The organism is Bacteroidota bacterium, from assembly GCA_016195025.1.
Lineage (GTDB): Bacteria > Bacteroidota > Bacteroidia > Palsa-948 > Palsa-948 > Palsa-948.
Genome location: JACQAL010000018.1, coordinates 57,672 through 140,939, shown reverse-complemented (window position 1 = coordinate 140,939; position 83,268 = coordinate 57,672). Strand labels below are relative to the sequence as shown.

The following is an 83,268-nucleotide window of genomic DNA, read 5'->3' as shown; positions in this document are numbered from 1 at the left end:
GACTTTGAATCATTGCCTGCCGAAAAAGGAAGTTTTCATGTGCGCGTGAAATCAGCAACCAAGGGGCACGCAACGTATGTGTATGAATACGGAATAACCACTGACGAAAATATACTGCCCGCAAAATGGGAAAAACCCGTTGCGCTTCCGGTTACCGAACTCATCGTAAGCGGGTTTAAAGCGGGAACCATTATAGCCGTGCATTATTCCGTGGTGCTGCCTCCGTCACACACCAAAAAAACGGCTGCTAAAATGAGCGCCACCACCGATAAGAACGCTACCATTCTTACCACTAACAAAGCCAAGAAAGTTACGGTTACTCACGGCACTGACCTTTACAACTTCAGCGAAATATTGTACATTGCCATTCGGTAAAAAAGAAGACAGGGAGAAGATGAGAAAGTGAGAAAGTGTGATTTGCTCACCTGTCCGTTTTCTCACTTTCTCAGTTTCTCCTTTCGTTATGTATATCCCTGAGAGCCCCGTACCTGTTCCTTGCTTCGTTTGACCTGCTCCTTGTTTCCAATGACCTGCTCCTTGCTTCCAATGACCTGCTCCTTGCTTCCAATGACCTGCTCCTTGCTTCCAATGACCTGCTCCTTTGAGCCAATGACCTGCTCCTTGCTTCCAATGACCTGCTCCTTTGAGCCAATGACCTGCTCCTTGCTTCCAATGACCTGCTCCTCTGATTTTACGGTTTTTTGCGCTTATTTGCCGATGAGGAGTTCCTTCACCAGCGCGGCAACCGCTTTTCCATCGGCTTTGCCTGCAAATTGCCTGGTGGCAGCGCCCATTACCTTGCCCATGTCGGCAGGAGTTGTTGCGCCAACTTGTGAAATGATTTGAGCCAATGCAGATTTGATTTCTTCTTCGCTCATTTGTTTGGGAAGGTATTGCTCGATTACCGAAATCTGGAAGAGTTCCACACCCGCAAGGTCGCTGCGGTTTTGCTGCTGGTAAATCTCAGCCGATTCTTTGCGCTGCTTCACCATTTTCTGAAGCGCTTTGAGTTCGTCCTCTGCGGTAACGGGCTTGCCCGATGATTTGAGCAGCAGCAACGCAGCTTTGCGAATGTACAAATTACATTCAGGACTTACGCAGAAGTTTAGTGAGTATTGTCATTTCGACCAGAGGGAGAAATCTCCTATGTTTGGCACAAAGGAGATTCCTCGCTTCGCTCGGAATGACACCGTTTTGCGTAAGTCCTGACATTCTACTTCTTGGGAAAAACCATGCGGTACAATTCTCCCCAGTAAATAACGATTCCCGCGTTGTAAATGGGAGAATCAAATTTTCCTTTGATGTTTTTGTTGGTGACAAGCATGATTCTATAGCCCACATCCAATTCAACGCCAAACCATTTTATAATTCTATACTGACCGGAAACGGTTGGCTCATAAAGAAGAATGGTGTGCGCATCTTCACTATTTTTTTTTCCGTTGTAGTTATATTGATAACTTGAACCGCCAATTCCAATCTGCAGCGGCACACTGAACTGCCATTTTTTCGATTTGAAATAAACGTACTCGAAAAATAAATTAATGTAGCGGAACTGCAACTCAGGATGAACCTCGTGTACGCCTGAAGTATCGGAAAAAGTTTGAGTCAGATAAAAAGGCGTGTTGTCTCTTCCGTTTTCATAGGGAGAAAGATGCAGCCACGAAAGCCCCGCGCCTATTCTCACCGTGTGATTAAAATCAAGCCCTGCATACGCAGTGTAAATGGGCGAACGAAATCCATTGATGAACGTATTCTTGGTATTAATTCCTCCTATGAGTTTTGGCTTTGAATGAAAAGCAACACGGATGGAATCTTCCACCTGCGCGGAAGTGAAAAGTGAAAAGTGAAAAGTGAAAAGTGTGAAAACAAGAAAACGGGAAAGTGAGAGCGTGGGAAAGTGAGATTCATTCACCTGCTCACTTTCACATTTTTTCACCTGCTCATTTTCTTAATGGTATCCTTTCCCTTCATCCAGTTCGCCCGGCTCAAGAGGAACGGTTTGCGGAATGAAGTCCTCTTTCGCTCCGGGTTTGCTGTAATCATACGCCCAGCGGTGAACCACCGGAAGATGTTTTCCCCAGTTTCCGTGATGATGCCCCACTTCCACTGTCCACTCGAGCGTGTTGGAGCCCCATGGATTTTTAGGAGCGCGGTTGCCGCGGAAAATGCTGTAGAAAAAGTTGAACACGAAAATAAACTGAGCCACCGCTCCGAGTATGGCAAACCAGGTGCTCATCTTTTCTATGTCAATAAGATTTTCAAACATGGGGAACGCGGAGTTGGTGTAATACCTTCGCGGCACGCCCGCCAATCCTAAAAAGTGCTGCGGAAAAAATACTCCGTAAGCCGCAATGAACGTGAGCCAGAAATGCCAGTAGCCCAGTTTCTTATTCATCATGCGTAAAAACATTTTCGGAAACCAGTGGTAAACACCTCCGCACATGGCGAGAATGGCAGACAATCCCATCACAATGTGAAAGTGCGCCACCACAAAATAATTATCATGCAGGTTAATATCGAGCGCGGCATCGGCAAGAATAATTCCTGTTACACCTCCGGTAATAAAAGTGGAAACCGCACCAATCACGAACATCATCGCGGGCGTAAAGCGAATAGTTCCTTTCCAGAGAGTGGTAATGTAATTAAATGCTTTCACCGCGGAAGGAATTGCAATCAGCACGGTGGTGAACACGAACACCGAACCGAGAAACGGATTCATTCCCGTGATGAACATGTGATGCCCCCACACAACAAATGAAAGAAGCGCAATCACAAGAATACTTCCCACCATTGCTTTGTATCCGAAAATCGGTTTGCGCGCGTTGGTGGAAATTATTTCTGACATCAACCCGAGCGCGGGAAGAATAATGATGTACACTTCCGGATGCCCTAAGAACCAGAACAAATGCTGAAACAAAACCGGGCTTCCGCCAGAATGTTCCAATGGCGTTCCGTTAATATAAATATCCGAGAGATAAAAACTGGTTCCGATTATTCTGTCAAACATCAACAACAAACAGGCGGAAAGTAAAACAGGAAATGAAAGCACTCCGAGCACGGCAGTGATGAGCAGCGCCCAAACAGTGAGCGGCAAGCGCATCATGGTCATTCCCATTGTGCGAAGGTTAAGCACAGTGATGATGTAATTCAAACCGGCAAGCAGCGCAGAAATAATAAAGAGCGTCATGCTGATTAGCCACATCGTCATTCCTGTTCCCGAACCCGGCATTGCCTGCGGAAGCGCGCTGAGCGGAGGATAAACCGTCCATCCCGGTGCGGCAGGTCCTGTGGGAAGAAACATTCCTCCTATCATAAGAACGGCTCCCCAGAAAAAGAAATGAAACGAAAGCATGTTGAGAAACGGTGATGCCATATCGCGTGCGCCCACCTGATAAGGGATGAGAAGATTCGCAAATGTTCCGCTCAATCCTCCTGTGAGAACGAAAAACACGAGAATGGTTCCGTGAATGGTAACGAGACCGAGATAAATATCGGGAGACATTTTTCCACCGGGCGCCCATTTATCTCCGAGCAGCCAGTTCATGATGGCGAATTTTTCATCGGGCCATGCTAACTGCAGGCGGAAAAGAGTGGACATCATCATTGCCGCGACTGCCATGAAGATTGCCGTAATCAAAAACTGGCGGGCAATCATTTTATGGTCCATGCTGAACACATACTTGGAGATAAAACTCTGCTCGTGATGTTCCTCATGGTGCTCTGCGTGTTCGTGGTCGTGTGAATGGTCTGACATATTATCTAATATTTAATATTTGTTCCCGGCTCCGCCCGAACTGACGCTATCGCTATTGTCATCCTGAGCGTAGTCGAAGGGTTATTTTTTTTCTGCTGTCATTTTATCTCCTGCAGAATTTGTTTCCGCAGTTTCAACTTTCATTGTTTCGCCCACCGTTTTTTGCTTTGCAAGCCATGCTTCGTAGTCCTTTGGTTCATCCACAATAATATTCATCTGCATGTTGTAATGGCTGAGCCCGCAGATTTTATTGCAAAGCAATAGATAATTAAATTCAATGGGTGCTTCTCCTTTCTTCGCGAGAATTTCATTCACCTCGGCAATATTTTTTATCACCTGCGGGTCTTTCCGCATTGAATCGGTGGTGATGGTGGGAATATAATGAAGTTCGGTGCTCATTCCCGGAACGCAGTTCATTTGCGCGCGGAAGTGTGGCATGTAGGCGCTGTGAATCACATCGCGCGAACCGAGTTTGAAATAAATTGTCTTTCCTTTCGGAATATGAAATTCGTTGCGCGCCACAATATCATCGCTTCCTTTCGGGTCGGTCAAATCCAATCCCATCGGGTTGGTGTCGGTAATCTTTTTGAAATTTCTTTTTCCAAGGATATTGTCTTTTCCCGCGTAGCGTGCCGTCCAGTCGAATTGTTTTGCGTAAAGTTCAATCACAATGTTTTCGCCCTGCGGAGCGGAAGTAATATCCGACCATGTTTTGATTCCAAGAAAAATAATTACAGTAAGAACAATTCCCGGAACAACCGTCCAGATTAATTCGAGTTTATGGCTTTCGACAAAGAAAGTGGCTTGATTATTTTTTTTGCTTCCATAATATTTGAATGCAAAATAAAACAGGCAGAAGTTTGTAACAATGGCAACAAACCCGATAATAATCATGTTGAAGTTGAAGAGCCAGTCCATTTTCGCTCCGTGTTCCGATGCGGCAACAGGAAGAAGTTTCGGAATAAATACATATAAATGATAAAATGCAAAACCAAGAAATGCAAGGAAGAACAAAATCATCAGGCGCGCATTCATGCGGTTGTCGCTTTCCGTAACTTCCCATTGCGGTTTTCCTCCGCGAAGTTCTGCCGCAAGTTCATAAATCTTCATCAGCCGGCAAACTAAAACGATTGCGAGAATGATGACTGCCCAGGTTAAAAGTGTTATCATATATATTCGTTAATCTTTAAATTAAAATGCCAATATACTAATTGATACTAATGATACAAATGATAAAATGACGAATAATACGAATGATGGCAACCATTTTTATGTTGTTTATTAGTATTATTCGTTTCATTAGTACGCATTAGTATATTAGCATTATTATTTATATCTGATGATGTTTGCTTTCATCTAACAACGGATGTTTCTGCACAATGATGGGCGCTTTCGCCAGTTGTGTGAGCACCACAAATAAAAATAATCCGGCAAAGCCGATTAATAATCCTAATTCAAAGGGAGAAAAAACTCTCCAGCCCCCACCTACTGTTCCCGGCATCACCATTACAAAAACATCGAGCCAGTGTGTGAAAATTAAAATTCCTCCTATGATTTTCAAATATGTTGAATTCCGTTTTGCATCGCGCGACATTAAAAATAACATCGGGAAAGAAAAATTTATGAAGAACATAATCCAGAACAGCGGACGATATCCCATCGCGTCAATCCTGTCGTGAAAATAAGTTACTTCTTCGGGAATGTTTGCATACCAGATGAGCATGAACTGGCAGAAGAAAGTGTAAGTCCAGAGAAAACTCAAAGCAAAAATCCATTTTCCCAAATCGTGAAAATGATTATCGTTCATCTCGGGCAAATATCCTTTGTCTTTCAGGTGAAGCGAGAGCAGCGTGATCACCACCATCGTGGTGCACCAGAAACCTGCAAGCACATACCATCCGAACATAGTGCTGAACCAATGCGTATCAACCGACATGATTACATCCCACACCATCACCGGAGTAATAAATCCGAAGAGCACTAAAAATCCTGCGGAGGTGGTAATATTTTTCCTGTGAAGATTTATATCGCCTGTCAAGTCCTCTTCGAGCGAGCGTTTGCGGAGAAGATTACGCGCATAGATGGCTCCACCGAAATACAAAATAAATCTTGCCCAGTAAAAAAACGGGTTGAAGTAAGGCGCTTTGTTGGCAAGAATTTTATCGTAGTGTTCGCTCGCAGTGTCATAAACAGTTTTGTCTGTCCACTTGTATATATGGTGCAATCCTAAAAATCCGCAGACAAGAAAAACAAAAAGCATGAGCACTCCAACCGGAAGATAACCGCTGATGGCTTCGTACACTCTTTTATAAACGATGGCGTAAGATGCTTCGGCTGCATATTTTTTCGCCATGTAAAAAGTAGCGCCAATGCCAAGGCAAAGAAAAAAGAAAATATCTACAAGAAGATTTGCCCACACGCGCTGAATGGGAATATGGCGAATCATTGCATACACGAGCGCGAGTGCGCCAATGCCCATCATTCCGAAGAGTATCTTCTTCGTTTTGTTGGTGAATTCATAATTCATACTCATAAATTCTTATGACTTTTTATCGGTTGCTTTTTTAGTTGTGTCTTTCGGCATCGCAGGCGCTTTCATTTCTTTTTTCGCTGTATCAGCAGGTGCTGCATTTGCTGTTGCTCCTCCGGGATTCTGCAGCGTTTGCACGTAACGGATAATTTTCCATCTGTCTTCCACCGTTAACTGCGAAGCATGCGAGCCCATCATGCCTTTTCCGTATTGAAGCGTGTGAAACATTTTTCCTTCGGGAAGATTTTTCAGTTGCGGAGAATTATAAGCCGGTGGCGGAGGAAAATTTCCAATCGTCACCACAGTTCCATCGCCTTGCCCGTTGGGTCCGTGACAGTGAATGCAATACTTTTCAAACTTTTCTTTTCCCTGCGCAACCATTTCTGCAGAAGCGGGAAAAGGGTCTTTGAGATTTTTTCCTGCATCTTCATAGCCCGCGCTGTCGTTCTTATAGGGATAAGGCATTTTCGTCATCGAGTAATCTGAATTCGCAACCCATCCCTGGGAAATTGTTCCGGCAACAGGTTTGCGGTTGGATAAACTATCAGCAAAAATTCTGTTGCCCGAATTAGTTTCGTAGGAAGAAGAGCGGTACATGTCGGGCATGTATTCCCAGCCGGGGCTGTTCGGAACATTGTTGCAGGAAGAAAGTACAAAGTACAAAGTACAAAGTACAATGCCCAAGGCATTCAACTTAAAAATTCTTTTTGTTTTATTTATTTTGCTTTTCATACTACTTAATACTTTGTACTTGTATTAAACTATTTTTATTTCACTCGCTCCTGTTTCTTTCAGCAGCCGTGAAACTTTATCTGTATCATCTGTTTCAATCCACATTAAAAATTTATCGTCCGTTGTTCGCGGGTCAGGATTTTTGGGTTTTACTCCGGGAAGAATCCAGCTTCTGAAAAGCAGTGTCCAGAACATTAAATGCGCGGAACAGAAAACAGTGAACTCAAATATCGGAGGAATGAATGCGGGAATGTTATGATACAAAGTCCAGTTTGGTTTTCCGCCCACATCCATTGGCCAGTCGCTCACCATAAAATACCAGATTCCCAGACATGCTAAACTCAGCGCGGTGCAGCCATAGAGAAAAGAACAAATGGCAATGCGCGTGCGCGGAACGTGAAGCGCTTCTGCAAGCCCGTGCACCGCAAACGGAGTAAACACCTCTTTCACTTTTATTCCCGCTCCGTTAATTTTTTTTGCCGCGCTCACCAGCACTTCATCGTCATCGTATATCGCGTGAATTGATTTCATACTATTTGCCCCTGCCCTAAAGGGAGAAGAGCGAGTTGTTGTTTTTATTTATTAATTTTTCCTTGCCTTTGTTCCCTTTAGGGTTAGGGCTGGTTTTTTTGTTTAAATACCTTGCTTGAAATTTTCATAATCGTTTTTAATTCGCTCTGCGCAATTACAGGAAATACTCTTGAGAACGCGAGGAATGCGGTGAAGAAAAATCCAAGCGTGCCGATGAAAATTCCAACTTCAATCCACGTGGGCGAATACATTGTCCACGAAGAAGGAAGATAATCGCGGTGAAGCGAAGTAACGATAATCACAAAACGCTCGAACCACATCCCGGTGTTCACCACCAACGACAAAATAAATGTTGCCATAAGATTTGTGCGAATCTTTTTGAACCAGAAAAGTTGCGGAGAAACCAGATTACAGGTCATCATAGTTGCGTAAGCCCACCAGTAAGGTCCCGATGAGCGATTGATAAACGCATACGATTCATATACCACGCCTGAATACCACGAAATAAAAAATTCGGTGAGGTAAGCAATGCCCACCAAAGAGCCGGTAAGCGTGATGATGATGTTCATGTACTCAATGTGTTTCACCGTAATGTAATGTTCGAGCCCTAACACTTTTCTCATAATGAGCACAAGCGTAAGCACCATAGCGAAGCCGGAAAAAATTGCTCCCGCAACAAAGTAAGGAGGAAAGATGGTTGTGTGCCAGCCCGGAACTATTGAAGTTGCAAAGTCCATACTAACGATTGAGTGAACTGAAAACACAAGCGGAGTGGAAAGTCCCGCAAGCACGAGAGAAACTTCTTCGAAGCGAACCCAGTCCTTCACTCTTCCGCTCCAACCGAAAGAAAGAATCTGGTACATCATCTGGCGCATTTTGTTGCCGGCAACTTTTGCGCGGTCGCGAATCATTGCAAAGTCGGGAATCAATCCGAGATACCAGAAAATAACTGATACGGTGAAGTAAGTTGAGATTGCAAACACATCCCAGAGAAGCGGAGAATTAAAATTCACCCAGAGAGAACCGAACTGATTCGGAATGGGCATTACCCAGTACGCCAGCCAAACTCTTCCCATGTGAAACACAGGAAAAATTGCCGCACAAATAACTGCAAAAATTGTCATCGCTTCTGCCGAGCGGTTGATTCCCATTCTCCAGCGCTGGCGGAAAAGCAACAGCACTGCGGAGATAAGTGTTCCCGCATGACCAATACCAATCCACCAAACGAAATTAGTAATGTCCCAAGCCCATCCAACAGTTTTGTTTGCTCCCCATGCGCCAATTCCTGTTCCTACCGTGTAAGCAAGGCAGCCAAATCCCCAGAGCATTGCGCAGAACATAATGGTGAACACCGTCCACCATAATTTGTTTGCTTTGCCTTCAACGGGGCGGGCAACATCTTCCGAAATCTGGTGATATGAAATTTTATCTCCTAAAATGAGCGGCTCGCGTATGGATGCTTCTTTAAACATAAATCTAATCGTTAATTATTTTTTATTGAATCACGAGTTTTTCTGTTTTTAGTATTGCTCCGTTGCCGACAATCTGCAGAAAATAAATTCCCTGAGCAAGATTGCCTGTATATAATTTCTTATTCATGTAATTGCCTGAATTCACCTGCTCGCGGAACATTGTTTTGCCAAGCATATTCATTACCGAAATGGTTATTGTCTGCGGATTTGAAAAATATCCTTCCACAAAAACAATCTCTGTTGTTGGGTTCGGATATATTTTCACCGAATTGGTTGCAACAGGAACACCAACACCTGTTAAACTGATTGTAACTGTCGCGCAGGTAATGCACCCTCCATTATCCGTAACGCAAACTGTATACGTTCCGGTGGAAAGCCCGGTAGCAGTGGAAGTGGTTTGCCCGTCTGACCATGAATAAGTGAACGGAGAATTTCCTGTTGCAGTTGCAGTAGCAGAAGGTCCCGAAGAAGTTATCGTAACCGTAGGTCCCATCGGACCGCCAATGCTGACAGTACTGGTTGCCATGCAGGAGTTTCCATCGGTGACAGTCACGGTATAAATACCCGCGCAAAGCCCGGTGGCAGAGGCGGCATTTCCTCCGCTGGGCGACCACATATAATTATAAGGAAGAACTCCGCCCACTGCGCTTGCGCTTGCAGAGCCATCACAAGGCGTGCAGGATGTTGAGTTGTTTGAAGTAGTGGCTATTCCAATGGAAGAGGGCTGCGTGATTGTATAGGTATGCGTGAGCGTACAGCCGCTTGCATCGGTTATTGTCACAGTATAATTTCCCGCGCAAAGCCCGGTTGCAGAAGCAGTGGTGGCTCCGTTATTCCACATATAAGTATAAGGACTGTTTCCGCCCGAAACCGTAATGCCCGCCTGACCGGTGCATGCGCTGTTGCACGAAACATTGGTTTGCGTGGGCGAGCCGTTAAGCGCAGATGGCTGTGTTATGTTTACAACAGAAGAAGAAAAACATCCGCCCGCATCGGAAATAGTTACGGTGTAACTTCCCGCGCAAAGACCGGTGACAGCAGAAGTGGTTTCTCCTCCGGGAGCCCATGCAAAAGTATAAGGCGGTGTGCCACCGCTTCCGGTTGCAGAGGCAGTTCCGTCACACGCGCTGTTGCAGGTTACGTTCGTGGAAGAAACAGAAGCAATGGGTCCTGATAAACCTCCCACACTTACTGTTGCAGAACCGGTGCAGCCGTTGGCATCGGTTATTTCCACCGTATAATTTCCGGCACAAAGTCCCGCTGCCGCAGAAGAATTTCCTCCGGTGGGCAACCATGCATACGTATAGGGCGGAGTTCCGCCAATCGTAGTGGCGCTTGCCGTTCCGTTGCAGGGCGAACAGGAAGAAGATGAATTGGACGACATGGCATTTCCGATGGAAGACGGCTGAGTAACCGTGTACGTTCTTGCGAGTGTGCAGTTATTCGCATCGGTAATGTTCACCGTATAATTTCCCGCACAAAGACCGGTGGCAGTGGAAGCATTTCCTCCCGTAGGAACCCATGTATAAGCATAAGGAGGAGTTCCTCCCGAAACATTTACAGTTGCAGTTCCATTGCAAAGCCCGTTGCAGGTTACATCGGTATGCGACCTGAATCCGGTAAGAGCAGCCGGTTGCGTAATAACAACATTTGCAGAAGAAGAACATCCTCCCGCATCTGTTACCGTCACATTATGACTTCCCGCGCAAAGCCCCGTAGCGGTGGAAGTAGTTTGTCCGCCCGGTGTCCATAAATAGGTAAATGGCGGAGTTCCTCCCAATACACTCACGGTTGCAGAACCATCGCAGGCAGCATTGCAGGTTGCGTTAGTGGAAGAAGAAATAGTTGCGCTCGGAGGCACAGGACCTGTAATACTTACTATTGATGAATTCGTGCAGCCATTCGCATCGGTTACATTCACCGTAAAACTTCCTGCGCAAAGACCGGTGGCGGCAGAAGAATTTCCTCCAACGGGAGACCATGCATACGTATAGGGCGGAGTTCCGCCAACTACCACTGCGCTTGCCGAGCCATCGCACGGAGCGCAGGATGTGGCGTTGTTAGAAGTAGTGCCGATTCCAAGCGAAGAGGGCTGAGTGATGCTGAATGTTTCTGTGAGCACGCAGCCGAGAGCATCGGTAACGGTAGCAGTGTAATTGCCCGCGCATTGATTGGAAATACCGGGAGTGGTTTGACTGTTGGGTGACCACATATAAGTATAAGGCGGAGTTCCACCGGAAGCATTCACACTTGCCATTCCGTTGCACATGCCATTGCAGGTAACATTGACTTGCGAAGTGGCGGCAGTGAGAGCCGTTGCGGGTTCTGTAATGTTCACGCTGGCGGAAGAATAACATCCTCCGGCATCGGTAATAGTTACCGTATAACTTCCCGCGCAGAGACCGGTGGCAGTTTGGTCAGTTTGCCCGTCAGACCATGCATAGGTATAAGGCAAAGTTCCCCCGCTTCCCGAAGCAGTTGCCGAACCCGTGCACGAGCCCTTGCAAACAATATTTATGGAAGAAGAAATAGAAGTGATTACACCCGCTGTTCCTCCCACGCTGACGGTTGCAGTGGCAGTGCAGGCGTTCGCATCGGTAACAGTGAGGGTATAATTGCCGGGACAAAGTCCGGTGGCGGCAGAAGAATTGCCTCCGCTGGGAGCCCATGCATACATATAAGGAGGAGTTCCTCCCACCACTGCAGCGCTTGCAGAGCCGTTGCAGGGCGCGCACGAGGTTGCATTGTTCGAAGAAGTGGCAATGCCTATGGAAGAGGGCTGAACAATGGGATAGTTCATTGAAACGGTGCAGCCGTTGGCATCGGTAACGGTGGCAGTATAATTTCCTGCGCAAAGACCGGTAGCCGTAGAAGTGGTTTGCCCGCCAGGAGCCCATGAATAGGTATATGGCGGAGTTCCGCCAGCAACAGTAATAGTGGCTGAACCATCACATGCTCCGTTGCACGTTACGTTCTTTACCGAGCCGCCCGAAGAAAGAACTGGCGGCTGAGTAATGGTTACCGTAGCGGTTGAAAAACATCCGTTGGCATCGGCTACGGTGGCGGTATAATTTGCCGCGCAAAGTCCTGTAGCGGTTTGCGTGGATTGCCCGTTAGACCAAGCATAGGTATAAGGCGGAGTTCCGCCCGTGCCTGCTGCGGTTGCAGTGCCGATGCATTGTCCGTTGCACTTAAGATTGGTGGAAGAAGAAATTGAAGCAGTGGGTCCTGCGGATGTTCCGCCAACAGTAACTGTTGCTGTTCCTGTACAGCCGTTGGCATCGGTTACATTCACCGTGTAATTTCCTGAACAAAGCCCGGTGGCGGTTGCGGCATTTCCTCCGCCAGGAGACCATGCATACATATAAGGAGAAGTTCCTCCCGATACACTTGCGTTAGCCGCACCGTTGCAGGGAGAACAGGAACTTGCAGGCAGCGAAGTCATGGTAATTGCAATAGTGGCGGGCTGCGTAATGGTTACCGAATCGGTGTTGGCGTTTCCGTTGGCATCGGTAACGGTTACATAATATTTTCCAGCACAAAGACCGGTGGCGGTTTGCGTATTCTGCGCAGGTATAGTGCTCCATACATAAGAATAAGGAAGAAGCGTTGCCCATTTTCCCTGTGCAGTGGCAGTTCCGTTGCATTGCCCGTTGCATTTTGCACTCACAGAAACAATGGTATCGCTGATGCAGGATTCAAATTTTATGAGGAAGCCATCGTTGGCACCAAACCCGCCTCCGCCAAATGTATTCTGATAACCGTTGCCCGCAATTCCTCCGGTGCTGCTGGTGTATCCGCCAATATAAACTTTTCCTCCGCCAATTGCTGCGCCAAAAGAAAGAGAAGAACCGGTGGTTCCTGCGTAAGTAGCGCAAAGGCGAATGCCTGCCGAATCCCATTTCACCAGCATATTGTCAATGGTGCCGCTGAAGGTGGTTTGAAATGCGCCCGGAGTGGCAATGCCGGTGGCGCTGCTGGTTCTGCCCGCCTGGTAAATATTTTCTCTCGAATCAATAGCAAGCCCATAGCCGGCATCGCTGCCGGTGTTTCCATAATACGTTCCCCAGTTGCGTGTTCCGCTGGAATCGAACTTTACAAGGTATGCATCGTAATTTCCTCCGCCACCCTGAACGGTTTGAAAGGCACCGGGCGATGCAATGCCTGATGTGCTTTGCGTTCTTCCCGAGAGATAAACTTTTCTTCCGTTAACTTTCAGCGCGCGCCCTTCATCGGCACTTCCGCCACCGTAATACGTTCCCCAGATTCTGTTTCCACCGGGACCAAACTTGACTACAAACGCATCCGTTCCTCCACCGTATCCGGTTTGAAAGGCACCGGGAGAAGAAATATTGGTAGTGCTTTGCGTGGCTCCTGCCACATAAATGTTTCCCGCCATGTCTGCGCTTGCATCGTATGGCTGTTCGGCTGAGGTGCCTCCATAGTAGGTTGACCAGAGTAAATTTCCGCCTGCGTTAAACTTTGCCACAAAGGCATCGTTGGCGCCTCCGTAAGTATTTTGAAAACCGCCCGAAGCAATTCCGTTAGGGCTGGCGGTAACGCCTGTAAGAATAACATTGCCTCCGGCATCAGTGGCGAGACCTTCGCCTGTTGAAGCGCCTGATGATTCATTGGCAGTTCCGCCAAAATAAGTTGACCAGAGGCGGTTGCCGTTGGCATCAAACTTCACCAAGAATGCATCGTAGCCACCACCAATTGTATTTTGAAAACCGCCCGCAGCAATTCCTGCAGGGCTGTTGGTATAACCAGCGAGGTAAACATTTCCATTCACATCGGTGGAGAGGGCATAGCCGTAATCGGTGCCGCTTCCTCCATAGTAAGTTGACCAGAGACGATTGCCGGCAGCATCAAACTTTACAAGGAAAGCATCGTCTGTTCCGCCTCCATATACTCCCTGAAATGCTCCCGAAGAAGCGAAAATGGAAGCGGTGGTATCGGCAGTGTATCCGGCAAGGTAAACATTGCCTGCCAAATCGCGGGCAACGGCAAAACCCTCGTCATTGTTTGTTCCGCCATAATAGGTTCCCCAAAGGCGGCTGTTTTGTGCGAATGCTTCGACTCCGCTCAGCATGGCAACAGCGGTAAGAAGAACAAAAATTGAAGAGAGGAGAAGTTTTTTCATGTTTTTGAGTGTTATGTATGAATAACGGTGTTGAATTTCGCAGCAAGGTTGTTGACTTTCGCAACAAGGTTGTTGACTTTCGCAGCAAGGTTGTTTAATTTCGCACTGAGGTTGTTTAATTTCTGTGCGGGGTTATCTAACTTTCCGCTGAGGTTGTTTACCCTCGCACTGAGGTTGTTCACCCTCAGCGGAGAATTATTCACCATTGCCGGAAAAATATTCAGCGTTTTGGATTTGTTGCTCACCGTGCTTGTTAGTTTATTCATCGTTTTTCTTTTCTTCTTAATCAATCCTTCGAGGTTTTAAAAACCTCGAAGGAATTAGTACATCCTATGCTTTTTCTTCTTCTGTGTTTCTGACTTTTGTAAGATAGAAAGCATTCGGCTGCACTCCCACATCTTCCAAAAGCAAATATCTTCTTTCGCTATCGTATAGTTTGCTGATTTCTGTTTCGGGATTATTCAAATCGCCAAAGAGCAATGCGTTGGTGGGGCAAGCGGTTTGGCAGGCGGATTGAATATCTCCGTCTTTCAGTTTGCGCTCTTCTTTCTTTGCGCGAAGTTTTCCTTCCTGAATGCGCTGAATGCAGAAGGTGCATTTCTCCATCACACCGCGCGAGCGAACTACCACATCGGGGTTCAACACCATTCTTCCTAAATCATTTCCCCACGATGCAGGATTCACATCGGCAAACATTGCGTTGCTGTCGTATTGAAACCAATTGAAGCGCCTTACTTTGTACGGACAGTTGTTGGCGCAATACCGAGTTCCGATGCAGCGGTTATAAATCATCTGGTTGATTCCTTCCGTGCTGTGAGTGGTTGCAAGCACCGGACAAACTGTTTCGCAGGGCGCGTGGTTGCAATGCTGGCACATGATGGGCTGAAAAACCACTCTTGGATTTTCTGAAGGATGTTCCATTTCGCGGTAGGAAGCAATGAGCCCTTTATTTTCTTTGGCTCCTTCCTGGGCATATTTCAAATCGGTGGAATAATATCTGTCAATGCGAATCCAGTGCATCTCGCGTGTCTTTCTTATTTCTGTTTTGCCCACAACGGGAACATTATTTTCTGCGGAACATCCTATCACGCAGGCACCGCAGCCAATGCATGACTGCAAATCAATTGCCAATCCCCAGCGGTGACCGGGTTTATCGTGCGCATCCCAAAGGTTTGCTTTTAAGGTTCCTTCTTCGTGATAATTTGCGTGCTCATCGTGCATGGCAACACCCACCATCGGGTTCCATTCTTCTTTGGGCTTGTTGAGATAGGTTTCAAGATTTGTTTCGCGCACAATGGTGTCTCTTCCCATGATGGTGTGATGCGTTTGCGTGCAGGCGAACTCGTGTTTCTCTCCTGTTGCATCACTCACTTTCACACCTGAAACAGAATTCTGAATAGTTCCGTTTTTCCACTGAAGAAATTGATACGCATCCGCCCCTACTCCATTGGCAACTTTGCCGGCATGGGTTCTTCCGTAGCCAAGCGCGAGACCGATTGTTCCGAGCGCCTGACCGGGAGAAGGAAAGACAGGGACTAAAAGCCCCCCCTTCCCCCGAAGGGGGGAATCGTGCGCCAATTCTCCCCCTTCGGGGGAGTTAGAGGGGGCTGTGAGTTTAACAATATCTCCCATATAATCTCCTCTTTCGAGTTGAGAATATTTTCCTTTCATCTCGGAAGGATTCATGGTGATGTAATTATCCCAGGTGCATTTTGAAATCGGGTCAGGAAGTTCTTGTAACCAAGGATTGTTTGCCTGGTTGCCGATTCCTATTCCGGTTTTTTCATAGCAGATGAGTTCCCATCCATCCTTTTTTTCCTCGCGACCAATCATTGCAACAAGCGCTGTTGCATTCGCAAAATCTTTTACATCTTTTTCTTTTTCTTCCGGCTTCTCATTCTTTTTCGCTTCTTCCTTTTTCTTTTCGTCTTCCTTTTTGGTTTTCTCGTCAACCGGCATGGGAACAATTTCTGCAATACCGTTGTGAAGAGATTCATTCCAGTGCTCGGTGAAACCTTTGTCCGCAGGGAACAAAAGTTTTTCCCACGTAGATTGAATGAAAGAATAGTAATCGGAATTATTTCCGCTCCATTTCAAAAGCGTTTCCTGCGCGCAGCGCGTGTTATAGATAGGAGCGATGGTGGGTTGCGCAAGAGAGAATTTATTTTTCTTCGGCTCGGCATCATTCCATGATTCGAGGTAATGATTATCGGGGCAAACATAATTGCAGAGCGATGCGGTTTCATCCATTGAAGTTGCGAAAGAAATTTTCGTTGCAACTTTTTTCATCGCATCCGCAAAACCCGGAGCCGTGTAAGCAGGGTTACTATTATATATAATGAGGGCATCCACTTTTCCATTCTTCATTTCCTCCATCAGGTTGGCGAACTGTTCGTCATTTCCCTGGTGGCAATTGGAATAATTTTCCGTGTCAACCGTCTGCCCGTTGTTGCCGAGAATATCGTTCATCCATTTCACCACCGTTTGAATTGCCAAATCATTCACACCGCAAACCACCAATGATTTTCCTTTGTTCGCCCACAACCATTTGGCACAATCGGCAATTTCTTTTTCAGCAACCTTTCCCGAAGAAGAAACCGTATTTCCACCAGACATGGAAGCAAGCGCATTGTAAAGATTCACCACTGCCGTTCCGATTTGCGATGGTTTCACCGGAACTCGAACATCTGCGTTGCTTCCTGTAAGAGAAAGCATGCTTTCAAACTGAACGTGTTTTGATAAAGTTTTCTTTCCATTATTTAATTTTCTGCCTTGCGCATATTGCCAGGCGTATTCAACGGGAGAAAGCCAGTTCACTAAAAAGTCAGCCGCAAAACTTACAATCACATTTGCTTTGTCGAAATTATAAGAAGGAATGATTCCGTCATTTGCTTTCGCGAGCGCGTGATAAGAAACCGCATCGTAAGTCACATGACGCGTGTTCGGATATTTAGCAGAGAAATTCGCAATTACATTTTTTGTAGAAGGACTAATGATGGTGGAAGAAAGAATGCGAACGTTGCCGGAAAGTTTAGAACCAATTTCGCTGTCAATTTTATCCCATGAAACAGTTTCTCCTTTCATCATAGGTCCTTTCAAACGGTGAGAATCATAAAGAGAAAGTACCGATGCCTGCACGCGCGCGCTGGTTCCGCCATGCGTGATGGGAGATTTTTTATTTCCTTCTATTTTGATTGGTCTGCCTTCGCGGGTTTTTACAAGAACCGAACAGTAATCATGTCCGTCAAAATAAGTGGAAGCATAATAGTTGGCAATGCCGGGAGTGATTTCTTCCGGTTTGATAACATAAGGAATGGTTTTGTTCACCGGGGTTTCACAGGCAGCAAGTGTTACGGCTCCAACAGTGAATCCCATCATCTTCAAAAAATCTCTGCGGGAAAAATCATTTGAACTTTCTTCTCCCTTTACGGCAGGAACACCTTTTCTTCCAAGTACCGCTGTTGGCACATCTTCTGCAAATTCATTCTTAGCGGAATCAAGAAACTCAGGAGTTCCGTTGAGTTGGTCAAGCGATTGCCAGTATTTTTTCATAAACTTCTTCCTTATTATATATTAATAATGACACTTGATACAATCCAGTCCGCCCATTTTTTCTACTGTGATGGGTTCACCTTTATATTTTTCTTTCAGTTTAGCATGCAAATCAGCATAGTAAGGATTGGATGCCATTCCCGGAACTTCTGTTTTACGATGGCAGTCAATGCACCAACCCATTGTGAGCGGAGAAATTTGCTGCGCTACATCCATTGAAGCAATATCTCCGTGACAGTTTTTACAATCCTGTTTTCCAACCACCACGTGCTGTGAGTGATTGAAGTAAGCGAAATCAGGAAGCGCATGAACGCGGTTCCATTTCAAAGGGTGCTGCGGTTTTGTGTAAGCGCCTTTCGCAGGATCCCATCCGACAGCGTCATAAATTTTTGCGATCTCAACTTTTCCTGTAAGCGGCCCTTCAGAAATTGCTTTGTGGCAATTCATACAAACATTCGCGGAAGGAACTCCGGCAGTTTTTCCTTTCTCTGCACCGCTATGACAGTAAACACAATTGATAGAAAGTTTTCCTGCATGAACCTGGTGAGAAAATTTTATTGGCTGAGTTGGTTTGTACGTATCGTAAACTCCGATGTTCATCACGCCAATATAAATCCATCGCACACAAAATCCTCCGAGAATAATTACGATAAGCGCAGTAATGCGTTTATGATGTCTCACCCACTGATAGGCGCTTTGCGGTTCGGAAGGAGGCAAACCTTTTTTAGCGTTCACGCTATCCTGAAGATGTTTTTTTACACTTCCGAGAACGCTTACGAGAATCAGAAGAGCAATTGCGGCAATGAGAAGAATGGTAAATGCGGGAAGTCCTTTTTCCTGCGGCTGCGCTGCATTTTCACCGGCAGCAGTGGGAGCATTTTCTTTTTTCTCAGCCGGAGGATTTTTCACGTAGGCAATCACCGCATCAATCTGTTCATCGCTGAGAACTCCGTCAAACACATCCATGTTTTGTTTTCCGTTCTCATTGAAAATTTTATTCGCGTACGCATCGCCCGATTTCAAAACAGCTTTGTTATTTTTAATCCATGCATGCATCCACGTTTCAGAAGGAACACGTGTTAAAACGCCTTGCAAATCCGGTCCGGTGAGTTTGCCTTTGCCAATCGTATGGCAGCGCGAACAGTTTTGCTTAAAAAGTTTTCCTCCGTCTTCGGCAGACAAGCTAATGCTTACTGACGGGCAGATAAAAACGAAGAGAAAAAAAGATTTTAAAAGAAATTCAGAGAAGCGGGAGTAGAAACAAATCATAAAATAAGTTTGGTCATTGTAAAAGAGCAAATTTCTATGACAATTGCGTGACAAAAGTAAAAGTTTTCTTATATCCTGAACAAGAATTTTTTCTTTTGTTAAAGAGTTATTAACAGCATGACGAATATCATTACTTTGCCGAATAAAGTTCAAGCATCGAAATTATTATTTTTGTTTCAATGAAAAAAAAAAATTGGCTTTGCATCCCGATAAAATCGGGACTTCTTCTGATTTCTTTTTTCTTCTTTCTGAATTCTTATTGCCAATCCGATTCTCTCCGCGCTTTCGCTGCCGACAGCGGAATCATTCAGGATAAACGCGTGAATGAACTTATCCTGAAACATGTTTTGATTAACGAAGCCAAGCGCGGAACCATGAAGGGCTACCGCGTGCAAATTCATTTTGGCGCGGAGAAAGCAAAAGCGCTCGATACAAAATCAAAATTCACTTCGCAGTATAAAGATATTCCGGCTTACTTAGATTACCAGCAGCCGTATTTCAAAATCAGGGTGGGAAATTTCCGAACCAAACTTGAAGCGTATAAACTTCTGCAGGAAATCTCAGATGATTTTCCGGGAGCGTTCATTGTGCAGGATGATATTGAACTGCCTCCGCTGTAAAAAAATAAAGCGCCCGGTGAAGAGCGCTTTACACAACCACATTTATTAATTTCTACCTATTCACAAATACATTTCCTTGTTCATCGGTAGTAAGTGAAGCAATGTTATCGCTTTTCAACGGAGATTTTTTTGGGTTGTAAATTTGGTAAGAAAGATTATGAACTTTCATTAATCCGCTATGCGAAGTTCCAATCCACAAATCATTCTTCTTGTCTTCCACTATTGAAGTGATTTTGTTTTCTGCAAGAGGTGAATTATCAGAATTTACAACGATGTATGCAAATTTATCATAGCGCAAAATTCCATTTGCAGTTCCTATCCAAACATTGCCGTCTTTACGAACACAGATGGAAGTAACATTATTGGAAGGCAGTTTTGAATTTGAAACAGTGAGATAAACTGCTTTTTCATTTTTCTTGTTCACACGAACCACTCCGTTATTCGTTCCAATCCAGAGAAATTTTTCTGTTTCAGCAACGGCAGTGATTTTTGAATTCGCGTTAACAAATTTTTCTGCATCATTGATAGTAATTTTTCCGAAAGAAAAAATTGAGAGCAGCACTAACACAACTGTCATGCTGAGTTTTTTGAAAAGTGCAGCGCTGATAAAGTTCAGTGACCAGATGCTTGCTTCCTTATTATAAGCAGCAGTTTCCTGTTTTCTGTAAATGCGGTTCCACATATTTATGGAAACCATGTTGAACTCAATTTTGTTTTCGATGGCGAACGGAACTTTGGTTAAGTTGAGCGCCATTGAATTTGAATTGCTGTTTACAGCGAGCGGAGCGTAGATGATAGTTTTCATTGTTTTGATTTTTGTGGTTGATTTTTTTGTTTCTTAAAACAAATGTATATCAACCGCGAGGCGTCATCAACTACATCTTAATGTAGGTAGGCGAAATTTCAAAGAAATTCAACCAACAAATCCCAAAAAACAAATTCCAAGAATGAAAAAATGTTTGTTATTTGGGATTTGTATTTTGGAATTTTAGATTAGTCCTTCTTTCAACGCGCGCGAAACCGCTTCGGTATTTGAATGAACGTGTAGTTTCTCATAAATATTTTTTATGTGGAAGCGAACGGTATCAATTCCGATTTTAATTTCTTCGGCAATCATTTTATAGCTCATGCCTTTTGTGAGCGCTGAAAGAATTTCCTGCTCGCGCGAACTTAAATCCACTTTATCTTTTTCTTCGGGTGGCGGTGGTTGCTGCCGGAACATTTTCAGAATTTTTATTGCAATGGAAGGAGTCATTGGCGCACCGCCATCTTTTGCCTGCTTGATTGAATCAAGAATTTGCAATGGCGGAGTTTTTTTCAGAATATATCCTACCGCTCCATTGCAGATGGATTGAAAAATTTTTTCGTCTTCATCGAAAACTGTTTGCATCACTACTTTTACTTCGGGAAAATTTTTATGAACGAGTTCCACTGCTTCAATACCCGTCATTCCCGGCATATCAATATCCATCAGGATTACATCGGGAGTTTTTTCTTTTGTGTTGTCAAGAATGTGCAGCGGATTCGGAAAACTTCCCGCCAATTCAAAATCGGGATAGGTTTGAATCAATTGCTCCAAACTTTTCCGCAGCGAGTTGTTATCGTCATACAGTGTAACTTTTATTTTTTTTGCCATCAGATTTCAAATTGAAAATTCACAATCGTTCCTTTTACAATTTCAGAAGAAATATTCAGCGAGCCATTTAATTCTTCCGCGCGATTTTTCATATTGATTAATCCGTTTCCTCCGAGCGTGAGTTCTGTTTTTTCAAAACCTTTTCCGTCATCTTTGATTTGAATGTTCATTCGCTTTTCCTTTTTTTCCACTATGATAAAACAATTTTTCGCTTCGGAATATTTTGCAATGTTGTTGATGCTTTCTTTCAGGATGAGATAAATATTTTTTCTGTGTTGCATCAGCAATTGCAAATCTCCGAGAGATTCTGAAAATTGTAAATGAAGTTGAATTTCTTTTGCTTCGAGAATTGGATTCGCAAAAATTCTCAGGCGTTCCATAATCGCAGAGAACTTATCATTCTTCGGATTGATAGCCCACACGATGTCGCTCATGTTGTCCATGGATTCGCGCGCAGTATCGCCCATATTCGAAAGCACAGAAGCAACTTCAGGAACTTTTTCTTCCGTCATTTTTTTCGCCACTTCGTTGTAAATGGAAATACTGCTGAGCGCAGAACCCATATCATCGTGCAAATCGCGGGCAATGTTCGTGCGGACTTTTTCCATCTCAAGAATTCTTTGCAGGCGAATCCAGTAAATCGTATAGCAGATTGAGGCAGTGAAAAAAACGCAAAGCAAAACAAACCACCATTTTTTATAATACGGGCTCGCGATAAAAATTTTCACAGAAGTTCCTTCTTCATTCCAGATTCCATCGTTGTTGCTTGCCTTCACTTTGAAAATATATTCTCCGGGGTCAAGGTTTGTATAAGTTGCCGTGCGGTTTTGCGCGTTGTGAAAAATCCAGTCCTTGTCAAAACCTTCGAGCATAAACGCGTATTTATTTTTCATCGGGTTGATGAAACTGATAGCGGTGAACTCAAACGAAAAAGAATTTTGATTATGATTCAGAAATAATTCTTTCGTAATTGAAATAGAATTTTTCAGAATGCCCGATGAATCATTCGGCTGAATGATTTTATTGAAGAGCATGAAATCTGTAATGATGACGGGCGGCTTGTACGGATTATTTTTCAAACTGTCGGGATGAAAAGTGATTAAACCTTTTTTGCAGGAGAGAAGAACTCTTCCATTCTGATTCCTGCAAATTGCTCCGTCATAAAATTCTGTTGTGGGCAAACCGTCAATCATATCAAACATTCTGCACTGCTGAATTTTTTCTCCGTCAAAACTTAATCTGCAAATTCCATTGTCTGTTCCAATCCAAAGTTTCAAACTATCATCTTGAAAAATTGAACCGAGAGAATTATTCGGCAAGCCATCGAGCATTGTGTAAACCGTAAAATCATTTGTGTTCGGGTGAAGCACGTTCAATCCTCCGCCTTGCGTACTAATCCAAAGAACTCCGTCTTTTCCCTCGTAAATTTTGTTAATGAAATTTCCACCGATGGGATGAGCAACTTTATCATCGCTGCGGTACATAAAAAATTTTCCTGTCTTGCGGTCAAATTTTTTCAAGCCGCTTCCGTACGTTCCAATCCAGATGATTCCATTTTGCGATTGCGTGATGCACGTAATATTATTTTCGCTCAACTGCCCGCCAGAATTATTATTATTCGAGTAAGCCGAAGAAACATTGCTTGCTTCATCGAAGGAAAATAAACTTCCGTCCTTCGTTCCAATCCAAAGCATATTGTCGCGGTCTTCATACACTGCGGAAATTTCGCCATCAGAATAATTTTTATCGAAAATAATTTTTCTGAACTTTTCTGAAGAAGAATTAAATTCATTCAGACCGGCATCTGTTCCTGTAAATATTTTTCCATCCTTATCCTGAAAAATGCAATTCACATTATTATCGGAAATGGAATTAGCATTTGATTTTTCTTTCCTGAAATTTTTCACTTTGTGATTTTCTCCTATGACATAAATCCCGTTTTCTTTTGTACCGATGAAAAGATTTTTATTTTTATCCGTCAGCATGCAGGAAATTTTTTCATACACACTTTCATCTTCTCCTTTCGGAATGGGAGAAAATAAATTAAACTTGAGTGTCTTCGGACTGAAAGCATTGAGACCTCCATCGCTCGTTGCCGCCCAGAACATTCCGCTCCTTCCCTGCGAAAGGGTATTGATTTTATTACTGCTTAAAGAATTCGGTACTTCTTTTTCGTGCGAGTAAAGAAAAAATTTTCCCGAGTTCGGATAATACACGCATAATCCTTCGCGCGCGGTTCCCGCCCATATTTTTCCAAATTTATCCTGGTAAACACTCGTGATGTCATCGCTGCAAATCGAGTGTTCATCTTTTTCATCGTGCCTGTAAATTTTGAATTCGCCTGTTTCAGGATTCAGTGAGTTCAAAGAATTAGGAGTTGCAATCCAAACGGTGTGCTGCTTGTCCACAAAAACATCTCTGATGATATTTGTGCTGACGGAATTTTTCTTTTCATCGTGCTGATAAGATGAGATTTTTTTCGCGTCATAATCAAAAACGTTCAGCCCTCCCCCATCCGTTCCAATCCAAACAATTCCTTTTTTATCCACTTTCACTGCTGTAACTTTATCATTGCTCAATGTCCCGACATTGTCGGAATCAGTCCGTTGGCTGAAATTATTTTTTTCATCGTGCTTGTAAACAGAAATCTTTTTTGTTTTTATATCAAGCGCATTTAAACCGTTCATAGTTCCAATCCAGATGACCTGATGAATGCTGTCCACATAGAGAGAAGAAATTCGGTCATCGCTCAGCGAAGAAGGATTTTTTTCATCGTGATGAAAAATTTTAAACTCGTGCGAGTAAGGACTGAAAAGATTCACGCCTTTCATTTTCGTTCCAATCCAAATCATTCCGTTTTTTTCCACGGCAAGACAAGTCACATCATCGCTCACCAGCGAGTTTGGATTTTTCGGGTCGTGCTTGAAAGGAATAAATTTATAACCGTCAAATTTGTTGATGCCTTCGTGCGTGCCATACCACATAAAACCCAAACTATCCTGAATCACCGAAGTAACATTTCGGTTGGAAAGCCCGTGCTCCAGATTGTAGTGACGGAAGAAAAGTGTATCGTTCTGAGAAAATAATTTTCCTGTGAAAAGAAAAATAATTGCTAAGAAAATTTTTGCCCGCATGATAGTGTGACGAATGTAGTTAATGTTTTGCATCGTGATTTATTGAATAATTAATTTTCCAGTTGCGATAATTTTTTCTACGTCAGAAATTTTGTAGAAATAAATTCCTGCGGCAAGATATTGTCTTTCAATTTCAAACTTTTCTTTTGCGGCTCGAATGCTTTTTACTATGTTTCCAAATTCATCATATAGTTCGAAAATCATTTCCTGAACAGGAAAATTTAATTCAACTGATGCTGAAGAAGTAAACGGGTTGGGAAATATTTTCACAGCATTATTATTTTCCTCAGATGCTACACCTGCTATCGAACTGTCCACATTCCGCAGAACTTTCAGCGTTCCGTCTTTGTACTGAGCACCGTCAGTTCCTGATTCTAAAAAAAACAAACTATTCGTTCCCGCATCGTACCTGACATTGATGGGTGCATTCAAGCCCGACAAAAGGATTTGGTCAGCCATCGTTTGAAGATTTACTCTTCCCACTGTTCCCGAAAAATAATCTGCGTAAAACAGATAATTGGAACTGAACGTGATTGAGATAACACTTTTATTCATGAACGTATGTATGATTCCGTTCGGGCCAAAATAGTATGTCGTATGTAAATCGGAAAAATACGTATCGCTTCCTTTTTTTGAAATACACCATACTCTTCCGAGTCCGTTCTGCAAAATGGCAGCAGAAGTATAATTTCCTGCTGTGAGATAATAAATACTGTTCGCTGAAGAAAGATCACTCATGCCGGCAATGCTGATATTGTCATTCGCTTCTATGAACATATCATCTGATGCAATGGCAATGTCCATCAGATGTGTTTCAACAAAAGTTCCCGTATCAACAACGCTGAATTTTCCGTACTGTCCGGGAATAGAATTTTGGTAAGATGATAAATAAACTTTGCCGTCACTTGCCGAAACTAAGGCATCTGAATTCTCAGGATTGTTAACCATAACGGTTTTCTGCCCGTTGGAAATACGATACCTGTCAAGAGAAATTTTTCCTCCGTAAATTGTATTCCGTCCTGCCGTTTCTGTCAGATAAACATTGCCCCCTTGAATCCACAGAGCTTTAGGATATTCAAGATTTGTAAGAAGCGTTACAGGCAATTGCGCCTGCATTTTAAAACAAATCAGAGTGGGCAGAATGAATAAGTAAATTTTTTTCACGGGCAATTTATTGAATAATGATTTTTCCTGAGCTGATTATTTTATTTTCATCACAAAGCTTATAAAAATAAATTCCGCTCGGAAAGTTTCCTCTTACAATTTCAAACCTTTGGCTTGTAACTTGAAAACTTTTAACTTGCTTTCCGAATACATCAAATAGTTCAAATCTTGAATTCTGAACTCTCACTCCAGAATCTATCGTAAATATGGCAGAAGTTGAAAACGGGTTCGGGTTAACAGAAATATTTTTTGAAATATCTTCTTCATTCACTCCGAGAAAAGCGGAATTATCTACAAAATTTGAAAACGAAGAAAAAAATCCTTTCATGGAAGGATAGCAAACGTTCGTGGAAATTGCTTCGAGAAAATAATGAATCAAACCGGCAGGAGCATTCACATCCGAATAAGAATTGAGAGAACTTTGAACGCTGTCAATCAGCATTGGGTTTTGCGAAGCATGCTTTCTCCAGATTCTGAATTTCACCACGGGAAATCCTTCCGCATTATCCCAATTTAAATTCCATGTGCCGGGCAAGCCCGCGCTCACAGTAAGATGAATTGTTTTTACTGCACTGCTTTCCTGTGATTCAAAACCGCAATGATCAAGCATGGAAATTTTATATCGCGCTGCAACCTGTTCGGGATGAGAGGATGTATCGAGAAAAATGCTGAAACTATTTCTAAGAATATTTCCAACGAGCGCATACACACCTGACATAGTGGTTTCTTTGAAAAGATTATAGGAAGCCACCGTTGTATCGGTTGATTGTTCCCATACGACTATATTTTTTCCCGATGCGCTGTCCACAGTAACGATGCAAATAGAATGCACTGCATTTAAAATCGGATAAATGGAATTCATTATCATAAAACCGTAGCCAATCTGCCCGAAAGCATCCGTAACTTTTAAATAAATTGTATCGCCAGCATTGGGAATATGATTAAAGCAATGACTGATGGTTGCACTGGTGCCGGTTGCCACGGGCGGATTGTTAATGTTCCATTCATACGCGAAAGGAGCAGTTCCCCAGCCATTCAGGTTTGCAGAAAAAATAAAACAAGTGTCGCACGGAGACGATGAAGCCGGATTAGCATTTATTACAATGTTCGGCTGCGCATTTGAAATTGCTATTTGCAAAATCAAAAAAGATAGGAGTAAGATTTTTTTCATGATAAAAAGTTTTTGGTTTGTGAAAACAAAACTATCTAATCATGAAATGAAAAAAACCTACATAAAGATGTAGGATTTTTTACACAAATATCTCTGCAAAGAGAATTATTACTTTTACCCAAATTAATTTATTATGAAAAAACTTTTTCTTTTTTTTCTTGTCACCCTGAGCGTAGTCGAAGGGTCTTTCTCCCAGCCCACATTCATCAAAGATTCCCTTGACAAATATGCGGAGCGCGAAATGAAACGCTGGAATGTTCCTGGCATGGCCGTGGCTGTTGTGAAGGATGGAAACGTGGTTGTTGCAAAGGGTTATGGAATAAAAGATGCTTCGGCTCCGCTCAGCGCGACAAATAAAGTGGATGAGAACACGTTGTTCCAGATTGCTTCCAATACAAAAGCATTTACCGCAACCTCTCTCGCACTTTTAGATGAGCAAAAAAGAATTTCGCTCGATGATAAAGTAACGAAGTGGATTCCGGATTTCAAGTTGCACGATGAACTCGCTACACGCGAAGTAACTGTGCGCGATTTGCTCTGCCACCGCATCGGCTTTCAAACTTTCCAGAGCGATTTGCTGAACTGGAATTGCAATCTTTCACGGAAAGAATTAATTCACAACATGCGCAATGTAAAACCGGTTTTTAGTTTTCGTTCGCACTATGGTTATTGCAACGCGGCATTTCTCACCGCAGGAGAAATCATTCCTGCAGCAACAGATACTTCGTGGGATGATTTTCTCAGGTTTCATTTTTTTCTTCCGCTGAAAATGAACCGAACTTCCACCACGTACAAAACAATTACGGCTGACAACAATGCCTGCAAGCCCTATACATTGGTTGACGATAAACTTGTTCTTCTCCCCTATGCGAACGTGGATAATCTCGGTCCTGCTGCTTCAATCAATTCCTGCGTGAAAGATTTGGCAAACTGGCTGCTGATGCAATTGGACAGCGGAAAGTTTGAAGGTAAACGGATTTTCCCCTATGAAGTTTTGCAAACCACTCAAACTTCAAACATGATTGTGCGCGATATGCCTGCAAGTTCGGGCGCAAACTTTCAGAACTACGGGCTCGGTTGGTTTCTTCTTGACTACAATGGAAAAAAAATGATTCGGCATGACGGAGGCGCAGATGGATTTGTAACCACCACTTGTTTTATTCCCTCGCTGAATCTTGGAATTGTTGTGCTGACAAACACCGATGCAAATTCTTTTTATGCCGCGCTTCGCTCTCAGATTATTGACGCTTACATGAATCTTCCCTATCAAAACATGAGCGAAAAGTTTTACAGGAATTTTTCTGCGAACACTAAAATGGAAAATGCCGAAATAAACAAACTGCGGGAAGCCGCTTCGAAAAAACCAATTCCCTCTATGAAAATGGAAGAGTATGCCGGCTCTTACACAAACGAAGTGTATGGAAAAATTGCAATCATCGGTCCTTTGCCTCCCATTTCGTTTGGGAAACCGGCACCCAAGCCGCAGGAGCATTCGCTGACAATATTATTTACACATCATCCTTTTCTGAAAGGAAATCTTCTGCCGCTGGGCGATAATGATTTTCTCTGCACCTACAGCTTGGCGACTTACGGAATTAAAAAAATTCATTTCAATGTGGTGAACGGAAAAGTGAAAAGCGTGATTATCCGTGTGAATGATTTTGTGGATATGATGGAGTATGAATTCGTCAAAGAATAAAGTCCCAAGTATCAAGTCCCAAATTCCAGGTTTCAAGAAAACCACAAATACACATATCTTTTTATTGGGACTTGGGATTTGAAATTTGAAACTTGGAGCTTTAATCTCAGGGATGAGGTATCAGCGCTCCTTCCTTATATACAGGAATAACTTTCGTCTGGTTGGGCGTGAGGCAATACTTAATATCTTTTTTCAGATTGAGCGCAGCCAATCTTTCTTTATGGGAAGAATAATTCAGAAACTTGTTCGGATTTTTTTTCGCCATCTCGTAAAGATATTTCAGCGCAAGGCAAGCATCACCAAAATTATAATTGCTGCTGCGTTTTGAAATTTCATCTGTTACTGCGCCTGCGAAAACGGCATCTTCTAAATTGAATTTATTTTTCCATCCGGAACAAAGAAGAAGAATATTTCTTTTTTCATTAATTAAAAATCCGCATAGCGCATCTATATTCAGAAAAGAACCAATCACAATTTTATAAGCGTCTTTTGCCGCTTCAATTGCCTGCGTGCCGTTGGTGGTGGTGAGCACAATGGTTTTTCCTTTCACATGATTTCCTATATAATGAAAAGGTGAATTGCCGAAATCAAAACCATCCACCGGCAAACCATTCCGCTCTGCGCCAACAAGAGTTCCGTTCACTTTGTATTTCTTTGCTTCTTCCAATGTTGCGACAGGAATAATTTTTTCAGCGCCATTTTCAAACGCAGTGCAAATGGCAGAAGTTGCGCGAAGAACATCAATGATTACAACAACACTTGAATTATCCTTGTAAACCGGATATAAATAAGGGGAGAAGCAGGCGTCTATTTTTAATTGATTCGCCCCCCGCCCTAAAGGGGGCTTAGAAGAATCTTGTTTATTTTTTTCGCTATCCATTTTCTTTTTGTCTTTACTCCCTTTAGGGTTGGGGCTTCAAGAACGGAATCTTCACCACTTTTGCTTTTAAATTTTTATCCCGAATCTTTATAAAAATTTCCGAATCAGGTTTTGAAAATTCTGTTTTCACATAACCCATTCCGATTCCTTTGTTCAATGAAGGAGATTGGGTGCCCGAAGTTACTTTGCCGATTTTATTTCCGTTTGCATCTGCAATTTCATAATTGTGGCGGGGAATTCCTCTCTCGAGCATTTCAAAGCCCACGAGTTTTCTCGCAGTTCCTTTTTCTTTTTGCTCTTTTAAATTTTTTGAATTGGTAAACTCTTTTGTGAATTTGGTAATCCATCCGAGCCCGGCTTCAATGTGAGAAGTGGTATCGTCAATATCATTTCCATAGAGGCAGAAACCCATTTCCAAACGCAATGTGTCACGCGCGCCAAGCCCGATGGGTTTTATTCCAAATTCTTTTCCTGCTGCCATAATCGCATCCCACATTTTTGCTGCGTCTTTATTCCAAACATAAATTTCAAAACCGCCCGCACCAGTGTAGCCGGTGTTGGAAATAATCACATCATCAATGCCTGCAATTTTTCCTGCATCAAAAGAATAATATTCCATTTTAGACAAATCAATGTCGGTGAGTTTTTGCAAAGTAAAAATTGCTTTCGGTCCCTGCACCGCGAACAAACTCAAATCATCGCTCATATTTTTCATCTCCACTCCAAACGTATTGTGCTTTGCAATCCAGTTCCAGTCCTTTTCAATGTTGGAAGCGTTCACCACCAGATAATATTCATTCGCGTTCCAACGGTACACGAGCAAATCATCTACAATTCCGCCTTTGTCATTCGGCAAACAGGTGTACTGAACTTTTTTATCGGTGAGTTTGGATGCATCGTTGGAAGTAACGAGTTGAATCAGGTCGAGCGCTTTTTCTCCTTTCAACAAAAATTCTCCCATGTGGCTCACGTCAAAAATTCCCACAGCATTTCTCACCGTAAGATGTTCATCATTCAAACCGGAATAGGAAACCGGCATGTTGTATCCTGCGAACGGGACCATTTTCGCACCGAGCGCTATGTGTTTTTGCGTGATGGCTGTGTTTTTCAATTGGTCGGTGAGAGTTTCCATAGGTAAAAAATAAGTTGCATGCAAAAGTAAAATTATTCAAGCAACAAACTTGAGGAACATCTTTATATTTGATAAAAAATTTTCTTGAGAAAAATCATTTTCATATTTCCCATTATTATTATTTCGCTGAATGCGTCAGGACAAGACGGACTCATAATCAGAAACAGTCAAAACGGAAAAGCATGGTTCTATGAAAATGGAACACGAATAACGTATATAAAATTTAAGGAGGATGAATACAGCACAGGAAAATTAAATCAACTTCTTTCTGACACAGCTGTTATTTTGGGAAGTGATACGGTATTACTGAAAGAAATTGCCGGCATCCGGAAAAGAAATCCGCTTCACAAAATTGCGCGCGCTGCGGGAATGCCTTTGATGTTCATAGGAAGCATTGTTATGGGTGAAGGCGCAATAGATTTTTATTCCAGCCGCAACTCGGAAAACGGAGTGAAGTTTTTTTTAGTTGGCGCGGGCATATTTGCGCTGGGTTATTTGCCGTATCAAATTAATCTTGGAGAATTAACCATTGGTTTTGGCGGAGAATGGAAAATAGAAATTTGCAGAAGTTGTTTAACGCAATGATTTTTTCAGCACGTCCAGATATTTTTCTTTCTGCGAATTCACCGAATAGTTTGCTTCCACAGTTTTTCTGGCATCCGCTCCAATTTTTTTTCGCAGTTCGGAATCTTCTGCCAGCAAAGAAATTTTTTCCAGCCACTCGTCATCCTCTTTTGCCAAAAATCCGTTAACTCCCTCTGAAACTATTTCGCAATTCATTCCCATTGCCGACATCACGCTGGGAATTTCAAGCGACATATACTGCAATGCTTTGCAGGCGCATTTTCCTTTTGCCCATTCGTCATCGGGAAGCGGCATAATGCCAATATCAATTTCCGAAAGTTGTTCGATTTCATCGGGGAAACTCCACTTCACTCCGCGAATGTTTAATTCATCGTTAAAATAATTTTCATCGCCAATCACTTTGAAATAAATTTTATCTCCGTATTTCTCCTTTAATTTTTTAAGCATGGGAACTGCGTGTTCAAAATGCTGAATGGTGGTGTGGCTTCCCGTCCAGCCAATGCAAATGCGTTCATCTTTTTTTACAATTTGCTTTTTATGATACTCCGTATCAATGGTGGTAGGAATTATGTAAACATTTTTATTGAATTGCTTCGCGTACTCTGCCAGGTAATTATTTCCTGCAATTATCAAATCAGAAAGAGAAATTATTTCTGAAGTTTTTTCGGGATTTTTCAGCCGTTCGAATTTTTTATTTTCCTCTGAAACATTCGGAAGCCAGATAGCATCATCGAAATCAAAAACAATTTTCACTTTTCTTTTCTTCAGTCCTTTTTCAAAAAATGTGGAACCGGTCATGAATGCTTCGCGCTGAATGAAAATAATATCGTAGTTGCCCGCTTCTTTCAAATCTTTTTTTCGTTTGAAATAACTTTGAATTACAATGCGCACCTTGCTGAAAAAATTTCCTTCGCTGTAAAATATTTTATCATCGGCTTCATCGAGCAGCGGAGAAAGTTTGCAATCGAAATCATTTTGCTTCAGAAAAGAAAAATATTGTTCAAACCGAAAACGCTGGCTGGGCGAACGATTCAGCCGGTGAGCCGCTATGAAAAGTATTTTCAACATAAAGAAGTTACAAAATTAACATAATGCTGTTTTCAAATCATTCCTCCTTCCTTCAGAATCCTTACTCTATTTGTTTTATCTTAGCGCATGTTTCTATTTGAACGAACCACTCCCCGCTGGATAATTTTCATTATTGATATTTGCATTTGTGTTTTTTCTCTTACGCTTGCGTATCTTCTTCGTTTTAATTTTTCAATTCCGCCCGATGAGATGGAGCGGTTTTATACCGCTTATTCGTTTCTCATAGCAGTAAGGGCGTTAAGTTTTTTTCTCGCAAAAACATATACGGGCATCGTGCGCTACACCAGTTCAAAAGATGCGCAGCGGATTTTTATTGTTACAACTTCGGGCACTCTTTTTATGATTACGGCAAACTTTTTCAATACTTCGCTGCTGCACAATGAAGTTTATTTCATTCCTATTTCCATTGTCATTATTGACTATCTCGCTTCCACTTTTCTTCTCATCAGCATGCGCGTTCTTTTCAAAGTGCTGTATTTTGAATGGAAAAATCCTTCGAGGGCAAAAACATCGGTTATCATTTTTGGCGCGGGCGAATCGGGAATTATTACCAAGCGCACGCTCGACCGCGATGCAGGAATGAAATACAAAGTGCTTGCCTTTATTGATGACGAAGAAAAAAAATCTGGAAAAAAACTGGAAGGAATAACTATTTATAGTTTCAATAACCTGGAAGAATTATTAAAAGAAAATAACGTTGCTCATCTTATTATTTCTGTCCAGAATATTTCTCCTGAGCGCAAAGAAGAAATTGTGGAGACATGTTTGAAATACAAAACAAAAATTCTGAATGTGCCGCCCGTGAGCAGCTGGATAAACGGTGAATTAAGTTTCAAGCAAATTAAAAAAATAAAAATTGAAGAACTGCTCGAAAGAACCCCCATCAAACTCGACACGGAAAATATCAAGAAGCAAACTGCCGATAAAACAATTCTCATTACGGGCGCTGCCGGTTCCATCGGAAGCGAAATCGTGCGGCAACTTTCAAAATTCAATCCGAAAAAATTAATTCTGGTTGACATTGCCGAATCGCCTCTTTACGAAATTGAAATTGAGCTGCAAAATATTTTTCATCTCCGCTCCTTCGAAATAATTATTGCCGACATCCGCAACAAAGAACGGATGGAAACTGTTTTCAAAAAATATTCTCCGCAAGTTGTTTACCATGCTGCCGCTTACAAGCACGTTCCCATGATGGAATATCATCCCATGGAAGCGATTCAAACCAATGTTCTGGGCACAAAAATTTTATCAGACCTTGCTGTAAAATATGAAGTGGAAAAATTTGTGATGATTTCCACCGACAAAGCCGTGAATCCTACCAACGTGATGGGCGCTTCCAAAAGAATTGCGGAAATGTATGTGCAATCTTTAAATACTAATTCTTCCACAAAGTTTGTTACCACCCGTTTTGGAAATGTTCTCGGTTCGAATGGCTCGGTGATTCAACTTTTCCGCCAGCAAATTGAAAAAGGCGGACCGATTACGGTAACTCATCCGGACATTACAAGATATTTTATGACCATTCCCGAAGCGTGTCAATTGGTGTTGGAAGCAGGTGCCATGGGAAACGGAGGAGAAATATTTTTGTTCGACATGGGGCAGTCGGTAAAAATTTCTGACCTCGCAAAAAAAATGGTGCTGCTTGCAGGCTTGACGTTGGGAAAAGACATTCAGATAATTTACACCGGGCTTCGTCCCGGAGAAAAATTATACGAAGAACTTCTCGCCACAAAAGAAAATTCCATTCCCACACATAACCCGCAAATCATGGCGGGCAAAGTGAGAGAACACGATTACAGCAATGTGTCAGAAAAAATTTCCGGATTGATTTCTCTTCTTCACAAACAAGACAGCAAAGAAATTGTAATGAAGATGAAAGAAATTGTTCCGGAATTCAAAAGCCAGAATTCTGTATATGAAGAATTAGATTTGCTGGTAACGAAGTAACGAATAAGGATAACGAATAGTACGAATTAAAAAAATCAACAGCTGCTCATTCGTTACATTCGTAAAGAAGATTCGTTACTTCGTTACCAGAAAAATTACGTTACTATGAATAATTATAAGCATAAAACTCCGATTCAGATTCGCTTCAAGGATGTGGATGCGTTCAAGCACGTGAACAACGCCAATCATTTCACTTATCTTGAGTCAGCGCGCGTAAAGTATTTTGACGATGTGGCAGGCGAAGAAATGAACTGGTCAAAGCAGGGAATCATTCTCGCCAAAGCGGTGGTGGATTATAAACTCCCGATTCTTTTCAAGGATAAAATTTTTGTTTATACGAAATGTTCGCGCATCGGCAATAAAAGTTTTGATTTATCCTACCTTATTATAAAGGAAGAAAACCGAAAAGAAATTATTCTTGCAGAAGCATCTACCGTTCTCGTTTGCTACGATTACGAAAAGGGCGCAAGCATTCCCATGCCGGAAGAATGGAAAAAGAAAATAAATGCTTTCGAAAAATAATTTATGAAACAAAAAGAGAAGATTTCTTTTTTCGTTTTCACTTTATTTTCTTTTCAAACATTCAGTCAAAATGATTCTGCAAAAAATGAAATTGTTTCTGTTCATGCGCAAACTACTGTCATTACGCAATACAAACCCTATTTTAAAACAAAATATTCCGGAGATAATAGTTTAACTTCGGCTGAAGAAACTCAAACATCCATCACCTCCACGCTTTTTCTCGGCACACGTTTGTGGAAAGGAGCCAGCGCTTATCTGAATCCTGAAATTGCAGGCGGTTCCGGGTTAAGCGGTGCGCTTGGCGTTGCCGCTTCCACTAACGGAGAAACCTATCGCGTAGGAAATCCAACACCCACCATCGCGCTCGCGCGGCTTTTCTTTCACCAGGTTTTTTCCCTGAGCAAAGATTCTTCGTGCAAAGCGCAAACTAAAATGAAAGAGTTGCATTCAAAATATATTGAACCCGACCAGAATCAACTCGGAGGAATATGTCCGACAAAATATTTTGCTGTTACCATAGGAAAAATCAGCGTGGCAGATTTTTTTGACGCGAATTCTTTCAGCCATGACCCTCGCACACAATTTATGAGTTGGGGATTAATGGAAAACGGTTCGTGGGATTATCCCGCGAATGTGAAGGGCTACACGCCAAGTTTAGTTCTTGAACTTATTTCTCCGAAACACGAACTGCGCTACCATGTTTCAGTTGTTACGAAATCTGCAAACAGCAATGACATGAATTATGATATTACTCAGGCAAGCGGTCATTCACTTGAGTACACCTATAATTTTTCTTTGAAACAAAACCAAGGAGCCATTCGCATTCTTGGATTTTACAATACCGCCAACATGGGAAACTACCGCGAAAGCATTGTGCTCGCACTTGCAAATTCAGAGACACCGAATATTATTTCTACACGGAAATACGGAAGAAGCAAATATGGTTTCACCCTTAACGGAGAATTGGAATCACGCTCAAAACAGGTTGGCGGATTTTTTCGCACAGGATGGAATGACGGAACAAATGAAACATGGATGTACACGGAGATTGACCAAACCGCCAGCGCGGGAATTGTTTTCAAAGGAAAAAAATGGAAACGCGAAGACGATGCGCTCGGAATTGCAGGAGTTGCTTCGGGAATTTCTTCCGCTCACAGAGATTATTTACAGGCAGGCGGAAAAGGATTTATGCTGGGCGATGGAAATTTAAATTACGGCATGGAAAAACTTCTGGAAGTTTATTATTCATTCGCGCTGCCTCAACATAAAATTTCTCTCAGCGCGGCTTACCAGCACGTAATTAATCCGGGCTACAATAAAGACAGAGGTCCCGTAGATGTTTACTCCGTTCGCGCGCACGTTGAAATTTAAAAAATGAAAAATAAAATTCTCACGCTCGGCTTTTCTCCCTGCCCCAATGATTGTTTCATCTTTGATGCACTGCTTCACGGAAAAATTGATACGGAAGGATTGCAGTTCAAACCCGTGATGGAAGATGTGGAAGCGCTCAACCGCAGGGCGGTTGAAGTTCCAAGTTCCAAGTTCCAAGTTCCAAGTTTAGATATAACCAAACTAAGTTTCTTCGCTTACTCCAAATTGCAAAAAAAATATTCTCTGCTCGATTCAGGAAGCGCGCTTGGCTTTGGAACAGGTCCCGTATTAGTAATAAAGCCGGGAACTACAGTGCGAACCATGCTGCTTGGAACCACTGCCATTCCGGGAGAAAATACGACAGCAAATTTTCTTCTTTCTTTTTTGTTTCCCGTGTTCAAAAGAAAAAAAGTATTTCATTTCTCAAAAATAATAGATGCGGTAGTAAAAGAAAAAGTTTCAGCAGGAGTGGTTATTCACGAAAGCCGTTTCACCTATGAGAAAAAAGGACTTGTTTGCTATACAGATTTAGGAGGTGTGTGGGAAGCGCAAACCCATCTTCCCATTGCGCTGGGAGGAATTTTCATCAAGAAAACTTTTCCGAAGGAAATTCAAAAGAAAGTGGAACGTGTAATAAGAAGAAGCGTTGAATTTGCTTTTGCAAATCCTTATTCAAGCAAAGCGTTTGTAAAAAAACATTCGCAGGAAATGGATGATAAGGTAATTAAACAGCACATTGGACTTTATGTGAATGATTTTTCAATTTCACTTGGAAGAACCGGGCGCAAGGCAATCAGCAAATTTTTAGAGTGCGCCAAAACTATTTCAGTGAATAACTAAACCAAACAAGTTCAGTATTTTGCGAAACGTTTTGCGGTCATCGTACGGCAACATTCCTTTTTATTCCCTCAATTTATCCCCTCTCTGCAAATTTTTATTCAACAGTTCATTGTGAATTATGAAAGAGGTCTATCATAGCAGCGTAAGTTGACCTCAAAGTAGCGTAAGTTGACCTCAGAGTAGCGTAAGTTGACATCAGAGTAGCGTAAGTTGACCTCAGAGTAGCGTAAGTTGACATCAGAGTAGCGTAAGTTGACCTCAGAGTAGCGTAAGTTGACCTCAGAGTAGCGTAAGTTGACATCAGAGTAGCGTAAGTTGACATCAGAGTAGCGTAAGTTGACATCAAAGCAGCGTAAGTTGACTGCTGTTTACGATAATGCGAATGCGAGCCCCGCTTATGCGCTGAAAATAATCAATACCTTTGTTGCGGATATAATGAGCAAAAACACCCAACAGCCCGGACAACAACTTGACTTTTGACAGTAACTTTATATCTTTACAACAATGCAACCTTCTACAGCGATTCTTGCAAGCGAACTGTATTTCATTCGGCTGACTGTCCCCCTTTATGAAGGGGGATTAAGGGGGATGTCAGGAGAGGGCTGGGGTGAGGTCTTTACAAATAAATTAGTAATCACCGATAAATAACTCTCCCCTTTCATCCCCTCTCTGCCAAGCAAAGAGGGGAAAGAGGGGTGAGTCCTGTTTTCTCACCCGGTTATCAAAACCTTCAAGGTTTTTGAAAACCTTAAAGGTCTTTTTAAATCATCATTTGTTCTCAACAATACGCTCTTGATTATGTCTTTCTTTTAATTTTTCATATTCATTTTTTCTTTCTTACTTTTGTAGAATCTTAATTTTTTCTTATTGGCAAAATCTATACGCATATTATTTTTTTCTTTTCTCTTTGTTTTAATTTCTGCGGAAGGGTTTTCACAAACGTGCGGTCCCACTACTCCGAGTTTCACTGTTAATCTTACCGGAAATCCCAGCGGCTCGTGGATAAGTCCCGTGGTGGTAAGGCAGGATACCTGCTGCGGTGCAACTGCTCCCGACCGCTGCGTAGAATTCTGGGTGATACTTGACCCTGCCGCGCAGGGAATAACTTTCAGCATTGCCTCGGGCGCCATTCCTCCGGGCGCGCTTTATTACGAAGTGAACTGCAAAAACCCAACTGCCGTGGGAGATACCATGTGTTTGAATGGCATTGGACCGCATCACATCACTTTTTGCAAACCCGGAAATAATAATAACACCTATGAAATAACTTCCATTGCCGCTCCCAGCGCAGGACCACCCACTGTGGTGAGCCAGGGATGCACGGGAATGATTTTCGCCTCCGGATATAATGAATCAAGTTTATCATGGACTTCGGTTTTTCCCGGTCCGGTGGGAGCGTATAATTTATATCTGAGTTGCGACACCGCCTGCGACACCGTGATTGTAACCGCTCAGCCCGGTTATCCTCCTTATGTGCTTTACCAGGTTTGCGGCTACCCCATTGGCGGATGCGGCCTCATGCTCATTTGCGATACGGTGCAGGTTGATTTTGTTTCGAACAAAGGCGCAACCATTATTCCGCAGAATCCTACAATATGTTTTGGCGGTCCGCCCGCCACCATCACCGCAGTGGGTTCAGGAGGCGCTCCGCCTTATTCTTATGTATGGAGTACGGGCGCAACCACGCAGAGCATTGTTGTGGGAGTGGGAACCTACTGGGTTCAGATTTCCGATACCACCAATTGCCCGCCTGTGTATGATACGGTAACCGTTACAAGTTATACTGCAAACATCACTGCCAGTGCCGGACCCGATGATACGGTTTGTGTTTACAATCCTGTTTTCAATCTGAACGGAAATGTAACAGGAGTTACCACAGGAATCTGGACAAACGGAAACGGAACGTACAATCCTTCCGATACGGTTTTGAATTCAACCTACACTCCGAGCGCGGGGGAAATTTCAAACGGCACAGTAACTTTAATTCTTATTACCACCTACACCGGAGGATGTCCGCCCGATTCAGATACGCTGGTGCTTGTCATTGCTCCTCCGCCTGCTGCGGCATTTTCAAACACTACCGTTTGCTTCGGAAATCCAACCCAGTTCACCGATAACTCCACCGTTCCCTTCGGAAGCATTACCGGATGGACATGGAATTTCGGTGACGGAAATTCTTCTTCGCTGCAAAATCCTTCACACACCTATACGGCTTCGGGAACGTATACCGCTTCACTTATTGTCGGAACAAGTTACGGATGCATAGATACCATTCAGAAAACAGTGGTTGTAAATCCTGCGCCAACGGCAGCATTCACAAGCACCGCGCAATGTTTTATTGATTCGGTTTACTTCACCGATAATTCCACCATCAGCAGCGGAAATATTACCGGGTGGAGTTGGAATTTCGGTGACCCGCTTTCGGCTCCCAACAATACTTCTTCGCTTCAGAATCCTTCGCACGGGTATACTTCTGCCGGAACTTTTACGGTTACGCTTATTGTGAATTCAAGTTCAGGATGCGCGGATACCATTTCGCAGGTAATAACTGTTCAGCCCTCTCCGCTGGCAAATTTCAGCGCCACGCAGGTTTGTTTCGGCAACACCACCTTCTTCAGCGATTCATCTTCCATTTCATCGGGAACAATTACCGGCTGGAGTTGGAATTTCGGTGACCCGCTTTCGGCTCCTAACAATACTTCTTCGCTTCAGAACCCTTCGCATAATTTTACTTCGGCAGGAACTTTTACGGTTACGCTGATTGTAACTTCAAACACGGGCTGCACCGATACTATTCTTCTTCCTGTAATTGTGAATGCTCTTCCCATAGCCAATTTCAGCGCGGGCACTGTTTGTGCCGGCAGCGCAACAACTTTCACCGACCTTTCCACAGGCAATCCAACTTCATGGAGTTGGAATTTTGGTGATGCAACCACCAGCGCACTGCAAAACCCTTCTCATAATTATGCTTCAGCGGGAACATATACGGTTACGCTTATTGTCGGAACAAGTTTCGGATGTTCGGACACCATTTCACAAATCATCACCGTTAATCCCACTCCCACAGCGGCATTTTCAAACACCGCGCAGTGTTTTATTGATTCGGTTTTCTTCACTGACAATTCTTCCATCAGCAGCGGAAATATTAACGGCTGGAGTTGGAATTTCGGTGACCCGGCATCGGGCGGAAATAATTTTTCCAACCTGCAAAATCCTCCGCATTACTATGGGGCATCGGGCAATTATACGGTAACGCTTGTGGTTACTTCGGGTTTCGGCTGCACCGATACACTCACGCAAACTATTTTTGTTGCGCCCGGCCCGCTTGCCAATTTTGGCTCCATGGATGTTTGCCTCGGAAACCAAACTTTCTTCAATGATTCTTCTTTTATTCCCTATGGAAATATTGTTTCGTGGAACTGGAACTTTGGCGATGCAACTTTCGGCAGCGCGCAAAATCCTTCGCATAATTATTCTTCGCCCGGAACTTACAATGTAACGCTGCTTGTTACTTCCGATTTGGGCTGCACCGACACCATTACAAAACAAGTGATTGTTCATCCGCTGCCGAATGCTGTAATTACTTCATCGGGATTTTGTGTTGCTGACGGAACAATTTTTTATGACGGCTCCACCATTCTTCCGCCCGACAGCATTGTGCAATGGTTCTGGGATTTTGGCGATGGAAATAATTCTACGCTGCAAAATCCAATTCATTATTTTCCTTCGTCAGGAAATTACGGAGTCACGCTCATTGTAACTTCCAACTTCGGATGTTCGGATACCATTGCTCAGGTTATCGGAGTCAGCCCTTCTCCCACTGCGGCATTCACAGAAAATCCAACTATTGTTTTCCTGAATCAGAATGTAACTTTCACCGACCAGTCGCAGAGCGGAATTGTTTTATGGTACTGGAATTTTGGCGATGGCAGTTCTTCCGTATTACAAAATCCCACGCATAGTTATTCGGTAGGCGGAATTTATTCTGTATGGGAAGTTGTTACCAACCAGTTTGGCTGCACCGATACCATCTGGCACGAAGTGATTGTAAATAATCCGCCCAACATTCCCACCGGATTTACTCCGAACGGTGACGGGCATAATGATATTCTTTACGTGCTCGGTGGTCCCTATATAAAATTGGAATTCAGAATTTATAATAACTGGGGAGAATTAATTTTTATTTCTACCGACCAGAAATTCGGATGGGACGGAACGCGAAACGGAATCAAACAACCCATCGGAGTTTATATATATATAATCAACGCAACCACCGAAGATAAAAAAGAACATTTCATAAAAGGAGATGTAACATTGCTCAGGTAAAATGAGAAATTATTTTTCCCTAGTTGCTTTTATTGCAGTGTTCTTCTCTCTTCTTTGGAGAGAAGTTGGGAGTGAAGCATTCTCCCAGGATTTTCACCTCTCGCAATACGATGAAGCGCCTTTGAACCTGAATCCTGCGCTTACCGGTTTTTACAACGGAACGTTCCGGATTCACTCGCACTACCGCACGCAGTGGAATTCAATTGCCAATCATCCGTTCACCACCACGTTGCTTTCGGGAGAACAGCACCTGAAAAAAATTTCTTTGGGCGCGCAGATTGCAGATGAACGCGCAGGCGCGGGTGATTATTCGGTTTTCAGTTTGCAACTTTCCGCTGCCTACGACAAACCCCTTAACTATAAAAAAACACATCGCATTTCGGCAGGCATTCAGGCGGGGTTTGAATACAAGAGCGTGAATCTTTCCAAACTCATTTTTGAAAGCCAGTATGTGGGTACAAACGGAGGAGGGTTTGATAACACGCTTTCAAACGGTGAGCCGAACATCGGGCAACAAATTTTTCTACCCGATATTAATTTCGGGTTAATGTATTACTATGCAAAAAACAAATCGCGCATCAATCCTTTTCTGGGAGCAACTGCTTTCCACCTGACAAATCCGAAAGAATCTTTTTTTTCTGAAAGCAACAAACTTCCGCTGCGCTATTTAATTCATGGCGGCTGCAAAATAAATATTGCCGACAGAATTCAATTCGTTCCGAAATTTCTTTTGATGAAACAAATAAATGACTACGAGATGGTCGCTGGCATGGATGTGAATTACGCTCTGCCGAACACTGTTTCGTTTCTCATTCTCGGTGCTTCCTACCGGAATAAGGATGCCATAATTTATTTTGCGGGATTGAAATACGGGCGCGCCACCTATAAAGTAAGTTACGACATAAATAATTCATCGCTCTCGCCCGCCACCATGGGCAGAGGCGGTTTTGAAATTTCATTCACCGTAATCGGAAGCAGGTACAAACCAACTCCCATTCCAAATTGCCCGCGCCCGATATGAGAAAAGGAATAGTATTTCTTTCACTCGTTCCCTTCTTCGCTTTTTCGCAGAGCCGGAAAGAATTTTTGCAAACTGCCGATGAAGCATTCCGGAATCAGGATTATTCCACCGCTGCATTTTATTATCTGAAAGCGCTCGAAAGTTCTGCCGATGGAGACATTGTTTCTTATCCCTATGAAGTGAACCAGGTTATGCTTCCGGTAAAAAAATCCGCAGAAACATCTTCGCTGGATACGTCAAAAAACTTCAAGCCGGTTGTCACGCACGAAGAAAAAAATACTGCTTACGGAATTGCCGACCAGCGTATCGTACATAATCTTGCTGTGTCGTATCGAAAAAATCATGATTATATCAATGCGGAAAACTGGAGTGAAAAAGCGTTGCAGAACGACCCGAAAATTTATCCCGATGAACATTACTGGTACGCAAACAATTTAATGCTCAATGGCAAATATGAAAAAGCATCGGAAGAATTTGAAAAATATTTCCAGGTAAATACCGATAAGAATTCTCCGCTCTACAAAAGCGCGCAGAAGAAAAGTATGTCATGCGATTATTTTGCCGGCACATCCGTCAGCGTAAATTCCCTTTCTATCCTCCGCGAACTTGATACGGCAATAAACGGAGGCACTGCAAGTTTTTCTCCCGCTTTTTTCAAAACGAAGGATTCGCTCGCCTTTGCTTCTTCCCGCAAACAAAGTTTTGCCGGAGAAGGACAGAACCCGATTTATCTCTCCGATATTTTTTTCGCTTCTAAAAAAGACAGTTTCAATTTTTCCGGAGCAAAAAATTTTGGCATGCCCGTAAATACAACCGACCACGAAGCAGCAGGAGTTTTTTCACGGGAAGGCGATAAGTTTTTTTTCACGCGATGGACTTCTGTCAATGCCGAAAAAAAAGAATGCGCTGTTTACCTCAGCCGGTTTATGAATAAGCAATGGCTTCGCCCGATGAAACTCAACAGCAACGTGAATGTGGAAGGATATAAATCCATGAGCCCATCGCTGAATGAGCAGGGAAACATTTTATTTTTTTCTTCCGACCGCCCGGGCGGAAAAGGAAAAATGGATATCTGGTATGCGCCCGTTGATGAATTCGGAAAAGCGGGAACAGCTGTTAATCTTGGCGCACCGGTAAATACCGAAGGAGATGAGATAACACCTTTTTACGATTACGCAACACGAACGCTCTACTTCAGTTCCGATGAACACCAGGGGCTTGGCGGGCAGGATATTTTTAAATCGGCATTGAATGACGAACAAGGCGATACCACCTGGTCAAAACCGCTCAACCTGAAATCTCCTATCAACTCCAGCCGTGATGATGCATACTTCATCGCGTATCCCGACCAGAGCATCGGATACTTTGCTTCCGACCGCAAGCCCTGCGAAGAATGCGGAAGCGGTGCGTGCTATAAAATTTATTCTGTGAATCCTGTTCCGTTCATCATCACGTTGAAAGGAACTGTTTACGAAAAGAAAACCAAAAAGCCCGTTGTAAATTCGCTGGTCACGCTCAAAGATGCTTCCGAGAAATCAGAATCAATTTTTATTATCACCGATGACAGCGGAAAATATTCCACCATGATACCCGAAGAAATGCTTTACAACACAAAAGCGCAGAAGAATAAATATTTCAGCGATAAGGCGGATGTTTCAACAATAGGAATTAAGAAAACAACTTTGCTTACGCAGGATTTTTATCTGGAAAAAATTCCTTCGGGTGATATTGTGATTCCCGGAATTGAATATGATTTTGACAAAGCAACGCTTCGCCCGCGCTCAAAACTTATTCTCGATACGCTTGCCGATATGCTGAAGTTGAATGATAATTTAGTTGTTGAATTAAGTTCGCACACCGATTCACGGGGAAATGATGATTACAATTTCCGGCTTTCCGATGAGCGCGCAAAATCCTGCGTCAACTATCTTATCACGAAAGGAATTGCAAAGGACAGATTACAGCCGAAAGGTTACGGTGAAACTAAACTCATTGTGAATGATGAAGAAATAAATGCAATGCCCACCGAAGAAGAAAAAGAAGCCGGCCACCAGAAAAACCGCAGAACCGCTTTCAGAATCATAGAGGAGAAAGCGATTGTTCCGAAATAAATTTTTGCTTTTGCTGCTCTTTCTTCAAAGCAAGAAAAACTTTCCTTAAAAATTATTTTTCCTTCACCGGCTGCGCCTTCATTAACTTTTTCTTGAAAGTTTTTGCCGGTTTAAACTTTACAATATTATGTGCAGGAACAATGATTGCTTCGTTACGGGAAATTACGCGGGCAGGTTTTGCTGCGCGCTTATGAATGAGAAAAGTTCCGAATCCGCGCAGGTAAATATTTTTTCCCGAGCAAATGGAATCTTTTGCCACTTTCATAAATGTTTCCACAATGGGAATGATGTCTGAAGTTTTCTTTCCTGTTTTTTCCGCAATCATTTGCGATAATTCATATTTTGTCATAAAGATTTTGTTTTAAAAATTTTGAACGAATATATATCGACTCTCGCATTTGAGTCAATAATAAAAAACTTTTTCGACCAATGAGGTAATTTCTTAGACGAATTTTGCGGGGAGAAAATGCTATTTGGTTTTCAAGTGATTCCAACCTTGCGCTGTGAGCGGAGTAAGCATTTCTGTTCCTGTTAAAACTAAATTAGTTCCTTCCGCTTTTTCGGTGATGTGCCCGATGACAGTTATATCCTGAGAAAGTTTTTTTATTTTCTCGTGGTCTTTAATATCAATCGTAAAAAGTAATTCGTAATCTTCTCCTCCATTCAAAGCGCAAACAGTTGGATTAAGATTAAATTCCTTTGCGCGTTCAATAGCAGTATCATCAATCGGAATTTTATTTTCATACAACCGGCAACCGACATTTGATTCGGTGCAGAGGTGAAGCGTTTCAGAAGCAAGCCCGTCAGAAATATCAATCATCGAAGTCGGCTTGACTCCTATTTCTTTCAGTTGCTTGATAATATCTTTCCTTGCTTCAGGTTTTAATTGCCTTTCGATGAGATAATCATTTCCGCTTAAGTCCGGCTGGATGTTTGGATTTTCCTGAAAGATTTTTTTCTCGCGTTCTAAAATCTGCAAACCCAAATACGCTGAACCCAAATCACCGGAAACACAAAGCAGATTGGTTGGCTTTGCTCCATTTCTATAAACAATTTCATTTTTATCTGCTTCACCAATTGCAGTAATATTTATCACCATTCCCGTTCGCGAAGAATTTGTATCGCCTCCAACCAAATCCACATGAAAGTTTTTGCAGGCAAGAAGCATTCCGGCATACAATTCTTCAATCGCTTCAAGAGAAAAACGGTTAGATATCGCAATGGAAACTAAAATCTGTTTTGGCAAAGCATTCATCGCATAAATGTCAGAAACATTTACAGAAACTGCTTTATAACCGAGATGTTTTAGCGGGCAGTATGTCAAATCAAAATGAACTCCTTCCATCAGCATGTCTGTTGTGACAACCGTCTGTTTCCCTTCCGCATATTTTATCACAGCTGCATCGTCACCAATTCCCGCTATGGATGATTCATTATTGAGTAGCACATGTTTTGAAATATGTTTTATCAAACCGAACTCTCCAAGGGAAGAAAGTTCAGTACGGGCGGATGTTTTATCTTCAAGCATATCGTAAAATGAATGAACGAAAGTACGAAATATGGCTATCTTTGAAACTCATTTTAATCATTGATAATTGTGCAATCAGTGGCTGAATTTCCAAACCTGACTAAACTGCCCCGCATCGACCAAGTTGGCGTTGAAGAACGCGTTGCGAGATTTTGCTCAAGAAGCATAAAGAAAGAATCCAAAGTCCAAGGGTTGAAACTGGCCTTGAACATGATTGATTTGACAACGCTAGAAGGAAAAGATACCGAAGGAAAAGTAAAACAGATGTGTTACAAAGCCGCTCACCTGCACGATGAAATTGAAAACCTTCCCACCGTTGCTGCAGTTTGCGTTTATCCTACGATGGTGAAAATTGCGAAACGATCTTTACAAGGAACAAATATTAAAGTTGCTTCAGTTGCCACAGGATTTCCCAGCGGACAAACAACTACTGAAATAAAAATCTCTGATACAAAATTTGCAGTTGAGAGCGGAGCCGATGAAGTGGACATGGTAATTTCCCGCGGAGAATTTCTGGAAGGCAATTATAATTATATATTCGATGAAATTGCTGAAGTGAAAGAAGCATGCGGAAATGCACGGCTAAAAGTTATTCTTGAAACAGGAGAACTTTCCACTTTGGATAACGTCCGCAAGGCAAGTGAAATTGCCATGCATGCAGGTGCGGATTTCATAAAAACTTCTACCGGAAAAATTTCTCCTGCCGCGACAATGCCCGTGACTTTAGTAATGTTCGAAGCCATCCGTGATTTTTATTACAGCACCGGAAAAATGATAGGCATGAAACCCGCAGGCGGAATTTCCACAGCAAAAAATGCTTTGCAATATCTCGTGATGGTGAAAGAAACTCTGGGAAATGCCTGGCTCAGTAACGAATGGTTTCGTTTTGGTGCGAGCAGTTTAGCCAATGATATACTTATGCAATTGCAGAAAGAAGTTTCGGGAGTTTATCAGAGTGCAGAATATTTTTCAAAAGATTAAATCATGAAAGTAAAAGAAAGAGAATCGAAAATAAATTTTAAAACAGATTGGGAATATTCTGCTTCGCCAGAAAGCACTTCGCACATTAATCTGAAGAAGCAATACGATTTGTTTATCGGAGGAGAATTTGTAAAACCGAATTCAAAAAAATATTTTGATACTATAAATCCAGCCACCGAAGAAAAAATTTCGGAAATCGCTGATGCGGACGAAAAGGATGTTGACAATGCAGTGAAGTCAGCGCGAAAAGCATTTAAAGAGTGGAGCAAAATTTCCGCGAAAGAAAGAGGAAAATATATCTACAGAATTGCCCGTCTGCTTCAGGAACGCGCACGCGAATTTGCTGTGATTGAATCAATGGATGGAGGAAAACCCATCCGCGAATCGCGCGACATTGATATTCCGCTTGCCGCAAATCATTTTTTCTACTATGCCGGTTGGGCGGATAAATTAGAATATGCTTTTCCAAACAGAAAACCAAAACCACTTGGTGTAGCCGGGCAAATTATTCCCTGGAATTTCCCTCTGCTGATGGCTGCATGGAAAATTGCTCCCGCGCTCGCTTGTGGAAATACTGTCGTGCTGAAGCCTGCCGAAACCACTTCACTCACCGCCCTCAAACTTGCCGAACTGATTTCTGAAAGCGGCTTACCCGATGGAGTGGTGAATATTATCACCGGTGCCGGAAGAACAGGTGCTGCGATTGTAAATCATCCCGACATAGACAAAATTGCTTTCACCGGCTCAACTGATGTCGGAAAAATTATTCAAAAGGCAATTGCCGGAACAAAAAAGAAAGCAACGCTCGAACTCGGAGGAAAAGCCGCCAATATAATTTTTGAAGACGCTCCCATTGATCAGGCGGTGGAAGGAATCATCAACGGAATATTTTTTAATCAGGGACATGTTTGTTGCGCGGGTTCGCGTTTGTTTGTGCAAGAAGGCGTTGCTGATATTGTGATTCGAAAATTGAAAGACCGAATGGAAACGTTAATTGTCGGAAATCCGCTGGATAAAAACACTGACATTGGCGCGATAAATTCCAAATCGCAATTGGAAACTATAAATAAATTCATTGACATCGGAAAAAATGAAGGAGCAGATTTTTATCAGTCATCTTGCAGTGTTCCATCAAAAGGATTTTTCTGTAAGCCGACTTTATTTTTAAACACTTCGCAATCACACAGAGTTGTTCAGGAAGAAATTTTTGGTCCCGTTCTCGCTGTGCAAACTTTCAGAACGGTTGAAGAAGTAATCGAAAAAGCAAACAACATTCCCTATGGACTTTCAGCAGGCGTATGGACGGATAAAGGTTCGAAGATTTTTAATCTTACATCCAAATTAAAAGCAGGAGTAGTGTGGGCGAACACATACAATAAGTTTGACCCAACATCTCCTTTTGGTGGATTTAAAGAAAGTGGTTTCGGAAGAGAAGGTGGACTGCACGGACTTGCGGCATATTTAAATATTTAGAAGATGGAAAGAATAGACATTCAGAAAACATACAAGATTTATATCGGAGGGCAATTCCCGCGAACCGAGAGCGGAAGATTTTATCCTTTGAAAAATAAAAAAGGAGAAACGCTGGCGAACATTTGCTTGTCTTCTAAAAAAGACTTTCGGAATGCTGTTGTCTCAGCAAGAGGTGCATTTGCCGGATGGAGTGCTAGAAACGCTTTCAACCGCTCACAAATACTTTATCGCATTGCGGAAATGCTGGAGGGAAGAAAATCACAATTCATTTCAGAAATTATTTTGCAGGGCGGAAACAAAAAAGATGCGGAGAAAGAAGTTTCACTTTCGATAGACAGATTGGTTTATTATTCCGGATGGTGCGATAAATATTCACAGATTTTTTCAACAGTGAATCCTGTTTCATCTTCGCATTTTAATTTTTCTGTTCCCGAGCCGACAGGAGTTGTTTCCCTCATCGCTCCGGAAGAAAATTCTTTAATCGGATTGGTTTCGGTAATCACACCTGTTATTGCCAGCGGAAACACCTGTGTGGTTCTTGCTTCTGAAACAAAACCGCTCTGCGCAGTTACATTTGCAGAGGTTTTGAATTCATCCGATGTTCCCGCAGGAGTTGTAAATATTCTCACAGGAAAATCTTCCGAACTTCTCGAACCTTTTTCCAATCATATGGATGTGAACGCAATTATTTACTGCAGAAAAAATTCCGATGAAATAAAAAAAGTTCAAGAGAATTCTTCCTTGAATGTGAAACGCTGCTTCATCCGAAAAGAAAACTGGCTGAACGAATCTTCTCAGAATCCCTATTTCATTCTTGATACAACCGAAATAAAAACAACCTGGCACCCGGTAGAAAATATTGGAAGTTCAAAAACGGGTTATTAAAAATTAAAATAAAAAATAAATGTCTAAAGTTGCACTTATCACCGGAATTACAGGGCAAGACGGAGCATATCTTGCCGACCTTCTTTTGAAAAAAGGATACACCGTTCACGGCATCAAACGCAGAAGTTCTCTCTTCAACACACAGCGTGTCGACCATTTATACGAAGATCAGCATGAGAAAGGCGTAAAGTTTTTTCTTCACTATGGAGATTTGACCGACAGCACAAATTTGATTCGCATTGTTCAGGAAACGCAGCCCGATGAAATTTATAATCTCGCAGCGCAATCGCATGTGCGTGTTTCTTTTGAAACTCCAGAATATACCGCGAATGCTGACGCGATTGGCGCACTTCGTTTGCTCGAGGCAATCCGAATTCTGAAATTAGAAAAGAAAACAAAATTCTATCAGGCATCCACTTCTGAACTTTACGGAGAAGTTTTAGAAATTCCACAGAAGGAAACTACACCTTTCAATCCGAGAAGTCCGTATGGTGCTGCCAAGGCATACGCATTTTATATTACAAAAAATTATCGCGAAGCATACAATATGTTCGCCTGCAACGGAATTTTATTTAATCACGAGAGCCCTGTGCGCGGTGAAACTTTTGTTACAAGAAAAATCACCCGTGCTGCTGCAAAAATTTTTCTCGGCCTTCAGAAAAAAGTTTTCCTAGGAAATTTAGATGCCGAGCGCGATTGGGGTCATGCGAAAGATTATGTGGAAGGAATGTATCTGATGCTCCAGCAAAAAGAGGCAGATGATTTTGTTCTCGCAACAGGAAAAAAAATATCTGTAAGAAAATTTGTTGAAATGGCTTTTGCAGAAACAGGAGCGAAAATAGAATGGAAGGGAAAAGGAATACATGAAAAAGGAATTGATGCTTCTTCCGGAAAAACAATTGTTGAAATTGACGAAAAATACTTCCGCCCTTCAGAAGTAGATCTGCTTGTTGGAGATGCCTCGAAGGCAAAAAAAGTTCTCGGATGGGCTCCGAAATATACAGTCGCAGATTTGGTAAAAGAAATGGTGTCGAGCGACATAAAACTTTTCGAACGAGATAAATATCTTGCTGAAGGAGGGCATAATATTTTAAATCAGCACGAGTAAAAGTCCCAAACTCCAAGCTCCAAGCACCAAATCCCAAGAAGCAGCCAGTGGAAAAAACATCCAAAATATATTTAGCCGGACATCGAGGAATGGTCGGTTCTGCAATCCTGCGGAAACTTCAGAAAGAAGGATTCACAAATATTATTACAAGAACTTCCAAGGAACTTGATTTAGCAAATCAATCTTCTGTGAAGGATTTTTTTTAAAAGAAAAACCTGAATATGTTTTTCTTGCCGCAGCAAGAGTGGGCGGAATCAATGCAAACAATACTTACCGCGCTGATTTTATCTACCAAAACCTGATGATTCAGAATAATGTGATTCATTCCTCCTATGAAAATAAGGTGAAAAAACTTTTGTTCCTCGGCTCATCCTGCATTTATCCAAAACTTGCTCTCCAGCCTATGAAAGAAGAATATTTGCTTACCGGTTTGCTTGAACATACGAATGAGCCTTATGCAGTGGCAAAAATCACTGGAATAAAAATGTGTGATGCTTACCGTGCACAGTACGGCTGCAATTTTATTTCCGTGATGCCGACAAATTTATTCGGGCCGAATGATAACTATGATTTAAATAATTCTCACGTGCTTCCTGCTCTGCTTAGAAAATTTCATGAAGCGAAAAAAAATAAAAATCCTTTTGTAGAAATCTGGGGAAGCGGAACTCCTAAAAGAGAATTTCTTCACACGGATGATGTGGCTGATGCTTGTTTTTTTCTTATGGAAAATTATAATGATGACGGGCAGATAAATGTTGGAATGGGCGATGATATTTCTATTAAAGACCTTGCTCTTCTGATTAAGAAAATTGTCAGTTACGAAGGAGAATTAAAATACGATTCTTCAAAGCCCGATGGAACTCCCCGCAAACTTATGGATGTTTCAAAGATTAATAAGCTTGGATGGAAGTATAAAATTGGTTTGGAAGAAGGAATCCGGAAAGTGTATGAGGAGGTGAAAGAGAAATTTTAGCGTTAATTGAATTAATTTTCACCTGCTAAAAACTCTTTGTAACCTTCTTACTTCTTTTCCGTAAATTTGCTCAAATACTTTTCACTTGGAACTTCTTCTTCTCACTTTTGTTACTGCTTTCGGTGTGGTTTTGCTGTGCACTCCTTCCTTAATAAAAGTTGCCATACTAAAACGCTTGTTTGATGAGCCAACTGAAGAAAGGAAACTGCACAAGCGCGTTGTTCCAACAATTGGCGGAGTTATAATTTTTGCCGGAACATTTTTTTCTTTCGTCCTTTGGTTCCCTTCCGATAATTTACTCGACATTGATGTAGGAAGTTCCACTTATTTAAAAAATGCGCTGGCGCTTGAAGTAACAAAATCCGCGCTGAATGATTTCAAATATATTCTCGCAACCGTATTCGTTTTATTTTTTGTGGGCGTAAAAGATGACATCATCGGCACTTCACCTATTAAACGATTAGCCGCGCATGTGCTGGTGGCGCTAATGATTGTACTAATGGCAGACATTCGCATAAAAAGTATGCAGGGAATTTTCGACATTGACGAAATTCCTTTCTGGTCGAGTATTTTTATTTCACTCTTCGCCATTATCGTCATCATTAATGCAATGAATTTTATAGATGGGATTGACGGGCTTGCAGCCGGAATCGGTTTTATTGCTTCCTTCATATTTGGAGTTTGGTTTTTTCTCGCTCAGGATATTGTTATGTCTCTTTTATCTTTTTCGCTGGCGGGTTCACTGCTTGCATTTTTGTTTTTCAATTTTTCTCCCGCGCAATTATTTATGGGCGATTCCGGTTCAACCACTATCGGATTAATGCTTTCGGTTCTTGCCATCAAAGCCATTGAAACTCCTCATGCGAATGTGAGCGACACCATTATTTCAGAAATTCCACGGCCGATTTTTGTCATGGCAATTCTTGCTTACCCGCTGATTGATACGTTGCGGATTTTTGTTTACAGAACTGTAAAAGGAGTTTCGCCTTTCGAAGCAGACCGGAATCATATTCATCACGCGCTGCTCGACACCGGAATGAATCATCGCTCGGCTTCACTCACTCTTTACGGAGCAACTATTTTTATCGTTTCACTTTCAATTATTTTGAGAAATCTTTCTCCTACCGCTTCCTTTATTATAATTTTTTCTTCAGCCGTTGCGCTTGCACAACTTCCTTTTTTCTTCAAAGCAAAAAAATTAGCAAAGCTCAAGCCGGAAGCCAATAGTCCTGAAGGTAATAATCAAAGCAAAGTGAGCGAAGAAGTAAAGAAAAAATTATTCGAAGAAAAAGATTTTTAGATTTTCCTTTTCCTCTCCTCTATAAAACAAGTTTTGTATATTCGAGCCGTTAAAAAAAATTTGTGCAAAGTAATTCGTCCCAGACCATCGCTCAGCCAACTTCCAATTCCAAAATAACGGATTACGCTATGTTTATCAAACTGCGTTTGAGTTCGCTTGTTGTTTTTTCCGCAGTGATTGGTTTTGTATTGATTTCAAACGGAAGTATTGACTGGGCAAAAGTGGGATGGTTAACGCTTGCGGGATTTTTAGTAACCGGTTCAGCAAATGGTTTCAATCAGATTATCGAAAGAAATTTCGACAAAATTATGGAGCGCACGATGATGCGCCCGCTTCCGCAGGAAAGAATGACGGTGAACGAAGGAATTATTTTCGCTTCAGTAATCGGAATTGCAGGACTAATTATTCTCTGGTTTTTTCTGAATCCGCTCAGCAGTTTGCTCAGCGCGCTTTCAATTACACTTTATGTTTTTGCGTATACTCCGCTGAAAAGAAAAACTGCATTCGCTGTTTTGGTCGGAGCATTCCCCGGAGCATTTCCTCCGCTGCTTGGAGCCATTGCTGCAACAGAAAATTTCGGGCACATGCCATTTGCAGGATTAGTTTTGTTTGCGATTCAGTTTGTTTGGCAGTTCCCGCACTTCTGGGCAATCGCATGGGTGATGCACGATGATTATCAAAAAGCAGGGTTTCATTTGCTCCCTTCGAAAGGAAGAGATAAAGCAAGCGCATTCCAGATTTTGATTTACACTTTGTTTCTTCTTCTCATCAGCATGATTCCCGTGCTGTTTAAAATGACGGCAACTTTTTTTGCTCCGCTGATTATTTCAATCTGCGGAATTATTTTTTTCTATCAGTCCATTAAATTGTACAGAGATTGTTCCATTAAATCTGCCCGTGAAGTAATGTTCGGCTCGTTTGCATACTTACCCATTGTTCAACTTGCAATTTTGTTAGGATGAAAAAAGAAAGGAAGAATGGAATAGTGGAAAGTTGGAAGGTTGGTCAACAGCCCATGTTCTTCCATTATTCCACCCTTCTATCCTTCCATTTATAGTATATGGAAATTTCCACAGAAGAAAAAGAATCTATTCGCCAACGCTCTTACAAGCCGATGATGTGGCTTGCCATTATCTCCATGTGCATGATTTTTGGCGGACTCACGAGCGCTTACATGGTGCGAAGAGGAGATCCGGGGTGGCTTACGTTTGAACTTCCAAAAATTTTTTATGTGAGCACTGTTGTAATTATTGCAAGCAGTTTCACCATGATTTTTGCTTATCAATCTGCGAAGAAAGATAATTTCTCCGGAGTAAAACTGGGAATGCTTCTCACACTTTTTCTCGGATTCACTTTTATAGTTTGCCAGTTCCTCGCATGGAAAGCATTGGTTGCGCAGGGAATTTTTATCGGTGGACAGGGAAGCAATCCTGCGGGCTCTTTCCTTTATGTAATTTCAGGCGCACATCTTGTACATTTGACAGGAGGAATCGGTATGTTAATATTTGTTTGTATAAAATCTTTCCGGGAAATATATCATTCAAAAAATTTATTAGGTTTGCAACTGGCTTCTATTTTTTGGCACTTTCTTGATTTGCTCTGGGTGTATTTGTTTTTGTTCTTATACTTTGCTCGGTAATCTTCTCCCGAAGGGACTCCTTCGGAGGAAAAACGAAACGGTACGAAAAATACGAAATGAAAGTGGCTGTCATTAGTACATTAGTAGCGATTAGTAAATTAGTAGATAAAATATTTAAACTCTAAATTTTTTATGTCGCATGCAATAGCAAAACCGCAAGGATGGGGAGGTGGAACTTCTCCGATGGGAATCAGTTCGGGAAAAATGTTCATGTGGTTCTTTTTGATTTCAGACGCGCTGACTTTTTCCGGACTTTTGGTTGCGCTCGGATTTTTTCGCCATAAATATGCCGACATTTGGCCCGCTTCCACTGATGTGTTCACGCATTTTCCGTTCACGCACGCGCACCTTCCACTTGTCTATGTGGGATGGATGACTTTCGATTTGATTTTAAGTTCTGTTACCATGGTGCTCGCTGTGGAAGCCGGTCATCGCTGCGATAAAAAAGCAGTTCTTCTCTGGCTTGGGCTCACCATTGTTGGCGGATTAATTTTTCTTCTCTCGCAGGTTTGGGAGTGGTCAATTTTTATCAATGGCTCCGAACACGGTGCTTACAGGTGGATGTTAGTAGACGGACAATGGGTTGAACAGGTTTTTCGCGGAGCCAATCTTCACTACAATGAATATTCCGTAACACCACACTACGCAAATTTCTTTTTTGGTGTGACGGGCTTTCACGGCTTTCACGTTTTCAGCGGAGTAGTGATTAACATCGTTACTTTCCTGATGGCATACAATGGTGTTTTCGAAAAGCGCGGACATTATGAATGGGTGGAGAAGACAGGATTGTACTGGCACTTCGTGGATTTGGTTTGGGTGTTCGTGTTCACATTTTTTTATTTACTCTAAACATTATAAAAAATAATTTATGGAATTTCAAGATGGCTTTCCCGATTATGAACGCATCGCGCAGCACGATGCAGATGCAGGCGTTGGCGTAAGAAAACATCTCATGCAGGTGTTCTGGCTTTTATTGGTTGTAACGCTCATCGAACTTTTTGTCGGCTGGAAATGGAAATCCATTCACGAATCCATGCACATTTCAAAAACATACTTGATAATTTTCTTCGTCACATTCACGCTTGTGAAAGCGGGCTACATCGTGATGGCGTTCATGCATCTTGGCGATGAAAGCAAATGGCTCCGCTGGGCAATTCTTGGCCCGTATGCGTTGTTTGTTGTCTACCTTATATATATGACTGCCATCACGGAAGGAAGTTATTCGCAGGGCTTCCGCGATTTGCTTGACCCTATTAAGCAAATGCAGCAGACAGAAGAAACGGCTCACGAGTAATCTTCGAAAAACAAAAGGTTACGAACATTGCGAAAATTATTTTTCATTTTTATTTTCTATCCTTTCTGTATTTCTCTTTCGTATATTCGTATAGATTCGTCCCGGTAGCTATCGGGATTCGCTGATTTGAAGTATGAAAAAAACTATTTTGCTTCTTGTTATTCTTTTGCTTCCCGCGCTGGTTTATGTTTTTTTCTCCTCCGGAAAACATCACATGATGCACCTGCCAATTTTTTATCCTGAAGATGTAAAGACAATTGTTGTTGACGGAAAAGAAAAAACAGATACCGTTTATCATACCATTCCTCCATTCAGATTCATTGACCAGGATGGAGATACTATTACAGAAAAGAAATTTGAAAATAAAATATATGTGGCTGATTTCTTTTTCACAACTTGTCCCACCATTTGCCCGAAGATGATGTTCAACTTGGAAAAAGTAAATGTGGTTACGCAGAAAAATTCTGACTTCAGAATTATTTCTCATAGCGTAAATCCGGTTCACGACAGTGTTCCGGTTCTTAAAAAATATTCTGAACTCGTTCATGCAGATTCAAAAAAATGGTCGCTTGTTACAGGAAATAAAAAAGATATTTACGATATTGGAGTTGACGGCTATAAACTTGCCGTAGATGAAGACCCGCGCGCGCCTGGCGGATTTCTGCACAGCGAACTATTTGTGCTGGTGGATAAAGAAAAAAGAATTCGCGGCTATTATGATGGAACAGATACAACCGCAGTAAATAAATTAATCAACGATATAAAAATTCTTGGCGCTGAATACGAAGCGAAAAACGGGAAACCTCAACTTTATCAAAAACATTAACTATGAATGACAAAAAATTTTTCATACTGAGCATAATTATTTCCTTTGTCGTATTTGCAGTCGTAGTAATCCTCAATATAATTCCAAAACCGGATTATGTCCCTGACTTTGTAAAATATCTTGCTCCCTTGAATGCAACGCTGAACGGAACTTGTTCGGTCCTTCTTCTTGCTTCATTGTATTTTATCAAACAGAAAAAAATTTCAACACACAAAAAAATAAACATCACAGCATTTTTTCTTTCATGTCTGTTTTTGGTTTCATACATTCTCTATCATTTCTTTTCTGAAGAAACAAAATTCCCTGCTGAAAATAATTTGCGTCCAATTTATTTATTCATTTTGCTCACACATATTTTTCTTGCCGCGCTGATTCTTCCTTTCATATTAATGTCATTTTATTTCGGATTGAATATGAAAGTTCCGCAGCACAGAAGAATTGTCCGCTGGAGTTATCCGATTTGGCTCTATGTCACCATCACAGGAGTGGTTGTTTACTTTATGATTTCACCGTATTATCCTCAATAGTTTTCTTCTTATATTTGATTAATGAAATTCAAATGGACATATCTGCTGATAATACTTGGCATAATTGTTCTTGTAGTTATTCTTGCTGATGATTCCATCGCTCAATGTTCCATGTGCCGAAAAATTGCAACTGACGGTGCAAATACAGGAACTGTCGGGAAAAAACTTAATACAGGAATTCTTTATCTCCTTGCTATGCCTTATCTTCTTCTTGGATTTTTTTTCCGCAAACAGATTGTTGATTTTGTGAAAAGCAAATTCATGCGGGTAAAAAAGTGATTTTTGCCCATTCGTTTCTCTTGTGTATATTTGCATAACTTTCTTTTTAATTACTTATCACGAAAGGCAGAGGGAGACGCCCGATGAAGCCTTGACAACCAGTCCCGATTTATCGGGAAAACGGTGCCAAATCGTAGAAAGATAAGTCAGAAATTATAAAACAAAATATTATAATCTCCTCTGACAAACCAGTGGAGATTTTTTTTTGAACATGAATGATATAAGAAAAATATTAACCGAACGCATTCTCGTCATTGACGGAGCAATGGGAACGATGATTCAGCAGCACAAGTTGAGTGAAGCGGATTATCGCGGGAAACGTTTTGCCGATTGGAAATCTGATTTGAAAGGTAACAACGATTTGCTCGTTCTCACTCAGCCTGATATTATCAAAAACATTCACCTCGAATATTTGAAAGCTGGCGCTGATATTATTGAGACGAATACTTTCAACGCGCAGAAAATTTCTCTCGCAGATTACAAGATGGAAAGTTTGGCGTATGAAATTAATTTAGAAGCAGCGAAAATCGCACGTGCTGCTGTTACAGAATTTCTTGCCGACTGCCGACTGCCAACTGCCAACTGTTTTGTTGCTGGTGCTCTCGGCCCTACAAACAAAACTCTTTCTCTTTCCCCGAATGTGAACGACCCGGGTTTTCGCGCTGTGACTTTTGATGAAGTGGTTGAAACCTATTCAGAACAGTTACGAGGTTTAATTGATGGCGGAGTTGATTTGATTTTAGTTGAAACTATTTTCGATACGCTTAATGCAAAAGCAGCACTCTTCGCGATTCAAAATATTTTCGAAGAAAAAAATATTGAACTTCCTGTGATGGTTTCGGGAACGATTACTGACGCGAGCGGAAGAACTTTGTCAGGACAAACGGTTGAAGCGTTTCTGAATTCTGTTTCGCATGTGAAGTTATTGAGCGTGGGTTTGAACTGCGCGCTGGGAGCAAAAGAAATGAGACCGTATCTCGAAGAGCTTTCTGAGAAAGCTCCGTTTTTTGTTTCCTGTTATCCGAATGCAGGATTGCCGAATCAGTTTGGCGAATACGATGAAACGCCCGAAACAATGTGTCATCAGATAGATGATTTTCTTCATAGCGGATTTATCAATATTGTTGGCGGCTGCTGCGGAACTACTCCCGATCACATTCGTCACATTGCGCAGCACGCAAAAAAAACTCCTCCGAGAAAAATTCCGAAAGTGGAACCCTATTTGCGTTTGAGTGGACTGGAAGCAGTTACGTATCGCCCTGATTCTAATTTCATGAATGTTGGTGAACGGACAAATGTTACTGGCTCTCGCAAATTCGCAAAACTTATTCTTGATGGAAAATATGATGAAGCGCTCACTGTTGCCCGCGAACAAGTCGAAGGCGGTGCTCAGGTGATTGACATTTGTATGGACGAAGGTATGCTGGATGCGATTGAAGCGATGACAAAATTCTGTAACCTCATTGCGAGTGAGCCGGATATTTCTAAAGTACCCATCATGGTGGATTCGTCCAAGTTTCACGCGATTGAAGCGGGACTGAAATGCATTCAGGGAAAAGGAATCGTGAATTCCATTTCGATGAAGGAAGGCGAAAAAGAATTTATCCGCCAGGCGAAAATTGTTAAGAAGTATGGCGCGGCAACTGTCGTCATGGCATTTGACGAACAAGGGCAAGCCGATTCTTACGAGCGGAGAATCCAGATTTGCGAACGCGCGTATAAAATTCTTACAGAACAGGTGAAGTTTCCTCCGCAGGATATAATCTTTGACCCGAATATTTTTCCTGTTGCAACCGGAATGGAAGAGCATAGAAAAAACGCGCTCGATTATTTCCGTGCTACAAAATGGATAAAACAAAATCTTCCTTTTGCAAAAATCAGCGGAGGCGTGAGCAATGTTTCGTTTTCGTTTCGCGGAAATGATTTGGTGCGTGAAGCGATTCACTCCGCGTTTTTATATCACGCTATCAAAGAAGGAATGGATATGGGTATTGTGAATCCTTCACAGTTGCAGGTGTATGATGAAATTCCGAAAGAACTTTTGGAGTTAGTTGAAGATGTTTTGCTGGATAGAAAAGAAGAAGCCACGGAGAAATTAGTTACGTATGCCGAAACAATAAAAGGAAAAGGAAAACAAAAAGACGCGAAGGATGAAGAATGGAGAAAGGGAAATGTTCAGGAACGACTTACGCATTCACTCGTAAAAGGAATTACAGATTACATCGAATTGGATACCGAAGAAGCGAGAAAAAATTGTTCGAAAGCAATTGAAGTCATTGAAGGACCGCTGATGAACGGAATGGGAGTGGTTGGAGATTTATTTGGCAGCGGGAAAATGTTTTTACCGCAGGTTGTGAAGAGCGCGCGCGTGATGAAAAAAGCCGTTGCACATCTCACTCCTTACATTGAAGCGGAAAAAACAAAAGGAGAAAAGAAAGGAAAAATTGTTCTCGCTACGGTGAAAGGCGATGTGCACGACATTGGAAAAAATATTGTGGGGGTTGTGCTTGCCTGCAACAACTATGAGATTATTGATCTGGGCGTGATGGTGCCATGTGATAAAATTTTAGAGACAGCAAAAAAAGAAAATGCAGACATTATCGGACTGAGCGGACTCATCACTCCATCGCTGGATGAAATGGTGCATGTTGCCAAAGAAATGGAGCGACAGGGATTTGATATTCCGCTTCTCATTGGCGGTGCGACAACATCAAAGGTTCATACGGCAGTGAAGATAGAACCGAACTATAAATTCCCCGTGGTGCATGTGAACGATGCTTCGCGAAGCGTACCTGTTGTAGGAAATCTGGTTTCGAAAGCAATGCAAAAAGATTTTGTTAAAAATGTTCGTGATGAATATGATAGAATCCGCGAGCAGAATAAAAAATCCGGCTCTCAGAATATTTATTTGTCACTTGAAAAGGCAAGAGAAAATAAATTTTCGCTGAATAGCTCTGCCATTTCTATAAAGCCGAGTTTCATTGGGAACAAAGCATTTAAAAAATATCCGCTCGAAGAAATAGCAAAGTTTATTGACTGGACTCCGTTTTTCCATAGCTGGGAAATGAAAGGAACTTACCCGAAGATATTTGATGACAAAGAACGCGGAGCAGAAGCAAAAACACTTTTTAATGACGCTCAAGCAATGCTGAAAAAAATTATTGAAGGGCAATGGCTTCAGGCAAATGCGGTTGTCGGGTTTTACCCTGCTAAAGCGGTGGGAGATGATATTGTTTTGAGCGAAACAAAAAATAAAACTGTTTTTCATACCATCCGTCAGCAGACAAAAAAGCCAAGCGGACAAAAAAATGTTGCTCTATCTGATTTTGTAAAACCCGAAAATGATTTCATTGGTGCCTTTGCCGTTACAACCGGAATCGGCATAGAGAAAAAATTAAAAGAGTTTGAAAAAAATCACGATGATTATTCTTCCATCATGCTGAAGGCACTTGCAGACAGATTAGCGGAAGCATTTTCGGAACTCATGCATTTGAAAGTGAGAAAAGAATTATGGGGCTACGCGAAAGATGAAAATATTTCCAACGAAGATTTGATCCGGGAAAAATATCAGGGCATTCGTCCTGCACCGGGTTACTCTGCGCAGCCGGATCATACAGAGAAGAAAACTCTTTTTGATTTACTCGAAGCAGAAAAGAATACAGGGATTATTTTGACTGAAAGCATGGCGATGTTTCCGACAGCTGCTGTATGCGGATTATATTTTTCTCATCCTGAATCTTATTATTTCGGAACAGGGAAAATTCAGAAAGACCAGGTGGAAGATTACGCGAAGCGGAAAAATATTTCTGTAGAAGAAGCGGAGAAGTGGCTCAGCCCGATACTGGCGTATTAGAGCGCACAACCATTTAAACTTTTATACCGATTATAAGTACATCATCCACTTGTTCTAAGTTGCCTTTCCAATCCTCAAATGTTTTTTCGAGAATAAGTTTTTGTTCCGCCATGGGTTTGGAACTGTTTACCGATAATAAATCATTGAGCGGTTTGTATTTGAACTTCTTTCCTTTAGGTCCGCCAAACTGGTCGGCAAAGCCATCGGTGTAGAGATACAGAATGCCTTGCCCCCTCCCAACCTCCCCCGTCAGGGGAGGAGTTTGCGGGAGGGAATAATGTGTGAAAGAATCTTTATTATCTCCTGCGCCAACAGGCATCTTGTCCGCTTCTAATTCAGTTAACTCTCCGTTGCGAATAAGTATAGGCGCATTGTGCGCTGCCGCATAGGATATTTGAACCTGGCTGTTTTCTTGGGATTTGGAATTTGAAACTTGTGACTTGAGACTTATCAAGATGCCATCCATTCCATCCTTCCCTCCATCCTGAGAAATATTTTCAATCAACCGCTGGCGAACATGATTAAATACTTCATTCGGCTGAACTAACTCTTCTTCATTGATTGCCTCGTTGAGAAAAGAAATGTTAAGTAAACTCATGAAAGTCCCGGAACACCATGTCCGGTCGAATCACAAACTGCTAAGTAGAATCTATTTGTTGTTTCATTGCCTATTGCCAACTGCTTACTGCCAACTGATTCTGTTGCCCAATAAAAATCTCCGCTCACAATATCTTTTGGCTTGAATAAAACAAAATGCTCGCCAAGGTTTTTGTTTAGCAAACCATCACTCGCAAGCAACGCTCTTTGTATGCGCTGCGCGTAGTTAATGCTATCAGTAATGTCTTTATTTTTTTCTTCAATGATTTTATTTTTCTCATCGGTAAGCAGTTTTTGTTTTTCAATTATTTTCTTTTGCCTTTGTGTTACTCTAAAACGGTTAAAAAGAAAACCTGAAAAAACTACCACTAATAACAAGCCGCCAATAACAGAAAATAAAAACATTTTTTGCCTGCGCTTTTCTTCTTCAACTATTGCATCTTTTTTTTCCTGCTCGGCTTTGGCAAGGGATTCTTTTTTATCAAAATCATAATTCATTTGCGCACGAACGCTTTTTTTGGTATTCTCTTCGTTGAGTAAGCTATCCTTATATATAATATATAGTTTATAATTGTTATACGCGCTTTTATAATTGTCAAGCGCGCTATCGGCTTTTGCAAGCCCCGCGTAACTTTCTTTAATGCCATCTTTGCTGCCTGTTTCTTTGCTTAATGCCAAGCTCTTTTCCAGTTCTTCTTTTCCTTCTTTTGCTTTGCCTTGCTTTATGTATGTTTCTCCAATGTTTTTATGAGAAGAGCCAATGCCATATTTATTTCCAATTTCTTCCATTATTTTCAGGGAAGCAAAATGCTCTCTCAGGGCATCGGGATAATTTCCTTGGTCATAATAAATAGCTCCGATGTTATTGTGAGAAGTGGCAATGCCCTGCTTATCTTTAATTTCTTCTCTTGTTTTCAGCGCAGCAAAATGTTCTTTAAGCGCCCTGTTGAACAAGGAATCACGCTCTAGAGGGTTAACTCCGGGGTAATTGCTTTGGGCGTAATAAATATTTCCGATACTGTTGTGAGACATGGCAATGAAATTTTTATCTCCAATTTCTTCAAAGGTTTTCAAAACAGCGAAAAGTTCTTTCAGGGCTTCCGGGTAATTGCCTTGATACATATAAATATTTCCGATGTTGCCATGAGAACCGGCAATGCCTTTTTTATCTCCTATTTCTTCTTTTATTTTAAGAGAGGCAAAATGTTCTTTCAGGGCTTCGGGATAATTGCCTTGCAGAGTATAAATATTTCCGATGCCGTTGTGAGCTCGCGCAAGAGCCAATTTATTATTAGAAAGAGAAATTAATATTTCAATTGCTTTGTGGAGATATTGTAATGCCTCTTCGTATTTGCCGAGATTGGTAATTGCCGTGCCCTGCCAGAGTTCAGATTCTGCAATTCCTTTTTTGTAATTTATTTTTTCTGCCAACAAGCCAGCATTCTTTGCAAAGTAAATTGCGGTGTCAGGATTATTGCTTTTAAATTCCTTACTGAGTTCATTCAGCGCATTCACTTTATTCGTATCGTCACTTGCGGTGAGAAGAACTTTTTTCAAAGAATCAATTTTATTGTTTTGCTGAGCAGTAACCGCAATGGGAAACATTAAAAAATATAAAATAAGTTGTTTCATCTATTAATTTCTTGTTACTTAATTAACATTTGTAAATTTTGTATTAAGTAATTAATACAAATCCAAAATATATTTTTCAGCTATGTATGTCTTTATGTTTTTGATTTGTACATTGCGTCTTCAAAATCAAGTATAACAAAAAAACAAAATCACATGAAAAATTTTAACACACAAAATTTAATTTTCATTCTTGCTCTGATTATAATTTTTGTAATTGTATGCAAAGTAAAATCGGGCATATAATTACCCGACAAAAACTACTTACGGAAATAGTTTTTGTCTGCCGTTGAAAAACTGTACCTGTTGTTTTGGTTTTTTTTGCATTGTGCCTAATTACTTTCTGTCGCAGCAGAGTCTCCGCTTCGGGACTCTGTGAGATGTATTCGCAAAAATACAGATACCCTTTACACAAGCAAAAAATATTAATTGCCTTTCACCTGTTCTTCTGCTTCGCAAACATAAAAAACTGTTTTGCCGTTTTCTTCTTTTTTGGTGTGCGTAAATTTGCGGCTGATGGCGGCAACGGCATCGGGATGCCTGTCTTTAAAAAGTTCGAGCAGCGTGTGAATGAATCCGCTGGAGGTAACTTTTTCCACCACCACCGACATATCCCGAAAACCTTCTCTGCAATAAATATCCATAATGGCTTTCTTGTGGCGCGATACGTTTCGCTCGGTGCATTTTTTTACAATGCGCGCGCCTATTTCTTTGTCGGCAATTCCCGCCATGTTCAGTAGAATTACTTCGGCATAAATTAAATCTACCGCCCGGCTTTTGTTTTTTTTCATGGTGTTTTGTTTCTTACAAAAGTCATTCAAGCCGGCTTTATTTATAGAGAATGTCTTAAACACGACATATTGTATGCTATACCGAAAAGTATATTCGTAAAAATTTTTTCACATACCTAAATCAATCACATTCTAACTTCAAACCTATGGCATCCAAACACCCCAACGAGCCGGCTATGCACTGCACGGCAAAAGATTTTTTATTGGTGAACGAAATAGCCACGCGCGTAATCACGCAAGGCGTTTATGCGAATGCAACTATTTTTGTAACACCGCCCATTCCGCTTAACTCGCCTCCGCCACCAAGCACCGTGGTGGGTTTTAAAAATGCAAACGATTTACTTGGCTTGCTCATAGGGCAGGCAAAAGGCAATTCGCAAAAGGTGCAGGACAGAAACGCGCAGAGCAAAGCGGTGTATGACATGCTCAACCTGAAACTTCGCCCATATGTAAAACAAATTGCCAATGGTGATTTGACCGTTATTAATAAATCGGGCTTCGACAACAACGCGCAGCCGCAGAAAAGCGCAGTGCCCGATTCTCCGGTGATTAAAAAAATAACCGAAGGCAAGGAGGCGCACACCGCAAAAATATTTTTAGACCGCAAAAAGAAAAAAGCCCTTGCCGCTGAAAAAGCCACGCAAAAATCTACGAAAGGAAATACATATTCCGCTCAAACCACCACCACTCCCGACAATGAGGAATCGTGGAAAACAGTTTTGGAGGCAGTGTCAAGCACAAAGTTGATTATCCCGAATGTTACCGCAAAAATTTTTGTGCGCGTATATGCCATTAACGCTGCGGGTAAGAGCAAACCGAGCAATCCTTTTCCGTTTACACAGCAATAGAACGGCAGTAGGCAATTGGCAGCAGGCAGTTTAGAAAAAACAGCCATCAGAATTTCAAAAAAGGGGGGAAGAATTTTATTTTCTTCTGGTAGAATTTCTTTTTCTACCGGAAGAATATTATTTCCTACTGGTAGAATATCTTTTTCTACGAGAAGAATTTAAAAAATAGAAGGTGGAATTTCAAAAACTGATGGAAGAATTTTATTTTCTTATGGTGGAATTTTAAAAAAGGAAGGAAGAACTTTAAATTCTGCTCTAAGAATTTTTGTAACTGATGGCAGAATTTGTATTTCTTATGCAGGGAAATGCCTTTTTTAATTCCCCATCATTTTCGCATAGGTATCAAAGCCCGGTTCAAGCGGAGTTTTGATAATGAAGATGCGGGAATTTTTTTCGATGAAAGTAAATTTCATTTCTGTTTCCTGTTTTGCAATGGCATAATCCCCTTCACTCATCTTTTGTCCGTTCACTTCAAGCGAACCTTCGAGAAGAAAAAAAGAATAAACGGAATCTTCTTTCAGCGGAAAATTTTTTTCGGAAACATAAAAAGTAATTTCCTGGATGTAATCTACTTTGCTGTCCATTATTACTTGTGTTCCACCCACCATCACTTTAGCTTTTGATTCTTTATCTTCAAAAACAGGGAAACTATCTCCCGTGTAATCATTGTATGAAGCGGGTTGGGAAAGAGTTTTGTTCAAATCCGGGTCGAACCAGATTTGGAAAATGGATGCTGAGCCGTTTACTTTCTCTGCATGAGTAATACCGCTTCCTGCACGAATGATTTGCACATCACCTGCTTTTAATTTTTTCCATCCCTTCAGTTTGCTGTCGTAATGCTCAATTTCTCCGGTGAGAACAAAGGACATTATCTCAAAACCTTTGTGTGGATGTTCGCCAATCAATCCGCCTTTTTCACTCCATGCATGCGCCCAGTAAAATAATGTTGAATACGGGCGGACTTTTCCTCCGTCCTGTGGAAAGCCAATGGGCTTGCGCTCGAGAATTTTTCCTCCATCGAAAGCGCCATGTGCCTGTTGTTCTTTTGGAATGATGGTGACTGACATATTTTTTATTGAATTAAAAGTGAACGCATGCTTACGGAACCCATCTCGCATTTTTCATTGAAGTAAGAAACATTTTCATTTTTCTCCTGCAGCGCCAGCGAGTAGAGAAGAGGAAGGTAATGGTCGTTGGTGGGCACCGCAAGTTTTGCGATTGTACCGAGTTTATCGTAATTAATAATGGCAGAATGATTTTGTTCGTCAATGAACTGTTTGATCTTCGCATCGAACTCAATCGTCCAGTCGTAAGGTTTCCCGCCCCAGTCAATCATTCCGAGATTGTGAACGATGTTTCCGCTCCCGATAATGAGCACGCCTTTTTTTCTCAGCGCGGAAAGTTCTTTGGCGAGTTCATAATGAAACTGTGGTGGTTGCGAATAATCAATGCTCAGTTGGAAAACAGGAATATCGGCATTCGGAAACATCGGCAGTAAAACGCTCCATGTTCCGTGGTCGAGCCCCCATTCAAAATCAGATTGCACTTTTGTTTTCGTAATAAGCGACTGTGTTTCCTTTGCGAACTCAGGCGAACCTTTCACGGGATATTGCTGCGCGAAAAGTTCATCGGGGAATCCACCAAAGTCGTGAATGGTTTTTGGTTTTTCCATCGCGGTAACTTTTGTTCCTTTCGTAAGCCAGTGAGCCGACACAACAAGAATCGCTTTAGGTTTCGGTAATGCTTTTCCCAGTTCCGTCCATTTGTTGTGATACTCATTTTTCTCAATCGCATTCATGGGGTTTCCGTGCCCGACAAAAAGTACAGGCATTTTCTCCGCAGATTTTTCGTCTGCAAAATCTTTCATGAATGAATTGAGTGTTACCATAGCGCCTGTGCCGATTACTGAATTGATGATGAATTTTCTTCTGTCCATTTTATTTCGTGGCAATGATATGAAACTTCACAGCAAAATCATCATGAATCATTTTATCGCCAATGTTCGCGAAGAATGATTTAGAGCCGTAACGTACATCGTATTTCGAACGGTCAATAATTACTTCGCCTTCTGCTGAGATTGTATTTTCTTCGAATTTAATTCCTGCGCTGAATTCCACGGGATGTGTTTTTCCCTTGATGGTTAAGTTCGCGTTCACGCGATACTCTTTCCCTGCAGGAACTGCTTCCATAATCTCCAGTGTTGCTTTGGGAAATTTTTCCACGCCAAAGAAATCTTCTGACTTTAAATGCCCATCCAGTTTTTCTTTCCACCCTCCTGCAAGGTCGGTGCTGGAAATACTCGCTATGTCAATTTCAAAAATTCCGGAAATTTTTCCGTCCTCCCTGTAAATTTTTCCGCTGGAAAGAGAAATGATTCCTGAATGTTCTCCTCCAATCTTTTTGCCCCTCCATTCGAGGCGGCTAAGTTTTGCATCGACATCATACACGTTTTGTTTTGCTGTGGAGATTGTTTCTCCTGAATTTTGATTTTTCATTTTGTTGTTGGTTTTAGCCACTGATTGCACAGATTATCACAGATAAATCTGTGCCCATTAGAGAAATCTGTGGCAGTTATTGTTTGTTTTTACATTATATGTACGTACATACATTAGTTTAAATTTTTTTACTTTCTCAACTTATCTAAAATATTATTTGCTTTCTTTACATCTGAATCCGAAAGGTGCGACATCAGTTTAATCATTTCCTTTTCTGCAATATCCATTTCCTTCAGCAAGTCCAATCCTTTCTTTGTAATTAATACTTCACAAGCTCTTCTATCTTCTTTTGAAATTTTTCTTTCCACCAATCCTTTCTTCCTCAACTTCTCCACCAGGCGCGAAGCGTTTGACATTTTATTCAGCATGCGCTCAATTAAAAGATTCACCGTTGCCGGGTTCGGATGTTGCCCGCGGAGAATTCTGAGGATGTTGAACTGCTCAGGAGTAATTTCAAACTCTTTACACTGCCTGCTGTGATGATGTGAGAGCCAGTTGGCAGTGTAAATAATATTCACTCCTAACTTGTGGTATTCATTCTTAAACTTACTTTGCTTTATTTCCTCTTCTAATTTCATAAAGCAAATGTATGTATTAATATTATATGTATATACATATAATTTAAAATAAGCTTGAAAACGGGTGTAATTGCTTGAAAAGTAAGATGGAAAAATTAATTCTTCTCTATGAAATTGATGGGAATTGTCAGCCCCTGCGCAAATTCATATTCGAATTCTTCTTTGGAGCTTTCATCATCGTAATACCAATTCACTCCTACCTTCACTCCTTTCTTATGAAGATTTTCCAATTGGTCAAGGATTTCGCGGAGCACGCGCGCGGAAGGCGTATTGAAATATTCTATTTTGAAATTTATTGTCGCACCGTTCAATTGTTTTTCTCCATGTTCCTCAATCCATTTTGCAATGGGAGCATAAAACTTTGACGGGCTTTCAGGGCGCGACCATCCCGAGATTGAAAATTTTTTATCGGCAGGGCTGAAAATAACTTCGGGTGAAACATCGGTGGCTTTAATAAAAATGGCTTCCATAGTAATAATATTATTGTTCGTTGGCTATATACGTGATTGGAAATTTTAATCCCTGCGCAAACTCGTACTCAAATTCTTCTTTCGATTCAATGTCATCATAATACCAGTTCACATTTATTTTAATGCCGCTGTTGCAAAGCGCGTCAAACTTTTCAAACATGTGACGAATCATTTTTGCAGAAGGCGTGTTGAAGTAATCTATCTGGAAATTTACTGTTTCATTGTTCAAATATTTATTCCCTTCCTCATCAATCCATTTAAATACCTGCTCGTAAAATTTGAACGGGCTTTCGGGGCGCGACCAGCCGGAGATTTTGAACTGATGATTCTTAGGAATGAAAACAACTTCGGGAGAATACTCAGTGCCTTTTATAATCAATTCCTCCATTACATTTGTCATATAGGGGGCAAATGTAAAAATTAATTAACAACCACCACCAAGTCATCCGCACTTACTCTGACTCCTTCTTTCAGAGTAATGTTTTTGATTTCAAACTCAACTGGAGCAGTAACAGTTGTTTCCATCTTCATCGCCTCGATGACGAAAAGCGGTTCGTTCTTTTTCACCTTTTGTCCTTTCTTCACGAAAATTTTTGAAAGCATTCCCTGTAAAGGCGCGCCCAAATGTTTGGGATTGCCGGATTCTGCTTTCTGATTTTCTTCTTTTTTAATATTCAGCGAGCGGTCAAGCACTTCGATGTTGCGGGTTTGCCCGTTCACTTTGAAGAAGACAGTTCGCATTCCGTTTTCTTTTGCCGGACCGATTGAAAGAAGTTTTACAATGATTGATTTTCCCGGAGCGAAGTCAATAATTGTTTCTTCGTTCAAATCCATGCCATAGAAAAAGTTTTTCGTTGGAATGCGCGACACGAATCCAAACTCAGTCCATTTTTTGAAAGTATCTTCAAAAACTTTCGGATACATTTTATAGGAAAGAAAATCCGTGATGTAGAGCGGCCTGCCCAAATCGTTTTCTTTAAATTTTATTTTGAATTCTTCAAACTCTTTTTCAAAGTCAACCGGCTTGAGTTGCGAATTCGGACGGGTGGTAAATGGCTTTTTATCTTTCAGAACTAATTTTTGTAATTGTTTTGGAAATCCTCCGGGAGGTTGTCCTAAATCTCCTTTGAAAAATCCCTGCACCGATTCAGGGAACGAAAGCGTTTCTCCTTTTTCTAAAACATCTTTTGCAGTAAGTCCATTGGAAATCATGAAGAGCGTCATATCTCCCACCACTTTCGAACTCGGAGTTACTTTTACAATATCTCCGAACAAAAGATTCACATCGCGATATGTCTTTTTAATTTCCTCAAACTTCTCTCCTACTCCAAGTCCGCTCGCCTGCTGAACAAGATTGGAATATTGTCCGCCCGGCATTTCGTGGTAGAAAACTTCCGCAGTGCTTGCTTTTAATCCTGATTCGAACGGATAATAATATTCACGCACATCTTCCCAGTAGTTGGAAAATTTATTCAGCGATTCAATATCAAATCTATTTTCGCGTTTGTGGAACTTCATCATCTCAACAATGGAATTAAAGTTCGGCTGAGAAGTTAAACCGGAAACTCCACCGAGTGCGCAATCAATCACATCCACTCCTGCTTCAACTGCTTTAATATATGTTGCCGATTGAAGCGAAGAAGTATCGTGCGTGTGAAGATGAATAGGAATTTTTATTTTCTGTTTCAGCTCGGAAATCAATTCATACGCGGAATAGGGCTTGAGCAAACCGGCCATGTCTTTTATCGCGAGAATGTGGGCGCCTGCGTTTTCAATATCCTTCGCGAGTTTGAGATAATATTTGAGATTATATTTCGTGCGCGATGAATCCAGAATTTCTCCCGTATAGCACATCGAAACTTCGGCAATTCCTTTTGTCTTTTTGCGAATCGTATTAATGCTTGGCTCCATTGCCTTCAGCCAGTTCAGCGAATCGAACACACGGAAAATATCTATGCCGTGTTCCCAGGATTTTTCAATAAATTTTTCTACGAGATTATCCGGATAAGCAGTGTAACCTACGGCATTCGAGCCGCGGATGAGCATTTGCAAAAGAATATTCGGAACCGCCTTACGGATGTCCATCAATCTCCTCCATGGATTTTCGTAGAGGAAACGCATGCACACATCAAACGTTGCTCCGCCCCAAACCTCCATGCTGAAAGTTTGTGCATGATTCTTTGCGAAACTTTCCGCCACGCGCAACATATCAAACGAACGCATTCTTGTTGCAAGAAGCGACTGATGTGCATCGCGAAAAGTGGTATCAGTATAATGAATCTTCTTTTCTTTCTTCAGCCACGCGGAAAATTTATCAGGGCCGAGTTTCGTCAGCAAATCTTTTGTGCCTTCGGGATATTTTGAATAGTGATTGTATTCCGGGACAACCGGCTTGGGAAATTTTTTCGTCTTGTCTACAAGTTTTACATCCGGATTTCCATTCACAATCGTATCTCCCAAAAATTTTACAATGCGCGTTGCCCTGTCCAATCTTTTCTGGAAAGCAAAAAGTTCTCCTTTATGTTTTTCGATGAAAGCCACGGTTGCTTTTCCATCGTGAAACTCTTTGTGATTGATAATATTTTCAAGGAAAGGAATATTTGTTTTTACTCCGCGAATGCGAAACTCCTGCAACGCGCGGTGCATTTTCCGGCAGGCGCCATCGAGCGTGCGCGACCACGCAGAAATTTTCACGAGCATAGAATCAAAAAACGGAGAAATCGTTGCGCCCTGGTAAACACTTCCCGCGTCCAGACGAATTCCAAATCCACCCGGACTGCGATAAGTGATTACAGTTCCATAATCAGGTTTGAAATCCTGTTCAGGATCTTCAGTTGTAACTCTACACTGAATCGCGTAACCGTTTGTTTTGATCGCGTCCTGCGAAGTGATTTTAATCTGCTTGTCGCTGAGTTTATATCCGCCCGCCACGAAAATTTGTGTCTTCACCAAATCAATTCCCGTTACCATTTCCGTAACAGTATGCTCCACCTGAATTCTTGGATTGACTTCGATAAAATAAATATGATTTTTTTCATCCAGCAGAAATTCAACTGTTCCTACGTTATTATATTTAACTGCCTGACAGATTTTCAAAGCATAGTTGTAGAGTTTTTTCTTCACTTCTTCCGGCAATCCAAACGAAGGCGCAACTTCAACTACTTTCTGATACCTTCGCTGAACGGAACAATCGCGCTCGAAGAGATGAACGATGTGCCCGAAATTATCGGCAGCAATCTGCACTTCAATGTGCTTGGGATTCTCCACAAATTTTTCGAGGAAAACAGTATCATCGCCAAAGGCATTTTTCGCTTCACGCCTTGCTTCATCAAAAACTTTTTCTAAATCTTCTGACTTGCGAACCACGCGCATTCCACGTCCGCCTCCCCCCGCAGTCGCTTTCAGCATGAGCGGATATCCGATTCGCTTTGCTTCTTCGAGCGCAACTTTTATATCCCTCAAATCTTTGTTACTGCTTTCAATGATTGGAATATTATTTTGCCGGGCGATTTTCTTTGCGGAAATTTTATCTCCCAGCGCAAGCATTACTTCCGGTTTCGGGCCGATGAAAATAATTCCGTTCTCCGCGCATTTGCGCGCAAACTCTGCGTTCTCCGAGAGGAAACCATAGCCGGGATGAATCGCGTCCACGTTTTTTTCTTTCGCGATGTTGACGATTTCGTCAATGTGTAAATATGGTTTCAACGCTTCATCATCTCTTCCGACTTGATAAGATTCATCCGCCTTATAGCGGTGTTGAGAATAGCGGTCTTCGTAGGTATAGATGGCAACCGTTTTCAGCCCGAGTTCAAAGCAGGCGCGGAAAACACGAATGGCAATTTCACCGCGGTTGGCAACGAGGATTTTTTTTATTTCCATTTTTGGATTACACAGATTAAAAATGATTACACCGATTTAGTTGTGCGAATAACGAAAGAGAACGAATATCCGAATGAATACAAGAACGGTTGTTATTCGAATATTCGTAGACATTCGCGTTTCGTACAATTTGCGCGCGAAATTAAATAGGAATGGAAGCAAAGACAAGCAATTCAATTAACAAAAAGTTAACTATGCGAAATGGCTAATTGAAACTCGCCTTAGTGAAAAGGAAAGGCGAAGGATTCAGAAAACGAAGCGTGATTTCAAAACCGCCAATTCCATTGGTGGCGGTTCTGAGTTTTGAAACATTAATGTCGTAACTTATTCCAATGCCATAACTGGAAAACTCCAGAAACCCTGCCGCCACAAAGGCATCGTTGTTGCGGTAATAACCTCCCAGCGAAATGGCAGCGCCTTTCACGTAGCCGGTATATTTTGAATCCTCTTTCAGCAAATAACGGATGAGCGAGCCAAAAAGAATTTCGCGGTTGCGAACCTGCTGCGTAAATAAAATTCCGGGCACCAGCGCCATGTTTGAATTTTTGATTCCGAGAATTCCACTGGCATGAAAAATCAGTTTGCTGTGCAGCCGTTCTCCTTCATCAAAGAAAGAATACTTGGGGCGGTTGAAATGAAAAACAGAAATGCCCGCCTGAATATCGCGCTGGTCGTTGCCGCGCATGTAACGCTCATTTTTTTTGTAGGTATAAATAAGTCCTGCCGCCACATCGGGATAAATATAATGGCTGCCCGATAAATTTTCCTGCGCGCTCAGGGCATGATTAAAATTTCCGGAAGCGGCATCGTATTGATTTTCCCAGTTGAAGTTGTTGTAATTAATGGTACGCTGAACAAACCCGAGCTGCATTCCGCCCGCCAGCATTTTTTCTTTGGCAAGTTGCACCTGGTAAGCAAGAGAAAAATTTCCCTGCAAGGTGCCTATGCGCCCGTCACCCGCTTTATCATTATACGCATTCACCCCCCAGCCCAAACCGCTTGAAGATGCCGACTTGAAAAGAAGCGTTCTTGTTTTTCCCTCGCGCTGCTGCCAGCGCTTTTTAACTTTCTGGTCGAACGAAGCGGCAATGGTATTATAAGGAACCATGTTGTTCCACTGGTTGCGGAAATTAACCTGCGAACGTACCCAGGAAGTGGTGCCCGCATTGGCAGGGTTAACGGTTAAAGGCGATTGCGTGAATTGCGAAAAGTGAATGTCCTGCGAGTAGATGTAAGATGTAAAATGGCAGATGGCAGACGTAAAAATGATGAATGAGAAATAACGAAAGTTTCTCTTTCGTATTTTTCGTACCGTTTCGTCCCATAGGGATGAAACATTTTTCGAAGATTTGTTCATCGCATTAAACTTACGTTTCCTTTTTTCTTCACTTCATTGTTGTTGTTTAAAACCGCTTTCAGATAATAAGCAAACACAGCGGCATCTTCCGGCTTTCCCCTGAAGGTTCCATCCCACGAAAAATTAATCTGCTTGTCTTCAAAAATCATTTCACCCCATCGGTTGTAAACAGCAATGTAAACTTCTTTCACGCAACTTGTAAGCAAGGCAATATCGAGAAGATGAAACTTTTCGTTCTTGCCATCATCGTTCGGAGAAAATGCGTTGGGAAGAACAAATGCATCTTCGCCAAAGGCATGAGAACAATCAATGGGTTCGGGAATTACAGTCACCACTGCGCAGGCAGTATCGCTGCAGTTGTTCGCGTCTTTCACCGTTACGCAATAAACAGTTGTCGCGGAAGGATTCACCACCATCGGATTATCGGTTGAACTGTTGCTCCACTGGTATGCGCCCCCACCGCTTGCAGTAAGCGTGGCAGATTGCCCGGCAGTAATTGTAACATTGGATGCAACACCTGCATTGGGATTCGGATTCACCACCACCGATGCAAAAGCAGAATCGTTGCAACTTCCTATGGAAACAAGTACAGAATAATTTGTTGTAGCAGCGGGAGCAACTAAAATGGAAGAAGAAGTTGCACCTGTACTCCATAAATAATTTCCGCCTCCGCTTGCAAAAAGAACAACACTCTGTCCGGCACAAAGCGTGGCATTTCCGTTAAGAAATGCAGTGGGCGGAGGAAAAACAAAAACAGAAATGCTGTCGGTCGCTGAACAATTATTATTTGTTACCGTAAGCGAATAATTCGTAGAAGAATTTGGCGAAACTAGTATGCTCGCAGAAGTGGAGCCATTGTTCCATAAATAATTTCCACCGCCCGTTGCCGTAAGCGTAGCCGCATCTCCAAGGCAAAGAGTAGTGTTTCCAAAAATGGTTGGCGAAGGAAGCGGATTCACCGTTACCGAGGAATACGCTGTATCACTGCACGAGCCGGCAGAAACAATTACGGAATAATTTGAAGAAACAGTCGGAGAAATTATTATCGAAGAAGAAGTGTTTCCGTTCGACCATAAATAATTTCCTCCACCGCTGGCAGTGAGCGTTGCGGAATTTCCATTGCAGATGGTTGCGCTGCTTGCCAATGCAACCGGGGGAGAAAGAACTGCAACATTTACAGAAGATGATGCCGTGCAGTTATTCGAATTGGATGCGATAACAGAATAGGTTGTGCTTGCAGAGGGATTTACAACAATAAAAGATGAAGTCGCGCCTGTGCTCCACGAATAAAAATTTCCACCGCTTGCTGTAAGTGTCGAAATATCTCCGGCACATAGCAATGTGTTTCCGGAAATAGTTGGAGTGGGAAGAGGAAAAACAGCAACCGAAACCGAAGCAGCACTCGTACAATTTCCATTCGCAACAACAACCGAATAAGTTGCAGTTACACTCGGAGAAACAGTAATGGAAGAAGAAGTTGCACCAGTGTTCCACAAATAATTATTTCCTCCCGAAGCAGAAAGAACAGCCGATTGCCCGGCACAAACTGAAACATTCGGAGAAATAGTTGCCGTTGGCGATGGAACAACAACAATGGCTGCCGATGCAACGTTCGTGCATCCGCTTGAATCCAACTGCACCTGATAAGAAGAAGAAGAAGAAGGCGAAACAATTATGGAAGCAGTTGTTTGATTGGTGCTCCATGAATAATTTCCGCTGCCCGATGCTGTAAGCGTAACACTTTGCCCCGAACAAATAGTGGAATTAGCAGGAGAAACAGTTACAACGGGAATATTTCCGGAATTTACAATGGTAACACTCGCAGTATTCGTGCATCCATTTGCATCCTGCACCGTCACCGAATAATTTCCTGCCGCCAATCCGGAAATCGCACTTGTTGTATTTCCATTTGACCATGAATACGAATAAGGCGAACTTCCTCCGCTTGCACTCACGCTTGCACTTCCCGGTGTTGTACAGGAATTATTTACCGATGCAGTGGTCAGAGAAATTGGAGGCGGATTAACTATGGTAACCGAATCGGTGTCGGTGCAGCCGTTCGCATCCGTTATAACAACCGAATAATTTCCGGCACTAAGTCCGGTTGCAACCTGCGAAGTTTGTGCAGGCGAAGTGTTCCAGTTATAAGTGAAAGGAGAGGTTGCGCCTGTTACTGTAACGGTTGCAGTTCCCGTGCCGTTAAAACAAAGAGGTTGAATGGTGCTTGCGCTCACTCCTGTGTATTGCGGAAAAATAGTAACCAGGCAGGCACCGCTTAGTGCGGAATTTGCCGTGTCACCATTAGAGTCCATCACCTGGCAAGTGTAAATAGTAGTTGAAGTAGGACAAACAGTGTAAGTGCCTGGTCCATTACCGATGTTGGGAGACCATTGATAAGTAAAAGGAGGAGTTCCTCCGCTAACGGTTACATTAATTGTCTGGCATCCGCCCAAACACATTTTTGTGCACTGTCCCTGAATGGCAGAAGTAAAACAAAAACATGGCGATTTCAGAAATTTCATAATGAATGCATCATGGTCGTAAGGAAGCGCGCCTCCGTTATAGGTTCCATCGAAATACGCTCCTCCTCCGGGATTTGTAACAGGATAAGAAGCAGAGTTTGTAACCTCATCCCATTCACCGGCAATAAATAAATTATCATTCACATCTACCGCCAGCGCTCCGCGAATATCATTTCCGTTTCCGCCAATATACGTTGCCCATTTCTGAATTCCTGAATTTGAAAATGCTATTAAAAAATTATCGGAGGGCTGCAAACTTCCACCGTTAAATGAATTGTCGAAATAATTATTGTCGCACGATTGCAATGTGGGAATGTTGGTGGAAGAAGTTTCAAAACTCATGTACACATTATTGCATTTATCCACCGCAAGATTATCGTAAGAAGGAACGAAGAAAACAGAATTGGAATATTCATTTCCACTCCCGCCATAATACGTAGCCCATTGACGGACATCTGTGTTTGAAAATTTCAGAATGAAAGCATCGCTTCCTCCGGCATTAGCCGCCTGGTAATATGCACCCGCAGAATTCAGCAGCGGAAAATTTGCTGAAGTGGTTGCACCCGAAACAAAAATATTTCCCGGAATATCTGTAACGATGGAATATCCATAATCATCGGCAGTTCCGCCATAATAAGTTGCCCACGAACGAACACCCGCATTGGAAAATTCCAGAATGAAGGCATCGTTGCTTCCCATGTTTGTTCCCTGAAAATATGCGCCTCCTCCCGGATTCAAAGTGGGAAGCGGAGTTGGGCTTGCAGAAGTGGTGAACCCGGTTACAAAAATATTCGCACCATCACTTGCCACCGCAAATCCCTGCTCATCCCCTGCTCCGCCATAATAAGTTGACCACAACAGCGCGCCCCCATTAGAAAATTTGGAAATGAAAATATCTCCGCCACCTGCATTTGCCGGCTGGTAATATGCTCCGGCAGAATTTTGCAAAGGGAAATTTGCAGAAGTTGTTTTTCCGACAATGAATAAATCACTGTTTGCATCTATCGCGAGAGAATTTCCCCACCATTCTTCTCCGCTTCCGCCAAAATAAGTTGACCACACAAGTCCGCCAGAAGAATTAAACTTCGCCACAAAAGCGTCACCATACTGTGCTCCACCGGAAAAAGAATTAACAAAGTAAGCGCCACCGCCCGGATTTACAAGAGGAAAATTTGAAGCTGACAACGTGATGCCGGAAAAAAATAAACTTCCGCTCGTTCCATCATATGCTACAGAAAAACCAAAATCGTTTCCGTTTCCCCCGAAGTAAGTGCACCAGAGCAGAACGCCTGCATTTGAAAACTTAGCAACAAACCCATCCCATCCGCCTGCAATTATTCCCTGGTTGTACGCATTGGAAGAGTTCTGAATTGGAAATCCGATTGAAGATTGTGTGTAGCCGCCCACAAATAAATTTCCGCCCGCATCGGTGGTGGCAGACATTATGCCTTCATCGTAATCGCTGCCTCCGAAAAAAGTTGCCCAGAAAAGCTGCGGGTCAATAACAAGGTCGGAAGAATGATTATACGATTCCGCAACCTGAAAAGTTATTTCGGTTTTGTTTTCTTCCAGGAAATGAGAAACAAATTTCGTAGGAACTTTTATGGATGTGTTTTTATCATAGGAAACTGGCGCCTGTTCTTTAAGTTTTCCGAGCGAAGTAGGAATTTCAAGAGCACCATCCGGATTTATTTTCAAGGGCTGCGCGCTGGAATAAATAAATTTTATTCTGGAATAATCTGCTCCGGCATGAACTATAAAATCATATTTAAATCCTTTTGACGAAGAGTTGTAAAACACCCAGTCAATTCCCGGATAAATTTCTTTGATGGTAATTTTTTCATATTGCTTCACTCTTAAAATTCCCTGCGGGCAATTTCCAAGAAAATAATTAAGGTTTGTTTCAGAAGGAGATACGGTAACAATATTTTCCTTTTTTATCACCGCATCTTTTAGTTCGGCATCAATGCGGCACCACTGCACATTTACTTTTTCATTCTCGCGGAAAGAAGAAGAATAATTTTCATCCTCGTCATCTTTTTCTTCTTCTGTTTTCCGGAAAACATAGGTTAATCCTTTTTCTGTAATGTAAACATCCATTCCGCGCGCAGATGCCCTGAAAAGAACAAACGGAACCGGCTTGCCTTCAAAATCGCTCATCTGCCCGTTGTTTTCTTCAAAGCGTACGGGCTGATTATTCATCCACCGCGAAGCCAGTTGTTTTGATTCAGATTTTTTTTCATCGCCCGAAAAATTTTTCCCAAAAAGAAACGCGGGAATACAAATTATTCCTACAATCAGAAAAATATTCCGGACGCTTTCAGTTGGTTTCATTTTCGTCTTCAAAAAATTATTTGGACAAAAGAATTTTCCCGCACGAAGAAAAATTCATTGCGCGTATGTTATAGAAATAAATTCCGGCAGAAACTTTTTGTTCTGCATCATTAGTTCCATTCCATTCCGCAGAATGAGTGCCTGCATTTTTTCCCCCGGAAAAAATTGTTTTCATCTTGTCGCCATACATATTATATATTTCAACCGAAGTGAATGCAGCCACAGGCAACGAAAAAATTATCCGGGAAGATTCAAAAAACGGATTGGGCTGGGCATAAGAAAAAATTCCGGAAGAAAGTTTTTCATTTGTTCCTGTGCAAGATAAAACAGTAATTGTTTTGGAGTTTGTTGTGCTTCCGCTTACATTACCGGAAGTGAGCGTTACATTATATATGCCTGCATTGGCATAACAAATATTTTGCGGATTCTGCTGAGCGGAGGAGGAAGGATTTCCCCCCTGAAAATTCCAGTTCCAATAAGTAGGAGAATTATTGCTCTGGTCTGAAAAATTTATGCAACTGCCTGCGCATATGGTATCAGCGCTTTCACTGAACATGGCATAAGGAGGTGGAGTGCAATTCAACAATGTATCATTGGCAAGCAGCGCGCCAATGTCAATGTTTTCATCGCCTGTCTGGTAATTGAGCCACAGGAAACCATCAAAAAGCATTTCATCAGTTGTTGCATAACCGGAATAGATTGTTTGCGGAGGGCTATATGGATTATTCGGATTGCTGCTTGTATTATTGTAGCGGTGCACTGCATTCAGTACGTAGCCCGAAGGAATTTTCGGCATAAACGGAAACGTATAAAATCCCTGCCATTTAAAATCCCATTTGTTCACTCGCACAAGTTTAGTTGTGTTTATTCCAGAGGTTGCATAAATAGCAATGCTGTCACAAATAAGATGTGAGTGAGGAAACACAGCAAAGATGGAGCGCGTTGAAGTTACAGAAACAGTTTGCGTAAGCGTTGGAGTTGTGTTTGGCAAAATTTGAAATCCCCATTTCTGCAAATCAACTGTGGAATACATTCTGCGGATTCCGGTAGAACCTGTAGGATAAAAGTACAATCTGATTTTTGTGCTGTCCACTTGCCCCGCTGTTCCTGCAGGATAATGAATCTGCAAAACAATTTTTGAGCCGGCATTTATTTTCATTCCTGCTTTCAGCGGAGCAAGCCCGGGAAAAACCGTTGGAGAAGAACCGGGCGCCCATGCGCCCATCTGATAACTTCCGGATGGCGGAGTGAAACACGAGCCGGTTAAGTTGCTGGTTGAACTTCCGACCGTATCTACAAACATTACCACATGATGCACAATGTTCGGATTGCCGGGAATAAGTTCATACGCGCGCAGCCATTCAGTTTGAGTCAATCCTGTAGGAAGTGAAAAACAATTATACATGTCGCTCGATGAAGCTGTACTTGTATAAGTAGGAATTTGCAGCACCGTGTCAGGAGTTCCGCAAAGCTTATATATAGGATAGGTGGGCGGAGGAAAAGGCGCTTTCGTGGTATCTCCCTGCTGACAGCCGTTGCTTGTCCAATTGAGGATTTTATTTTTTTCGCTTGCTGTGAGAACGCGCTCATGCAGAAAGCGTGTGTAGTTTGTATCCGGAGGCCACGGAGCCATTTTATTTTTGTTCACATCGGCTTGAATGAGCGCACACCAGGGAGAAGTTTCAGAATAATTCATCATGGAAAAGGGGGTGCCTCCTCCGGGATGATGGCAGGAAGTACATTTGTTGTAAAAAGTTCCTGCAGCATCGCTGTAGAACGGCTGCGCGTTTACCTGAAAAAAATTTATGGCGAAGAAAAAAAGAATGTAAAGTTTTTTCATCCGGAAAAATTTAGTTGTTAGTTTAAAGTTTCGGCATTCTCAAAAACACTTTCGACTTTTAATGCCGCCATTTCGCACATGTATTTTTGTTGCGCTTCAATAAAAATTTTTGAAAAATATTTTGCCATGATTTCCCGCAGCGATTGCGTAGTGGATGATTTCCATTCTTCCATGCATTGCAAAACTTTTTCTTCGATGTAGTGTTGATGTTTCATCTTAATGGTAGATTTGTTGGTTGATGTGTTGATTAAAAAATTTTGGCAAATTTATATTGAATACGCAGACAAAGCAAAACCAAAATACCGGCATTTGTACATTCCGAACTTACCCGAAAATGAAAAAATCTGATGAACTCTTCCTGTTAATTAAATCGCTTAGCCGGAATGAAAAAGGATATTTCAAGAAATATGCTTTTGCCGGAAATACCGAAGAAGAAAAAAATTATTTCCGCCTCTTTGATGCCGTAGATGCGCAGAATTCATACGATGAAGATGCCATCCTTCACAAGTTTAAAGGCGAGCCGTTTGCAAAACAACTTCACCGCGTAAAAAATTATTTATTCCATCTTATTCTTAAAAGCATGCGCGCATACCGCTCGCAGCACTCTGTGGAAACAATTATTCAGGAGCGACTGCAGGACGTGCATTTTCTTCATCTGAAGGGATTATATGCGCAGGCACAAAAAGTTTTAAAGAGTACCAAGGAACTTGCATACAAGCACGAGAAATTTTCTCCGCTCATTGAAATTCTCAACTGGGAACGGAAAATAGTTTCGCTTGAGGCATATTCGCTTTCTCACACAAGTACACAGGATGAAATTATCCGCGAAAAAGAAGAAGTGATAAGTAAACAAAAAAATATCCATGAGTTTGAAAAAATATTTTTCTCCCTTGACAGTATTATCAATGCGCGCTATGTTGCCCGTTCGAAAAATGAAGCGGAAGAAATGAAAAAAATAATCAGCCACCCGCTGCTGAAAAATGAGAAGAATGCCCTCTCAAACAAAGCAAAAATTTTATTTCACTATACATTAGCTTCTTATTATTTTGCTACTGGCGCATGGGAAAAAGTATTTGAATCAACTCTCGCCCGGAAAAAAATAATTGAATCGGTGCCGGAAATTATTCAGGAAAATCCGGAAGATTATATTATCGTTCTTCGCCACGAGGCATATCTCTGCCTGCACAAAGGAGAATTCTCCCAATTCGGCCGGGCACTGAAAGAATTGCGCAGTGTGCAGGCAACCAACAGCGAAACTAAAGCCGCCATTTTTGAACATGCGAATCTTCTTGAACTTTATTTCTTCATTGTATCGGGGCAATATCAGAAATCCATTGAGTTGATTGAACAAATTGAAAAAGAAATGCCGCAGCACCAACGACTGATAAACCCTGTTTCGCGTCTTACCTTTTATTATCACTATGCATATTGTTATTTTGCTGCGAAGCAATATCACACGGCTCTTAAATATATTAATGAAGTACTCAACAATAAAGAAGTTCAACTTCGCCAGGATATTTTTGGAAATGCACGCGTGATGAACCTGATGATTCATTATGAACTGGGAAACGATGATTTAATGGAATCAGCAATTAAATCAACTGTTCGGTTTCTTGACAAGAAAAATAAACTTTATGATTTCGAAAAAAAAATTCTTGCTTTTTTCAAACTTCTTTCTGCTCGTAAACCCAAAGGCGAAGAGTTAAAAAATTATTTCATTAAGTTTCATACAGAACTTATTTCGCTTATGGATGGTGTTTTAAAAAATAACTATGGCGATGCCTATCAGTTTATCATCTGGCTCGAAAGCAAAATAAATAATTTGCCGCTTGAAGAAGTTCTTAGAAAAAATATTTCGTTAAAAGAATCTGCTGTATAAATTTTTCAACTTATCCTTCCCCAATACGGCTTCGCTTTTTTTATTCGGTCGAGTTCGGTGCGGATGGGTTTGTTTTCAGGCGAAGAAAGTTCAGAATCTTCGTGCAAAAGTTTTTCAGCAACATCGCGCGAGAAAGTAAGTATCTGGGAATCTTTTATCAAATCGGCTATGTGCAAATCGGTGATTCCGCTCTGCTGCGTGCCCGCCATATCACCCGGACCGCGCAAACCCAAATCAACTTCAGCAATTTCAAAACCGTTGGAGGTGCGAACCATCGTTTCAATTCTTGTGCGTGCGTCTTCCGAAAGTTTGTAACCTGTCATGAGAATGCAAAATGATTCTTCGGCACCGCGCCCAACTCTTCCGCGCAATTGATGCAATTGCGATAAACCAAATCTTTCTGCGCTTTCAATCACCATCACGCAGGCGTTTGGAACATCCACGCCAACTTCAATCACGGTGGTGGCAACAAGTATTTGTGTTTTTCCCTCGATAAAATTTTTCATCTGCGCGTCACGCAAATCATTTTTTAGTTGCCCGTGAACGATTCCCGTTACATACTGCGGAGGAGGAAATTCATTTCTTATTCTTTCATAACCTTCCATCAGAAATGCATAGTCAAACTTTTTTGATTCTTCAATAAAAGGATACACTACATAAATCTGCCTGCCCTTTTTTATTTGCTCGCGCATGAAATGAAAAATCTGCGGGCGCTTCACATCATAGCGGTGAACTGTCTTGATTGGTTTTCTTCCGGGAGGGAGTTCATCAATTACGGAAATATCCAAATCGCCATATAGTGTCATAGCTAAAGTTCTTGGAATTGGTGTTGCTGTCATAATTAAAACATGCGGAGGAATAAAAACAGTTCTATCACCGGAACTTTTTTTCCAAAGACGGGAACGTTGCGCAACTCCAAACTTATGCTGCTCATCAATTACGACCAATCCAAGTTTCATAAACTGGACTTCATCTTCAATCAGCGCGTGCGTGCCGACAATTATTTTTAATTCTCCGCTCTGAAGTTTTTCGTGAATGCGGTTACGGTCCTTTTGTTTTGTTGAACCTGTGAGCAGTTCCATCTGAATATTTGTTTTCTCAAGAAGACGGGATAAATTTTTGAAATGCTGCTGTGAAAGAATTTCGGTT

The 83,268-nt window shown here is 41.8% G+C and carries 63 protein-coding genes, 1 pseudogene and 1 riboswitch (1 of these 65 cut by a window edge); of the genes and pseudogenes, 27 read left to right on the top strand and 37 right to left on the bottom strand.

The features are described from left to right. Positions 1 to 375, top strand: a 375-nt coding sequence (locus tag HY063_04110) for a hypothetical protein (protein MBI3500958.1), incomplete at its 5' end; no start/stop codon positions are given. Between the two features lie 332 nt (positions 376 to 707). Here HY063_04110 and HY063_04105 read toward each other — a convergent pair. The 12 genes from HY063_04105 to HY063_04050 form a co-directional block, all read right to left on the bottom strand. Further along, positions 708 to 1,079: a GatB/YqeY domain-containing protein gene (locus HY063_04105; protein ID MBI3500957.1), complete on the bottom strand. Its 372-nt coding sequence runs from the start codon at positions 1,077 to 1,079 to the stop codon at positions 708 to 710. A gap of 134 nt (positions 1,080 to 1,213) precedes the next feature. Then, the gene (locus HY063_04100) at positions 1,214 to 1,936 is read right to left on the bottom strand and encodes a hypothetical protein (protein MBI3500956.1); all 723 of its coding nucleotides are present in this window, start codon (positions 1,934 to 1,936) and stop codon (positions 1,214 to 1,216) included. A gap of 12 nt (positions 1,937 to 1,948) precedes the next feature. Next, complete coding sequence (locus HY063_04095; GenBank protein MBI3500955.1) at positions 1,949 to 3,754, bottom strand: cbb3-type cytochrome c oxidase subunit I; 1,806 nt, start codon at positions 3,752 to 3,754, stop codon at positions 1,949 to 1,951. A gap of 81 nt (positions 3,755 to 3,835) precedes the next feature. Next, the gene (locus HY063_04090; protein ID MBI3500954.1) at positions 3,836 to 4,924 is read right to left on the bottom strand and encodes a cytochrome c oxidase subunit II; all 1,089 of its coding nucleotides are present in this window, start codon (positions 4,922 to 4,924) and stop codon (positions 3,836 to 3,838) included. Between the two features lie 160 nt (positions 4,925 to 5,084). Beyond that, the gene (locus tag HY063_04085; protein MBI3500953.1) at positions 5,085 to 6,236 is read right to left on the bottom strand and encodes a quinol:cytochrome C oxidoreductase; all 1,152 of its coding nucleotides are present in this window, start codon (positions 6,234 to 6,236) and stop codon (positions 5,085 to 5,087) included. Positions 6,237 to 6,293: 57 nt separating this feature from the next. Continuing rightward, positions 6,294 to 7,016 carry a cytochrome c gene (locus HY063_04080; protein MBI3500952.1) on the bottom strand — a complete coding sequence of 241 codons (723 nt, stop codon included), beginning with the start codon at positions 7,014 to 7,016 and terminating at the stop codon, positions 6,294 to 6,296. A gap of 24 nt (positions 7,017 to 7,040) precedes the next feature. Continuing rightward, entirely contained in the window at positions 7,041 to 7,547 is a 507-nt protein-coding gene (locus HY063_04075) for a DUF3341 domain-containing protein (protein ID MBI3500951.1), read from the bottom strand. Positions 7,548 to 7,630: 83 nt separating this feature from the next. Next, positions 7,631 to 9,019 (bottom strand): polysulfide reductase NrfD, encoded by a 1,389-nt coding sequence (nrfD, locus tag HY063_04070; GenBank protein MBI3500950.1) that lies wholly within the window; start codon positions 9,017 to 9,019, stop codon positions 7,631 to 7,633. Between the two features lie 22 nt (positions 9,020 to 9,041). Continuing rightward, on the bottom strand, positions 9,042 to 14,162 hold the full coding sequence (locus HY063_04065) for a T9SS type A sorting domain-containing protein (protein ID MBI3500949.1): 5,121 nt from the start codon (positions 14,160 to 14,162) through the stop codon (positions 9,042 to 9,044). 11 nt (positions 14,163 to 14,173) lie between these two features. Then, the gene (locus tag HY063_04060) at positions 14,174 to 14,428 is read right to left on the bottom strand and encodes a hypothetical protein (protein MBI3500948.1); all 255 of its coding nucleotides are present in this window, start codon (positions 14,426 to 14,428) and stop codon (positions 14,174 to 14,176) included. A 64-nt stretch (positions 14,429 to 14,492) separates the two neighbouring features. Further along, positions 14,493 to 17,714, bottom strand: coding sequence for a TAT-variant-translocated molybdopterin oxidoreductase (locus HY063_04055; GenBank protein ID MBI3500947.1), 3,222 nt, complete (start codon positions 17,712 to 17,714; stop codon positions 14,493 to 14,495). 21 nt (positions 17,715 to 17,735) lie between these two features. Next, entirely contained in the window at positions 17,736 to 18,983 is a 1,248-nt protein-coding gene (locus HY063_04050; GenBank protein ID MBI3500946.1) for a c-type cytochrome, read from the bottom strand. 179 nt (positions 18,984 to 19,162) lie between these two features. Between HY063_04050 and HY063_04045 the strand changes: the two genes are divergently transcribed. After that, positions 19,163 to 19,603 (top strand): SPOR domain-containing protein, encoded by a 441-nt coding sequence (locus HY063_04045; protein ID MBI3500945.1) that lies wholly within the window; start codon positions 19,163 to 19,165, stop codon positions 19,601 to 19,603. A 52-nt stretch (positions 19,604 to 19,655) separates the two neighbouring features. Here the strand turns inward: HY063_04045 and HY063_04040 are convergent, their stop codons facing one another. The 5 genes from HY063_04040 to HY063_04020 all read right to left on the bottom strand — a co-directional run bounded on the left by HY063_04040 (position 19,656) and on the right by HY063_04020 (position 26,708). Then, a complete protein-coding gene (locus HY063_04040) occupies positions 19,656 to 20,408 on the bottom strand; it encodes a hypothetical protein (protein MBI3500944.1) in 753 nt (250 codons plus the stop codon). A gap of 183 nt (positions 20,409 to 20,591) precedes the next feature. After that, a complete protein-coding gene (locus tag HY063_04035) occupies positions 20,592 to 21,239 on the bottom strand; it encodes a response regulator transcription factor (GenBank protein ID MBI3500943.1) in 648 nt (215 codons plus the stop codon). After that, on the bottom strand, positions 21,239 to 24,373 hold the full coding sequence (locus tag HY063_04030; protein MBI3500942.1) for a hypothetical protein: 3,135 nt from the start codon (positions 24,371 to 24,373) through the stop codon (positions 21,239 to 21,241). Before HY063_04030 ends, HY063_04035 begins: the two co-directional genes overlap by 1 nt. Positions 24,374 to 24,412: 39 nt before the next feature. Then, positions 24,413 to 25,537, bottom strand: a complete 1,125-nt coding sequence (locus HY063_04025) for a T9SS type A sorting domain-containing protein (protein ID MBI3500941.1) — start codon at positions 25,535 to 25,537, stop codon at positions 24,413 to 24,415. Positions 25,538 to 25,544: 7 nt separating this feature from the next. Then, entirely contained in the window at positions 25,545 to 26,708 is a 1,164-nt protein-coding gene (locus HY063_04020) for a T9SS type A sorting domain-containing protein (protein ID MBI3500940.1), read from the bottom strand. A gap of 133 nt (positions 26,709 to 26,841) precedes the next feature. Here HY063_04020 and HY063_04015 point away from each other — a divergent pair, with 133 nt between their 5' ends. Next, positions 26,842 to 28,407 (top strand): serine hydrolase, encoded by a 1,566-nt coding sequence (locus HY063_04015; GenBank protein ID MBI3500939.1) that lies wholly within the window; start codon positions 26,842 to 26,844, stop codon positions 28,405 to 28,407. Positions 28,408 to 28,513: 106 nt separating this feature from the next. On the opposite strand, the gene HY063_04010 is transcribed toward HY063_04015, so the two are convergent. Together HY063_04010 and gcvT are read right to left on the bottom strand one after the other, a co-directional pair. Beyond that, positions 28,514 to 29,287, bottom strand: a complete 774-nt coding sequence (locus HY063_04010; GenBank protein MBI3500938.1) for a 2-phosphosulfolactate phosphatase — start codon at positions 29,285 to 29,287, stop codon at positions 28,514 to 28,516. Between the two features lie 22 nt (positions 29,288 to 29,309). After that, complete coding sequence (gene gcvT, locus HY063_04005; GenBank protein ID MBI3500937.1) at positions 29,310 to 30,398, bottom strand: glycine cleavage system aminomethyltransferase GcvT; 1,089 nt, start codon at positions 30,396 to 30,398, stop codon at positions 29,310 to 29,312. Positions 30,399 to 30,503: 105 nt separating this feature from the next. Between gcvT and HY063_04000 the strand changes: the two genes are divergently transcribed. Beyond that, positions 30,504 to 31,004, top strand: a complete 501-nt coding sequence (locus HY063_04000) for a hypothetical protein (protein ID MBI3500936.1) — start codon at positions 30,504 to 30,506, stop codon at positions 31,002 to 31,004. Here the strand turns inward: HY063_04000 and HY063_03995 are convergent. Next, positions 30,993 to 32,072 (bottom strand): glycosyltransferase, encoded by a 1,080-nt coding sequence (locus HY063_03995; protein ID MBI3500935.1) that lies wholly within the window; start codon positions 32,070 to 32,072, stop codon positions 30,993 to 30,995. The two genes, HY063_04000 and HY063_03995, sit on opposite strands and share 12 nt — an antisense overlap. Positions 32,073 to 32,159: 87 nt before the next feature. Between HY063_03995 and HY063_03990 the strand changes: the two genes are divergently transcribed. The 7 genes from HY063_03990 to HY063_03960 all read left to right on the top strand — a co-directional run bounded on the left by HY063_03990 (position 32,160) and on the right by HY063_03960 (position 44,234). Beyond that, positions 32,160 to 34,043 carry a polysaccharide biosynthesis protein gene (locus tag HY063_03990; protein ID MBI3500934.1) on the top strand — a complete coding sequence of 628 codons (1,884 nt, stop codon included), beginning with the start codon at positions 32,160 to 32,162 and terminating at the stop codon, positions 34,041 to 34,043. 105 nt (positions 34,044 to 34,148) lie between these two features. After that, positions 34,149 to 34,565: an acyl-CoA thioesterase gene (locus tag HY063_03985; protein ID MBI3500933.1), complete on the top strand. Its 417-nt coding sequence runs from the start codon at positions 34,149 to 34,151 to the stop codon at positions 34,563 to 34,565. 3 nt (positions 34,566 to 34,568) lie between these two features. Next, the gene (locus HY063_03980) at positions 34,569 to 35,936 is read left to right on the top strand and encodes a carbohydrate porin (protein MBI3500932.1); all 1,368 of its coding nucleotides are present in this window, start codon (positions 34,569 to 34,571) and stop codon (positions 35,934 to 35,936) included. Positions 35,937 to 35,939: 3 nt separating this feature from the next. Continuing rightward, on the top strand, positions 35,940 to 36,776 hold the full coding sequence (locus HY063_03975; protein MBI3500931.1) for a 1,4-dihydroxy-6-naphthoate synthase: 837 nt from the start codon (positions 35,940 to 35,942) through the stop codon (positions 36,774 to 36,776). A gap of 867 nt (positions 36,777 to 37,643) precedes the next feature. Then, positions 37,644 to 41,102, top strand: a complete 3,459-nt coding sequence (locus HY063_03970; GenBank protein ID MBI3500930.1) for a PKD domain-containing protein — start codon at positions 37,644 to 37,646, stop codon at positions 41,100 to 41,102. Position 41,103: 1 nt separating this feature from the next. Continuing rightward, positions 41,104 to 42,123, top strand: a complete 1,020-nt coding sequence (locus HY063_03965) for a PorP/SprF family type IX secretion system membrane protein (protein MBI3500929.1) — start codon at positions 41,104 to 41,106, stop codon at positions 42,121 to 42,123. Continuing rightward, positions 42,120 to 44,234: an OmpA family protein gene (locus HY063_03960; GenBank protein MBI3500928.1), complete on the top strand. Its 2,115-nt coding sequence runs from the start codon at positions 42,120 to 42,122 to the stop codon at positions 44,232 to 44,234. Before HY063_03965 ends, HY063_03960 begins: the two co-directional genes overlap by 4 nt. A gap of 52 nt (positions 44,235 to 44,286) precedes the next feature. On the opposite strand, the gene HY063_03955 is transcribed toward HY063_03960, so the two are convergent. Continuing rightward, entirely contained in the window at positions 44,287 to 44,583 is a 297-nt protein-coding gene (locus HY063_03955) for an integration host factor subunit beta (GenBank protein ID MBI3500927.1), read from the bottom strand. Positions 44,584 to 44,703: 120 nt separating this feature from the next. Next, positions 44,704 to 45,762 (bottom strand): thiamine-phosphate kinase, encoded by a 1,059-nt coding sequence (thiL, locus tag HY063_03950; protein MBI3500926.1) that lies wholly within the window; start codon positions 45,760 to 45,762, stop codon positions 44,704 to 44,706. A gap of 60 nt (positions 45,763 to 45,822) precedes the next feature. Here thiL and deoC point away from each other — a divergent pair, with 60 nt between their 5' ends. From deoC to metH, 14 genes and pseudogenes are all read left to right on the top strand, one after another. Then, on the top strand, positions 45,823 to 46,743 hold the full coding sequence (gene deoC, locus HY063_03945; protein ID MBI3500925.1) for a deoxyribose-phosphate aldolase: 921 nt from the start codon (positions 45,823 to 45,825) through the stop codon (positions 46,741 to 46,743). A 3-nt stretch (positions 46,744 to 46,746) separates the two neighbouring features. Further along, complete coding sequence (locus tag HY063_03940; protein MBI3500924.1) at positions 46,747 to 48,216, top strand: aldehyde dehydrogenase family protein; 1,470 nt, start codon at positions 46,747 to 46,749, stop codon at positions 48,214 to 48,216. Between the two features lie 3 nt (positions 48,217 to 48,219). Beyond that, positions 48,220 to 49,101 carry an aldehyde dehydrogenase family protein gene (locus HY063_03935; GenBank protein MBI3500923.1) on the top strand — a complete coding sequence of 294 codons (882 nt, stop codon included), beginning with the start codon at positions 48,220 to 48,222 and terminating at the stop codon, positions 49,099 to 49,101. A gap of 19 nt (positions 49,102 to 49,120) precedes the next feature. After that, complete coding sequence (gene gmd, locus HY063_03930; GenBank protein MBI3500922.1) at positions 49,121 to 50,209, top strand: GDP-mannose 4,6-dehydratase; 1,089 nt, start codon at positions 49,121 to 49,123, stop codon at positions 50,207 to 50,209. Between the two features lie 89 nt (positions 50,210 to 50,298). Further along, a pseudogene (locus HY063_03925) lies at positions 50,299 to 51,182 on the top strand (GDP-L-fucose synthase). 85 nt (positions 51,183 to 51,267) lie between these two features. Beyond that, entirely contained in the window at positions 51,268 to 52,482 is a 1,215-nt protein-coding gene (locus tag HY063_03920; protein ID MBI3500921.1) for an undecaprenyl/decaprenyl-phosphate alpha-N-acetylglucosaminyl 1-phosphate transferase, read from the top strand. Between the two features lie 128 nt (positions 52,483 to 52,610). Beyond that, entirely contained in the window at positions 52,611 to 53,444 is an 834-nt protein-coding gene (cyoE, locus tag HY063_03915) for a protoheme IX farnesyltransferase (GenBank protein MBI3500920.1), read from the top strand. Positions 53,445 to 53,542: 98 nt separating this feature from the next. After that, complete coding sequence (locus tag HY063_03910; GenBank protein ID MBI3500919.1) at positions 53,543 to 54,121, top strand: heme-copper oxidase subunit III; 579 nt, start codon at positions 53,543 to 53,545, stop codon at positions 54,119 to 54,121. A gap of 132 nt (positions 54,122 to 54,253) precedes the next feature. Further along, a complete protein-coding gene (locus HY063_03905; protein ID MBI3500918.1) occupies positions 54,254 to 54,970 on the top strand; it encodes a cytochrome c oxidase subunit 3 in 717 nt (238 codons plus the stop codon). A gap of 19 nt (positions 54,971 to 54,989) precedes the next feature. Next, positions 54,990 to 55,415 carry a cytochrome C oxidase subunit IV family protein gene (locus HY063_03900; GenBank protein MBI3500917.1) on the top strand — a complete coding sequence of 142 codons (426 nt, stop codon included), beginning with the start codon at positions 54,990 to 54,992 and terminating at the stop codon, positions 55,413 to 55,415. Positions 55,416 to 55,548: 133 nt separating this feature from the next. Further along, on the top strand, positions 55,549 to 56,241 hold the full coding sequence (locus HY063_03895) for an SCO family protein (protein ID MBI3500916.1): 693 nt from the start codon (positions 55,549 to 55,551) through the stop codon (positions 56,239 to 56,241). A 2-nt stretch (positions 56,242 to 56,243) separates the two neighbouring features. Then, complete coding sequence (locus HY063_03890; GenBank protein ID MBI3500915.1) at positions 56,244 to 56,768, top strand: DUF420 domain-containing protein; 525 nt, start codon at positions 56,244 to 56,246, stop codon at positions 56,766 to 56,768. A gap of 21 nt (positions 56,769 to 56,789) precedes the next feature. Next, positions 56,790 to 57,047, top strand: coding sequence for a hypothetical protein (locus HY063_03885; protein MBI3500914.1), 258 nt, complete (start codon positions 56,790 to 56,792; stop codon positions 57,045 to 57,047). A gap of 51 nt (positions 57,048 to 57,098) precedes the next feature. Next, a riboswitch (SAM riboswitch) is annotated at positions 57,099 to 57,195 on the top strand. 63 nt (positions 57,196 to 57,258) lie between these two features. After that, a complete protein-coding gene (gene metH / locus HY063_03880) occupies positions 57,259 to 60,900 on the top strand; it encodes a methionine synthase (protein ID MBI3500913.1) in 3,642 nt (1,213 codons plus the stop codon). A gap of 13 nt (positions 60,901 to 60,913) precedes the next feature. Here metH and HY063_03875 read toward each other — a convergent pair whose 3' ends face one another. The 3 genes from HY063_03875 to HY063_03865 form a co-directional block, all read right to left on the bottom strand. Further along, positions 60,914 to 61,498, bottom strand: coding sequence for a SpoIIE family protein phosphatase (locus tag HY063_03875; GenBank protein ID MBI3500912.1), 585 nt, complete (start codon positions 61,496 to 61,498; stop codon positions 60,914 to 60,916). Next, positions 61,495 to 63,129 carry a tetratricopeptide repeat protein gene (locus tag HY063_03870; GenBank protein MBI3500911.1) on the bottom strand — a complete coding sequence of 545 codons (1,635 nt, stop codon included), beginning with the start codon at positions 63,127 to 63,129 and terminating at the stop codon, positions 61,495 to 61,497. The genes HY063_03875 and HY063_03870 overlap by 4 nt, the downstream gene beginning before the upstream one ends. A gap of 422 nt (positions 63,130 to 63,551) precedes the next feature. Beyond that, complete coding sequence (locus HY063_03865; protein MBI3500910.1) at positions 63,552 to 63,917, bottom strand: hypothetical protein; 366 nt, start codon at positions 63,915 to 63,917, stop codon at positions 63,552 to 63,554. 146 nt (positions 63,918 to 64,063) lie between these two features. On the opposite strand from HY063_03865, the gene HY063_03860 reads away from it, so the two are divergent. Next, entirely contained in the window at positions 64,064 to 64,765 is a 702-nt protein-coding gene (locus HY063_03860; protein MBI3500909.1) for a fibronectin type III domain-containing protein, read from the top strand. A gap of 314 nt (positions 64,766 to 65,079) precedes the next feature. Here the strand turns inward: HY063_03860 and HY063_03855 are convergent, their stop codons facing one another. The 11 genes from HY063_03855 to HY063_03805 all read right to left on the bottom strand — a co-directional run bounded on the left by HY063_03855 (position 65,080) and on the right by HY063_03805 (position 80,455). Further along, on the bottom strand, positions 65,080 to 65,832 hold the full coding sequence (locus tag HY063_03855) for a pirin family protein (GenBank protein ID MBI3500908.1): 753 nt from the start codon (positions 65,830 to 65,832) through the stop codon (positions 65,080 to 65,082). 5 nt (positions 65,833 to 65,837) lie between these two features. Next, the gene (gene ygiD, locus HY063_03850; GenBank protein MBI3500907.1) at positions 65,838 to 66,701 is read right to left on the bottom strand and encodes a 4,5-DOPA dioxygenase extradiol; all 864 of its coding nucleotides are present in this window, start codon (positions 66,699 to 66,701) and stop codon (positions 65,838 to 65,840) included. Position 66,702: 1 nt separating this feature from the next. Further along, positions 66,703 to 67,260 carry a YceI family protein gene (locus HY063_03845; GenBank protein ID MBI3500906.1) on the bottom strand — a complete coding sequence of 186 codons (558 nt, stop codon included), beginning with the start codon at positions 67,258 to 67,260 and terminating at the stop codon, positions 66,703 to 66,705. A gap of 128 nt (positions 67,261 to 67,388) precedes the next feature. Then, positions 67,389 to 67,838 carry a MarR family transcriptional regulator gene (locus HY063_03840; protein ID MBI3500905.1) on the bottom strand — a complete coding sequence of 150 codons (450 nt, stop codon included), beginning with the start codon at positions 67,836 to 67,838 and terminating at the stop codon, positions 67,389 to 67,391. 95 nt (positions 67,839 to 67,933) lie between these two features. Then, positions 67,934 to 68,308 (bottom strand): DUF1987 domain-containing protein, encoded by a 375-nt coding sequence (locus tag HY063_03835; GenBank protein ID MBI3500904.1) that lies wholly within the window; start codon positions 68,306 to 68,308, stop codon positions 67,934 to 67,936. Between the two features lie 10 nt (positions 68,309 to 68,318). Beyond that, a complete protein-coding gene (locus HY063_03830; GenBank protein MBI3500903.1) occupies positions 68,319 to 68,708 on the bottom strand; it encodes a DUF1987 domain-containing protein in 390 nt (129 codons plus the stop codon). A 20-nt stretch (positions 68,709 to 68,728) separates the two neighbouring features. Continuing rightward, complete coding sequence (locus tag HY063_03825; protein MBI3500902.1) at positions 68,729 to 72,187, bottom strand: pyruvate carboxylase; 3,459 nt, start codon at positions 72,185 to 72,187, stop codon at positions 68,729 to 68,731. Between the two features lie 205 nt (positions 72,188 to 72,392). Then, the gene (locus HY063_03820; GenBank protein MBI3500901.1) at positions 72,393 to 73,544 is read right to left on the bottom strand and encodes a PorP/SprF family type IX secretion system membrane protein; all 1,152 of its coding nucleotides are present in this window, start codon (positions 73,542 to 73,544) and stop codon (positions 72,393 to 72,395) included. Continuing rightward, positions 73,541 to 78,400 (bottom strand): gliding motility-associated C-terminal domain-containing protein, encoded by a 4,860-nt coding sequence (locus HY063_03815; GenBank protein MBI3500900.1) that lies wholly within the window; start codon positions 78,398 to 78,400, stop codon positions 73,541 to 73,543. Before HY063_03815 ends, HY063_03820 begins: the two co-directional genes overlap by 4 nt. 16 nt (positions 78,401 to 78,416) lie before the next feature. Continuing rightward, positions 78,417 to 80,240 carry a T9SS type A sorting domain-containing protein gene (locus HY063_03810; protein ID MBI3500899.1) on the bottom strand — a complete coding sequence of 608 codons (1,824 nt, stop codon included), beginning with the start codon at positions 80,238 to 80,240 and terminating at the stop codon, positions 78,417 to 78,419. 17 nt (positions 80,241 to 80,257) lie between these two features. Beyond that, entirely contained in the window at positions 80,258 to 80,455 is a 198-nt protein-coding gene (locus HY063_03805) for a hypothetical protein (protein ID MBI3500898.1), read from the bottom strand. 119 nt (positions 80,456 to 80,574) lie between these two features. Here HY063_03805 and HY063_03800 point away from each other — a divergent pair, with 119 nt between their 5' ends. Next, positions 80,575 to 82,119, top strand: a complete 1,545-nt coding sequence (locus HY063_03800) for a hypothetical protein (protein ID MBI3500897.1) — start codon at positions 80,575 to 80,577, stop codon at positions 82,117 to 82,119. A 5-nt stretch (positions 82,120 to 82,124) separates the two neighbouring features. Here the strand turns inward: HY063_03800 and recG are convergent, their stop codons facing one another. Next, positions 82,125 to 83,268 carry the 3' portion of an ATP-dependent DNA helicase RecG gene (recG, locus tag HY063_03795; GenBank protein MBI3500896.1) on the bottom strand. 1,001 nt of this gene lie beyond the right edge of the window, so only the last 1,144 of its 2,145 coding nucleotides appear in the window; its start codon lies off the right edge, out of view — the gene reads right to left on this strand; the stop codon is at positions 82,125 to 82,127.

Excerpts from the sequence above, each read along its gene's own strand:
- HY063_04095 (MBI3500955.1), bottom strand. The coding sequence starts at position 3,754 with ATGTCAGACCATTCACACGACCACGAACACGCAGAGCACCATGAGGAA.
- HY063_04090 (MBI3500954.1), bottom strand. The coding sequence starts at position 4,924 with ATGATAACACTTTTAACCTGGGCAGTCATCATTCTCGCAATCGTTTTA.
- HY063_04085 (MBI3500953.1), bottom strand. The coding sequence starts at position 6,236 with ATGATGGGCATTGGCGCACTCGCGCTCGTGTATGCAATGATTCGCCAT.
- HY063_04080 (MBI3500952.1), bottom strand. The coding sequence starts at position 7,016 with ATGAAAAGCAAAATAAATAAAACAAAAAGAATTTTTAAGTTGAATGCC.
- HY063_04075 (MBI3500951.1), bottom strand. The coding sequence starts at position 7,547 with ATGAAATCAATTCACGCGATATACGATGACGATGAAGTGCTGGTGAGC.
- nrfD (MBI3500950.1), bottom strand. The coding sequence starts at position 9,019 with ATGTTTAAAGAAGCATCCATACGCGAGCCGCTCATTTTAGGAGATAAA.
- HY063_04065 (MBI3500949.1), bottom strand. The coding sequence starts at position 14,162 with ATGAAAAAACTTCTCCTCTCTTCAATTTTTGTTCTTCTTACCGCTGTT.
- HY063_04060 (MBI3500948.1), bottom strand. The coding sequence starts at position 14,428 with ATGAATAAACTAACAAGCACGGTGAGCAACAAATCCAAAACGCTGAAT.
- HY063_04055 (MBI3500947.1), bottom strand. The coding sequence starts at position 17,714 with ATGAAAAAATACTGGCAATCGCTTGACCAACTCAACGGAACTCCTGAG.
- HY063_04050 (MBI3500946.1), bottom strand. The coding sequence starts at position 18,983 with ATGATTTGTTTCTACTCCCGCTTCTCTGAATTTCTTTTAAAATCTTTT.
- HY063_04045 (MBI3500945.1), top strand. The coding sequence starts at position 19,163 with ATGAAAAAAAAAAATTGGCTTTGCATCCCGATAAAATCGGGACTTCTT.
- HY063_04040 (MBI3500944.1), bottom strand. The coding sequence starts at position 20,408 with ATGAAAACTATCATCTACGCTCCGCTCGCTGTAAACAGCAATTCAAAT.
- HY063_04035 (MBI3500943.1), bottom strand. The coding sequence starts at position 21,239 with ATGGCAAAAAAAATAAAAGTTACACTGTATGACGATAACAACTCGCTG.
- HY063_04030 (MBI3500942.1), bottom strand. The coding sequence starts at position 24,373 with ATGCGGGCAAAAATTTTCTTAGCAATTATTTTTCTTTTCACAGGAAAA.
- HY063_04020 (MBI3500940.1), bottom strand. The coding sequence starts at position 26,708 with ATGAAAAAAATCTTACTCCTATCTTTTTTGATTTTGCAAATAGCAATT.
- HY063_04015 (MBI3500939.1), top strand. The coding sequence starts at position 26,842 with ATGAAAAAACTTTTTCTTTTTTTTCTTGTCACCCTGAGCGTAGTCGAA.
- HY063_04010 (MBI3500938.1), bottom strand. The coding sequence starts at position 29,287 with ATGGATAGCGAAAAAAATAAACAAGATTCTTCTAAGCCCCCTTTAGGG.
- HY063_03995 (MBI3500935.1), bottom strand. The coding sequence starts at position 32,072 with ATGTTGAAAATACTTTTCATAGCGGCTCACCGGCTGAATCGTTCGCCC.
- HY063_03990 (MBI3500934.1), top strand. The coding sequence starts at position 32,160 with ATGTTTCTATTTGAACGAACCACTCCCCGCTGGATAATTTTCATTATT.
- HY063_03985 (MBI3500933.1), top strand. The coding sequence starts at position 34,149 with ATGAATAATTATAAGCATAAAACTCCGATTCAGATTCGCTTCAAGGAT.
- HY063_03980 (MBI3500932.1), top strand. The coding sequence starts at position 34,569 with ATGAAACAAAAAGAGAAGATTTCTTTTTTCGTTTTCACTTTATTTTCT.
- HY063_03975 (MBI3500931.1), top strand. The coding sequence starts at position 35,940 with ATGAAAAATAAAATTCTCACGCTCGGCTTTTCTCCCTGCCCCAATGAT.
- HY063_03965 (MBI3500929.1), top strand. The coding sequence starts at position 41,104 with ATGAGAAATTATTTTTCCCTAGTTGCTTTTATTGCAGTGTTCTTCTCT.
- HY063_03960 (MBI3500928.1), top strand. The coding sequence starts at position 42,120 with ATGAGAAAAGGAATAGTATTTCTTTCACTCGTTCCCTTCTTCGCTTTT.
- HY063_03955 (MBI3500927.1), bottom strand. The coding sequence starts at position 44,583 with ATGACAAAATATGAATTATCGCAAATGATTGCGGAAAAAACAGGAAAG.
- thiL (MBI3500926.1), bottom strand. The coding sequence starts at position 45,762 with ATGCTTGAAGATAAAACATCCGCCCGTACTGAACTTTCTTCCCTTGGA.
- HY063_03940 (MBI3500924.1), top strand. The coding sequence starts at position 46,747 with ATGAAAGTAAAAGAAAGAGAATCGAAAATAAATTTTAAAACAGATTGG.
- HY063_03935 (MBI3500923.1), top strand. The coding sequence starts at position 48,220 with ATGGAAAGAATAGACATTCAGAAAACATACAAGATTTATATCGGAGGG.
- gmd (MBI3500922.1), top strand. The coding sequence starts at position 49,121 with ATGTCTAAAGTTGCACTTATCACCGGAATTACAGGGCAAGACGGAGCA.
- cyoE (MBI3500920.1), top strand. The coding sequence starts at position 52,611 with ATGTTTATCAAACTGCGTTTGAGTTCGCTTGTTGTTTTTTCCGCAGTG.
- HY063_03910 (MBI3500919.1), top strand. The coding sequence starts at position 53,543 with ATGGAAATTTCCACAGAAGAAAAAGAATCTATTCGCCAACGCTCTTAC.
- HY063_03905 (MBI3500918.1), top strand. The coding sequence starts at position 54,254 with ATGTCGCATGCAATAGCAAAACCGCAAGGATGGGGAGGTGGAACTTCT.
- HY063_03900 (MBI3500917.1), top strand. The coding sequence starts at position 54,990 with ATGGAATTTCAAGATGGCTTTCCCGATTATGAACGCATCGCGCAGCAC.
- HY063_03895 (MBI3500916.1), top strand. The coding sequence starts at position 55,549 with ATGAAAAAAACTATTTTGCTTCTTGTTATTCTTTTGCTTCCCGCGCTG.
- HY063_03890 (MBI3500915.1), top strand. The coding sequence starts at position 56,244 with ATGAATGACAAAAAATTTTTCATACTGAGCATAATTATTTCCTTTGTC.
- HY063_03885 (MBI3500914.1), top strand. The coding sequence starts at position 56,790 with ATGAAATTCAAATGGACATATCTGCTGATAATACTTGGCATAATTGTT.
- metH (MBI3500913.1), top strand. The coding sequence starts at position 57,259 with ATGAATGATATAAGAAAAATATTAACCGAACGCATTCTCGTCATTGAC.
- HY063_03875 (MBI3500912.1), bottom strand. The coding sequence starts at position 61,498 with ATGAGTTTACTTAACATTTCTTTTCTCAACGAGGCAATCAATGAAGAA.
- HY063_03870 (MBI3500911.1), bottom strand. The coding sequence starts at position 63,129 with ATGAAACAACTTATTTTATATTTTTTAATGTTTCCCATTGCGGTTACT.
- HY063_03865 (MBI3500910.1), bottom strand. The coding sequence starts at position 63,917 with ATGAAAAAAAACAAAAGCCGGGCGGTAGATTTAATTTATGCCGAAGTA.
- HY063_03860 (MBI3500909.1), top strand. The coding sequence starts at position 64,064 with ATGGCATCCAAACACCCCAACGAGCCGGCTATGCACTGCACGGCAAAA.
- HY063_03855 (MBI3500908.1), bottom strand. The coding sequence starts at position 65,832 with ATGTCAGTCACCATCATTCCAAAAGAACAACAGGCACATGGCGCTTTC.
- ygiD (MBI3500907.1), bottom strand. The coding sequence starts at position 66,701 with ATGGACAGAAGAAAATTCATCATCAATTCAGTAATCGGCACAGGCGCT.
- HY063_03845 (MBI3500906.1), bottom strand. The coding sequence starts at position 67,260 with ATGAAAAATCAAAATTCAGGAGAAACAATCTCCACAGCAAAACAAAAC.
- HY063_03840 (MBI3500905.1), bottom strand. The coding sequence starts at position 67,838 with ATGAAATTAGAAGAGGAAATAAAGCAAAGTAAGTTTAAGAATGAATAC.
- HY063_03835 (MBI3500904.1), bottom strand. The coding sequence starts at position 68,308 with ATGGAAGCCATTTTTATTAAAGCCACCGATGTTTCACCCGAAGTTATT.
- HY063_03830 (MBI3500903.1), bottom strand. The coding sequence starts at position 68,708 with ATGACAAATGTAATGGAGGAATTGATTATAAAAGGCACTGAGTATTCT.
- HY063_03825 (MBI3500902.1), bottom strand. The coding sequence starts at position 72,187 with ATGGAAATAAAAAAAATCCTCGTTGCCAACCGCGGTGAAATTGCCATT.
- HY063_03820 (MBI3500901.1), bottom strand. The coding sequence starts at position 73,544 with ATGAACAAATCTTCGAAAAATGTTTCATCCCTATGGGACGAAACGGTA.
- HY063_03815 (MBI3500900.1), bottom strand. The coding sequence starts at position 78,400 with ATGAAACCAACTGAAAGCGTCCGGAATATTTTTCTGATTGTAGGAATA.
- HY063_03810 (MBI3500899.1), bottom strand. The coding sequence starts at position 80,240 with ATGAAAAAACTTTACATTCTTTTTTTCTTCGCCATAAATTTTTTTCAG.
- HY063_03805 (MBI3500898.1), bottom strand. The coding sequence starts at position 80,455 with ATGAAACATCAACACTACATCGAAGAAAAAGTTTTGCAATGCATGGAA.
- HY063_03800 (MBI3500897.1), top strand. The coding sequence starts at position 80,575 with ATGAAAAAATCTGATGAACTCTTCCTGTTAATTAAATCGCTTAGCCGG.